We start from the raw sequence: 115,343 nt of genomic DNA, 5'->3' as shown, positions 1-115,343 counted from the left end.
TTTCGTCAGAAGTACCCGGAAGCTCAATTCAAGCTATTGCAGCAGGATCAGGAGATCTCACGTTATCCGGCTTTTGATTTGTGTATTTCTTCTACTCCGCTCAAGATTCCAGGAACAGTGTCCACACCGGTATTAACGGAAGAAATCCTGCTGGCGGTTCCTAATGAGCACAGGCTCGCAACCCGTAAAAGTGTACGTCTGAATGAACTCGCGGAAGACGGTTTTATCAGTTTGAAAATAGGCAAGCAGCTGCGCGAAACGACGGATTCTCTCTGTCACGCCGCCGGATTTGCTCCGCGTATCATTTATGAATGCGATGAGCCTTCGATGGTACGCAGTCTAGTCCGTTCGGGACTAGGGGTTTCTTTTATCCCCGCTGTAACTTGGGGGGGTTCTCAAGGATCCTCTGTTGTGCTTCTTCCTATTGAAGAACCCATAAGTACCCGCACCATTGAAATCTCATGGTATACCAACCGGTACATGACTAATGTCGCTAAAAAGTTCAAGGCCTTTGTTGAGGATTATTACAAGCAGTTAAAAGAAGACAATTTAAAAAAAGAGCCAATAAACCCTAAGGCTTAATTGACTCATTGTCAGCAACGCTAATCATTTAATCCCTTACCCTCAAGGATTTGCGGGATGAATTTTTCAATTCGGGATACGCGGGTTTTGGATTGTTTGGCTTGAGAAAAATGATAAATATATGCGTTTTGCCGTCCAGGCGTTAGGGCTTCAAAAGCAGTTTTTAAGCCAGGAAGTTCAGCGAATTTAGTCTGAAGCTCTTCAGGAATGAGGTAATCCTCTTTCTTTTTTAATTCGACTTCCAAACCCGCCTTTTCAACTTCTATGGCATTTTGAATGTAGGCTTTCAGAACAGCTTCCATTTCAACGATTTGTTGCACATTCGTAAACCGAATCTGGCGCGCTGCCTGCACATTTTCTGTTTGTTGAATTAGAATCCCATTGGGATCCTGTAACAAGGCACCTTTGTGAAAGAGAAGCGCACAATATTCTTTAAATCCATGAATTAATACTATGTTTTTATCATCAAATGTGTAACATGGATGCATCCACTTATAATCTTCGGTCAGCCCGCAATCAAGCACGATCGTTCTCAACTGCTCATATTCTTCCCGCCATTGTTTCGCTTTACTTAAAAATTTATCAACCCTAGGATTCAATACATTATTTGTCATAAAAAACACCCATCTTCATCATATTTTCAATACAATTTTACTTTTTTTATGGAATGTACAGTCGTAATCTTCTGGGAATGGGCAACCTATGTTGTCTCCCGTTCGATCAGTTGGAACGATAGGGGCTGCAGCTCCATATCCAGTCCAAGCAGGGTTGGAGCCAGCAGAAGAAAGGCGTTCTCCGCCTGTCCTGCAATCGGATTCCGAACAGTGGTAATTCCGAGTGTCTGTGACAGCTCCGAATTATCAAAACCAATGATGGCTAGATCACGGGGCACCTCCAGCTGCTGTCTACGTGCTTCGCTCAGAACGCCCACCGCCACCAAATCATTGGAGCACAGAATGGCATCCGGCTGATCGGGTTGTCCAATTAGGGTTCGCACCAATTGCTCTCCGTCACGGATTCCATAAATCGTGGAGTAATACCATTTCTCAACGATGGGAAGATTATATTTGGTCATGATTTGCTCATAAGCTAGTCGTCTACTCTGGGTATTTATGCTGCTTGGGCGGCCAAAAGCATTAGCGATACGCGTATAACCCCGCTCTATCAAATGCTCTAGAGCGAGTGCATATCCGTCATATTGGTTCATGGCAACTGACGGTATTTCAGGATGGTCCATGCGTTGCCAAGACACAATCGGGCCGTATTTGCAGTAGGAAGTTATGACATTTTTATCGTTAACAGCGGTCAGAATAAGCAGGGCGTCGACTCTTTTTTGTTTGAGATCCTCGAAGGCCTGAAGTTCCTTTTGCTTATCACCGCCGGTGGTATAAATAATCGTCTGGTATCCGTAACGGCCGGAAATTTCGACGAAGCTGTTCATGAAGCACAAAATAAGCTCGTTGAGGTCTAAGGTAATCATGCCGATTTGCTGGGTTTGGCCTTTGGATAAAGATATGGCATTCCGATTGGGAACATAGTCCGTCTCTTTCATAATGGCGAGAATTTTCTCCCTAGTTTCCTTGCTGACATGGGGAGAATCGTTCAGGACTCGGGATACCGTAGCTTTGGAAAAGCCCGACAGCTTAGCAATTTCGTCAAGTGTGGACATCGGCTTATCTCCTTTGCAAGATTAATCCTTGACATGTAACGCGTTCCAAGGTTTAGGATTCGGATTAGAGCAGTAAACCTATACTATCACAATAGCAAAGGCGGGAAGAAATATGAACTTACAATTTCCAGAAGGATTCCTATGGGGTGGGGCTGTAGCCGCTAACCAGCTTGAAGGGGCGTATCAGGATGATGGCAAAGGCTGGTCTACCCAAGATGTCATGCCGCATGGCATTAAGTCTGCGCCTACAGAAGTTCCTACCGACGATAACATGAAGTTAATTGGTATCGATTTCTATCACCGATATAAAGAAGATATTAAGCTGTTTGCGGAAATGGGCTTTAAAGTATTCCGGACGTCTATTGCCTGGTCACGGATTTTTCCGAAAGGGGACGAGCTGGAGCCGAATGAACAAGGCTTGCAGTTCTACGACGACCTGTTCGACGAGTGTCATAAATACGGCATTGAACCGCTAGTTACGATCTCCCATTATGAGACCCCGCTGCATTTGGCACGAGAGTATGATGGATGGGTTAACCGTAAGATGGTGGAATTTTACGAGCGTTATGTGAGAACGATCTTTAATCGTTACAAGAATAAGGTTAAATACTGGCTGACCTTCAACGAGATCAATTCTATCCTAGAGTTCCCATTTATGAGTGGCGGAATCAATACTCCATTGGAGAAATTGAGTAAGCAGGATCTGTATCAGGCCATTCACCATGAGTTCATTGCAAGTGCTTTGGCGGTGAAGATCGGCCATGAGATCAATCCTGATTTCAAAATAGGCTGCATGGTGCTGAGCATGCCAATTTATCCGCTCACTCCGCATCCGGACGATTTGATCAAGGCGATGCAAAGTGATCACAAAAATATGTTTTTTGCGGATGTTCATAGCAGAGGTTATTATCCAGGCTATATGAAACGGTTCTTTAAGGAAAATGGAATTCACATTCATTTCGAGCCAGGGGACGAGGAAATTCTGAAGCATACCGTGGATTTCATATCGTTCAGTTACTATATGAGCACATGTGAAACGGCTGATCCGGAGAAACAGATCAGAGGAGAAGGAAACCTGCTGGGCGGGGTACCGAATCCGTATCTGGAAGCGAGCGAATGGGGTTGGCAGATCGATCCGCAGGGCTTGCGTTATGTGATGAATATATTCTATGACCGATACCAAAAACCGCTGTTTATCGTGGAAAATGGCCTTGGCGCCGTCGATCAGCTGGTTGTAGACGGGAACGGTGAGAAGATCGTAAACGACGATTACCGGATCAATTATTTGCGAGATCATTTGGTTCAAGTAGCAGAAGCTATTGCTGATGGCGTGGAAGTTATGGGATACACAAGCTGGGGCTGCATCGACTTGGTTAGCGCAACAAGCGCCGAGCTGAAGAAACGTTATGGTTTCATTTATGTAGATCGTCATGATGATGGTTCAGGTACACTGGAGAGATACCGTAAGAAGTCCTTCCACTGGTACAAAGAAGTAATTGAATCCAACGGACAAAGCCTGTTCTAATAAAAAAAGTCCTGATAATCAAGTTATTCTTGATCTATCAGGGCCTTTTTTTGTTATCCAATATTATACAGACACTGGTTTATTGTTGACATCATTAATTGAACATGTTAATTTGTAAATATTAAATTAATCGGATATCAGGATTGCTACTGCATAGCAGGCAAAACCTAAGTTTCATTTATGATTACGGGGATAATCTCACTCGTACATAGATGTGATTTAGGTTTTTTTGTGTTCCCTGATATCCGTGATTAATTGATCTGTTACAGAGGGGTGTATAAAAATGAGTTATGAACAGCTAAGTAAAGACATTATCCAATCTGTCGGTGGGGAGAAAAATATTAACAATGTGATTCATTGTGCCACGCGACTAAGATTCACACTTAACGATGAGCAAAAAGCTGATAAAGAAAATTTGGAGAAAATGAAAGGGATTATTGGGGTCGTTAGCAAAGGGGGACAGTTTCAAGTTATAGTGGGTACCCATGTTGCTGATGTGTATAAAGAAATTGCCAAATCCATATCCCCTAACAGTGATTCTGGCGAGAACAAGGTAAAGAAACCTATAGGGACTTTGATTTTTGATGTTATTTCTAGAAGCTTTTCGCCTCTGATTGGTGCTTTAGCAGGTGCGGGTATGTTGAAAGCGCTATTAACCGTACTTGCTTCGTTACATGTTCTAAGTGCGGATAGCGAAACTTACAAAGTATTAGCCGGCGCTAGTAATGCCGTGTTTTATTTTCTACCCATTTTCTTAGGGATTACGTTATCGATTAGGCTGGGTGTGAATGCTTATGTGGGTGGTAGTATCGGTGCGGCCTTACTTGAGCCTAATATTACGGGATTAGCAAGTGTTGAATCTCCACATTTTTTAGGTATTCCTTTAGTAATTTCGGACTATTCATCAAGCGTGTTTCCGATTTTTATCGCCATCTGTATATACGCTTTATTGGATAAGCAGCTAAGAAAGTTTATACACAAGGATTTGCAGATGTTCTTAGTCCCTATGATATGTTTGATTGTGATTGTGCCGTTAACTATTTTAGCGTTCGGACCGTTTGGCGTGAATGTAGGGAATTTAATTGGAGACGCTATTTTGTTCCTCAGTACGAAAAGCGGTATTGTTACGGGAGCAATTGTGGGAATAGCTTGGACGTATTTGACTGTGCTCGGATTGCACTGGGGACTTGTGCCAATTATTCTTGAGAATATTGCTAAGGGTGGAGATCCGATATATGCAATGGCCGGCATGGCCATCTTCGCTCAGCTGGGTGTAGCGTTGGGGATCTTCCTGAAAACAAAGGACAAACAGTTGAAAACATTGGCCGGCAGTACATTTATACCAGGCGCGCTTTCCGGTGTAACAGAACCTATTATTTACGGATTGCTGACTCGTTACAAACGGACTTTCATTTATGTAACCATTGCCGGCGGAGTAGGTGGAGCACTTAGTGGTCTTTTCAAAGTGAAGATGGAAGTCTTCGCATTTGTCAGCGTATTAAGTCTTCCTGCATTCTCTCCGCTGGCCGTTCAAGCGATTATAGCAGGAGTGACCATTGTATTGGCTATGGTAATTACCATGGTATTTGGTTATGAAGATAAAAAGAAAGTGAATATTGTAGAAGAAAAAACGAATACTGAAAAAAGCGAGGTTATCCTCCCTCACGCCGTTAAAAGTTCAACCGTTGTAAGCCCTCTGGCTGGTAACGTAATCCCGTTAACCTCAGTAGATGATGCTGCCTTTGCTTCAGAAGCAATGGGCAAGGGGATTGCAATTGAACCCACAGAAGGTAAGCTTTATTCACCGGTAAGTGGAGTTGTATCCACTATTTTCAGAACAGGTCATTGTATTGCGGTAGTATCGGATGAGGGTGTTGAGGTCTTGATTCATATCGGTATAGAAACCGTGAAGCTAAAAGGTAAATACTTTGATGTGAAAGTGCAAGAAGGAGCAACAGTTAAACAGGGTGATCTATTGATTGAGTTTGATTTTGAACAAATAAAAAATGAAGGTTATCAATGCACAACGCCGATAATTATTACCAATACGGCTAATTATAGTGATGTGATTGGTACCAATAAAACAGCTATTACACCGGGTGAAGATCTGCTGACTGTTGTAGTGTGATCTATTGAAGAGTCATAAGGTATGAATGGAATCGATCTCTTAGTACTGCTACTTAGAGATCGATTTTTTATTATAGAATACTATAAAAAAGTGCTAGCTTCGTAAAAATGAAAAGGTAAGGAGCTGTAATATGCGGATCGAAAAAGTGTTAAACAACAATGTTGTTACTGTCATAGATGACCAAAATTTTGAACTAGTAGTCATGGGAAGAGGACTGGCCTTTAAGAAAAAACGTGGAGACTTTTTAGAAGAAGATAAAATTGAAAAGATATTCACTTTAAGCAATCAAAAACTTTCAGATAAGCTAAAAACGCTGCTTTCCGAGATTCCAATCGAGCACATGGAGCTCTCAGAAGAGATTATCAACTTCGCCAAACTGCAGCTCGGTAAAATGCTGGATGACAGTATTTATGTTAGTCTGACAGATCATATCAGTTTTGCGCTGGAGAGATTCTCAAAAGGGATGAAGATTAAAAACGCCATGCTTTGGGAAATCAAAAAATTCTATAAAGAAGAATATGAGGTTGGGAAAGCTGCGCTTCAAATTATACATTCCAAGCTCGGAGTCAGACTTCCCGAAGATGAGGCCGGACATATTGCGCTCCATCTGGTGAATGCAGAACTAAATGAAGAGATGCCTAACATGGTGAATATCACCAAGATCATGAACGACATCCTAAATATCGTGAAGCGCCATTTCAGGCTAGAGTACGATGAGGAGTCCCTTGCTTATTACCGTTTTATCACTCATTTGAAATTTTTTGCACAACGTCTCATCAACGGTACTCCACCTCCTGATAATGAGAATGGCCTATTTATTTTGGTAAAGCAGCAGTATAAGGAAGCTTTCGCAAGCGTTGAGAAAATTAAAATCTATATTGATAAAACATATAATCGGGAGTTAACAAATGATGAAATGCTGTATCTGACCATACACATTGAAAGAATTACAAACCAGATCATGGAGTAGGGACGGTTAAGCCTTAAATTTTAACTTTGACTTTCGGGAGAATCGCGTATAAGATTACTAATATGTTTTCTGTGATAATCATTATCAATAGATTGATAACGGTTATCATGGAATCAACTTCGAACGTTGAATCCAGGGGGATAAAGCAAATGCACAAAAGGTTAATTAGTTTATTTATGGTTGTTGCTATCATATTGGTCGTATCAGGCTGTGGTACTAACCAAAAGAATAATTCAACATCGAACGCGGGAGCAACTGACAAACCAGCTGCTGAAAACGCGGGCAGTGAATCTACAAGCGGTCCTATTGTTTTAAAGGATTCTAAAGGTGAGATTACGCTGGACAAACCTGCGCAAAGAGTTGTGGTATTGGAATGGACCTTTACGGAGGATGTTATTGCACTGGGAGTGCAGCCAGTAGGTAACGCAGATAACGAAAACTATAAGCTGTATGTGACTTCTGAAGCACCACTTGATGCAAACGTGACTGATGTTGGTTCCCGTGACGAGCCAGATCTGGAGACAATTGCTTCATTAAAGCCTGATCTGATTATTGCCAATACGGGTGGGCATGAAGGAATTTATGATCAACTTAAAAGTATCGCTCCAACATTGATTTTCGGCTTGTATCCGAATGAAGGAGAAGGAAATCAGTACACACTGATGGAAGATACTTTCAAAACAATTGCAGCGGCAGTAGGTAAAACAGCAGAAGCCGATAAGGTTCTTGCTGATTTGGATGCACATTATGCAGATGCAAAAGCAAAGCTGGCTGATGCAGGCAAAGAAGGCTTGAACTATGTACTGACACAAGCATACAGCTACCAGAATGCAGCAACGATGCGTCTTTTTACAGATAATTCACTTGCGGTACAAACTTTGGATCGGATCGGTCTGAAAAACGACTGGAAACCCGAAAATTTCGAAGTTTACGGATTCAGTACCTCTACAGTTGAGGCATTGCCTGCGGTTCAGGATACAAATCTGATCTATATCGTCCAAGAGGATGATAATATTTTCACGAAAGAACTGAAGGATAATTCCGTTTGGAATGGCCTTAACTTTGTAAAAGAGAATCGCACCTTCGGATTGAGCAGTACTACTTGGGTGTTCGGCGGTCCGATCTCCTCCAAAGTTATCGTGGATGAAGTTGTAAATACATTAACGAAATGAGTGCGGTTATGAACGAAAAGAGTAGCAAAGAAGCCTCTATCGGCATGAACTGGCGGATCATTGGAATATTTGGGGGCGGCTTTGCCGTCCTCTTCATTCTGTTCGTTTTAAGTTTGGGCTTTGGGGAAGCCAAGATTCCTGCAGCTACTGTAATAGATGGTTTGCTGAATCGCCAAGATATAATGGAACATAATCTGCTCTGGGATATCCGCATGCCACGTACAGTTATTGGTCTGCTGGCCGGGGCTGCTCTGGCTGTGGCTGGGGCATTATTGCAAACTATAACGAAGAACCCGCTTGCTTCCTCAGATACACTTGGGATTAATGCCGGGGCATACTTTATGGTCGTGCTTGGTATGGTAGCTTTTCCTGCTTTGCAGCATGAGTTTCCATTTTTGCTCGCAGTTGCAGGGGGACTGCTTGCTGCTTTAGCCGCTTATTTATTGAGTGGAGGCAAGGCGGCCACACCTGTTCGGCTGGCTTTGTCAGGTATGATCGTCTCCATGGTGCTCGGAGCGTTTACATCGGCCATACATATTTTTAAAAGAACAGAAACACAAAATCTGTTTTTATGGGGTTCAGGTTCCCTAATCCAGTTGGATTGGGACGGTGTTATATATGCCTGGCCTTTTGTCGTAGTGCTGCTATTGGCAGCGATATTTGCCGGCAGACAATTTGATGCGCTGGAGCTCGATGAGTCAACCGCTCGTTCACTTGGACAGCGAGTAGGGTTAATTCGGGCGACAGGACTTGGCCTATCGGTATTAATGGCTGCGGTGGTAGTCAGCGTGGTTGGACCGATTGGCTTCGTCGGCTTAGTGGCTCCCCATCTCGTCAGACTTAGTGGGATTCGCAAGCATCGCCTGCTCATTCCTGCAAGCGCGTTGTGGGGAGCCTTGCTCATCACGGCAGCGGATACGCTAGCGCGTGTAGTGCGAAGCAGTGTGGGTGAAATGCCTGTTGGTGCAGTTATGGCGATTATTGGAGCCCCGTGGCTCATTTGGCTGGTACTCACCAAGATGAAAAATATATCGGGCTCAGGCGCTGGCCAATCATCGATGAGTATCGGTGGGGCGGGACTGCGTCTGCGCTTTGTGCCGACGGTTATAGTTATGACCGTGCTGCTCATTGTTATTATCCTCGTAAGCTTATCGTTTGGGGGAACAAAAATACCGATCAGTGAATTGCTAAGTAGTCTGTTCCATAGGGGGGATCAATCCTATTCCGTCCTGCTGAATTTACGGCTTCCCCGTACACTCGTAGCGGCTGCAGGAGGGATCGCACTTGCAATCAGTGGTGTATTGATTCAAAGTGCTGTTCGAAATCCATTGGCAGATGCTTCTATTATTGGTGTGACCTCAGGGGCTGGCTTTGGTGCTTTGGCCGTAATGACCGTTTGGCCAGCATTGACGGTATTTGCAGTTCCGCTTGCCGCAATCGTGGGTGGGGCACTGGCTGCTGCTTTTGTCTTTTTTATGGCCTGGCGCAGGTCCTTGAATCCATCGGTTCTGATCTTGCTTGGAATCGCAGTTTCTGCTATTGCCTCTGCCGGAATCCAGGTCATGATCGTCAAAGGAAGTTTATGGAGCAGTAGCTCCTTAATTTGGTTAACGGGTTCGACTTATGGACGAAGCTGGAATCAATTTTACATCCTATTTGCATTCCTGCTTGTACTTGTTCCGATTGCATACTATTTGGGCCGAAAATGCGATTTGTTGGCATTTGGTGACGAGAGTTCAACAGGATTGGGCTTGCCGGTTCGAGGAACGCGGCTTTGGGCTATGATTATCGGCGTTTTGCTTGCCGCGGGAGCCGTTGCAAGTGTGGGAACAATTGGCTTTCTCGGACTCATGGCGCCGCATGCGGTGCGTATGATGATTGGTCATCATACGAGACGATCGATTGTTTTGTCAGGGTTACTTGGCGGCTTGATGCTCGTTATTGCCGATACGCTCGGAAGAACCATAATGGCGCCGAAAGAAATCCCTTCAGGCCTTATTATTATGCTGATTGGGGCTCCGTATTTCTTGTTTTTAATGTACCGGTCACAGGTTAGAAAAGTGTAGATTTTGTTATAAGAAAAAATCAGGGGGTGCCCCATCAGCCGTAAAATGGCTGCTGGGCACCCCCTGATTAATTAGAGCTTGCTCTATCAAGAACTCCTCAAACATCGTTTCATCTGTTTAAAATTCCCCTCCCTTACGCTACAGCTATCGGACACAGATGACCTTAAACGCAGCTTTATTTCGCATTTGAAGTGCCAACGGACCGCATAGTCGCTATTGGTATGAAAAGCACCCGATTTGCCCTTCTTCCTATGAAATAACGTCATTGGAGTCCGAAACCAAGCTCCAAAGGCTAAAAATGCGCATATAACGTCATCTGAGTCCGTAGGCCTCAGCGAATGTTGAGAATTTATTGGTGCAGGCCACCAACGCCCATAAACAAAAAGCAGCGATTCTCCCATACCGGGGAAAGCTGCTTTTTTAATTGGATATTATCGATTTGTGAACAATTATTTAACTATTATTCTTAATTTTGTATATTTCCGTTTGCTAGTTTATACTTTAATCTTATGCTGTAGAATTTTGGAAATAAGGAGTGGGATTATGTGAGGCTCTTCGACAGAAAAGGTGTACAAGACGACAGCAAAACTATTAACAACTCTGGCGAATTAAGAATCAATATTTTTTTCTTTAGCACTTTTATTATTTTTTGTGTGATTATCCTACGCCTTGCGGTCTTGCAATTTGTCGAAGGACCTACGTTATCTGAAGCTGAGGCTAATCGGGATACGAAAATAGTGGCATTATCGGCATTGAGAGGGAATATCCTCGCTGCTGATGGTGAGAAATTGGCATACTCAACGCCCGTTCAATCTTTGTACCTTACTTTGGATAAGGAATATACCGCAACAAAAACAGATAAAACTACGAAAAAAGTTACCTTAACTGCTGAGGCAAATAATAAATCAAAGGCACTCGCCAGCAAGTTAGCAGAAGCCTTCGAAACTTATGGTGATCCTAATGAGAAAAAACTAACCACAGAAGAGATCCTTGAGTCTATGGATTTATATTCAAAAAAACTCTCTGGTTATGTAGCACGAAGAATTAAATCAGGTTTAACTAAGAAAGAAATCGCTTATTTTTTAGAACACAAAAACGAATATCCAAACCTTGAAGTGATAGAGGAAAGCAGCAGGCATTATGATACCGATACGGTGGCTGTACAAGCTGTTGGTTACGTGAAATTTTTTAAATCCTCTACTAGTTTAGATCTTTATAAGGATGTACTTCAGGCGATGAAAAATAATCAGAACCCTGGACTTAACTATAAAGAGGATGAGCTAGTAGGCTTTGATGGCTTGGAGCTGCAATACCAGAAGGAGCTTCGGGGACAGAATGGTTATAAGGAAGTTTCCGTAGATCCGCAGAATATGGCGGAAAAAATTGTCAGTATTGAACCCCCGGTCAAAGGAAGCACTATCTGGACGACCCTTAATAAAAAAATCCAGCTGAAGACCGAAGAAGCCATTAAAGATCAGATTCAGTGGTTGCATTCACACACCGTTCAGGGAGAAACACATCCTGATGCTTTAACAGGTTACGCTGTAGCCATGGAAGTGGATACAGGTAATGTTATTGCTATGGCAAGTATGCCTGACTATGATACCAACAGCTGGGCTACGGGTTCGATCTCTCCAGAGGTGTATAAAAAAATTGAAAAGCATTACCAAAATGGAACGATAACTCCATACTCATCAGGAAGATCAGGGCATAATTTTGAATCCACCGTGCTGCTTGGTTCGACCATAAAACCATTGAGTGTGTTAATTGGCTTAAAAGAGGGCTTTATAAGTACTTCTTCTACTTACCAAGATAAGGGGATCACCTCATTTGGTAGGGAAGGACATGAGACTAATGTAAGGAACTCATCCAATCATGTATACGGCTCTTTGTATCCTTATACAGCCATTGAAAAATCTTCAAACGTATATATGGTTGATATGATCGGGAAAAAATTGTATGACAAATACAAGTCTAAGGGCATTGGGGTATGGGACACATATATGAAAGAATTCGGTCTAGGTGTTCCAACAGGGATAGGTTTACCAAGGGAATACTTGGGTGATTTGAATTATAAAGCTGAAGCTAAAGCGGGTTCAGTTCAGTCGGCACTTGTTTATGCTTCTTTTGGGCAGCAGGGACGTTATACCGTTCTTCAGTTGGCGCAATATGCGGCTACACTAGCCAATGAAGGGCAACGAATCAAACCACAGCTAGTAAGCAAGATCACGGACTCCAAAGGTAAGGTTATCAAAGAATTCAAACGAGAAGTGCTTGATGAAGTGACTACTTTCGATAAATCCTATTGGCGGGAGATAAAGAAAGGGATGAACAGTGACGTTAAAAGTGCCTTCGGTGATTTTCCCTATGATTTTGCACGTAAAACAGGAACTTCACAACAGACGGATAGTAAAAACATAAACCGTGATAACGGAGTGTTTATAGCTTTTGCACCACGCGAAAATCCAAAGCTTGCTGTAGCTGTAGTTATTCCTGAAGGCGGATTTGGATCTAGCAGTGCAGCACCTGTAGCGAGAAAAATTTTTGATGCTTATGATTGGGAGTACGGATTGGATGGAATTCCGAAGAAAAATGTGGATAAAAGTATCAGCGAATAACACAAAGGAGAGAGCGCACACTGCGCTTTCTTTTTCTTTTTACAGAGCGGTTTGTGGCGGATCGAAGGAACGGGTTCCAGATTAAAATATTGTAACCATAAAGCGTGAAACTTTTATCCTAGTAGGAGCGTCAAAAGGTTAGGAAAAAAATGTATTCGTCATTCCAGGAGGGTGAATCTGTGAAGAAGTTATGGATTTCTATTTTAGTGGGCTTATTAGTTTTGCCGATGATGTTTCAATCTTCAGTGAAAGCTGCTACTGCGCCCATCAGTATTTTTATTGACGGGGTTCGATTGTCCACAGATCAAGCACCGGTGATGGTAAATGGACGGACGATGGTACCCCTACGGGCAATCTTTGAAGCCTTTAATGCTACCATCAAGTGGAATCAGAAAACACAAACTGTAACTGCAACTAAAGATGATACAACGATTATGTTAAAGATTGGCTCAAAGACAGCCACGATTAACAATAAAGCTGTAACTCTAGATGTGCCGGGACAGAATTTGAAAGGAAGAACGATGGTTCCTACACGGTTTGTAAGTGAGTCATTGGGTCATGATGTGGGTTGGAATCCGAGCACCAAAGTGGTGACCATAACGACTTCCGGCGGTAAAACTGGAACTGTAAATCCGGCATCGAATGTGCAGTTAAAGGATGTAAGTGATAACGGTGACGGCCGTGATCTCCAGGTCAGCTTCACCCAATCTTCTAATGAAGCTCTTGTGGATCATTACCGGGTAATGATTGTAAAGGCTTGGAGCACTTTTAATATCTCATCTGCACAAAAGGTTACATCCGCCAATTATTCTACTGTTTTAGCTACGGGCACTAATCCTACGATTAGAATGACCGCAAATTCAAGGGATGTGGATGGTGACCTCATTAAAGGTAATCAAACCTATGTAGCTTATGTTTTCGCAGTGGGCAAAGGCAATAATATCAGCGCTCTCTCGTATAGTTCTTCGACTATATCGCTTAATACTAATACCGTAGTCGTCGCCCCAAGTAATGTACAAGTAAGTGATGTGAGCGATTATAGTGATGGCCGCGATTTAGCCGTAAGTTTTAATAAGGTATCGGATGAATCCAAGGTGAGTTCTTACCGGATATTTATAGTCAAAGCTACTAATTATTCTTCTTTTAATTTGGCGGCAGCAAATGCTGTTAGCAGTTCAAATTACACACAGGTCAACAAAACAGGTTCCAATATCACCCAGATCTTATCGTCTGGAGCGAGGGATGTAGATGGAGCCCTCATTAAGACGGGAGTTGGTTACCGTGTGTTTGTTATGGGTGTAGATAGTGGCAGTAATACAGCCAATAATTTATTGTCTGCTGCTTCATCTGCGATTACGCTGTCCTCGGTCAATGTCTCTAATTTAAGTGTAAGCGACGTTAGTGACTTTGGAGATGGCCGTGATTTAAAAGTATCCTTTAACCACGCTACAGATGAAACGTATATTAGCCAGTACCGAATTCTAGTTGTGCCTACAGCTTATTCCAACAACTTTAGTTTATCTGAGGCGAATAATGTCTCCAGCTCTTACTACACAACGGTGAGCACAACAGGATCTAGCACCAGTCAAGTGTTAGCCTCGTCAGCAAGAGACGTGCGTGGTAATTTGATTAAGAATGGAACACCTTACAGAGTGTATGTGTTAACGATTGGAAGCGGGAAGAATTTGGGCACCAACATTCTCTCAACGGAGTCAACATTAATTACGTTGGCTGTTGACTACAATGTGAGTGCTGTCTACAATTTGGATGTAAGCGACGTAAATGACTATGATGATGGCCGTGATTTAAGAGTATCCTTTGACCACGCTACGAATGAAACGTATATTAGCCAGTATCGAATCCTGGTTGTACCTACTTCCTATTACAACAGCTTCAGTTTATCTGACGCCAATAATGTGTACAGTTCCAACTACACAGCAGTGAGCACAACAGGATCCAGCACCAATCAAGTGTTAACCTCGTCATCAAGGGACGTGCGCGGTAACCTGATAAAGAGTGGAATCAATTACAGAGTATATGTATTAACCGTCGGAAGCGGGAATTACTCGGGCAGCAATGTTCTTTCTTCTGGTTCACCTTTAATTACGTTGAATGTAGATTACAAATTGGCTCCTATTTCGAGCTTGGATGTAAGGGACGTTAATGATTACGAAGACGGCCGGGATTTAAAAGTATACTTTAACCATGCCACGGATGAAACGTACATTAGCCAGTATCGAATCCTGATTGTACCTACTTCCTATTACAGCAGCTTTAGTTTAACCCAGGCAAATGCTGTTTCTAGCTCCAATTACACAGCGGTAGGCACTTCAGGAAATAACACCAGTCAAGTCTTGGATTCTTCAGCCAGAGACGTAAACGGAAATTTAATAAAGAGTGGAATCAGTTACAGAGTGTATGTGTTAACGATTGGCAGCGGCAAGTACTCAGGCACTAATGTGTTGTCCTCAGAGTCGAATGCCATAACTTTATCCACTAAGCTGCCGGTAACCTCTGTCACCAATGTAACGTACAGTGTGGATGAGGGTAAAATACTAGTAAGTTTCAACCGTTCCTCTAACGAGTCTAATATTTCGGAATATCGAATTCTGGTGGTTCCGTCTAAACAAGGTTTTGGTTCAGCGGAAGCAATTGAGGTGAAATCCTCGTATTATACGTCGATAACGCCTAACGGAACGAATCCTACAATTGTAGCCTCAAGAAGAGATGTTAATGGTGCATTAATTGTTAAGGGTGTTAAATATAAAGTATATGTTCTTGCGGTAGCCAATAATAATGGCGTGCAGAGTGGTGGTCTTTCGGATTCAACGGAAGAGATTGAAATATAAGGATAGGGAATAAAGGCATTATAATATAAGGCAAAAAAACCTTCATTGAGCACTAGGCTTGATGAAGCGTTTTTTTGCCTTGTTTTTTTGTTTTCTATTTTAATAAAAATAGGGTTGCGATTATACACATTTAAAACATTTGGTTTAACCTATTGGAAGCGCTATAATTGAAAATAATTACATGCTTAAGGAGTCTATCATGAAAAGAGGCAGGATATTCTACAAGATTTTTGTTCCTATTCTAGTGCTGGGAATTGGCCTGGTTATTAGCTTCGGTGGCTATATTTATCTGACGACGATTAATTCGGTAAATGAAAGAGTAGCGGATGATAAACAAAGTTTAATTACCCAAATTAAAAACACCCTGGAGCAGAAAATTCAGACCATCGAATACGCTTTTAATACTTACAGTACCACCAGTTCCTTCAGAGAGGTTGTGCAAAATCCTATCACGGAGCAGGATTTTGAGGAGTATCGTGAGATTAATTCCCAGCTTAACTACATTGCCAGTATGGGGATGGATTTTGTTAATTATTCTCTAATCAGTTTGGAGCAGAAATGGCAGATTACTAATGGGAAGCTTTCACATTTAACGGAAGAAGAGAGCAGGACACTTTATGAGAGCTATATCAATAACCGTAGCCGGGGTTTATTTTGGGTGAAGACGGATAAAGGCATCCGCTTTGTAAATACCCTGCCGGTATTCTCACAGACCAAACAGGCGATTGCCTTATCTGATATATCCCTTCAGACCTTGCAGAGCACCCTTCAGACCGAAGGAAACACACCGGTGTTTATTCTTAACCGGGAGGGTGAGCTTTTATATGAGTCGGAAACCGGGAAGTCCCTGCTGACTAGTAATCAGCTTAGCCATATTACTAATGTTGCCGGAGGCGGGGGGCAATTGGGGACGATTACTATGGAGCGGGCTGATCACCAATCGATAAAAGCTATTTATGCTAAATCTTCTTATAATAATTGGATTTACGTAACTCTTTTGGATAAATCTGAAATTTCAGATGCACTAAAGACAACCCGATTCGGGATAGTGATGATGGTACTGCTTATTACGTTGTTGATTGCGGTAGTCGCTTACGTTATCTCTTTGTATTTCACTAAGCCATTCCGGCAGATTCAGCGCCGATTATTGCCTGCCAATGCGGAGCTAGAGCCTAAGAATGAGGTGGACTGGATTATTAATTCGATTGATACCATCTTATCGGAGAAAGAAAGCCTAGAGGGTCTCATTGAGTCTGAAATGCCTAAGTTGGAAACTCAGTTTATTCTTAATCTGTTTCGTAGCCGGATATCCCAAGAAGAGCTGAATCAAGGTTTGCCTCGTTTCGGTTATGAGCTGTCACAGAATTCGGTGTATGCAACGCTGCTGATACAGCTGGATAACTATGGGGAACGGCAGGCTAGCGACAAGGACCTTCTGCTTGTGGCGGTCAACAAACTGGTGGAAGAGCTGATTCCGCAGGAGAAGCGAATGATTCCTATCCTATTAAATGACCGTACACAAGCGACAATCCTGATTTTTGAGGGAGCGAATGAACAGGAGAACCGGAGAATAGCACTGGACTATGCGAAGACAATTATTCGAACAGCTAGAGAGATCCTGAAACTATCCATTAGCGTTGGAATCAGCAATTTTTATGATAATTTATTGTTTAGTAGGGAAGCTTGCGAGATGAGTAAGCAGGCGCTGCATCATCGTTTAAATCTGGGCAAAGAGTCCATCATCTTCTATGAGGATATATCGAAGGTGATCTCGGGTCCAGTTCTATTGCATTATCCGTCTGAGTTTGAGTCCCAATTATTTGACGCGATTCGGATTGGAGATGAAGAACAAGTCTCTTGTTCTCTGTACCCATTACTCGGGGAAATGATGAAGCACAGTAAGAACCCTTTGAATTTCGAAGTCACATTAATACGTTTCGTCAACAATCTGATTCAGCTGGAGCAGCTGCTGGGTGTAGAGGTTCTGCTGACAGAGGACAATTCTACGTTGTATCACCGATTGTTAGACATCCGTAATCCGGAAGAGATCGAACGCATTTTGGTAAAAGAAGTTATCCATCCAATGGTGACCAGCGTTAAGGAGAAGACAGACCGTCAGTTCCGCCTCTTATCTGATAAAATTGCGGTGATTGTCCGCTCGGAATTTGATCAGGATTTAACGTTAGAATTAATCGGTGATCGCCTCCATTACAGTCCGAACTATTTAAGCAGTATTTTCAAAAAAGAGTACGGGATGACGTTTAGCGAGTATCTAATGAACTATCGCCTGGAAATGGCTAAGAAGTGGCTAGTAGAAACGGATATGACCATTAAAGAAATTGCAGAAAGGCTGCAGTACCATAATCCGCAGAACTTTATTCGATCCTTCCGTAAAAAAGAACATGTAACACCAGGTGCATACCGAACCCAGAAACAGGAGAAGTAAAGCGCTGAACACAAACAGCCAGCCCCGGGAGACCGGGCTGGCTGTTTGTGTAGCTGCAATGTTTTAGCCTTTTACAGAACCCAGCAGGGCTCCTTTGGTGAAGTGTTTTTGTACGAAAGGATAGGCGAGCAGCATTGGAACGGTTGCGACTACGATAACCGCCATTTTGATGGTTTGAGCAGGTGGGATAATATCAACAGAAGCATTATCTCCCTGCATCCCGCTGGCGACGATAACAATTTGGCGCAGCAGGACTTGAATAGGCCACTTAGTGGAGTCTGTCATATATAAAACTGCACTAATATAAGTGTTCCAGTAAGCTACCCCGTAGAACAAGGAGAGGGTCGCGATAGATGGCATCGCCAGCGGAAGCATGATTTTGAAAAATACACCAAAATCATTAGAACCGTCAATCTTCGCTGATTCCTCTAGCCCTTCCGGCAGCGCCTGGAAGAAGTTGCGCATAATGATCAGGTTAAAAGCATTGATCGCAACAGGCATAATCATGGACCAGTAGGAATCGATTAATCCGAAATATTTAACTACCAGGAAAGTAGGGATCATTCCCCCGCTGAAGAGCATGGAGAACACGATTACGAAATTGATGAAATCTCTTCCGTATAGATATTTTCTAGATAATCCATAAGCCATTAAAGAGGTAAGAACCATACTGACAACTGTACCCACTAAGGTTACACCGATGGATACGCCAAGCCCTTTAAAGATAGTAGGCGTTGACAGTATATAACGGTAAGCATCCAAAGAGAATGTCGTCGGGAACAGAATGAAGCTTTTTTCTACTACCTCTTGTGTTGAAGCAAAGGAACTGGCAAACACATTGACAAAGGGTAAAAGACAGGCTAGGGCAATGAGTGTAAGCAGTGTGGTATTTACAATAGTAAACAGCCGGCTACCCATAGTTTCTTTTTTAAAAGATGATTGCGACATGCAGATATCCTCCTTGTAATCGTTTCATTGAAACTTTAACAGGGGTCTGTTATTCCGTATATAATCATTAGCTTGGGCTTTGTTTTGGGAGGAAAAAGCGTGATAAGGGATAGATGATCTTTATGTATTGTAGTAATCACTATAAGATGCACGGGCCTGGAAAACCTTATAGCTGTAGGGTTCTTGGAGTATCAGTATCTGATGATTATATACGTAATGGACGAATGATCGTAATCTGGGAATCGTAAAGAAACGCGATCAAGGAGGCCGATCAGGTGAAAGAGGCAAACGTCACCATGCTGAACACGAAAGTTAATCCAGTAAGAAAAAAGCGAACGGGGCCTAGCTGGCTGAGTTTAAAAAGAAACAAGTTATTGTATCTAATGATTCTCCCGGGATTTTTGTATTTTGTTATTTTTAAGTACCTGCCTATGGGCGGTCTTATCATTGCATTTCAGGACTATCAGCCGTTTCTGGGTATAGCGGATAGTCCGTGGGTTGGGTTTAAGCATTTCGTCCGATTGTTTACAGAACCTACCTTCTTTATGCTATTGAGTAATACACTAATCTTGTTTGCATTAAACATTGTTATTTTCTTCCCGCTACCTATTATAGTGGCGCTAATGCTTAACGAAGTTCAGCACAAGTTATTTAAGAGCACCATTCAAACGATTATTTATATCCCCCATTTCATGTCATTGGTTATCATCGTATCCATTTCCTATGTCTTTTTGAATGTGGATGGAGGGGTGCTGAATGAGATGTTGGCGGCCTTTGGGATGCAGAAGATCAGCTTTTTGACTTCTCCCGAGTGGTTGCGTACCGTGTATATCGGACAGATCATTTGGAAAGAAATTGGTTGGTCAACCATTATTTATTTGGCAGCCATTACCGTAGTGGATACGCAGTTATATGAAGCAGCTGAGATGGATGGAGCGGCAAGATTGCGCAAAACATGGCATATCACCCTGCCGGCGATTCGTCCAATCATTATTACCTTGCTTATTCTGAAGATTGGCCACACGCTGGATTTGGGCTTTGAGCATATGTACTTGCTGATCAATTCCTTGAACCGCGAAGTTGGAGAAATTTTCGATACCTATATCTATACAGCTGGTTTAAAGAACGGACAATTGAGTTTCAGTACCACAGTAGGTCTGTTCAAGGGTGTGGTTGGCTTGATTCTCGTTATGCTGTCGAACAAGTTAGCCAAAAAAATCGGCGAAGATGGTGTTTACTAGGCTTCACAGTATGCTGAATTCTTACCTCTGCCTTAAGGGCAGAGGTGGAAGATACAACACAAATACATTAGTAAAAGGGGTAATGTTGATGAATCGCAATTACAAAAAAATTGCAGCCTTAATGTTGTGTAGCGGGTTAGTACTCACTGCATGCGGAGGAGGCAATAACGCGAAGGAGTCAAATTCTTCAAATGGGGGAACGGATTCAACGGCTAAAACAACTGCTGCACCTGCAGATGTGCTAGATGCTAAAGCAAAGATTAGCTGGCTGAACATTTTACAAACGTCTACAACACCAACGGGTCCTATTTTGGACAAAATTGAAGAATTGACGAATACAGAGATTGAATTCTCATGGATTCCGGATCCTTCCAAAGAAGAACGTATTAATACTTCATTAGCATCGAATTCCCTAGCGGACATCGTTACCCTGACTATTCTTGATAACTCTTCTGTACGTAATGCACTGAAGGCCGGTATGTTCTGGGAAGTAAGTCCTTATCTTGATGAGTTCCCGAATTTGGCTAAAATTTCACAGGATACACGTACATCGGCATCGATTGCAGGTAAGCTGTACGGGGTTCCTTTCCAGAAGTCCTTGGCTAGAAACGGTGTTATTCTCCGTAAAGATTGGCTGGATAAGCTTGGACTGCAGGTTCCAAAAACAACAGATGAGTTGATGGAAGTTGCGAAAGCGTTTACCGAAAAAGACCCTGATGGTAATGGCAAAAAGGATACCACAGGCTTCATGGACCGCAGCGATCTTGTATATGGAGCATTTAAGACATTGGGCTCATACTTTGGAACACCGAACTATTGGAGTGTAGATGATGCGGGTAAAATGACACCAGAGTTCGATACAGAGGCTTATGTCAAGACCATGGATTATATGAAGACTCTATATGATGGTGGTTATATCAATCAGGATTTCGCTGTGACGGCTAAAACAGATCAGCAGCAGAATTTTGCGCAAGGAAAGGCTGGAATTTATGTGGGTGCCTTGTTTGACAGCAAGAACCTGCTGAATCTGTCTAAAGGCATACAGGATGGTATGGATTTGGTTATGGTTAACGATATCACTTCCACTGGTAATGAAGCGGATCGCGCCATCTGGGCTGGTAATAACGGAATTGGGGGACTGCTGTCTTTCCCGAAATCCGAAGTCAAGGATGAAAATGAATTAAGACGGATCTTGAAATTTGTTAATGATCTTATGAATGAAGATGTCTATGGCTTGATGACTTATGGTATTAAGGATGTTCACTATACAATCGATGGAGAACAAGCGGTTACGATTAAGGATACAGATCTCTGGAAGCAAGAAGTTCAGCCATTTTCGGCATCTCGTCCATTAGAGAATGGATTCATTATCCATGATGCTGATCCACTCAAAGTTGAAGCTGATAAGCTGATCGTTGAGAATGCTAAATATGCTGTACTGAATCCTGCTTACTCTCTGGAATCCGAGACCTATTCTACTCAAGGATCTGAGTTACAGAAGATTATGACAGATGCCACTTATAAATATATCCTAGGCAAAATTGATTTGGACGGATTTAAAGCTGAGGTTGAAAAGTGGAAGAAATCCGGCGGCAGCAAAATCATTACTGAATATGAAGCTGCTTATAAAGCTGTAAATCCTTAAGAAGTACTACAGACTATATTCTAAGAAAATAGTAGAGGGGTCCTAAATGGGGAGGCTGCGTTTAGGACCATATCTATTCAAACAGGAGGAAAAAATGAAAGACAACAATGCACTTAGGAGTATGGGCTGGGGTGTTCGAATGGCAGATTCGATTATGGAGCGAACGCCAAGATTATATGAGGATAACGGATATCATGGAAAATGGTCTTATGATTATGGAGTCATCTTGAAGGGTTTTGAGCTGCTGTGGAGACAGACCGGGCAGGTTAAATATTATCAATTCATCAAAGATAATATGGATTATTTTATTGAGGAAGACGGCTCTGTGAAGGGATATCGCCTGAGCGAACATAATATTGATCACTTAAATAACGGAAAGATCCTATTTGTGCTCCATAAAGAAACTGGGTTAGCAAAATATAAAATGGCTGCAGATTTATTAAGAAAGCAGATAACAACGCATCCTCGAACCTCAGAAGGTGCGTTTTGGCATAAGAATGTATATCCTTATCAGATTTGGCTGGATGGCTTGTATATGGGCTCTCCTTTCTATCTGGAGTATTTACTTGAGTATGAAGGCGGCAAGGGTCTGGACGATGTGACCCGGCAATTTATTCTGTGCGAGCGTCATACCAAGGATGCTGAGACGGGTCTCCTGTTTCACGCATGGGATGAAAAGCGGGTACAGCCGTGGTGCGATCCTGAAACGGGGTTGTCTCCGAACTTTTGGGGGCGTTCGCTGGGCTGGTATGTGATGGCGCTAGTGGATGTACTCGGAATGCTCCCTAAGGAACACTCGGATTACGAGATCTTGGCACGTATTCTGACAGATACGCTGACAGCGCTTCGTCAGGTTCAGGATGCGGATGCTGGAGTCTGGTATCAGGTTGTAAACATGGGCGGCCGTGAAGGCAATTATTTGGAGGCTTCTGCCTCAAGTATGATCACCTATGCAATGGCTAAGGGCATTCGGATTGGTGTACTGGATGATAGTTGGTTCGAGACACTTGACCGTGCTTATCAAGGCCTTATTGCTGAATTTGTGCTGGAAACCAAAAATGGCTGGGTTAACCTGAATAAAAACTGCCAGGTCGCTGGACTCGGTGGTGAGGACCGGAGAGATGGTACTTACGCCTATTATATCAGTGAACCTATCGTAACCAATGATCAGAAGGGGCTTGGCGCATTCCTTCTGGCTTGCGGAGAATATGAATATTTGCAGCGTCCTGCCGCGACGAAAGGGAGCGAGTGAAGCGAATGTCTATCTACAATATAAATGATTACGGAGCACATCCTAATAGTGCAGAGCCTTCAACGGAAGCGATAGCCCGTGCCATTCATGCGGCAAGCGAGGCGGGGGGAGGAACAGTTTATGTTCCTTCCGGGCACTATCAGACAGGCGCTATCTTCATGAAAAGCAATATTGAGCTACAGCTTAGCCCTGGAGCTGAGCTTAGCTTCAGCTCTGATCCTAACGATTATCCGGTGGTGAGTTCCCGCTGGGAGGGCGTGAAACAGAACGTCCATGCTTCATGTATTTTTGGAATAAATCTAGAGAATGTATCGGTTACAGGTGCAGGCAAGCTGGATGGAAGGGGCGCACCTTGGTGGGATAAACATCGGAATTCTCCTGATTCACTGCTGTATCGCCGCCCGAAGCTTATCAGCTTCGACAACTGCCGTAGAGTCACGCTCAGAGATCTGACACTCGTGAACTCCCCAAGCTGGACTGTGAATCCTATCTGTTGCCATGATGTTACGATTGATAATCTGTCGATCTATAATCCGGCGGATTCGCCTAATACAGACGGCATTGACCCAGAGTCTTGTGTGAATGTCCGCATCAGCAACTGCAATATCGATGTGGGTGATGACTGCATCGCCATTAAAGCAGGGACGGAGGATACGAAGGAACGGGTAGCCTGTGAGAATATCACGATAACTAACTGCACGATGATTCATGGTCATGGCGGTGTGGTGCTGGGAAGCGAAATGAGCGGAGATATCCGTAATATCGTGATCAGCAATTGCGTGTTCAAGCAGACGGACCGCGGCATTCGGCTGAAGTCCAGACGCGGGCGCGGAGGTGTTGTCGAAGATATTCGTGTCAGTAATATCGTGATGGAGGACGTGATCTGTCCGTTTATTCTTAATCTTTATTATTTCTGCGGACCACGTGGTAAGGACAAATACGTATGGGATAAGAATCCTTATCCGGTGACGGAGGAGACCCCCTGCTTCCGACGGATTCATTTTGCTAATATTACTGCTCGGAATGTTCATGCGGCTGCAGGTTTTCTTTACGGCCTTGCGGAGCAATACATTTCAGAAATTACCTTTTCCGATATTGATATTTCCATGGCAGAGAATGCAATCCCTGGTCGTCCAGCCATGATGTCAGGAATCCAGGATATGAACAACCGTGGGTTTTATCTGGGCAACGTAAGAGATATCCGCTTCCGCCAAGTGACGATCGAGAATCATGAAGGACCGGCTTTTTATATTGAAAATGGAGAAACGGTAGATATCACCGGCTGCCAATCGAGAAACACCCGTAAAGTGGAAGAATTAGTGCAGCAGGTAACCGTTATCCCGTCACAGGAAGATCTAAGTGAGCAGACAGACTGATAATTGACAGGATAGACCGCAGATTTGCTTAGGGTGAAGGGTGCGGATGTATGGAAATAGGAAGGAGTATGAAGATGATTACAGATAATATTCAGACTGGAGTTATTCACAATCCCATATTAAAAGGCTTCAATCCTGACCCTTGTATTGTAAGAGCGGGGGAGATGTACTATATTGCTGTTTCTTCTTTTGAATGGCTGCCCGGTGTGAGGGTGTATCAATCAGCGGACTTAGCAGACTGGGAGCATTGCACAGATATTCTGACTCATCAGGTAGATCTGCGGGGAAATCCGAAAAATTGCAGTATCTGGGCTCCACAGCTTAGTTATTATGACGGTTTGTTTTATCTGATTTATACCGATGTTAAGAGCACCAAACGGCCTTTTAAAGACTGTCATAACTATCTGATCACTGCGGAGGGTATTGAGGGACCTTGGTCTGAACCGGTATACCTAAACAGCAGCGGGTTCGATCCATCTCTGTACCATGATGAGGATGGGCGCAAATGGCTGCTGAATGAGCTGTGGGATTACCGGATTACGGAAGGCAATAAGTCCTGCGGGATTGTAATTCAGGAGTACGATCCAGAGCAGTGCCAATTAATAGGTGAACCTGTGAAAATCTTTGATTGCACGCCGCTGAAGAAGACGGAAGCGCCGCATATTTACAAGCGGGGAGGTTATTACTACTTAATTACGGCAGAAGGCGGCACTGGATCGGGGCATGCCGTAACCGTAGCGCGCTCCAAGGCGCTGCTTGGTCCGTATGAGGTGGATCCGCTCAATCCGATGTTGACCTCACGGGATAATCCCGAGCTGCCGCTTCAATGTGCAGGCCATGGAAGTCTGGTAGAGACACCAGAAGGTGAATGGTATATGGCCCATTTGTGTACGCGACCCCTTGAAGGCGAATACGCCATACTGGGGAGAGAGACTGCCGTTCAGCAGGTGCACTGGAATGAGGAGGGCTGGTTAAGACTAACCTCAGGCGGAAATACACCACAGCTCAAGGTACCAGCACCTAAAGGAACACAGTTCCTGAACCAAGTGCGGACGCTTGAATTTGAGGATGATTTTAACGGCCCAGAATTGAAAAAGAACTGGAATACATTGCGGATTCCTATGAATGAAAGCTGGTGTTCCCTTGCTGAAAGACCGGGCTGGTTAAGAATCAGGGCCGGGGAGTCCGTGCAGAGTCTGTTTGAGCATCATATTCTGGCTATTCGCCAGACGGATATAAGCTTCCGCGCTGAAACAGCGCTTGAATATGAACCGAATACTTATCTGCAGATGGCAGGACTACTGTTATACCTGAATGAGGATAACTATCTTTATGCGTATATCAGCCATGAAGAAGGACGTGGCAAGGTGCTGCGGTTAATGCGCTGTCAGCGCGATGAATTCACTGCGGAGCCTGTAATGATTGAACTAAATGCAAGGGAGACAGTGCGGATCGCGGTTGAGGTGCAGGAAGTGACTGGGCAATTTGTTTATCTTAAGGGTGACGATACGGAGTGGAAGCCACTTGGCGATCCGCAGAATATCAGCTTTTTGTCGGGAGGCTTCACTGGGAACTTTGTTGGCATTGCGGCGCATGATATGCAGCAGTTCGGTGGCAGCAGTGCTGATTTCGCATATTTCCGTTATCAGGGCAAGGAATAATACACACGGCTTTACTAAGGAAGGGGTTGCTCTGAGGACAGGGCCCCCTTCTTATTCCAATAGATATTAGGAGGTCTTGTATGAAGAGAAAATGGTTATCCGGGGCGCTGGTTGCGAGTCTTCTTGCAACATGTATGCCATTTGGTGGTGTCGAGGCCGCTTCTTTGGAAGCGCTTCCTGCTTTTCCGGGCGCGGAAGGCGGCGGCAAATATGTAACCGGCGGAAGAGCTCAACCTGTGTATGAAGTAACGACGTTGGCTGATTATGGTATCAAGGAAACTCCGATCCCCGGCTCCTTCCGCGATGCGGTAAGCCAAAGTAATCGGACCATTGTTTTTCGAGTGGGGGGAACCATCCATCTGAAGGAATCCCTCAAGATTACCGGCTCAAATCTGACGATTGCCGGGCAAACGGCTCCAGGTGACGGAATTACAATTGCCGACTACACAACCTCTGTTGAAGCTGACAATATTATTATGCGCTATATGCGTTTCCGGTTAGGCGACCGGGTAGCTAGTGAAGATGATGCTTTTGGATCAAGGTACCATAAGGATCTCATTATCGATCATAGCTCATTCAGCTGGTCGGTGGATGAAGTGGTCAGTCTGTATGATAACGAGAATACTACTGTGCAATGGTCGATATCCGCTGAAAGTATGCTGATGACGACACACCAAAAGGGACGTCACGGCTACGGAGGAATCTGGGGTGGCAAAAATGCCAGTTTCCTTCACAATCTGATTGCTCATAGCACCAGCCGCAACCCCCGTTTGCCGACGGTGACCAAATTGGTGGACCTGACGGAAATGTCTAATAACGTTATCTATAACTGGGGATTCGCTTCTACCTATGGGGGTGGAGCGGAAGATTATCGATATAATATCACTAACAATTATTATAAAAATGGTCCAAACACCTACACCAGTGTAAAAAATCAATTGTTTGGGGAAGTATCTCCAGAAACCCGGTTGTTTATAGATGGGAACATCATGGATGGTAATCCGAAGGTTACTGAAGACAACTGGAAGGGTGTGCAAAAGTATTCGGATATCTCTAAGCTTACGGAGCCGGCAAAGATGCCTAACCCATATACGGCAGTGTCAGCGGAAGAAGCCTACGCAAATGTAATGGCGGATGCTGGTGCCACTTTGCCAAGGCGTGATGCTTACGATGCGCGGGTCATTAATGATGTGAAGAATCGCACTGGACAGCATATTAATTCACCTATTGAAATAGGCGGTTACCCAGACTATACAGAGACAGCTTCCAATGTAATCGACATGGATCATGACGGTATGGATGACAGCTGGGAGATTGCTAATGGACTAGACCCTACCGATTCTGAGGATGGTAAGAAGACGACATTATCTGCGGAGGGCTATACGAATCTAGAAGTGTATCTGAATGATCTGATTGTTTTGGGAAAAGCAGGGAATGAGCATACAGACAATCCTGTAACCGCTATCAATTATCCTGTGAATAACCAAATCATAGAGTCAGGCAACAATGTGAAGGTTACAGCCTCTGCCAGTGATAGTGATGGTATTGCTAAGGTGGAATTTATCGTTAATGGTGTGAAGCAAGCCGAAGCTACCACAGCACCTTATAGTTTCGATTGGAACAATGTGCAGGATGGTACCTATTATCTCGTTGTTCAGGCTATAGACAATAAGGGTCTCAAGACACAATCTGATAACGTGGCTATTCATGTCAACACGTCTGGATCCGTTCTTCCTTGGACTTCGGTGGATATTGGCCATCCAGGGATAGCGGGAGTGACTACGCTTCATCCGGATAGCGGGAAGATTACGCTCAAATCGGCTGGACTTATCGGAGCAACATCAGAGAGTGAAACGGCTGTTGATAACTTTCAGTTTGCTTATCAAACCCTGACAGGCAATGGTGAAATTATTGCTAGAATCGACTCCGTAACGGGAACTGACGATTATGCCAAAGCAGGTGTCATGATTCGTGATAATCTCAATGAGAACTCTAAAATGACAATGCTGGCAATCCCTTATGTCAAATATGGCAAGAAGGGAGTTATGATTACCCGCTCCACCACAGGAGCCATGGTGGTAAAAACAGAACCGGACAGCTTCATCAATACACCTTATTGGGTGAAGCTGGTTCGTCTTGGTAATGAAGTGACAGGTCTGGTATCGCCGGATAAAGTAACATGGAGCAAGGTAGGCACGGTGAAGCTTGACCTGAATGATACGGTTTATTTTGGTCTTGCAGCCGATGCCGCTAAGGTAGATAACGAGGTTAATCGTTATAATGCATCTGTCTTCAGTGAGGTGGAGCTGAAACCGCTTAGTGATCAGTTTCCTACTGCGCCCCGTGGTCTTACAGCGACAGCAGGTGAGGAAAAAGTGAAGCTGAATTGGGAGGATGTTGGTTCTGCCAAGTCGTATAGTGTTAAACGTAGTGAGGTTTCAGGCGGTCCATACAAGACGATCAATACTGAAATTAAAGATAGCCTGTATACTGATCCCGGACTCAGCTCCGGAAAAACTTATTACTACGTGGTCAGTGCTGTGAATGAGCTTGGTGAAAGCTTTGATTCCGATGAGGCCAGCGCTACGGCTGAAGGTGAAGCAGGTAATGTGTATTATGTGGATGAAGACTTTGAACAGGTTGCTGTGGGTGTGACACCAGAGTATTATGATGTGACTCCAAATCCACAGACTGAAATTCAAAAGGTTATTGTATCTCCCACACCGTCTGACAGTAAGGGGAATACGTCAGATCAAGTGTTGAATGTGTTCGATGGTGCGAACGGCAGCGTGCAGTTTATCCGCAAATTCGCGCCAATTACGGGTGCACTCGTTATTGACACTGACTTTATGTTTGCGACAGAATCGGGAACCTCGGTGTTCCTGCAGGCCCAGAGTACAGATGGAAGCAAAACGGCATTCTCCATTGAGAGCAGAAAGCCAACGCTTCCTGAAGCTACAGGTAAATATACGCTAACCATGAGTAGGGGAAGCAGTCAGTATCATCAACTGATGAACTCTTATTCCCTAAAACAATGGTATAACCTGAAGCTAAAGGTGGATGTGAACAACGATAAAGTGGTTGTATATATCGATGATCAGCCTGCGGGCTCTTTTCCGTTCACAACTACGAATTTCGCCAGCTATGGCATTGGGCGTATTTTGTCCAAGACACCGGGCGGCGGCTCAGGAAATTATTACTTAGATAATTTAAAGATCTATGTTGAGCCGATTGAAACACCGCTTGGACTGACTGGACTTCCAGGAAACCAAGCAGCCCAGCTATCCTGGCCTGCTCTTGAAGGGGCAACTTCCTACAATATTAAGAGAAGTCTTAAGAGCGGGGGGCCTTATGAGACTATTGCCAACGCTATTACAGAGACCTCATATATTGATACTGAAGTTACCAATGAAACTACCTATTATTACGTTATCTCGGCGACGGCGCCCACTGGTGAATCGGGAAATTCCAATGAAATTAGTATTACCCCATCCGCTTTGGCGGTGAAATTGCCTGCGCCAGAATCGTTCGCGGCTATAAGCCGGAATGCTCAGCTGGATCTCAGCTGGAATGCTGTGGAGAATGCAGCCAGCTACAGCATCAAGAAGTGGAATGAGACTTCAGGCAGCTATGAACTCGTGGCAAAAGAAATCGCCGGCACAACTTACCGCGTCGGAGGTCTGGCCAACGGGCAAACCTACCGTTACGTCGTATCTGCAACAAATGTGGCCGGAGAGGGAAAAGAATCAGCGCCTGTTGAAGCTACTCCGCAATCTCCATTGGGAACGCCTGTGGTTTCCATTGAAGCTGGTGACAGTGTAGTGAAACTAAGCTGGCCAGCGATTGAGGAGGCGAACCAGTATATTGTCAAACGTGCCTCATCGGCGAAAGGTCCTTATGAAGTGCTCGGGTCTGATTTATCAGACACAAGCTTTACTGATAGTGGGCTCGTAAACGGAACACCGTATTATTACAAAGTCAAAGCAATAAATGGTACCCGTAGTAGTCTAGATTCAGCTGTTGCCTCAGCGGTTCCATACCAGAATTCCGGCCAGCCGCAGGCTCCACAAGGAGTTAGTGCTGAGCCTGGCAACACTGATATCCATCTGACTTGGAATGTAGCTGATGGAGCTAGCAGCTATGAAATTCTACGCTCGGAGAGCGGTGGCAGTTATGCGGTCGTGGCCGACGGCATCGAAGCAACAGATTATACCGATAAAGGCTTGAGCAACGGGACTGCCTATCAATATGCGGTAATCGCCATCGGTGATAAGGGTGCCAGTCTTCCATCCGAGGTGGTCAAGGGAATTCCAGCTCCTGTCATTATTGTTGCTCAGAATGGGACAGGAGATTATAAAACGATTAATGACGCTATTCAAGCAGCACCTGATAATAGTGCCCTAACCACGATTATTAAAGTGAAGAACGGCACGTATAAGGAGAAGGTGCTTGTACCTTCTAGTAAGATGAATATTAGTATCATCGGTGAGAGCCGGGAAGGTACCGTACTTATTAACGGTGACTCCGCGAAAACCATTGGCTCAGATGGTAAAGAAATGGGCACCAGCGGCAGTTATACACTAAAGGCTGCTGCAACTGATTTCACACTGGAGAACATGACGGTTGAGAACAGTGCTGGGCGGGATGCCGGTCAGGCAGTCGCTTTATATGCTGAAGGAGACCGGGGAGTGTACAGAAATGTTAAGCTTCTAGGATATCAGGATACCCTGTTCGCAGATAAGGGAAGAGCTTATTTCGTCGACAGCCATATTGAAGGTACAGTGGACTTTATCTTCGGTAATTCCGCTGCTGTATTCGAGAATAATGTGATTCAAAGTGCGGGTGCTGGCTATGTTACTGCGCCTTCCACGGCAGCGGGTAAGCCTGGTTATGTGTTCATCAATAATCGACTAACTGCCAGTGAGGACGTTGCTGCTGGAACCGTTGATTTGGGCCGGCCATGGAGAGAATACGGCAGCTCTACCTTCATTAATACGGAGATGGGAGCTCATATTCGTGCTACTGGCTGGCATGAATGGTATGAAGGTCGTTCCAAAACTGCACGGTTCTCTGAGTTTTTAAGTTACGGAGAGGGTGCTAATGCAGCTTCACGTTACAGCTGGTCCAAACAATTAACAGCAGAAGAGGCGGCTGCCTATACGATTGAAGCTGTGCTTGGTGGAAGTGATGGCTGGAATCCACAGCAATCCAAGATTTTAGTGGGACAAGAGCAGATACCTGCGGTACATGTCTCTTCAATTACTTTAGCGGGTAAAGATGGAATTAGCAGCATTGAGTCGAAGGGCAGTGCCTTGCAGCTGCAAGCCTCTGTGCTTCCAGAAAATGCGACGAATCCTAAAGTTATCTGGACGGTAACTGAAGCAGATGGGGTAACCTCAACGGATAAAGCGGTTATTGATGAGAAGGGCTTGCTTACAGCTAGAAAGAACGGTAGCGTTCAAGTAACGGCGCGAGCTCTAGATGGAAGTGGAGTATCCGGAAGCCTAGAGATTAACATCAGCGGACAAGATGAGATTGCCCGTAATCTGCCCGCTGCAACGCTGAACGGACCGGTCACAGTGGTGGCAGGACAGGATTTCACTTACCGTGTAGGGCTTACAAATGTTACTACCTCCGTCTACAAGGAAGTGTATGCTGTAGACTTTACCATGGCATATGACGTATCTGGTGTGGAATTTGTATCTGCTCAGACCTTGCCAGACGGATTCAGCATCACTCATATTAATGAGGACAGTCCAGGTCTAATAACAGTTAGTGTAGCTGGAACGGAGGCAGGAAATATCCTGACCGATGATGCAGAATTCTTAGAAATGGTCTTCAAAGCGAAGAAGACAAACCGTGAAATCGCCGTGCCGCTTGGATTTATTTCCTTCCGAGGATCCAACACAGATGTTGATTTTGACATCCTGCATGAGGCACAGTCGTTTGTTCATGTCATGCCTATATCCGTCATGGAGATAAAAGTCTCCTCCAAAGATAATGTGAGCGAAATCAAGTCAGGGCAAACCCTGCAAATGGCAGCTGTAATCCTGCCGGACCATGCATCCGATCCAGCAGTGAGCTGGTCAGTGGTGAATGAGGATGGATCAGCTACTGAGCGAGCATCTATTACGGATACCGGCTTGCTCACTGCAATTGCAGCAGGCAAGGTAACCGTGAAAGCGGCAGCTAAAGATGGCTCTGGTGTTGCAGGCACGATGTCCATTGAGATTATGGCAGAATCGCAGGTTTCAGAATCGGGCGGTACTTCAACTTCAATGACAGTCAAACCAGTGAAACAACCGGAACCAACTGTGAACGCAGATGGAGTTACTCTTTCCGTGACAGCGGATGTGAATGGTAAAGCTATTGCAGAGGTATCCTCAGCGATTCTGCAACAAGCAATTGGCTCAATGCAGAATGGAGTATTGAGAATCACAGTGAAGCCAGCCTCTGCCAGCTCGGTGATTGAACTGACCTTGCCAGCTCGTGAGTTGGCTGGAGCGGGAGCAAAAGCAATTCAACTTTTAGAAATAGACATGGGATTGTCTACGTTCCGAATAAATGCTGACCTGCTTCTTGCGATGGCAGGATCTGACGCCGCAAGCGTGAAGCTTGTAGTTGGCAAAGTTGACGCGAAGACACTGTCGCTTCAGACGGATGTCGGGGATATTTATGAGTTTAAGTTCTTTGTTGATGGCAAACAGTTTGACAGCTTTGGGCGTGGACTGAAGGTTGAACGGGATTACAAACCAAAGACAACTTCAGGTGTAGAACAAATAGTAGCCTACCAAATCCGTGAAGACGGGACTGTAGAGGTGGTTAGAAATTCCCGGTTTAATCCGACAACTGGCAAGATCATCTTCAGACCAGACAATTCCGGCAGATTCGCAGTAGCATATGCGGAAAATTCCTTTAAGGATATCGCTGGACTAGGCTGGGCACAAAATAGCATTCAAGCCCTTGCCGCCAGAGACATTCTGAATGGCACCGGAGATCATAACTTCGGGCCACAGCTGAATGTAACTCGGGCACAGTTCCTAAAGATGCTGATGCTTGCATTAGAGCTAGAGGAAGGTAATGCGGCAAGTACATTTAAGGATGTTTCGCTGGATGCTTGGTACTACAGCTCCGTTGCTGCTGCTCAGCAGCTAGGAATTATTCAGGGCAGATCTGATGGAACCTTCGGTGCTAATGAAACAATTAGCCGTGAGGAAATGGCGTTGATGGCTTATCGTGCAGCACAGCTCGCTAAGCTTACGGTCGTGGAAGTGGACCAGCCAGTGAATTTCAATGATGCCGCTGATGTTTCAGCCTACGCTCGTGAGGCTGTACAATTCATGAGCGGAGCAAAGATTATTCAAGGTGTGGGCAAAGATAACTTTGCACCTAAAGCCAATACAACTCGTGCTCAGGCAGCTGTTATTGTCTATCGATTGTTCCAGCTAAATCCTTAAATTTCAAGTTGACACCCTGTGTGATTTATCATATTATGATTGGAGTTGTTATAAGTAAATAAACCAAACTCTATCCAGTGGATGGAGTGGCGGAACTTTGTCAAAGATGTATTCTTTGGTTTCAATCGCCCCTTGTCATTTCGATGACAAGGGGCTTTATTATGTTAATGAGCTTGCTCAAGAGAAAGGGAAGAGGTTTACGATGAATATGAAGTTATTCAAATATGCTTTACTAGTTTTTTTAGGCGCTTGTAGTTATGGCTCACTCTCTACGATCGTCAAGCTTGGAATGAACGATGGCTTTAGAATGAAACAATTGGTAGGATCACAATACTTTTTTGGATGGTGTATGCTGCTCTTGCTGGTCTTATTATTTTCTCGAAAGAAATTAGGGTTAAAAACAGGCGGGAAATTATTAGCCGCTGGGATCACCATCAGTTTAACTGGCATTTTTTATGGCTTCGCCGTTGAACAATTACCTGCTTCGATTGCGATTGTACTGTTATTCCAATTTACTTGGATCGGTGTAATTCTGGAGGCGGTTGTAGATCGAAAACTTCCTAGTCGGGAAAAAGTGATTTCGATGGTTATCCTTCTAATTGGTACAGTATTAGCGGGGGGCATCCTTGAGCCGAGTATAGGTGGAATTACGACCACTGGTGTGATTTTTGGCTTAATGTCAGCCGTGTCGTTTGCTTTCTATATTTTTGTGAGTGGAAGAGTAGCTACGCAGGTGCCTGCCGTTAATAAAAGCTTGTATATGACCACTAGTGCAATGGTTATTATTATGACTGTTTTTTCGCCTTCGTTTTTATATGACGGTGCGATTACCGATGGGCTTTGGAAATACGGCCTACCTCTAGGTTTGTTGGGCATCGTAATTCCAGTTCTGTTCTTTTCGATCGGGGTTCCGAAGCTGGGTTCAGGTCTAGGCGCGATTTTAGGGGCAGCGGAGTTACCGGCAGCTGTAGTAGCCTCCGTGTTAGTTCTGCAAGAAGAGGTATCATTACTTCGCTGGATCGGGATTATCGTAGTTCTGATCGGGATCGCAGCTCCACAAATCCTACCGATGGGGACAGGGAAAAAGTCATCCAAACAATCACCAAAACAATCACTCCGTAAGGTAGAACTTTAATCGGCAAACTGGCATCGATGGTATGATCTGATCCTGAGAGGATTAGATTATCTATCGGTGTTTTTTTGTGGAAAAAAAGATTGGTGTTAATTTTTCTGGTATCGATAATGGATGTCTATTATATAGTGGTTCTATTCTTAACTAAATGGAGATGACCACTTATGAACACTAAAAACTATGACTATTTTAAAACGCTGCATGATCAAAAATATTCACTGATCCTGTACAACTGCTGGGATGTAGCCTCGGCTAAAGCAATAGAGCAAGCTGGATCAAAGGCGGTAGCAACCAGCAGCTATTCCATGGCGGAAGCGTGGGGATATTCGGACGGTGAACAGCTTACATTTGAGCTTATGCTTTGGATGATTTCAAGGATTGCCGAACGGGTAACGGTTCCATTGACCGTAGACATCGAAGGTGGATATGCTATAGATGAGGATATTTTAGCGCATAACATGGAGCAGTTATTTCAATTAGATATCTGTGGTATCAATTTTGAAGATCAGATCGTAAATCATCCTAACAATGAACTATGGGAGACCAGCGAACAAAGCCGGAGGATCAAAACCATACAACAAGTAGCCTCCGAACTGCAAAAGCGGGTGTTTATTAACGCTAGAACGGATATCTTTTTCAAGGCTAAGGAACATTCGATGGATCTAGTCAATCAAGCTATAGAACGTACCTATGCTTATGCAGACGCTGGAGCGGATGGGATTTTTATACCGGGGCTCGCTGATCCAAGCTTGATTGAACAATTTGTTAAAAAATCGCCACTGCCTGTGAATATCATGGTTATGGACAGTATGCTTTCAAATCATGAATTGCAAAATATTGGCGTGAAACGGATTAGCTATGGACCGCGTAGTTTCTTTCAGGCACAACATAACCTCCAAGAAAATGCCCGGCAAATGCTTGATGCCTCAGGACTTTATTTAGAAATGAGCTAACCACACTATGATAACTAATGAGCAGGATATCGATAAATATTATAAGATGCTGGTCGAGAAAAACTCGAATTATGAGGGCGTATTTTTTGTAGGAGTGAAAACAACGGGCATCATGTGTAGGCCAACTTGTCCCGCTAAAAAGCCATTAAAAGAAAATTGTGAGTTTTTTGCTACAGCCAAGGAAGCCTTATTAGCTTCATATAGACCTTGTAAAAGGTGTCAGCCGCTATCCAATCCAACAAAAATGTCTCCTGAAGTAAAGCTGCTAGTAGAAGCTATTGAGAGCAATCCGGAACGAAAATGGACAGATAAAGATTTTGATGAGCTGTCTATTAGTGCAAACACGGCACGCCGCCAATTTAAGAAACAATTTGGAATGACCTTTATCGAATATGCACGTTCTAGACGTTTAGGACTGGCATTCAAACATATTAGGAATGGGGATTCAATCATTAACGCACAACTGGAAAGCGGGTACGATTCGAGCAATGGGTTTAGGGATGCTTTTTCACGAACGATGGGGACTGTCCCGAATCATTCCAAGCAGATTAAAGTGCTGTACTGTACTTGGATAGAAACGATATTGGGTTCTATGCTGGCCATCTCCGATGAAGAGAGTCTTTTACTGCTGGAATTTGTGGATCGCAAGGGACTTGAAAATGAAATCAAGAGATTACGCACTCGCTTAAATGCAACTATATTACCTGAAAAGGTAGCCGTCCTTCACCAAATTGAGGAGGAATTGAAGCTGTATTTCACCGGTGAACTTACGGAATTTACAACGCCGGTTCGTTATCTGGGCTCAGACTTTCAGCAAAAGGTGTGGAATGAACTCCGGAAAATACCTCTGGGACAGACAGCTTCTTATAAGGAGCTTGCAGAGAAAATCAACAATCCTTCTGCTTGCCGCGCTGTAGCAAGGGCGAATGGCACCAATCAACTTTCAATCTTGGTTCCATGTCATCGAGTGATAAATAGCAATGGTGAATTGGGGGGCTATGGAGGCGGGCTTGCCAGAAAAGAATGGTTAATCAAACATGAGTCTAACCGCTCCTTAAAGCAGAATAATTTCATTTAACTACTTCTCTCTATTACGGAGAAAGTGATGGGTCCCCTTACTTCAAGGCAGGAGATTCATCACTTTCTGTACTTAAATATTGAACTAACATGTCCACAAATCGGTTAGCAATTTGAATATCCTGAAGTTCGTTGTTGAAATCGTCTTTGGAAATCAGGCTCATTTTCTGCAATAAACCCATCATAGACGTGAAGATGAAATGAGCAGTGGATAAGGGTTCTGTATCAAATTTTAATGATCCATCTTTAACTCCGGCCTCCAGAGCATCCATTAAGAAATGTCGTTCTTTACCCCGCATCACAAAATTTCTGTAATTTTCTTTGAGTTCTTTACTGTAATCATAGGCTTCAAAATGCAAATCGAATAGAAGAATGAATTTGATGTAACCTGGGTGTTGCCGGGCATAATCAATCCAAGCATTAAGCATCGAAGCAAGCATTTGCTTACCATTCATTTCAATTGAAGAAGGTGCGCTTCTAACAAATTGCGTCATGCTCTCCAGAATTTCCATCTGGACCTCAAAAATCAGTTCGTTCATGGACTGGAAATGCTTATAAAAGGTAACCCGGCTTACACCAGCCACGTCGCAGACATCCTTAATATTAACTTTGAGAAAGCTTTGCTTCATAAAAAGATCCTTCGCCGCAGCAATCAATTCTTCCCGGTTTCTGTTTTTTAAATTCTGGTGCCAGTTCTCAGTCATGGGTTACACTCCTTTCTTGTTCTTTTTTTGGTTTTTGTAAGGTGATGAAAAAGGCAGATGCCAGGATAATTGCCCCAAAAATATAGGGGATATCCATGTGTTTGTCAAACATCAATCCCGCTAAAATGGGTCCAAGTATGTTTCCTATGCTGGTATACGTTGTATTTAATCCGGCAGCATATCCTTGCCGATCACCAGCTGAGTTGGCAATCAATGTACTTACTGTGGGTCGTAAAAAAGCATTAAAAGCAAAAAATAAACCGGATACAACTAATAAATAACCTAAATTGATCTTGAATATCATCAACAATAAGGTTATAGCGGTCATCACCAATGATATACGTATAAGCTTTATCTCGCCAAGTCTCTTAATCAGATGATCAAGCAGCCAGATCTGCACAATAATGCCTATAATAGCACCAACCGTAATAATGATTGAGATTTTCGTTGCATCAAAACCGTATTTTTGTTCCACAAAAAGGGCGTACACCGTTTCATAATTCATCAGACCAAATGTCATGATCAGAATGAGCAGAAGATAGCGGAAATAGGACGTCCGGAATGAATTTACGATTTGATTACGAATAGATTCCCGAGGGGCCCATTTGTTAACGGGTTTCCGTTTTTCCTTTGGTAGTGTCTCTGGCATATAAAAACAAAGTATCGTAGCGATAAGTCCAAGTCCACCCGCAAAAAAATAAGGCGTCCGTATGCCAAACCCAGCGATAATGCCGCCTAACCCTGGACCAAGTACCATACCCAAATTCATGGAGGCCCCCAAGTACCCCATACCTTTAGCGCGGGTTTCATGGGTGGTGATATCAGCGACGTAGGCCATATTGGAAGGAACCATGATTCCGATACCTATACCCCCAATAAATCTAGCGACATAGAGTAGGGGCAATGTCGTAGAGACAGCAAATATCAGATCTGAAAGTACGGTTAAAAACATTCCGGAAATGATCATTGATTTTCTTCCCCATTTATCCGAAAGCTGTCCCCCTATAGGTGAAAAAATAAACTGTGCTGCTCCAAAAGCTGCAATAAGATATCCGGCAGCAGCTCCTGACGCATTAAACAGCTTCAGATACTCAGGTAGAATGGGAATAACCATACCTTGCCCTAATAAAGCGATAAATAGATTCAACATCAGAATGAAAAGTGGAAATCTAGCAGACTTAGATAAGCTGCTCATATCTTAGCCCTCCCATATGGTTTACACTATGTAATTCTTTACTCGATGTAAACCATGATAATGGAATGATGGGCCCTTGTAAAGGTGTATCTGAAATATAGGATACGTCGTTTTTTGTGCGTTTTTTCAAGTAAAAAAAGTACTGTTTTAAACAAAAGAAGGAAAATTTATGAATTCACATCATTATCCAAGTATGATAGCATGATCTATATATTTTGGTGTAAAGCGCGGGCTTATCTTAATAAGATTGGAGCGAACATCATGCTTAAGGTTCTGATCGTGGACGATGAACCCTGGGTTCTTGAGGGGCTAAGGACGATGATCGACTGGGAAAAATTCGGTTATGAAGTTTGTGGTGAAGCTCAAAACGGCACGGATGCGATGAGGCTTATCCAGGAGAATAAACCGGAACTGGTTCTTACGGATATTAATATGCCTGTAATTAACGGACTTGAGCTTATTACAAAGTTGAATGAGGTCATGGAGAAACCTCCTAAATTTGTGATTCTGTCTGGATATGATGACTTCAAGTATGCACGTACGGCATTGCGCCAGCGGGTAAATGAATATTTATTAAAACCCATTGATGATGAAGAAATAGAGGCTTTATTAAGCAGGATCACTCCAATAATCCAAAATGAAATCGCTTCCAATGAGGAGTTTGATAAAAAGCAATTTTTTATCGTAAATAATATCATCAACCGCCTGATCCAAGGGGAGTATAACGAAAATTTAGAGCTTCTAACCCGAAACACCTTGAAGCTTCAAGCGGATGCAGAGTTAATGTGTATTCTTATCGAACCGGCCTCCTCTATGAATCCATTCCAACCGCAGATAAGTGATTATTTTTCCGAGGAACACTTCTGCTTCTTTCAAGACGGATCGGGAAGAGCGGGGATCATTCTTCAGTCTGCTTCTATCGGCAATGAGAGCCTGGAGACTATCGTCAACCAGATGCATTCAGATCTCACTGAACAATCACAGGAGCTGGTCTTTTTAGCACTTAGCAGCAGAATGGTCGGGGTGAGCTCGATTCGAGAGATTTATAGGCAGGCACTTGAGGTATGGAAACGAAAAACGCATCAGCAGAAAAGAGGGGTCTTTTATTATAGTGAGCTTAGGAACCTGAAAAAGGAAGAACCTCATGAGGACCATTTCAGACAGCTGCTGCATAAGGTCCAAACGAATGATACGGAACAGATCCAGCCTTGTGTAAAAGAAGCGTTCACTGCTTTCGTTGAGAATCTGTTGACCCTTGAAGTTGTAAAAGCAAAAGTGGCCCATTTAGAGCTTACGATCTGTAGAATTATAGCTCAAATGAATGGAGACCCGGATACGATTATGATTAAGCTTCAGCAAGAATACGGAAATCTAGGTGAGCTTAGTGATTATTTTATATTAAGCCGTTATGTACAAAGTCTGTGTGAACGGGCTGCCGTCTATCTGTCTGAACTAGAGCAGCAGAATGAACAAAATACGATTTACAAGGTTATTCAGTATGTGGATCGGGAATTTCGGAATAAATTAAAGCTTCAGGATTTGGCACAACAATTTCATATTAATTCTACCTATTTGGGACAACTGTTCAGAAAGCAAACGGGTCAGGGTTTTAGTGAATACCTAAATGCCAAACGGATTGAAGAGGCAAAAAGTCTGCTGAAGCGAACACAGTTAAAGATATCGGATATAGCGGTGCAGGTGGGATTCTCTAACACTGATTATTTTATAGATAAGTTTAAGCTGCTTGTAGGGGTAGTACCATCCGTGTATAAAAATGAGAATAAGAACCAACAGCTCTAGGGGAAGCAAGGTGTTTCATATGGAGAGAAAAAAATTCAGATTTAGAAAAGTAGTGAATGATATTCCCTTAAATTATAAATTTTCCCTTATTTATATCATAGGTGTTCTTCTCCCTATCATTATTATTAACCTTGTTTTTTTGGATCGGATTTCCGATCTGATCAAATCGAGAGAGCAGCAGAATCTAGAGATATCCTTAGAAAGAGCCCGAAAGGATATTCATGACTTCATTGAAGGTGGGGTAGCTGTCAGCTATACGCTTTCTGCTGATAAGAACCTGTATGAATTGCTTGAGCGGACGTATGGGAACTCTATTGAATTCTATGACACTTTTGATGAACAGCTAAGAGGCCGCATGAATAGCTATATGCCGGTGAACAATCAGATTGAACGGATTACTGTATTCACGAACAATGATTCCATTGTTTCTGGCAGCAACTATCAGGTCATCAATGAAAAGGTTATGAATAGTGAATGGTATAAGCAGTCGAAGGCTGCGAATAAACATCTGTTTCTTGCCGCTTATCATATGAGTGACATCTCTAGTGTGATTTCTACAGCGCCTTATTTGAGTGTTATTGAGCGAATGGACGCTTACAGCTCATACAATAAATTTGAAAAGCTGCTTAGAATTGACTTGGATCTCAGTAAAATATATGACGTGATTATCAGAGAAAAAGATTACTTGAGTCTTTATCTGGTTAACGAGCAGGACGAGATTATTATGTCTGCCCAAAGCGGGTATCAAAGAGGCACCACGGAACCTTATCCCGTGTTCAAGCTGCAGGATGATGAGCGCAAGGAGGATGTGCATATTGTACCCGTCGGCGGAGCTAGTTATATAAAAGGCTGGCGGATAATAGGAATTACACAAGGTGAGCGTATTGCCCAAGCGATAATGGAGATTAGGATTTATGCAGGGATTCTGGCGTCCATTGTCACGCTAATCACAACCGCTTTTTTATATGTGATGTTAAGATCCTATAATTATCGGGTGAAACGGTTATCCAGACATATGCAGAAAGTATCCAATGAGAAATTTGAGCTGATTCGGATTGATGAAGGCCAGGATGAGATCGGGGGCCTGATCCGTAATTTTAACAGGATGACCACTACCATTAATTCCTTGATCAATGATGTATATAAACTGGAGATTCAAAAAAATAATCTGGAGATGGAAAGAGTAAGGGCTGAGCTGAATTTCCTGCAAAGCCAGATGAATCCGCATTTTCTGTTTAATACGTTAAATGCCATTTTGGTAGTCTGTACTAAAAATAATTACTCAGATGTTACGGATATCATTAAGAGTTTATCGAAATTACTTAGACGGCTGCTGAGCTGGAAAGAGGATCTCGTTACCTTGGAAGAAGAAATGACTTTCATTGAGATGTATTTGAAAATTGAAAAATTCCGGTTCAGGGATAAATTCGACTATCAATTTGAGATCGATGAGCAGTCGCTTCAATATAAGATTCCCAAGCTAAGCATGCAGCCGCTCGTTGAGAATTCCTGCAAACATGGTCTACAGGCCATAGAGGGACTAGGTGTGATAAAAGTGAAGACGTTAGTGGAGGAGGGACGATTAAAAGTTACCGTCTCTGATAACGGTAAAGGGATAGAGCCAGAGAAGCTGCAAGAATTATTAGGTAATGTTCAAAATGAAGCGTCTTCGGGAACGAATATCGGAATCCGCAACGTGTACCGCCGATTAGAATTGTACTATGAAGATCAGGTCCGTTTTGATATCAGCAGCGTTCCGGATGAAGGGACCATTGTCACTTTTGACATTCCACTAAAACTCCTGGAACGGAAGAATAGCTAGAAAGTGAGGGACCCCCAATGAAATACAAAGTATTATTGATCGATGATGAGCCTAGTGCGCTTGAAGCGATGCAGCTGTGGATTGATTGGCAGGAGCTTGGCTTTGAGGTATGTGGAACCTCCAGCAATGGCAAAGAGGGGCTGGAGCTAATGAAACAGCTAGAGCCAGATCTTGTAATTACGGATGTTAATATGCCGCTAATGAATGGGCTGGAGATGGTCGCAGCTTGGCAACAAGCTGAGATTAAGGAGATCAAATTTGCCATACTAAGTGGTTATAGTGAGTTTGAATATGCCAAGACAGCTATACATTATGGAATTAATCATTATCTGATGAAGCCAGTGTTTCCGGAAGAGGCGGCAGAAGAATTGCTGGAGATATATCAGGAGCTGGAGCAGGAAGCTCAGAAGCGCAGTTTAAATCAAATAGCCTCCGCGGAGGAGGCTGTTTCTCTCCTGAAAGGAATGCTGCATGAGAAAGCTGAGCAGTTGAATCAGGAGATCCTTAACCGACTATCGGAAGGGAAAAGCCATTGGAATATTTGTTTGATACAGACAGAGCCGGTTTTGTATACGGAGATCAGAGAGCAAGCCTCAGCCCTCCTAACCGATAAAGATTCGATGTTCCTGATGGATCTGGAGAGTCATTGTTTTGGAATCGTATATGGATACAATTCATTGTCCACTGAGGGAGCTGTGATCGATCAGATTGCAACTCCTTTGCTGAATGAACACCCCAAACAAGCTTTATATATTGCAACAGGTGCTGGTGTAGGCTCCTTGCTTCAGATCGGGAACAGTTTCCGAATGGCGAAAGAAGCATTAATGTATTATTTTTATTTTTCTGAAAATGTAGAGATCCTGACTTATCAGGAGATTAAGGATAGTCCCTTTAGTTATCATTATGATCAAATTCAACTGATGGATGACTTGATAAGACCGATTAACACCCTGGACTCCGCAGGCTTTAGCCAAGCTGTGAACTCGGCAGCCCGCAGTTTCCGGGAACAGCGCATCGCTCCAGAGGTTGTGAAGAAAATTGTTATTCATATGATGTATAAGATTATTGAGTTTACCTCGGAAGCCAGTGAAGTTCATGAGTCCTCCTTATCTAATCAAATTAGAATCCCCGCGATGTTAGACTCAATGATCACCTTGACGGACTTAATGCGTAATTTGCTATTCTGCGGCGAGGCCAGTATCGATATCCTTCTTAAGGAACAAAACCTAAAATCACAGGGGATTGTTCAGGAGATTAACAATTATATTGAAGAGCATTTTCGCGAATGTCTTACTATTAAGAGACTATCAGAGGTTTTTTTCCTGCACCCGGTATATCTGGGTCAATTATTGATCAAGAAGAACGGTATTAATTTCAATGAACAGCTGCATAACCTCCGAATAAAAGAGGCAGTACATTTACTTCAACAAAATAAATTAAAAAATAGTGAAATCGCTGAAAAAGTGGGCTATGGCAATTATAGTCAGTTCCTCAAGCAATTTGAAAAAAAGCTGCATATGAGCCCTAACGAATTTAAAAACACTAATACCTAAACTTTTTGGGGGTACATCTTTAATTCTGGCGTATTTTCAGAAGATTATCACCTCTATAATTTAACTTGTAAGGGCTTACAACATTGTTACACCAACAAATATATGGAGGTGCTTTATGGGGGGCAAGTTAATATCCAAATGGAAACTTAGTCTGATTGCTGTGTTATCCCTAAGCTTTACCTTAGCAGGGTGCGGAGGAAATAACAGCAACAATACGACGGCTAAAGGGGAAGACAAACCAGCAGAAACAGCCACTTCAACTGCTGCAGGAACAGATTCTGATAAGATTGAACCTTTTGAAATTAGTATCTTTCTTGGAGAAGCAGGCCAGCAACCAACACCAGATAATAAAATTTACAAAATGATTAAAGAAAAAACAGGCGCATCCTTCAATTTCGAATTCTTAGCTGGGGATCTTAACCAGAAGCTAGGCGTAATGATTGCCGGTCAGGATTATCCGGATTTGATGACTGCCAATACTAAGCTGACAGGAGCGGAAGCTTTTATCCCGCTTGAAGATTTGATTGAACAATATGCTCCAAACTTGAAAGCGCATTACGCAGATTACTGGAACATGATGAAAGACCCGAATGATGGACATATTTATACGCTTCCGAATTATGGTGCGTATAACGGTAAAGTGAATACAACCTATTATGCAGGTCCTGCTTTCTGGATTCAGAAGGACATCCTGAAAGATGCTGGTTATCCAAAGGTGAAGACCTTGGACGAGTATTTTGACCTCATTGTGAAATATAAAGAAAAAAATCCAACTATCGATGGAACGCCAACCATCGGATTCGAAATTCTTAACAACGACTGGAGAAACTGGGGATTGTTTAACGCTCCTCAGCATCTGATCGGGCACCCGAATGATGGCGGAGTGGTTGTTAATGATAACGTTGCAGAAATCTTCGCAGATAAAGACTACGCTAAGCAATACTATCAAAAGCTTAATGAAATGAACCAATTGGGCGTTATCGACCAAGAAACATTTGTGCAAAACTACGATCAATATTTGGCAAAACTGTCCAGTGGAGCCGTTCTGGGAATGTTTGATCAGCACTGGAACTTTGGTTCAGCAGAAGATTCACTCCGGACACAAGGTAAAGATGAAAGAACTTATGTAGGACTTCCACTTGTGTTTGATACCAGCACTAAAGATTATTATCTGGATCGCCCAGCGCTGAACTTGAATAATGGCTTCGGGATCAGTATCAATGCCAAAAATCCTGAAAGAATTATTAAACTAATGGATACATTGATTCAAGAAGATTGGCAAAAAATCTTCACTTGGGGTATCGAAGGTGAAGATTATCAAGTGGAAAATGGCCGCTTTATAAGAAATGAAGAACAACGGAAGAACGCAGTTGATGCTACATGGAAGCTCAGCAACAAAGCAGATGCTTGGTATGCTACAGCTCCGAAATTGCAAGGATTCTTTGAGGATGGAAACTCAACAGATGCTGCGGCTCAACCAGAAGAATACCGGGCTGCACTCAAGCCGTATGACAAGGAAATCCTTGATGCTTATGGCTTCAACAGTTATGTGGATTTCTTCAGCGAGCCTGAGCCGAACCCAGTAGCTTATCCAGCTTGGTCCATAGATCTTGTTGAAGGCTCAGATGCCAAAATTGCCGAAACGAAGCTGAATGAATTGCGAACCAAGTACCTGCCAAAAGCAATCTTGGCCAGTCCATCAGAATTCGATAAGGTTTGGAATGACTTTGTTGGAGAAATTGGTAAAGCGAATGTCAAAGCCTATGAAGACAAAATCAATGAACAGCTTAAATGGAGATTTGATACTTGGAGTGTTAAATAGTTAGAGCTTGCTTAAAAATCAGAAAGTGGTGGCTTATTAGGCCAACCACTTTCTGAAATATATGGATGATGTGGGGAGAAAACATATATGGATGAGATATTAACGGGGAAAAAAGTTAACCGGCATCCTAAAAGAAAAAAGAAGCAACCGATTACTATGACCTTGATTAAGAATCAGAAACAGCTGATTTGGATGTCGGTTCCATTAATGCTTTATATTATACTATTTGCTTATGTTCCCATCTGGGGATGGACGATGGCTTTCCAAGATTATAAACCAGCTAGAGCATTTAGTGAACAAACATGGGTGGGTTTAAAACACTTCAAGTTTCTTTTTACGGACGATAGCTTTTTGAGAGTACTGCGCAATACGTTGGCCATGGGCCTAATTAATCTAGTTCTAGGATTTGTGACTGCGATAATACTGGCATTGCTGCTTAATGAGATCAAAAATGTATTTTGGAAAAGAACCGTTCAGACCATATCCTACTTGCCTCACTTCCTCTCTTGGATTATTGTAACAGGCATTGTAGCTACTTCTCTTTCGGTTAATGACGGGATTATCAACATCGTGCTCATGAAATTGCATCTCATTGATTCACCGATCCTTTGGTTGAGTGAAGGGAAGTATTTCTGGGGTATTGTAGGTGCTTCACACGTCTGGAAAGAAGTCGGATGGAGTACTATCATCTACTTGGCGGCTATCGCCTCTATTGATCCGGCTTTATATGAAGCTGCTGAGATTGATGGAGCGAACCGGTATAAGAAAATGCGTCATGTAACTTTGCCGGGCATGAAAGCAACCATTGTAATCCTGTTAATAATGTCCGTAGGACATGTACTGGAAGCTGGATTTGAGGTTCAGTACTTGTTAGGAAACGGGCTTGTCGTAGATTGGTCGGAAACGATTGATATATTTGTATTGAAATATGGTATAGCGCAAGGGAATTATTCCTTAGCTACCGCGGGTGGTATTTTCAAAACAGTCGTAAGTGTAACGTTGCTGCTATTAGCTAACTGGACTGCGAAGCGGCTAGGGGAAGAGAGGCTGTTATAATCATGGAAAAAACTCAATTGATTCCTCAAAAATCTCCAAAAAGTAATGCTGGAAACCGGATGAAAAATCTGAGGTTCGAACCCGTAGTGTTCAGCACCTTCAATACTATATTTATGGTTTGTCTAGTTATTGTTACCTTGTATCCATTCCTGAATACTATAGCAGTCTCCTTTAATGCGGGGAATGATACCATCCGCGGCGGCATTTATTTATGGCCTAGAGAGTGGACCATACAGAACTACAAAGCGGTTTTTGCCTCAGGTACAATTTATAATGCTTTTTGGATTTCGGTAGCACGAACAGTGATATCTACGATCCTGAATCTATTTTTAACTACGATGCTTGCGTATACATTAAGCCGGAAAGAATATGTTTTCCGCAAACATATTACCTTTATATTCGTCCTTACCATGTATTTTAGTGCGGGTCTGATTCCAAACTATTTCCTTATGAAGGATCTTCATTTGCTCAATTCGTTCTGGGTATATGTAATCCCGTCCATGGTAAGTGCATTTAATATGATCGTTATCCGTACTTATATTGGTACCTTACATGAGAGTCTTATGGAATCTGCAAGAATCGACGGTGCCGGGGAATTCAAGATCTTCATGAAAGTAGTCTTCCCTTTGTGTAAACCTGTTCTTGCTACCATCGCCCTTTTTGTTGCAGTAGGTGCGTGGAACCAATGGTTTGATGCGTTTATCTACACCTCTTCCCGCCAGAACTTGAGTACATTGCAATATGAATTAATGAAGCTGCTATCCTCTACTATGAACTCGAACAGTAACCCTAGTGTAAATAATGGGACAGGGATGACTCAGGAGTCGGTACATGCCATGGTTACACCAATCTCCATACGGGCAGCCGTTACGATCGTTGCTTCGGTTCCAATTTTGCTAGTTTATCCATTCATGCAGAAATATTTTGTGGTCGGTCTAAATGTAGGAAGCGTGAAGGAATAAGGAGCTTGCAATCACTATTAAGTAATAGGAAGGTTGTCTGTTAAATTATGACCCCATCTTCAATCACATACACGAATCCGATACTTCCAGGCTTCTATCCGGATCCAAGTATCACTCGGGCAGGGGATGACTACTATTTAGTTTGCAGCTCCTTTGAGTATTTCCCTGGCGTACCTATTTTTCATAGTCAGGATTTGATTCACTGGACACAAATAGGTCATGTGCTCAATCGTGTAAGTCAGCTGGATACTCGTAAAAGCAAGAGCTCTGGGGGGATATTTGCCCCAACGATCCGGTATCATGAAGGAACGTTTTACATGATAACGACCGAAGTACACGGGAAAGGAAATTTCTATGTTACGGCTACGGATCCTGCGGGTCCGTGGTCAGATCCGATTAGTATTCCTTATGGAGGAATTGATCCTTCCCTAATGTTTGATGAGGATGGAAAGGTATATGTAACCACCCAGCAGGGGGCAGATTATGACTCCCATGCCATCCAATATGAGATAGATATTGCTACGGGAGCAGCGTTAACAGAACCTGTTGTTATCTGGACTGGGGATGGCGGACCTTGGACGGAAGGACCCCATTTGTACAAAATAAATGGAATGTATTATATCATGACGGCTTCAGGAGGAACGGCTAAGGAACATCGGGAGATCATTGGCCGCAGCTCCTCTCCATATGGACCGTTTGAAGGATTGCCGTATCCAATATTGACGCACAGCGGTACTGACAATCCCATTCAGTATTTAGGGCATGCCGATTTGATTGAGGATCGTAACGGGGATTGGTGGGCCGTATTCCTTGGGGTAAGACTAGTAGATGCAAAATTTACTGTGCTTGGAAGAGAGACTTTCCTTGCTCCCGTAAGCTGGACTGAAGACGGATGGCCGATGATCGATAATAATGAAGACACAGTTGGACTGGAAATGAAGGTTTCACGTGTACCTGGTCAATCGCCAAAACCTAAGACTAGTGGAAGATATGATTTTGATGATCAAGTATTGCCGCTAGGATTAGCCTTTCTGCGGAATCCGGCTGAGGGAAGCTGGTCCTTAAACGAAAGACAGGGATGGTTATCTCTTCGAGGACAATCTGCAGGTCTCAGTGAAGTAGGCCAAGTGGCTTTTGTAGGCAGAAGACAGCAGCATACTTCGGCAGAATGGAGCACGCTGCTTGAAATGCCTTCATCTATTGCTGATGTGGAAGCTGGACTTTGCGCCAGATTAGATGAGAATGCTCATTATGAAATTGGACTTGTTCAAAAAAACGGGCAAACAGTGATTACAGCTCATGTGACTATGGATGGAATAACCCATACAGTGGCAGAGGTTCCAACTACTGCCGAGCGAATTTATTTGAAAGTTAAGGCTGAGCTTACCGAATACAGCTTCCTTTATTCTTTGGATGGGCAGGAGTGGAATAAGCTATCAACAGCAGCAGCGTATCCATTATCCCCTCAAGCTGTAAAAGGAAATGGATTTACGGGTGTTCTTATCGGATTATATGCAACAGGTCATGGCAAGGTGGCTGAGGTGCCTGCCTACTTCGATTGGTTCGATTATCAGTCTTGAATTATTTGAATACTGATATAAATGCGTTTGTCAGGAGGGAACTTGTTGAGACAAGCTAGTGATTACACAGAACCTGCACTAAAAACAATATTTGCTGAGGATTTCAAAATTGGCGCAGCCGTTAACCCGATGACGATACAATCACAGGAGCACTTACTCGCCTATCATTTCAATAGCATTACCGCTGAGAATGAGATGAAGTTTGAAAGTCTGCATCCGCTTGAAGACATTTATAACTTTAAACTAGCAGATCAGTTGGTTGCGTTCGCCCGAAAACATCATATGGCTATGCGTGGGCATACTTTAGTCTGGCATAACCAGACTACGGACTGGTTGTTTGAGGATAAGAAGGGCGGATGTGTAAGCAAAGAGACATTGCTTGCACGGCTCAAATCACATATTCAGACCGTGGTTGGGCGTTACAAGGAAGATATCTATTCTTGGGATGTTGTAAATGAAGTTATTGCAGATGAAGGAGAAGAACTTCTTCGCCAGTCAAAGTGGCTGGATATTGTCGGACCGGAATTTATCGGCAAAGCGTTTGAATTCGCTCATGAAGCCGATCCAAAGGCTTTGTTATTCTACAACGACTATAACGAGTCTAATCCCCTTAAGCGCGACAAAATCTATAAAATGGTGAAGTCGCTGCTGGAACAGGAAGTACCGATCCATGGCGTCGGATTGCAAGCGCACTGGAATCTATACGATCCGGACTTAGATGAAATACGTGCTGCTATTGAGAAGTATGCATCTTTAGGGCTTCAGCTCCAATTGACAGAGCTGGATGTGTCCATGTTCCGTTTCGATGACAAACGAATGGATTTAAAGGTTGCACCTGCCGAACTGCTCGAGCTGCAGGCAGAGCGGTATGAAGCGATGTTTGCTCTGTTGAAAGAATACCGCGACGTGATTAGCTCAGTCACTTTCTGGGGAGCAGCGGATGACTATACATGGCTGGACGGCTTCCCTGTTCGGGGACGGAAAAATTGGCCATTTCTATTCGATGAGCGGCATAATCCTAAGCCGGCTTATCACCAATTGCTTAACGCTGTCACCAAATCATAGAGCGGGTAACCTGCTCAAGCTTGCGAATTATGAACCCGTCCTTTTCAATCCAGGGCGGGTTATTTATACGGGAGGAATAAACATGACAAATACCGCTTATGAGGCTTGGCTCAACTATGGCCAGCTGAAATCAGGATCTCTATACAATCAATATACAAATTGGTGTGGTGAGCTGGTTGTAACGGAGGACAACGAGACGATTCAGGCGGCAGCCGCGGAATTCATACAGGGGATGGCCTCTATGCTGGGCAAAGCGCCACTGCTCACAGCGCAACCAGAAGGACCGTGTATCGTTATAGGAACCTTCCAAGGGGGGAATCCGTTAATTGGTAGAGTATTCGCAGGAGAGCGAACCGATTCACTGGGTCCTGAAGGTTTCCTTATACGTACAAACGCTACTGAGCAATGTATCGCTGTCGGTGCTTCAACGCCTGTTGGAATATTGTATGGCGTATTCCATCTGTTACGGCTGATAGGAACAGAAAGCGAGATAGACGGTCTGAATTTGTCTATGAATCCGGGGAACGGCCTGCGAATGATTAATCACTGGGATAATTTTGATGGCAGTATTGAACGTGGCTATGCTGGACGGTCCTTTTTTTACGAGTCCAATCAATTTCTTAACGATACAAAGCGGCTGCGTGATTATGCCAGATTGATGTCCTCTGTGGGGATCAACGCGATTTCGATTAACAATGTGAATGTTCATGAGCTTGAATCTCTATTTATAACGGAGCAATATTTGCCTGATATCGCGTTAATTGCAGGAATATTCCGCGTATACGGAATTAAGCTATTCCTCAGTGCTAACTTTGCCAGTCCGATACAGATCGGAGCATTGGAGACAGCTGATCCACTGGACCCAGCGGTGCGGCAATGGTGGAAAGATAAGGCTGGTGAGGTTTATCGAGTGATCCCTGATTTTGGCGGGTTTGTGGTCAAAGCAGATTCAGAAAATCGACCAGGGCCATTCACTTACGGGCGTGACCATGCCGATGGCGCTAATATGCTTGGAGAAGCACTGGAGCCGTTTGGCGGAATCGTGATTTGGCGTTGTTTCGTATATAACTGCAAGCAGGATTGGCGTGACCGTAAGACCGATCGGGCCAGAGCAGCGTATGATCATTTCAAACCATTGGATGGCCGATTTAATGATAATGTAGTGCTGCAAATCAAGAATGGACCGATGGATTTTCAAGTCAGAGAACCGGTATCTCCGCTGTTTGGCGCACTGGAACATACCAATCATCTGATGGAGTTTCAGATTGCTCAAGAATATACGGGGCAGCAGCGGCATCTCTGTTATCTTGTTCCACAGTGGAAAGAAGTCCTTGATTTCAATACTTATGCCAAAGGGCAAACTACGCTTGTGAAACATATTGTGGACGGATCGGTGTGGGGAAATAAGTATAATGGTGTGGCTGCTGTAACTAATGTTGGGGATGACATGAACTGGACGGGGCATGGGTTAGCTCAAGCTAATCTGTATGGATATGGGAGATTAATTTGGAATCCGGAGCTGACGGCAAAAGAAATAGCTGAGGAATGGATTCGCCTTACCTTTGGCACTGATGAAGGTCTAGTGGCTGCTATTCGCGGGATGTTAATGGACTCATGGAGGATTTACGAATCTTACACAGCTCCATTAGGTGTGGGCTGGATGGTTAATCCGGATCATCATTATGGGCCGAATGTGGATGGATATGAATACGCCAAGTGGGGAACGTACCATTATGCGGATCATAAGGGCATTGGTGTGGATCGTTCAGTCAAATCGGGAACGGGGTATAGCGGACAGTATATGGGTCTTAATGCATCAAATTATGAGAATCTAGCGTCTTGTCCAGAAGAGCTGCTGCTGTTCTTCCATCATGTTCCATACACGCATGTTCTGCAATCGGGGCAAACGGTTATACAACATATCTACGATACTCATTTCGAGGGGGCAGAGCAGGCTGCACAGCTTCTAGCAACATGGGAATCACTTGAAGGCAGCATGGATAGTGGATTGTATGTGCAAGTGAAGCAACGTCTTGAAGAGCAAGCAGAGCATGCGCAGGAATGGAGAGATCGGATCAATACGTATTTTTACCGCAAGAGCGGAATTGAGGATCTTAAAGGCAGAAAGATTTATTAGATTTTGAACCGAGGGATGATGATAGTGAGCCTCACGATTAGAGCGATTTTGAAAGATTTAATGGGAACTGTGGAACAGGTAGAAGGGACTGTGGATATTCTGAACCCAGGGGAACCGGAAACTGAAGTCACAGGGATTATTACGGCCTTTTCTGCCACACAAAATATTGTGGAGCAAGCAATAGCGTTAGGAGCCAATTTGCTGATCACGCATGAAGGTGTATTTTATAGCCATCATGCGGCGAACGAGTGGTTAGAAGGTGATCCGGTTTATCATGCGAAAAAAAGTCTGATCGGACATTCCCCAATAGCTATTTTTCGTTATCATGATTATTGGCATCGGCAAGAGCAAGATGGGATTATGATGGGTTTGCTGCGAGAGCTGGATTGGTCAGACTATGTGGAAGAGCAGCAAGCGGCTGCTACGATTCTCACTATTCCTGCCATGACTGTACTGGAAGCTGCTCAGTATATTAAAAGTAAGCTAGGGATCTCTTATGTACGCGCTGCTGGTGACCTGTCTCTGTCCTGCAAACGCATAGGGATATTAGTAGGTTACAGAGGGGGCGGGACGATGGCTATTCCACTTTTTAATGATCACAATCTTGATTTAATTATTGCTGGAGAAGGACCAGAGTGGGAGACTCCGGAATATGTGCGGGATGCAGGGCACCAAGGCAGATCTAAAGCGCTCATCATGTTAGGTCATGCGGAGAGTGAAGCGCCGGGGATGAAATATTTAGCTGAAATCTTAGCAGACAAATATCCCATGCTTCCTACCCGGTTCATTGCTGAACAACCCATCTATCAGATGGTTTAATCTGGGGAAATTAAGAGTACGGAATAAATAAACATATTATGGAGAAAATGAAGGGAAACAGGTCACTGAGAAAGGAGTGTTTCAATGGAAATTCCTTTGGAGGCTGATGAAGTATTAAGTCGGATCAAAAAGCTGCAAAGCGACGGAAGCTCGATCAGTAAAAAACAAGTAAAGCAAAGCGACCCAGAGCTTATGAGAAGTGCGCTGTTCTTTTTTCCAAGCTGGGAGCATGCATTGAAAAACGCCGATCTTTTGTAGCCATAGTATTGTAAAAGGAAGCTAAGTGGACAGGGGGATATCTCTGATTCTGCTTAGCTTTTTTCTTTTTTATGAAATCATTCGTGCTGTTCATGTGAAATAATATTAACAAGCTTGCCAAACGGATCGGGGACATAGAAACGACCAACACCCCAAGGTACAGAAACTGGCCCAATATTGGTATTGAAGATTGTCGTTTCTTATTAAATAGGAAAGTACTGGTGAATCACCCCCTTTTTCGCTTGCTTCAGAGCTGTTTTTCTAAAGAAAACGAGTAAACAAGAGCAAAAGAAAGAGAAAATGAAGAGTATGCTTAATATGAAATGAAAAGCATTGCTTTCAACATTATTTTGACCAGAGCCCTCCTTTACAAGAAAACCTTACAAGAGTATGATTCATCTCAGAACTGAGAATTATCTTAAATTTACAATTACATAAGCAATCCGCTTAATTTCCGTTTCTGGAAAGCGGGGGAACCAACAACTGGCAGCCGATGTGAGAGTCGGCACTGGTTATGGGGTGAATCCTGTTCCGGGTGCATAATATGCATCCCTGCAGGTAGGGCAACTCTCACTGCCCGAATCCGACAGCTAACCTCGTAAGCGTATGGAGAGAGGATGAATGGCGTGTTTAGTGATGAATAGCCACAGAGAATCCCTCTGTGGTTTTTTGCTGCGTTTTTAAGCAGATATAGTCGTAGAATTTATTATGAAAGAGGTGTTACCTTTGCCTATCGCTAAACTGAACGGAACTTCGCTCTATTATGAAATCAATGGAACTGGCACTCCGGTTGTGTTTATCCATGGACATGGATTAACACACAGTATGTTCAAACCACAGCTGGAGTATTTTTCCGATAAATATAAAGTGATTTTGTGCGATTTACGGGGGAATGGCAAGTCTGGTAAACTGCTGGAGGCCCCACATGAGATTATTGAGACGCAATGTCTGGATCTGATTATGCTGTTGAATGACCTAGGTATCCGTGAAGCAGTTTTTGTAGGAATCGCCTATGGTGGCTTAGTCGTTCAGCATATTGCCAAACAATATCCTGAGCGTGTAAAAGCCATTGTGGTTGCGGATAGCTTTTGTAGGACTCACGGATCAACAATAGTAGGGAAAATACAAACTATGGCAGCATATTGCAGTTTACTAATGTATTATCTCCCAAGCGAGCTGGTGTTGCCTTCGATTCGGATGATGTACCGAGAGCGCTGGAGTCTGGCCTACAATGAGATTAGAAGAGGGCTGCTGGACAAACGTCCCCGGGAGCTATATCGGCAAAGGCTGGCTACGAGCCATGTTGATTACACCAGATGCTTAAAGGCTTTTAAACGTCCTGCTTTATGTATTGTAGGGGACTTTAATGAATTTGGAGTGAATTGTATGAAGGAAATGGTGTCTCAGCTGCCACATGCGCAGTTGGCGATTATTCCGAACGCATTAGATCCAAGTAATCTGTGCCAACCGGAGCAATTCAATGCGATTCTTCAACGTTTCTTAGAGAAGCAGCAGGGTACTCAGCAGATTAGCTGATCTATTGGGAGACCTTCACAAGCGAAGCGTTTAAGTGAGAAAAAAGACGTCCCATAGCCAGGGAGCACGAGCTGGCTATGGGACGTCCTTTTGGGTTGAACTTTAGGGGAATTCTCCCTAAAGTGAAGGAGATTATGGCTCCTAGAACATGGATTAGGGAAAACTTCCCTAATAATAGGATGTTTTTAGCCATAAATGGGTATTTGCATGAATTTTTAGGGAGGAATTCCCTAAAAACCTCATTTTAAAGCGATTATCGATGAACATTAGGGAGGATTTCCCTAATATAATGGACATCCAATTAAAGGCTGGCTTATCCGTAGTGAAATCTACGAATGAGCCAGCCTTTGGTTATTTTACTAACCGATGGATGTTGAACATTTACAAGCATATTGTACCTAGAACGCCACTTAATGTCCCTACCCTACCACAGCACCAAATATAGCTCACCAGACGTGGGAAAGAACAATAGACTCTAAATAGTTATAGAAGGAGGCGTAGTAAGCAACGCATCTGCTACTCTTGCATTTTGTACAATGCGATCTACTCGTGTAAGATTAAGATAATTCATACTAAAGGAGCTGAGTCATGATGTCTCAAGCTGAAACTATAAAACTGACTTCATTATCTTCAAAAGGGGGCTGCGGCTGCAAAATCGGTCCCGCCGATCTCATGCAGGTTATTCGTAGTCTGCCACCAACTGTTCCTAACCCGGATCTACTTGTAGGTCTTGATACTAGTGATGATGCAGGGGTGTATCGTTTAAGTGATGAATTAGCGTTAGTGCAAACTGTTGATTTTTTCACGCCGATCGTGGATGATCCCTATTCATTTGGTCAAATTGCAGCAGCCAATGCATTAAGCGATATTTATGCGATGGGTGGAAAGCCGCTTACGGTGCTTAATATTGTGGCCTTTCCTATTTCTGTTTTAGATAAAAGCATTCTCGGTGACATTTTGCGCGGTGCAGCGGATAAAGTACAGGAAGCAGGAGCTACTCTTGTGGGCGGACATTCCATCGACGATAAAGAGCCCAAATTCGGATTGGCCGTTACGGGCCTTGTGCATCCTGACAAAGTAAGAACGAATGCGGGCGCCAAGGTGGGAGACAAGCTGATTCTAACGAAGCCTATCGGTGTGGGGATCTTAACAACTTCCATTAAAAAGGATCAGCTATCTTCTGAAGAAACCACACGCCTTACGACAGTAATGTCTACTTTGAATAAAAAAGCGGCTGAAATCATGGAGCCTTATGATGTACATGCTTGTACAGATGTTACCGGATTTGGGCTACTGGGACATGCCTCGGAAATGGCTAAAGGGAGCGGCACGGGCCTGATCATTCGTCAAGGCGATGTACCGATGCTGCCAAGAGTAAGAGAGCTTGCGGAACAGGGATTTGTTCCAGGAGGCACTAAGAATAACTTTGCCCATCTGGAAGGCAGCATTCTTTATCCGGAAGAGATGGACCAACTAAGCCGCTATATTCTATGTGACGCTGTGACTTCTGGCGGACTGCTGATCTCTGTGGCCCCTGAACAAAGCGAAGATTTGCTAAAAGAGTTAGTAGATGCAGGGGTAGAAGCGGCATTGATCGGAGAGGTAACGGAAGAGCATCCGGGTCAGATTACGGTTATAGCTGCTGTGGAATAACTGTTGTATATCAGCTTAGAGCAAATTATGAAGGTTAGCCACCAGAGGAGAGAGCATATTGTTTCAGGACATTACACTGGAAGAACTTAGAGTGTTAAAAAACAAGAAGCAGATCACCATTATTGATGTTAGATCTCCTTCTGAATATAAAGATGCAACGCTGCCGGATAGTTTGAATATTCCTTTTTTTGATGATCAGGAACGGGCTGAAGTAGGGACGTTGTATAAACAGACAAGTGTGCAGGCCGCGAAAGAACGTGGTTTGGAGATTGCTGCGGCAAAACTGCCTTCTTTTGTCAAAGAATTTGCAGCGATTCAAGGAGACAAAGCAGTATTCTGCTGGAGGGGAGGTATGCGCAGCCGTACAACTGCGACCGTACTCTCTTTAATGGATATTCATGCTTACCGGCTGATAGGCGGCTATAAGGCTTATCGTAAATGGGTGCTCGACGAATTGGAGTCCTATGAATGTAAGGCGAAGTCTTATGTGATTCACGGAAATACAGGCACAGGTAAAACCAATCTGTTACACCGTCTGAAGACACAGGGGTATCCTGTTCTGGATTTGGAAGGGATGGCAGGTCATCGCGGTTCTATTTTTGGTGAGATTGGCCTTCGTGCGAACAATCAAAAAACGTTCGATAGTCTTCTTTTAGAGGAGTTAATTAAGATCGGAGATTCTCCTTATGTACTATTTGAAGCGGAGAGCAAAAAGATTGGTAAGGTAGTAATGCCCCCATTTATGGCCGAGCAAAAAGAGAGCGGAACGCAGATCTGGATTGAGATGCCTTTGCATGCCAGAGTGGAGCAAATCCTTGAGGATTATCGGCCAGTAGAATACAAGGAGCAATGTATTTCTGCATTTCGGAGTATTAAATCCCGAATTCATATCCCTATTGCGGCAGAAATCGAGCGATGCTTGCAGGCAGATTTGTTCGGCGAAGCTGTGGCGCTGCTGCTAGAATATTACTATGATCCTAGATACGATTATACGTCCACTCAGTATGAAGGCATTGAGAGAGTTACTTTTAAAGTGAATAATCTGGATGAAGCTGAGACTGCTGTGCGTTCTTTTTTAAAACGTCAGGAAGTATAAGTTTCGCGTTATGGTTAAAGGGGGCTTTACTTAATATGATCTATTTAGATTACAACGCTACAACACCAGTAGATAAGGAAGTAGCAGAGGTTATGATCCCTTATCTTTACGGTCATTTTGGGAATCCTTCAAGCAGTCATTCTTTGGGGCGGGAAGCTAAACTCGGAATAGAGCAGGCAAGAACACAGGTGGCTGATTTCCTGAATTGTGCGCCGGGTGAGGTGCTTTTTACCAGTGGGGGTAGTGAGTCTAATAATACTGTCATTAAAGGAGTAGCCCAAACGTATCGCCATAAAGGTAATCACATTATCCTGTCTGCTATTGAGCATCCAGCGGTAATTAAACCTTGTCAGTACCTGGAGCAGATGGGATACAACCTGACTTATGTACCAGTTGACTCGTATGGATTGGTGCAGGTTGACGATGTGAAAAAGCAGCTCACGGACCAAACCATTCTGGTCTCCATCATGCACTCTAATAACGAAACGGGCACGATCCAGCCGATCAAGGAAATAGCTGAGGTCTGCCACGAACGGGGTGTTCTTATTCATACAGATGCTTCACAGTCTGCGGGAAAAGTAGACCTCGATGTAGCGGATTTAGGGGTGGATTTTCTAACGCTTGCAGGCCATAAATTATATGCGCCCAAAGGCATTGGAGCACTGTACATTCGGGACGGCATTCACATTGAGCCTTTGATACACGGTGCGGGCCATGAACAGGGGCGAAGAGCGGGGACAGAAAATACACCCTACATTATTGGCTTAGGAAAAGCCTGTGAGCTTGCTGCTGACTCTGATTCTAGAAAAAGAGTTAAGCAAGTTACGGAGTATTTCTATGGAAGACTGCAGGAGTCTTTTGGCGAAAAAATTCATTTGAATGGTCATAAACACAAGCGCTTGCCTAACACCCTTAACGTTAGTTTTCTTGGAGCAGTGGGTCATGAAATCATCGATTCCCTGGAAGCTGTGGCGGCTTCAACTGGCTCAGCGTGCCATTCCGGTGAAACGTTGATTTCGCCTGTTTTAAAGGCTATGCATGTGTCGGAGAATATTGGACGGGGAGCGGTTCGTTTTAGTGTGGGACGATATACGACTACAGCGGAAATCGATGAGGTCATCGATAAGCTGAAGGTGTATTTGTTATAAGCTGAAATCGTATTAGTTGTGAGGTTCGTTTTTGCAAACAGTGACAAAGTGTGAATCCTAGTGAACGGACTTTGACTTCCAGTGGACGGACTATGACTCTCAGTGAACGGACTATGAATCTCAGTGAACGGATTATGGCTCCCAGTGAACGGACTATGGCTCCCAGTGAACGGACTCGCTATCGGACTCAGGCGCTCTTATTTGCAATATTTTCCTATTTTTGAGTTGCTATAGGACTCCATAGGCGTTATTAGTACAAAATAGACACTACTGAGCACCATTTCTGCCCAATAGCGCCTCTCAGGTCCGATAATCTCTCTAAACAGTGATAAATTAACGAATAGCGTCATCTGAGTCCGAAAGATCAAGAGTTGAATCCGCATATTACAAAAAAAGCATCTGCCACCTCCTTCAAAAGGAATCGCAGATGCTTTTTTTAACTTTTTTTAGTGATTATACAATCGTAAAGCCAGCACTTGCATAACCAGTGACTGTATTTACAAGGGTAAGACCTGTAGCGGTGGCTGAGAATACCATAAGCAAACGTGTCTGTGGTGTTACAGTAAAATTGATACCATTCGTAATTCCGCTGACAAAAGTTCCAAGATTAATAGTACCGGTGATAGGTGGAAGTGGGACTGTTGCGCCTGGAATAGGAGTAAATGTATTATTTGGTGTGGTCGATTGGTACAACTGTGCTGTTACATTTATCGTAGTACCAAGCAGCGATAAAGCTATGGTATTACTGAAGTAAGCAGCAATGGAAGTTATTACTCCTGCTCGAGGAGTTGAGAATGCAAAGTTGATAAGCGGTCCAAGGAGAGTACCTGTCAAATCAATATTACCGCCAACAAGCGAAATGCCTGTGGCTGAACTTCCGAAGCCTACAAGACTTGTTGTTCCAACCAAACCACCCAAAACCGTGGTCATAATAATAGGTCCTCCGGATGCCAGCGGAATAATTGCACCGTTACCGGTTGCACCAGTGACTCCGGTAATGCCAGTAGCTCCAACCGCGCCGGGATCACCGGTGGCACCCGTAGCTCCGGCAACGCCGACCGCCCCCGGATCACCCGTCACGCCCGTTGCCCCCGTAGCTCCGGCAACGCCGACCGCGCCCGGGTCGCCCGTCGCGCCCGTTGTACCAGCAGGGCCCGCCAAGCCGGCAGCACCAGTCGAGCCCGTCGCTCCAGTTGCTCCTACGCCTGGACCCGCTGGTCCTTGCGCACCTGTTGGTCCTTGAATCCCTTGCACACCCTGTGGTCCTTGAGGTCCCATCGCACCACCAGCGATTAACAAGTAATCTGGTGAACTGCCAGGTATTCCAGTAGGTCCAGAAACAGTAGCAATATAGGTGCTGCCATTGAAGGTTACTACTTGACCTGCTGGATAAGTAGGACTTTGTGCAGGATTAAAGATTACAATTCCTTGCAGCCCTACCCCTTGCGGACCCTGAGGTCCTTGAAGTCCAGGCGTTCCTTGAGGGCCTTGAGGGCCTTGTGGTCCTTGCGGTCCTTGGGGGCCTGTGGAGCCACCAGCAATTAATAAATAGTCTGGTGAACTTCCAGGTGTTCCCGTTGGTCCAGCAACAATAGCAATATAGGTACTGCCATTAAAGGTTACTACTTGACCTGCTGGATAAGTAGGGCTTAGTGCAGGATTAAAAGCAACAATTCCTTGCAGCCCTGCCCCTGTGGTTCCCTTTGCGCCCGGAACCCCTTGCGCTCCTTGCGGACCCTGGGGTCCCTGTGGCCCTTGAGGTCCAGTCACACCTTTAATAGGTAATCCAATTGCTTGTGTAATAGAAGCTTGAATATGTCTGATCTGAATAATCAACTGATCTTTACAATTAGAGTCAATCTTCGTGGCGAGAATAAAAGATAATAACTCAGCTAACAACAGTTGAAGATTGGTGCCCACGCTTACGACAGAGAAGGGACTGACTTCGGTCGATACAATGGTTATCTCTACTACAGAAAGTAGCTCAGTTCTAAAAGGGCTGCATAACTTAGAGGTATGCAAGAATTCCAATAGTTCTCTTAACACTCTTTGCAGATTGGCAATATGAAGTGTTGTGGGATTCGTAAGTACGGGGGGCACCACTGCAGAGAGATCAGTGACTATTTTTAATAGTGCGTTACACTCCCTCTTTCTAATAGGACTGCTGATCCTTCCATGCTTGTTTAGGATAGCATCGCCTTTAAATGGTCTGTAATCAGGCATATTTCTATATCTCCTCCTTGAACTTCTCCTGTTCATTCCTTTAAAAAATGGGAACCTGCCCAATCAGCATATTCTGAGAAGCGGAAGTGGTTACAAAAATTGCCCTAAAAGCCGTTATTCCTGAAAGTCGTTATTAATGAAGTAATACAAAAAAGGCAGGCCACCGCTAATTACGGTAGTCTACCTTTTTAATAGATATGTTAAGTAGTCTCTCCCTTAATAAGAGTTACGTCTACAGTAGTATTATTGATTAGCTCTCCGTCAGCACTTTCGATCATTTGCAGGAGAGTATTGGTCAGCATGACCCCGATCCGATCACTAGGTTGCATAATGGTAGTCAATTTAGGACTCTGAAGCATGCGGGTAAAGCTGTGGTAATCATAACCGATGATTTTCAGTTGCTCGGGCACTCGAATGCCTTGCTGTTCAGCATAAATGTATAAAGCATAAGCCACAATATCATTACTGCAGAATACTCCATCATATTCTCGAAGTTGGGCCGGAGAGATATTTTCGGTGACAAAGGACCAAAAATAATCAAAGGTAAGCTTGTTGTGCGCGCCTTCGATAATATCGTAAGTTACACCATGTTTCATACTTGTGATGACAAAAGCATCCCGACGGCGATTCGCTAGAATATCCAGATCTAGCGGGCCGGAGATATGTAGCAGCCGTTTACAGCCCAGCTGTATCAAATGTTCGGTAGCTAGCTCACCACCGCGGTAATTATCCGATCCCACACAAGGGATATTGGAAGAAATAAAACGGTCAAAAGAGACAATAGGGAAAGGGACCTTTTTATAGCTTTCAATATTCATGGTGTGGCTGCACATGATAATGCCATCTACTTGATTCTGGCGAAGCATGCTAATATAGTTGGCTTCCTTCTCAGGATCGTCAAGAGAATTGCATATTAGCAATTTATAGTTTTTTTCATTAGCACTCATTTCAACATACTTGATGAGATCGGAAAAGAAAGGGTGGTTCGAATCTGGAACAATAATCCCAATAAAAAAGGATTGATTCTTCTGTAAGGCTCTGGCGATTTGATTAGGATGATAATCTAAGGCGTCCATCGCTTTTTCAACTTTTTTACGCGTCTCTTTGCTGATATATCCCCGGTTGTTCATTACTCTGGACACGGTAGCTACAGCAACGCCCGCCTCCTTGGCAACATCTTTAATACTTGCCATACCCTCATCCCCGTTTCATAAAATGCTCTAATCTATATTCTACAACTTTCTTGGATTGTTGACACTAATCGAGACTAACAATTGTAAAAGCATAGATAGTTTCTGATAGTTATAATAGGTATGTTATACGTTACCACAAATATTTGGATATAATATTAAACATTAATCATTATACCTATATTTCATTGATTTAATTATATGAAAACGTTTGACATATTATTTGCGCATCTATAAAATTGGTTTTGAATAAACCTTCATCTAGGGAGGAACAAGATTGTTAGGAGAACGCTTTCATAAGTTGCATTAGTTTGATGATTTCTCAGACCTTATGAGCAAGGGTGTATAAATTGAAATAGAAGGAGAACGCCAATATGCAGATTAAAAATGAAGCTATGCTTATCACTTACGCAGATAGCATGGGAAACAATTTAAAAGAACTAAACGAAGTACTGGATACACACTTGCAAGGAGTCGTGGGTGGGGTTCATTTATTGCCGTTTTACCCCTCTTCGGGCGACCGGGGATTTGCTCCGATGGATTATACCAAGGTTGATTCGGCTTTTGGCGACTGGGCGGAAATCGAAGAGATGAGCGAGAAGTTCTACATGATGTATGATTTCATGATCAATCACATTTCACAGCAGTCTCCATACTTTCAAGATTTCCTTAAGAAGAAGGATGCATCGCAATACAAGGATTTATTTATTCGTTACAAGGATTTCTGGCCTAACGGTGAACCAACTGAGGTTGATGTGGATTTAATTTATAAACGTAAACCGCGGGCGCCATACGTAGAGGTTACTTTTAAAGACGGGACGAAGGAAAAGGTTTGGTGTACGTTTGATGAGCAGCAGATCGATCTGGACGTGACTACGGAAACTACGAAGAAATTCGTAAAAGACAATCTGACCTTCCTTGCTGATAAAGGAGCATCGATTATCCGGCTGGACGCTTTTGCCTATGCCAACAAAAAGATGGGTACCAACTGCTTTTTCGTAGAACCGGATATTTGGGAAATGTTAAATTTGTCTAAAGAAGTAGTGGAGCCTTATGGCGTAACTGTTCTTCCGGAAATCCATGAGCATTACAGCATTCAATTGAAGATTGCAGACAAGGATTATTATGTCTATGATTTCGCCCTGCCAATGTTGGTATTACATGCTCTATACAGTGGAAAAGTAAATCGGCTTGCGCATTGGCTGGAAATCTGTCCGAGAAAACAATTCACTACCCTGGATACACATGACGGCATTGGCGTAGTGGATGTTAAGGATCTGATGACCGACGAAGAAGCTGAGATGACCAGAGAAAGCCTATATAGTCAAGGAGCAAATGTTAAGAAAAAATATAGCTCCGCCGCTTATAATAATCTGGATATTTATCAAATTAACTGCACTTATTATTCTGCACTTGGCAATGATGATCAGGCATATCTTTTGGCCAGAGCTATTCAGTGCTTCGCCCCTGGTATTCCACAGATTTATTATGTAGGTCTATTCGCTGGCGAGAATGATATTGAGCTGCTCGAAAGCACAAAAGAAGGACGCAATATTAACCGCCATTATTATGCTAAAGATGAAATTGCTGCTGAGGTACAACGTCCTGTTGTTCAAAAGCTGTTCGCATTGTTGAAATTCAGAAATAGCTGTCCAGCTTTTAATGGTGAGATCAAGATTGAACAAGGTAGTGAGAATGAGCTGAACATCACTTGGAAAAATGAAAACAGTGTGGCGAAGCTTGAAGCTAATCTGTTGACCAAAGAATACACCATTCTTGCAGGTGAGAATGAAGCAAATATTGCGAAGGTATTTTAATATTTCCTTTGATATCGAAAGGTGTTCCAAAGGCCAATGTAATGGCTGCTGGAGCACCTTTCTTTTTGGGGGATAGGTGATTCATGTTATGAACTGTTTTTGGTCCGTCTGAATTCTATTGGTGTAAGGCTGAAGTTGCGTTTGAACATCCGGTGGAGATAAGAACTGCTGGTGAAGCCAGTTACTTCAGCAATATCCGATACCGATAAATCACTCTCTACAAGCAGGCGGCATACTTCCTTCATCCGTACCTCCATGATGACATCCACAATAGTGGTTAGGGTCTGCTGCTTATAAAGTCTGCTGACATAGATTGGAGACATATTAAGTTCATCGGCAATTTGGTTCAGACTTAAGCAAGGGTCCATGTAAGATTGCTGAATGGTTTGGTTAATTTGCCGGATTAGATCGCTTTGCTTGGAGCTGCGCTTATCCGCTTGGAATTCCTGAATATGATCAAAAAGCTGGTAAAAAGCTGCCTCAAATTCTTCTATTGTTTCATAATGTTCAAGCGAAGGCATCACCATCATCCCTTCGGTGGGGGTAGGACTAAGCTTCTTGATGTTATCGACAATTCGTTTAATCGTTAGCGTCACCCTTGAAACAGTAAGTTCCAGCACATGATAGGGATATTGCTCCATTTCACGTACCATTTCGGAGAAGTGACTGCGGGCTTCGTCTGTTCTGCCACTTGTGAGCGCATCGACCAGCTTTTTTTCGCTGTCAGCCGGGTAGGAGTAAAGATTGTTCTGAAGCTCGCTAATGCGCTCAGCATTGATCAGGCTGCCATGACCATAAAACAGTCTATGTTTGGAAGCTTCTCTGGCCTGACTGTACAGCCGGTTTAGTACATCTGGATTATCACTGATAGGGCTGTACACTAACGACAGTCCGATTTTTAAATAATCACAACAGGCCACACGGATCTGCCGCAGCAGCACTTCAATCAGCTCGGTATCCAGATGCTCAGTGGAGGTCATGCTGCTAAGCAACATGACCACACTATCGTCATTCATATCTACAGTTTCCACCTGATAAGTCTGTCCACAGATCTCTGAGGCAATATTCATGATGGCAAACTTGTACGGAAGGAGATAAGAGCCTCGTTCCTTTCGCAGAGCTTCGTACTCATCAATGCGTAGTAATACTAGCCGGTAGCCCTCGTTTAAATTAAAAGAAATACCCAGCTGTTGAACATCATTTTGCCGGCTGTTATGAGGAGATTTAATGCCAAGCACCAGATTGCGTAATGAGTTCTGCCTGATCGTAAACATACTGTTGCGTTTATCTGCCTCAAGGGTGTTCATTCGGCTTACGATCGAATCAATCGGCAGATAAAGCCGTTTGGACAGTACCCTAGAAATAACAAGACCGAACAATAAAATAATTAAAGAAATCAGAAGCGTAGTATTGCGGATATGATTGGTCTGTTCAGTAATTACCTCATAAGGAGTAATGCGCACATATTGCCAGCCAAGCGAATCGGGCGAAGTATAGGACACCAGTGATTTATTCCCTCTAAAAGGGGCAGTAAAATAGCCGGCAGAACGTGCTTTTACTTGATGCTCCAGCCAACTGTTTTCATCCCCGGAGAGCTTCTCCAATGTCAGCTTATTCCCCGACAGAAAACGGCCTTGGTCATCCAAAATGTAGGTACTGCCACTACCGGGTGTATTGCCGTTAGCCAGTTCTTTATTGATCCAAGCCGCGGATATGTTAACAATAACCGCAGAGTTAATAGAGCGGTCCCAATTGATCGCATCATAGCAAAGGTAAGTATAGACTGAGATGGTTTTTTTCTCAGGTTCATCTATGGAATAGGTTCGCGGAATCGGCGTAAATGTTTTGTAATCCTGATAATGATTCAGCATCTGAATAATTTCAGTGTCCACCAGTTCGCGGGTGGTGAATACGCCATTCTGGCCCTGTGCTGCCGAAATATAAACCGTGTCATTATTCGGATTATATACATAGATGGATTCAATATAAGGCATGGAATTTAAGTAGTTTCCGAGATCGGACATCGCCGCGGTTACCTCATAAATAGAGGGCTTGTTGTAGAACAACAGATGAGAAATCGTGCTGGTTCGATACAGTTGAAATGAAAGCGTTTGCGCGACTTCAGCCATGTTGACCACTTTTTTGCCAGTCTGGGTCAGATCCCTTAGATCGGAGCGAAAGGTTTGCGTCTTCTCGACGCCGATATAGTACGTATAGTAAACAAAAGTAGAGATAAGAAGGGTTAACGATATGCACAGGGTTATGGTGGTGAGCAGCTTGCCATACAGTAGTCTTTTTCTCCGTAGATCATTATTCTTCATACCGTCCCCCCTGATCATCATATGACTTACTCGGACAAGACTCTGGATGAATTCATATTATGAAGTTCCTTTATTATAAGTCCCCAAGAGTGAACAGAACAGTGGAGCAACCTTAGAATCCTGCATTTTTCCAATCTGAAGGGAGTGAACAAATTAAATATTCGTGTACAAAACAGTCTTTTCTACAAGGATTATAAGGAGTTAGCGAAGCTTGAGAAGCTCAGTGGGTCTCCGAAGACTTTTACATAAACATCCTGATTGTTCAGTTCCTGTTTCGCCAGTTTGTGCAGTAAGGCTTGTAAGCTTCACTTCTGTGTTCAGAAGAATCCCCCTATAGTGGAATTATGCAGTTTCTATATTAAGGGGAGTGAGAGATCTTGAGCCAAACCTCATCCAAAGGAATTTCAAACGTCGAACTTGGCATCCAGACTGATGGTAGAGCACGCTTACGAACGACAAGAAAGAAGAAAGGATTGTTGTATGAGCTGGTGCACAATCGGGTAATGTTTCTGATGCTGCTGCCCACCTTGATCTTTTTTCTGGTGAATTCCTATTTTCCAATGGTAGGCATCTATTATGCGTTCACTCAATTCGACTTCAACAGCAGCATGTTCAACTCCAAGTTTGTGGGATTACAGAATTTCGAGTTCCTCTGGAGATCCGGTACGCTGGTGAAGCTCACGATGAACACGATAGGATACAATATTGCTTTTATTGTACTAGGGAATGTGCTGGCAATTGTCTGTGCGATCCTGCTGAGTGAGCTCAATGGAAAATGGTTTAAAAAGATTAGCCAATCGGTAATGTTTCTGCCTTACTTTGTATCCTTTGTAATTCTCAGCGTAATTGTCTACAACTTGTTTAATTATGACAGCGGTTTCTTAAATACAATGCTTACCCAATTTGGCCTTGATCCGGTCGACGTTTACAGTAAACCTTGGGCATGGATCTTTCTGATCATTATCTTTTATCTATGGAAAAATCTTGGCTACAGCATGGTGATTTATCTGGCGGCGATTACGGGGATTAGTGACGAATATTATGAAGCGGCCAAAATTGATGGCGCTAATATTTTCCAACGGATTTGGTATATAACGGTGCCGATGCTGAAATCAACCTTTGTGGTGCTGCTGCTCTTTGCGCTCGGGAGTATTATGAAGGGCCAATTCGATCTTTTCTATCAATTAATAGGCAATAACGGGCTGCTCTACAATACGACGGATATCCTTGATACCTATGTATACCGTTCGCTTAAAGTAACCTTTGATGTGGGCATGGCAACGGCTGCCGGGGTCTATCAATCCTTGTTCGGCTTCGTCCTCATTATGACGGTCAACTACATTATCCGCAAAATAAACGATGACTACGCCCTGTTCTAGGAGGATAAGAAATGAAAATTCAAAAGGATAAATATACGCGAATGCTTCATTGGATTGCCTATGTGGTCATTATTGGCTTATCGATCGCTTGCCTGCTGCCCTTTTTGCTAATTATCTCTGCGTCTTTGACCAGCAATGAGTCCATTATTCGCGATGGCTATCATCTGATTCCGGCACAGTTCTCACTGGAGGGCTACAAGACGGTATTCATCTTCCCGGATGAGGTGCTGCGGGCATATGCGGTCACAGTCAGCACAACTGCGATTGGAACGGTAATGGGACTTTTTTTCATGACTATGGCGGGTTATGTACTGGCGCGTAAAGATTTTAAATATCGAAATAGCTTTTCCTTCTATATATACTTTACGACTTTGTTTGGGGGAGGACTTGTCCCGTGGTACATCATGATTACGAAATACCTCGGTCTGCTGGATTCCTATGCGGTACTAGTGCTTCCAGGTCTGATGACGCCATTTTTGATCATTTTAATGAAAAACTTCATCAAATCAGCAGTTCCTGAGGAATTGTTCGATTCTGGCAAAATAGACGGGGCCGGTGATTTCCGGATTTACTGGCAGATTGTACTCAAGCTTTCCATGCCGGGCATCGCTACAGTCGGTTTGTTTCTGGCTTTGTATTACTGGAATGACTGGTTCACCTCTTCACTGTTCATCAATGATACGCATAAATATCAGCTGCAATTCTATCTGTACAATGTTATTAATTCAGCACAGTTTATCGCACAGATGGGGGCGGGAACCGGGGTGTCACTGGCTACGGAGGTCCCTGCTGAGTCTACCAAAATGGCGATGGCAATTGTCGTGACGGGACCTATTCTTTTTCTGTACCCGTTCGTTCAGCGTTATTTTGTCAAAGGCCTAACCATCGGCGCTGTAAAAGGTTAGAACCGCAACCTGCCCACTACCGGGTTAAGGTACAGTCGGCTAACATAGAAGCATAGTGAAAAGGGAGGATTCAGATGAATAAACAACGGGGCAAACGCATGTCTATTCTGCTTACGTCAGTACTGGGCTTGACGCTGCTGGCAGGCTGCGGGGGGAATTCTAATTCTGCAAACGGAGACAATGCGGCGGTAAAAGAGAGTAATAGCGGAGGAAACACAGCACAAAGTACGAACGCAGGGACGGAGGAGAAGACCGGACTGGACACTTCCAAAAAGGTCGAGCTGCAATTCTATATGCTAGGCGATGCGCCGAAGGACCTCTCAAGCATTGAAGCGGAAATTAACAAAATGGCCGAAGAGGATCTGAATGCAACCGTTAAATTCAACTATACAACCTGGACAGATTGGGATCAGAAATATAAGCTGCTGCTGTCGTCGGGTCAATCAATCGATCTGATCTTCACTGCGGACTGGACACAATATCAGGCTTATGCGAAAAAGGGAGCTTTTTTAGCTATAGATGATCTGCTGCCCAAAGCTGCCCCAGAGCTCCAGCAATTCGTACCACAGGAAATGTGGGATGCTGTGAAGATTGATGGCAAGATTTACACCGTTCCAGCGACTTATAAGGAGTATGTAACGAACGGCTTCGTATGGCGTGAGGATCTGCGCAAGAAATACAATCTGCCTCAGCCGACAGATCTGGCTAGCTATGAAGCATACATGGAAGGAATCAAGAAAAATGAACCGCAGATGTCACCTGCTTCTTTTAACAGTGATGTAAGAGGTAACATTCATGATGTATATTCAACACTTACCGCACAGGTCGGCAGTCCGCTGCCTTATGGTATTGGTATTAAGTACGATGATCCTTCAAAAGCTTATCTGTATTGGGGCTCGGAGGAACATAAAGAAGAGCTGCTGACGATGAGACGCTGGCAGGAAAACGGATTGATTTCCAAAAACGTCCTGAACTTGAAGGATACCATCCAGGCTCCGATTATCGCGGGCAAGGCAGCAAGCATCTTTGGAGATAATCCGACTCGCTTCAACGATACGTTGATGAAGGTGAAAGCAGCACATCCGGATTGGGATCTAGGTTACTATCCTTATGGCAATACCATTGGTTATGCAACACCAGTTCATCCTATTCATAATGGTTTCGCCATTCCGAAGAGCAGCAAGAACCCTGAACGTGCACTGGCCTTCTATGAAAAAATGGTCATGGATAAACGTTATAATCAGCTGACACAATACGGTGTGGAAGGAAAGAACTATAAAATTGATGCGAACGGCTACTATGAACTTATTGGAGATGCTTCAACGAACGGTTTTACACGCGAGGGAATGAATGGCTGGGCCTGGCGGAATCCGGAGTTCATGCTATTTGATAAATCCTATGATGGCGTGAAGGAAATTTTCGCTGAGCTCGACAAAATTCAGAAGCCGGATATTTTCACAGGTTTTGCTGAGGATTATACCTCCTATCAGGCGGAAAAAGCAGCACTAGAGCAGGTGGAAAAGCAATACCTGTATCCATTGCAAGCTGGATTAGTAGAGGATGTTGATGCGGGTTTAGCCACCTTTATGGAAAAGGCTAAGCAAGCCGGCCTTGAAAAAATTCAGACCGAATATATCAAGCAATGGGATGCTTATGTGCAGGAGAAGGGTTTGAAATAATAAAAGTAGCAAGGGATGTTCCTTAAGCCTAATGGCAGGGAGCATCCCTTTTTTTGTGTTCTTTAACGTACTCAGATTTACGAGAAACGTTGACGGAATTCCCGTGGAGTGGTTCCTTCTATTCGAATAAAGCTGGAGCTGAAGTAAGGGGCCTGATTGAAGCCGACTTCCTCGGCTATACGGGCAATCGTGTAGCTAGTCTGCATCAGCAAAAGTTTACTTTGCTGAATCCGATAATGCAGCAGATATTCCATCGGCGCACAGCCGTATTCCTTCTTCATGCAACGAGCGATATATACAGGGTGAAAGCTTAGACTTTCCCCGAGCTGCTGCGCAGTGATATGCTCACGAAAATGGCTGCGTAAATAGGAGGCCGCTTGCTCTGCACATATTTTGGAGGGCGAGGGGCGCTCATGGCTGAGGGAGGCGGATAACTGCTGAATAACCTCCTGAAACAACAGCTGCTGCTGAAATGGAGTATCGCTTAAATGGGAATTAGGCACAAGCTGATTCAGCTGCGAGAGCAGTTCTTCCATCTTGGACGGCTGTAGCAGAGTTGTATATTGAGGCAAGCGTAAGCTAAACGGCCGGATATCAAATTCGTCAGATTGTAGGGAGTTCTCTATTTTGACGTTATCTTTCTCAAGCGCAGCAGCCGTATCCTCGGTCATATTCCAGTCGCCCACCGTTTGAAAATGCAGCCAATAATAAGAGGTGGATTCCTTGCAGCTATCCGTACTGAAATGATGGCTGTCTGGACGAAGCAAGAGCGCCTGACCCGCTTTTACTTGAAAAGGGAGACCGCCTTCACTCATATATAAACAGCCTTGTTTAACTACAAGCATATCGAACACCCGGGTATTATGGCGGCTCATATGATAATGGCCGGGGGAGAAAGTATGGAATCCGCTCACAATGTAGTACAGCAACGGAGGAACGGTGAAGTTCAAGATGTTCATGTCAGAAGCTCCTTTTAGTGAGGTTGGAATAATGTAATAATTGGTTTGAAATCTGTACCATCATCCAAAGTATATCATCTATAATTTAGTCTGACCTAATGAATAAAGATGTTATTTTTTAGGCTAAGTCTATAGGTATGGTTTACGAGGAGGGTTTGTATAGTGAAAAAAGAAAGACAGGGTTTTGGACTCTGGGTATTGGCTTGGCCTATATTTATAGAGGTATTTCTACAGACTCTGCTGGGTACGGTAGATACATTAATGGTCAGCCGTATCTCTGATGATGCAGTCGCCGTAGTCGGCATTTCCAATCAATTGTTCGGTGCATTGACCACACTTTTTACAACATTTGCGGGTGGAGCGGGGATTCTGATCGCACAGAGAATGGGCTCCAAACGTTTTGGTGAAGCGCGCACGATTGCTATTATGGGGGTAACGGTTAGCCTCGTGTTGGGGATTGTCGTGAGTATTGTATTGTTTTTCTATGCGGGCCCTATTGGTGGGGTTCTAAATATAGCACCTGAGCTATTGTCACTTTCCAATGTCTATATCTCCTACGTCGGCGGTGGACTTTTTATGGTCGGAATGATTGCTTCCCTCGGTACCGCTATCCGGAACACAGGGAATACCAAAGGGCCGATGTACACAGGGATTATAATCAATGTCATCCATATAATTCTGAACTATATTTTTATATTTGGTGTATTCGGTCTGCCACAGCTAGGCCTTGCGGGCATCGCGATCTCCAGTATTGTCAGTAGACTGGTCGGAGTGATTATTCTCTATTCCTTATTCCGGCGTTCTTTCGAAATCAAGGTTAGACTTAGAGATTTCCGTATATTCAATGGGAAGCTGTTCAAGCAAATTCTGAAGATTGCCTGGCCGCTGGGGATCAATTCTTCCTGTTGGGTATTCTCCCAGCTTATTGTGTATTCCTTTCTGGCTGCACTTGGAGCCGAAGCGTTAGCAGCACGCACGTATCTTAACACCTTGGAGTCCTTTTGCTTCACGCTTGGTTATGCTTTTGCGCTGGCGGGGCAGATACAGATTGCTCATTTATTCGGAGCAGGCAAACTGAAAGAAGCTTATCGCAGTGCGTATCGTACACTCTTTATTGGTTTGAGCATTGTGTCAGCTAACATGTTGTTATTATTCTTGTTCGGAAAACAGCTGCTCGGTTATTTCACATCTGATCCGAAAATTATTGCGATCGGGGTTTCTTTGTTAGCTCTAAATCTATTGCTTCAGCCCTCCAAAATGCTGAATATGGCCCTCGGCAACGCGCTGAATGCCATCGGGGATACGCGTTATACGATGTATACTTCCATCGTGTCTATGTCCCTCATTGGCGTGGGCTGCTCCTATTGGTTAGGAATCAGCGTCGGCTGGGGACTCATAGGTATCTATTGTTGTATGATAGCCGACGAATTGGTGAGAGGTTTGCTTGTTTTGGCGCGCTGGAGGGGGCGAAAGGTTCTCCGCCAAGCGGACACCGGCTTGAGTGAAGAGAATGCTTCACTACATGGAGCGGGAAAAAGAAGCGCCTCGTTAACCACATAAGCGGGACTCTATAAGCCCAGCTTGATGGGCAATGGAGTGGTTTTAGAGTAGGACGTTGTTTGTGGAGTAGTGTTTTTGTTTCGGCAGTAGGGTGGTAGTAGTGCTGCAGTAGTGCTGCAGTAGTGCGACAGTAGTGCGACAGTAGTGTGATAGTAGGGAGGCTGTGGGAGGGCGGTAGTGGGGTGGTTGCGGGAGGGATGACGTTGTGCTTTCGGACTCAGATGCCGCTATTTGCTAATTTAGAGCCTTTTCCGGTTAGTTTCGGACTGGAGGGGCGCTATTCCTCGTGAAATGGCTCATGTAGGGGTAATTTTGCGGCAATAGTGACACTGGAGTCCGAAAGCGACTTTGAAAGCCCAAGTAACACCGTGCACCCAAGCGACAACGAGCACTTCAAGTAACATAGAGCAACTCTGTGGCTTGAAAATTGATTAGTTTAGGGGCAGTAGGGCGTTGTGCTTTCGGACTCAGATGCCGCTATTTGCTAATTTAGAGCCTTTTACGGATAGTTTCGGACTGGAGAGGCGCTATTCCTCGTAAAATGGCTCCTAATGGGGTCGTTTTGCACCAATAGTGACTCTGGAGTCCGATAGCCCATGAAAAGAGGCGTTTGTGCGGAAATAACGGCTCTGAGGTCCGAAAACAACTTTGAAAGTCCAAGTAACACCGTGCACCCAAGTGACAACGATCACTCTAAGTAACATTGAGCATCCTGAGTAACGTCGATCACTTCAAGTAACATTAAGCATCCCGAGTAACGTCGTGCACCCAAGCGACAACGAGCACTCCAAGTAACATCAAATTTGCTGATGCTTTTTTGAAAGAGGTTACCTCATGAGTAATTACTTCTGTGAGGGCCTCTTTTTTATGCGCGTATAAAGTTTAAGTTTGACGGTCCTCAAATTTGATTATTCATTCATATAGAGTTTGATTCTATGATATAAATGAGGTAGCCTTTATAGAATGGGTAGCCGTTATATAAATACATGTTAGTGAAGGGTTTGAGGGAAATGTTGTTGTCAAAATGGAGAGGGTTTTCGTTACTAGGGCTGCTCTTAATGCTTGTACTATTATCAGGCTGTTCTAAAGGAACAGCGCATGTCACAGTGAATAAGAATGGAAGCGTAGATTTTGCAGTGAATATGAAAGTGAATTCGCGGGCAGAAGCGTTGATTAGCGGAAAAATGGAAGATGCTCTGGTAAACAAACTTAAAGATCAGGGGATTGAGCTAGAGAAAAGCCAAGATGGAAAATCTACAGTCTATGAATTCATGAAATCTTATGCCTCTTTTGAGGAAATGAAAGCACTCTCTGGTGACTTGGATATTGTGGACCTGAAATTAGATACCAAAGATTATTGGTTTTATACCAAATATGATGTTGAGGCGAAGCCCAAATTAAATAGTTACATAGACACCATAATGGATAATATGGGATCGCTCAGCTTATCGAAGCCGATTATTCGGGCGTTTTTACAAAACATGGCTTTCGACTTTAAATTAACGTTACCTGTGGATTTATATGGAGACAATAATGCAAATGTGGAGGACGGCAGAACCCTTACTTGGAATGTTACACTAGCGGATACAGAGCCAATTCAAATGCAGGTTTATGTGCCTAATGTATGGAATATCGTGATTGTGCTTATCATTTTAGTGGTGGTTATTGTAACTGCGATTATATTGTTCGTCAGAAAAAGAAAGCAGCGTAATAGAAAACGTTTCTAAGTGGGTTCGTAAGGTTTAGGAAGTGCCGGGAAGCTAAGATGCTTTACCGGCCTTCTTTACTTTTTAGCAGGCACAGAGTTATAATTAGTACCAAGTACTAATATCAGATACTAAATGAAGAGGTGATTGGAATGACAGGTGCAAAAATTACCGCTATCGGAACCTATGTCCCAGCCAAAAGACTGACTAATGCCGATCTGGAGCAGATCGTAGATACAAATAATGAATGGATTGTACAACGGACCGGAATCCGTGAGCGCCGAATTAGTAGGCAGGATGAGTATACAAGTGATTTATGTGCAGCAGCTGTGCAGGATCTTATGACTCGTTATGGAAAAAGCGTTCAGGATGTCGATATGGTCCTGGTAGCTACGAGCACACCTGACTTTTCCTTTCCCTCAGTAGCTTCTTTGATTCAAAATCGTTTTAACATTCCACAGACTGCGGGTGCTATGGATTTGAGCGCAGCATGCGCGGGTTTTGTCTATGCACTGCATACTGCTCACAGTTATGTGGCTTCAGGAATGCATCGTAAGGTACTGGTTATTGGTGCGGATACGATCTCCAAGATTACGGATTATACTGACCGCAGTACATGTATTCTTTTTGGGGACGGAGCGGGAGCTGTACTTGTGGAAAGTGATGAGCAGTCGACGGGATTTTTGGGCTTCCAGCTGGCAAGTGATGGCGGTGGGGCACATCATGTGTACCGTACGGGGCTTGCCCATACTGTAAACAATATTGAGCTGGTAGATACACAAATGCTGGTACAGAACGGACGTGAAGTGTTTCGCTGGGCGGTCAGAACGGTTCCTTTAGGTGTGCAACAGCTGCTTGAAAAAGCGGAGGTAACTCTGGAGGAAGTAGACTGGTTTATTCCACACAGCGCTAATATGCGCATGATTGAGCCAATTTGTGAGCGATTAAATTATCCGCTGGAGCAGGTGCTGCACAGTCTTGTGAATTTCGGCAATACTTCTGCTGCCACGATTCCTTTAGCACTCGATTTGGGCATCCGCGAGGGTAAAGTACAAAATGGACAAAAGATCCTGATGTATGGTTTTGGTGCCGGATTGACCCAGGCGGGGCAATTGATTGAGTTGAATTTGGATCATCAGGTAGGGATACCTACTCCATATTAAGAGGTGGAATTTGGTGAGTTGATGTCCAATGAATGTTTATAACGAAACGTTTCGGTTAATCAAAAAAAGACAACGCCGTTTGCGGAAACCCGCTTACCTTGGCTGTTGTCTTTTTTTTTTGATTACTGAGTATTTAATTGACTGCCACAGGATTCACGTACAATAAGCACAGGCTCCACTACAAACGATCCACCGCCAGACTGATTGTTAATCAAGTCATAGAGCATATGAGCAGCGAGGATGCCAAGCCGTTCTTTGTTCTGGCGGATGGTCGACAGTTTTGGACTGGTATATTTACAGGCTTCAATGTCGTCACAACCGATAATTGCAATATCTTCAGGAACGCTGAGGCCGTGTTCTTTCAAAGCCCGGATGGCTCCCAGAGCCAGCAAGTCAGAAGCCGCAAAAATGGCTTTTGGTAAATTTCCGGCTTGAATTAATTGCTGCATAGCCGTATAACCGCTGGGCTCAAAGAAATCGTCGCCATGAACAAACCACTGACGGTTCAAAGTGAGGCCGAAGCTTTCAATAGCTTTGACATATCCAGATTCCCGCAAGTTAGAAATATCTGAATCCGCTGCACTTCCGATAAATCCAAGCTCTCTATAGCCAAGTAGATAAAAATGCTCCACGACCTTGGAAGAAACCTGAAAGTTATCTGACATCACAAAGCCAGATTTTTTGCCCTTTAGCTCAAGGTCGACCCCGATACAAGGAATACTGCTCATATCCAGATCGCGGATGGTAGGCTCCATCTTTTGCCCGGAAATAATGACACATCCATCCACATTAAAATGAACAGATCGAGCGAAATAATCGCCGCTGCTGATGAATTTCTCGTTGGAAAAGAAAATGAGATCGTAGCCCAGAACGCCCATCTGCTTTTTAAAGGAATTTAGCACTTCTACGAAAAAGGGATGGGTAAATTCGACATTAAGCTCGCCAGCAAAAATAACCCCGATCAGATTCGACTTCTTAGTTGCGAGTGTCTTGGCGGAGTTGGAAGGTGAATATCCGGTTTGTTCGATGATCTCCAAAACTCTTTGCTTGGTTTTTTCGGAAACATCGCTGTAATTGTTCATAATTTTCGAAACAGTCGAGACAGAAACGCCGGCCATTTCGGCAATCATTTTGATATTCATAGTTAATAAAGCCACCCTCCGCTAAATAGTTGAAATTTGAGAAAAAGACTGTTCTAGAGCGGTTATTTGCGAGTTATTATGAATAGGGTGAATGAAAATTCAATTATTTTCAGTCTATTATTATTGCCGAAACAAGTCAAATATATATTTCACTATGCAGATTTATTCCAAAATAATCTATGTAAAAAAATTCAAAATTACATCTTTACAAAAATAGAAAACTAAGCAACAATAGCATTGTCGAAACCGATTTCGATTTTTCGCTTGAATTACGAATATTACGAAATTCGAGGAGTGATGTTTAGGATGAAAAGGAATTTCACAGCAGCGCTTGCTGCTATGCTCCTTGTCACCGGGCTGCTATCACCGGTTGGGAGCATGAATGCTTCAGCGGCAACGAAAGTGGAAAATGAACCAATCAATGGATTGAAAGCGTTTACCGATGTATCTCCAAGTCATTGGGCCGCAGGCCCATTACAGCGTTGGAGCGCAAATGGGATCATAAGCGGATATGACGACGGGTCGTTTCGTCCGGGTAAGGAAGTCACGAAGGCAGAATTCGCAGCTATTATGAATCGTATATTTAATTATCAGGAGCAATCGGATAAGGTTCCCGCTGATGTCCAGGCTACAGACTGGTATAAAAATGATATAGCCAAAGGGATTGCAGCTGGATATTTAAGCAGTGATCAGAAGAACAATATTTATCCTTCAAAAGCACTTTCGCGCGCGGAGGCGGCGTTAGCATTGGAGAAAGTGTTTCGTTTCAATGCAGACAAAAGCAGTACAGCAGCATTCACCGATCTGAACGGAGTCAGCGATGAAACCGCAAAAGCAATAGCTGTTCTATCGAGTGCAGGTTTTGTAAAAGGATATCCTGGAGGTTTGTTTAAGCCAGATGGTGGGATCACCCGTGCAGAGTTAGCTCAGTTGGCTGATCGAATGGTTTCGGGACTCCTCCTGAAATCAGGAGAGACTTCACTAGGAACAGTTAAGGGCAATGTAGTCATTAATCGGGCTGATGTGATTCTTAAAGACACGGTCATCCAAGGTAATCTTTATCTAACCGAGGGGATAGCTGACGGGAATGCAAAGCTTGAAGGTGTAAAGGTAACAGGGACTACTTTTGTACGGGGAGGCGGCGAGCAAAGTATCGGCTTATACCATACTTCTCTTGGACTGCTTCAAGTAGCCAAGCCTAATGGTAAGGTTCGGATTTATGCCAGCGGGTCGACAGCTGTGGGTACAGTGCAGCTGCTATCTGGGGCAATCTTAGAAGAAAGCAGCGATCTTACCGGGGCAGGGTTTGGGGATGTTGAGATGGATGTCGTTCCTCACAATATTTCGCTTCGCGGAACATTTGCAGCGGTTCGTTCGGCAGACTCAGCAGTCAGCGGTTCTTTGTTAAGAATCCTTGGAACTGTCGGCAGCCTTATTCTGGGAAATCCGGCCCAATTAACATTGGAGAACAATTCACAAGTGGCGGCACTAATCCTATCTGCGAGCGCTGGAGGTACAACAATTCAAGGCAGCGGAAGCGTAACCACAATAGATAACAAAGCCGATGGAGTAACGATTGGCGGTGTAGCATTAAAAAAAGGAAACACTGGCAAAACAACATTGCCAATAGCAAGCTCAGCGCCAAGCAGTTCGGGGAATGTAGGTCCAATATCGACACCAAACTCCACACCTGAAGCAACGGCGACACCTACGGCAACTGCTACGCCAATCGAAACACCAACACCAACACCAACACCAACACCAACACCAACACCAACACCAACACCAACACCAACACCAACACCAACACCAACACCAACACCAACACCAACACCAACACCAACACCAACACCAACACCAACACCAACACCAACAGCCACACCAACCACTGATCCGTGGACACTGGTGTGGGGGGATGAGTTTGATGATGGAGAGATTGATGCCACAAAGTGGACCTATGACCTTGGAGATGGATCGCAATACAACAATCCAGGTTGGGGAAACAATGAGAAGCAGTGGTATACCAACGATGAGAAGAATGTAAAGGAACAGGACGGTAACCTGATTATTACGGCCCACAAAGAAGAAAAAGCTGGCAAACAATATACTTCTACACGGATTAAGACTAAAGGGTTGTTTAGTAAAAAATATGGCAAATTTGAAATTCGGGCCAAAGCACCTACTGGAAAAGGGTACTGGCCGGCGATCTGGATGCTGCCGGAGAACGATGTGTACGGGACTTGGGCTGCTTCCGGTGAGCTTGATATTATGGAAGGCTGGGGCAGTCGTCCAAACACGGTAGCGGGGACGATTCATTACGGCGGTATGGCGCCGAACAATGTATACTCCGGCAAAGAGTATGTATTTCCGGATAACGCTACGATTGAGCAGTTCCATACGTACTCTATTGAGTGGGAGCCGGGTGAAATTCGCTGGTATGTGGATGGTGAATTATATTCGACCAAAAATGACTGGTACAGCATCAGCAATGGGCAGCCTGCCAATAATGTGTATCCAGCGCCGTTTAATCAGAAGTTCCATTTGCTGATGAATCTGGCCGTAGGCGGTAACTTTGATGGTGATCCGACTAGCGAAACCGTATTTCCAAAATCGATGGAGATTGATTACGTTAGAGTCTACGAGCTGACAGGTCGTGAGTACCGCGAGCCTATTCCAGTTACACTGGAGAAGGAAGCCTATCCGGAAGGCTCCAAGCTTGCACTGGCAGACGGCAACATGGTCTATAACAACAATTATTCGGAGCAGGTGCCGGGGGATGACGGTATGGGAATCCCAAATACCGCACATTGGGCACTTTATAAAGAAGCAGGGGCTGAAGCTACGGTTTCTACTGTTCCTATTGGGGAGCGCAATTATGTGAAGGTAGATATCAGCAGTGGCGGCGGGAATTTTTATTCGATTCAACCCCAAGCTATCGTATCTATAGCTAAAGGCAGGTTCTATAAACTCAGCTTCGATGCCAAAACCGATATGTCCCGCAGTATGAGCGTTCGGTTAACAGGTGGAGAATCTCGTGGATTTGCAGCGTATTCTCCATCGTTTAAGGTAGATCTAACTTCAGCGATGACGCATTACGAAACGATGTTTCAAATGAAGGAGAACTCAGATATTGCTGCACGCGTCGAGTTCAACGTGGGTACCAATACTTCACCGGTATGGTTTGGTAATGTCAGATTAGAAGAGATTGAGAATATTCAATTCCCGCATGATAGTGTGAAGGAACCGCTGGCCAACGGTAATCATCTGTACAATGGTACTTTCGATATTGGCGAACCCAATCGGATGAGTTATTGGCATACGGAAGCAGCTGGTGGTGTCACGGTAGAATCAAGCGTTAATGACAATGGTCAGTTAAAGCTGCAGATTGGCGGCAGTGAAAATGGTGAGGTTCGGTTACTTCAGAAGGGAATTCAGCTCATTCAAGGGCAGGACTACAAGGTTACCTTCAATGCTTCAGTCTCCTCTGCACGCACAGGAACGGTCCAACTACTAGGAAAAGACGGCAGTGTACAGGCAGAACAACCGGTTAGCTTAAGCGAAGGTGAGCAAAAAATTAAAGCCACCTTTATCAATCTTGCAGGTGCAACCGATCATGAAGGACAATTCGTATTTTTATTAAACGGGGCAGCGGATACAGTCGTTCTGGATAACTTCCAGATGATACGTACTAGCTTCTATTTTGATCCATCGCTAATATATTACCCGCTCCTGAATGGTGAATTTAACTTTGGGTTTAGCGCCTGGGACCGCCTGTTGACAGAGCAGGGTGGTCAGAGCAGCGCTACGGTTGCAGATGGAGCAGCGAAATTTAGCATTACGAATACTGGCAGTCAGGCTTATTCTGTAATGTTGTTTCAGAACAACTTGAAAGCTGCTGCTGGAATGGATTATGTGGTTGAATTTGATGCCAGTTCAACCGTAATCCGCAAAATCGGGGTGAACGTAGAAAATGGTACGTATCAGGCCTCGTTCAGCAATATTCTGGAGGTAACGCCGGAGACGAATCATTACAGATTCGAATTCCGGCAAGGCAGCAAGGATACATTGTCTCTTAAATTCCTGCTTGGGAAGGTTGAGGGGATTAGTATTCCTCAAAACCATGATATTATCATTGACAATGTGAAATTTGAGATCAAAAATGCACCGGCCAAACCGCAGGAGCTGCTGAGCGACAGCAGTAATAACAGAGTTTCGCAGCCGATTGAGCTTACTTTTATCGACAATGCAAATTGGCGGAATCAAATCATGGCGGTAAAGGTTAACGGTACAACACTTAATGCAGAGCAGTACACTATTGAACCGGGAAAAATCACAATTGAAGCAGCAGTATTTCCGGCAGAAGGAAGTTATACCATTACTGTTGAGGCTGAACATTATGTTACTGCAACTGTCGCGCAGACTATTCTAGCTAATGATAACAATCTAGTCATCAATGGTTCGTTTGGCAGCGATAAGACGGGCTGGACTACATGGTCCGGAGAAGGTGGCGTCTCCGCGTTTAATGTGAAGGATGGCGTAGCTGAAATCCTGATTACGTCGGCCGGATGGGAAGCGTGGCATACACAATTTTTCCAAGAGGGTATTCCACTGGAGGGCGGAAAAACATATGAGGTGAGCTTCAAAGCAAAATCAACGGTTCCCCGCCAAATTGTGTTAGAATACTCCAATACTTCAGCTGCTTCCGCGCAAGCTAAGTTTGATATTCATGCGGATTGGGCTACTTATACAGCACAATTTACGGTGTCGAACAGCAACCCGCTGAAGCTTAATTATCTGATCGGCAAAACGCTGGGCGCTGATCCTGCGGCTAACAGTACACCGCATACGATTTCTTTTGACGATATTGTGGTCAGGGAGGTACAAGGGGGTCCACCAGTAACACCGCCAAGCGGTACCCTGGATAATGGAACCTTCGATGTAGATGCAACGGGCTGGAGCCAGTATTTTGACGGAATCGGAACTGCTTCTGTTCAAGAGGGGGAATTTGCTATCAACTTAACAGGTACCGGGCAAGCCCCTTATAGCGCACAGGTGGATTACGAAAATCTCAAGCTCGTTCAGGGAAAGACGTACACCTTGAAGTTTAAAGCTCGTTCTACAGTAAACCGCAATATTCAGGTAGCTGTGGAGCATAAGGGCGGGGACTACACCAAATGTATGGAAGCTGAGCTTGTAGCCTTGACCCAGAATATGGACGAATACAGCTACACTTTTACCATGAATGGGGCAACAGACGCTGGTGTTCATCTGGTGTTTTTGCTAGGGCTTATAGATGGGAATAGTACGGAGACGAATAGTGAAATTAGCGCGGGCAGTACAATTTATTTAGATGATGTAAGCTTGATCGAAGGGTAAACGAGAAAAAACGGCAGTGTTTTCCTTTTTACAGGAGCACTGTCGTTTTTTTGTGTGTTTTTTGTGGGTTTGACTTAAGTTTCTTTAGGGATAAATTCAAAAATTTTGCCACTCTCAAAAGATTCTATTAGTTTCAGCAACCAGCGGTAGTAGTTAATGGATTCAGTTATTTTTTCTTCATCTGTATTTAAGAGCTGCATAAGTTTACTATCGTCACTATACTCTTTTTTCATATCGTTAATTTCTGCAAGTGATTTCGCTAGTGAGATCATATTACCTTCGACGGCTTTTCTCCATTTAATAGAGAAGTAATCACTGAAGTTCTGATGCCAGTCAGGCACAGTGGTGAACAAGTCTTTGCGCGTCCCTCTCCCCCATACTTTGTCGATCATTTTCAGATCTAGAAGGGTACGGACTCCCGTACTCATGGACGTTTTACTCATTCCCATTGTTTTACTGAGTTCATCCAGTGTCACTGGACCTTGATTGAAGTACATATAACCGTATAAATGTCCAATAGACAAGGTAATGCCATACAGATCCATGTTTTTGCCGATAGAATCGATCACACGTTCACGGGCTTTACTAATCTTCTCTATTTGTTCGGGCGTAAGCCCTTCTAAATCGTTCATGATGTCCCTCCTGAGGAATAGGTCGATAGACTGCAACCTTATACAATGTATTGTAATCAAATCCCCCTCCATAAGTAAAGAATTCATGAAGAAAGGAATTTGGCGTAAAACAGAGTATTCCATACATAAAGTTCATAAAGTTAAAACTGTACACTAAATTTTATCCGTATATGGTGTTTGCATGAATTTTCAATAGTCCGGTAAACTACTATAAGTGAACTAAACCCGGATAACATTTCGGGAGAAGGAGGACGGCATGGCTATTATAGAGGTGAAACAACTAACCAAAGTATTCGGTCATGATGCGGGACGCGCGATTCCTTTATTAGAGCAAGGGATGTCGAAGGAAAAAATTGCTCAGGAATTGAAGTTGACAGTCGGAGTCAACAAAGCCGAATTCAGCATTGAAGAAGGAGAAATATTCGTCATTATGGGTTTGTCCGGCAGCGGTAAGTCGACGCTGGTTCGTTTGTTGAACCGCTTGATTGAGCCTACAGGGGGGCAAGTTCTTTTTAAAGGGAAAGATGTTGTGAAAATGAATCCGGAGCAGCTGCGCCAATTCAGACGGAAGAACATCGGCATGGTGTTTCAGAAGTTCGCATTATTTCCACATCGAAGCGTACTGGAGAATGCAGCATACGGGCTTGAAGTTCAGGGCGTAGATAAAAAGAAAAGAACTGAACTGGCAACAGAAGCCTTGCATCTGGTAGGTCTGAAAGGTTGGGAGAATCATCGTCCTGATCAACTCAGTGGAGGGATGCAGCAGCGTGTTGGACTGGCACGGGGCCTTGCTAACGACCCGGATATCCTGCTTATGGATGAGGCATTTAGTGCACTGGATCCGCTTATTCGTAAAGACATGCAGCAAGAGCTGCTGGAATTACAGGCCAGAGTGAAGAAGACCATCGTGTTTATCACTCATGATCTAGACGAAGCTTTGCGGATTGGAGATCGGATCGCACTGATGAAGGACGGAGTCATTGTGCAAATTGGTACACCGGAAGAAATCCTCATCCAACCTGCCAATAAATATGTAGAGCGATTCGTGGAGGATGTGGACTTGTCCAAGGTGTTGACTGCAGCTCATGTAATGCGTCAGCCGGAAACAGTCAGACCTGAACGCGGGCCTCGGGTAGCGCTTCAATTAATGCGTGACAGTGGTATATTCAGTCTGTATGTAGTGGACAAGGAAAATAAGCTTCTGGGTGTTATTACAGCTGAGGATGCCCTTAAGGCACTGAATGATAATAAATCTATTCTGGAAGTAACGCGGAGAGAAATCCCACGTGTTCAACCGGAAACGCTACTCAATGATTTCTTTGAATTAATATCTGAGACACATTTGCCTGTAGCCGTCGTAGATGAAGCGGATAAATTGAAGGGTATTGTGATTAAAGGAGCCGTTCTTTCCGCACTCGCCGGCAACGCGGTACCGGAAGGAGGATTATAATGGACATTCCTAAACTGCCTTTGGGAAAGGCACTCGAGTGGTTGGAAAATTGGCTGACGACTTATTGTGGGCCCCTGTTTGACTTCATCCATTCGATTATCGGTGGTATGGTGGCTGGCATTGAAAATGCACTTACCTTCCTGCCAGCATTAGTACTTATCGTGCTTATTGCAGCATTGTCTTATTGGATCGGTAAATGGCGCATGGCACTATTTGCGGTCATTGGGCTGCTTCTGATTGATAATCTTGGATTATGGGGACCTTCTATGCAGTCCTTGGCCCTTGTTCTAACCGCCTCGATATTGGCTGTAGTAATTGGTGTGCCGATTGGTATTTTATGTGCGCAGAGAAATACCGTTAGAAATATAGTTACGCCTATTTTGGACTTTATGCAGACGATGCCGGCTTTTGTATATTTATTGCCAGCGGTATCCTTTTTCTCATTGGGCGTAGTTCCAGGGGTTATTGCTTCGATTATTTTTGCAATTCCGCCAACGATTCGCTTGACCAATCTCGGAATTCGTCAGGTTTCGGAGGAACTGGTGGAGGCAGCAGATGCTTTCGGATCGACACCTACTCAGAAATTAGTTAAATTGCAGCTTCCAATCGCTTTACCAACAATTATGGCAGGTGTGAACCAGACCATTATGTTGTCACTGTCAATGGTTGTTATCTCATCGATGATTGGTGCACAGGGCGTGGGTGCCTATGTATACCGTGCGGTATCACAGGCTAAGACAGGAGACGGATTCGAAGCAGGGATTGCGATCGTTATTATCGCCATTCTGCTGGACCGTCTGACACAGAACGCACTAAAACCAAAACAAAGATAGGAGTTTTAAATAAATGAAGAAGAAAAATATAGGGGTATTCCTGTTAGTTATTATGATGATTGCTGTTATTGCTGGATGTTCTTCATCAAGTAAAGAGAAGGTAAAATTAGCATATGTAGCATGGGATTCGGAAATTGCGAGTACTTATGTAGTAAAGGAAGTACTTGAAACTAAGCTTGGAGCTACCGTTGAAATGCTGCAGGTAGATGCTGGTCCAATGTGGGCTGGGGTTGCAGACGGTAGTGCGGATGGAATGGTTGCAGCTTGGCTGCCAAGCACCCATGCGGCTTATTTAGAGAAGTACGGTGCAAAAATTGAAGATTTGGGTGCAAATCTAAACGGGACTAAGGTTGGCTTGGCTGTTCCGGCCTATATGGATATTAACTCTATTGAAGACTTGAAGAACAGTGATATGGCAGCAAAGCTGAACAATCGCATTATCGGCATTGAGCCAGGTGCCGGCATTATGACAACCACAGAAAAAGCTATCGCTGAATATGATCTTAGCGATTACACACTTCTTGAAAGCTCATCCGCAGCGATGGCTCAGGAACTGCAAAAGGCTTATGACAACAACGAGCCAATCGTTGTTACAGGCTGGACACCGCACTGGATGTTCGCCAATATGGATCTGAAATATCTGGAAGATCCAAAAGGGGTTTACGGTGCGGATGAACAGATCCACACGATGGTTCGCCAAGGTCTGAAAGATGACATGCCGAATGTCTACAAATTCCTGGATCAATTCGAATGGACAGCAGAAGATATGGCCAAAGTAATGATTGAGGTTCAGGGTGGCAAGTCACCAGAAGAAGCCGCTAAAACTTGGGTGGAGAGCAATCCGGATAAAGTGAATGCTTGGGTTGCAGGTATAGAATTGTAAGTAGATTAAAAACTGTGTTATGATGTGAAGAATAAATGGAAACAAAAATGTAACTTGTACGCTAACTACTGTTCTTTACACATTACACTTCATAAGCAAGCTCATTCAATAAAACACCCCGTAAGGGGTGTTTTTCTTGGGAATATAAGCAAAGTATTACAAGCTCTTAGTGTACCCTGCTTATATTTCAATAAGAATGGATACCTAGTTTACACACTTAGACTTATGCTTTGTCAAAGTAAATCAGGAGGCAGCTGCTGCAAGGAGTCAAGAGAGGAGACTGCTTCATGACAGAGACCATAAATACCTGGATTGATTGGCTGCTGCAAACGCTGGGCCTTAGCGGGCCATCTATTTTATTCGTGACCATCCCGCTCGCACTTTTGCAGAGTATATTAGGATTTTTTCCATTCGTAATTTTGATCGTGCTGCATGTCTCTGTTTTTAACGTAATTGGAGGTATGCTGATCAGTTGGCTGGCCTGCAATCTGGGCGGAATACTGATGTATTTTCTCATTCGGCGATATCTGTATAACTGGTTTGACCGAAAATGGAGAAGCAAACTGAAGCGCTATGATAAATGGCAACGTTACTTGGATCGATATGGGATTTGGACACTGGTGCTTTTGCGTACAATCCCGATTATTCCGAATAATGTAATCAATTTCATGTCTGCTGTTTCACCGATTAAAGCCTCATCTTTTATATGGGGAACCGTACTTGGTAATTTGTCTTATATATGGTTATTCGGTACGATCGGATCCACCTTAATTGTTCCGCGTGAAGAATGGAATGGTTATCTTACTTGGTATGCGGTGTTTATAGCTATTCTCATTGGCATCTTTATTCGGCGTCATTGGGACCATTTGCAGGAGGATAAGCGGAGCAGAATGCACTAATATCATCTTCCCAGTTCATGATCTAAAGGATGAAGAACGTTACTTCAGGCGCAGTTTGCCGGAGGGAACGTTCTTCTTTTTTGTCCTCTTAGCGAATACCTTAAATTAAGTGGAGGTGGCTTGACCTCTGCGTAAGGCGGGAGGGACTATTGCAATGGGCAGATTGAAAAAATGGGGGAACCGAAGGCTGAGAATACCTGATCTAGGCCATTTTCGGCTGCCAAAAATAAATGGGGACACGAATCGGAGATTCTCAGCGAGAAGCTCCGCATTCAAGTCAAAACCCAGCCGGGCAGCGGTTAGGCCGCAGCGTACGCGCTTTGAAGCCAAACGTAGCAAAGGCCGCTTTAGGTTATCCAGCCGGCCAGAGAGTAAGGTAACGGTTGCAGGCGGAAGAACACATAAGCCAAGAAGCCGACGCAAATTTTGGCTGATAGCCTCCTTAGTAATACTTGTGCTGGTGCTGCAATCCTTGCGCTATGTGGAGCTGCATATGAAGCCGCCCATCCTGCATTTAGCACAAATACGTGTGAAGCAAATCGCTACGGAATCGATTAATAAGGCGATTACCTCTCAGGTTGCGAATGGAGGGAATGCGGAAGAGCTAATTGATTGGAAGACGGATAAGAACGGGAAAATATCAGGGTTCATGCTCAACTACGCGGAGCATATGCGTATTACTTCGCAAGCGGCACAGGTCATTCAGTCTACGCTGCAGGAATTGCATAATCGAACAGAATATATTCCGCTGGGGCAAGCGCTGGGCAGTCCCCTTATTGCTTCTTATGGACCCGATATTCCGATCAAGATTGAACCACAAGGTGCGGTTAAGGTTGAACTCAGCACCCGCCAGCAAAACGCTGGGATCAATATGATTCTGGTCGAGGTATACATTCATATTGTGACAGAGGTTGCAGTCGTCATTCCTTTTGATATGGAGCCGCAGGTAGTGGATACAGAAATTCCTGTGTCTTATCTGATGGTTGTTGGAGATGTACCTATGTATTATTACGATAATCAAGGTCAACCTGTGGGGGCTAACGGCAGCAGTGCTCCGGGAATTGCCATTCCTGCTCCAGCTGTAGGCGGGGATAAGAGTGGAGTAGTGGATCAGGGCAAGGATACCTCCAGTAACAGTCAGAAAGATAACAGCTCGTCTCCAGCGGCAACCGATCCCGCGAGTACGGGTGCAGATCATACGGAAGAAGACAAAGGCGTGGGCGGAGGAAATTAAGGGGATATCATGCTTCAGCGCTCATAGACTATAGGTAGAACAGCTTTAATAAATGGAGCGTGAATCCTAATGTCGCAAGAATCTCTGTATGTGGAACGCTTGGCGGGTAGGTATGGGTTCTTGGAGCGCACGGGACTACTTCCACTGCCGAGTAAAGATGGACTTACCCTTGTAGTTGAGCTAAGCCGCCTGGAATGTGCCGCAGCTTGCTTACCCTTGCTGCTGCTCCATTCTGGAGAGTCTGTGCGCATTATTGCTGTGGCGATGACTCCTGATTTTCCTATGGAAACTTTAGCGGAACAGTTCTCACCGGAGCAGTCGATTCTCTTTCTTCCTTATGAAAAGGAGGAGTACATGCCTAACCAGGCTTTGGCACAGATCGAAACCAGTTTCGCGGTTTTGCTTGAAGATTCGATCATGGTATCACCTGGCTGGCTAAGTGAGCTATTGTGGGTTCCTTTTGATGACGCTTCAGTTAAGGTGGTGGCCCCTCGCTCTTCAACCGAAAGAGGGGAAGGGAAGAAACGTCTTCACTTCGGCACCTATGATGAGTTTGCTGCGCATGTAAGCTACAGTCTTGGCCGGCATCAAGGAGAATGGCGAGAGATGCATGTACTAACGGGTTCTTGCCTCCTGTTCTCTAAAGAGCTGCTTCAGCGTATTGGAGGGTTGGACATCTCGCTTCAAGCGCGGCCTCTTATGATTGCCGATTGGTGTCTTCGAGCCCGGCAGTCTGGAGCCAAGCTGGCGCTAAGTGATGCTGTGTATGTTCATGCTATACATTCACTTGATAGGGGCCAGAGAAGGCTGAACGGACCAACACTTGCGGATGGCTGGCAGGCGTACAGTACAAAATGGGCGCTGGAGGATGTCTTAGAAGTCGAAGAACATCTTGTACCGCAGAATGGATTCTTACAATCAACACAACCTGTTATTCCACTCGGTAAGGCAACCTTGGCAACCCCATTAGTGACGGCGATTGTTTATTGTGAAGAGGATGGGAATGGGGACCATCTTCCGCAGGAATGGGCAGCTACACAGGAGCAGCAGAGCTACAAGAATATTCGCTGGATCTGGATCAAGGACAGCTGGATGAACACAGCTCCCGGCTTGCCAGTAAATGAACAGGATGTAGTGATTACAGTTCGTGGTCAAGAGGCTTGGCTGCGGGCTTTGAAGAATGCATCTGCATTATTTGAGTGTGAGATAACTGTGTATTTATCAGACTCTATCAGATATGAGAAATATTACGTTGAACGGGTAGTGAAGGCGATCACCCAAGGTTCCGCAGATCTGATCGTTAGTTTATCTACGGATATGGACGAAGAGGTGGGGCGGTTGCTTAGGGGGGACCCTTCGGGAATTGTTTTTCCATTAGAGCGAGTTGCTCATAAAGGCGGGAATGTGCCTGGAGTGATTACTTGTAAGGCGTCTACTTCGCACCAATTGCAGCTTCACCCTGAAGCTTCACTAACTATAGGTTATGTGGGGGATTTGTCCGAACCGCAGGGGAAGAAGGCAGATAGCAGCAAGGGCAAGGAGGCGCAGTCATGAAATATTTAATTCTGAGCAAAGGCTCCTGGGAGGAATACGAATATAAAAGACTGTTGGATCTTCTGCCCGAGCGGGAAGAGGTCTGTTTTGCCGGAAGAATGACTCTTGAGCAGCAGACTAACAGCCAGATCAAGCCGGTAATGATCGCGGATATTCATACTCTCAAGGCGAGGGAGTACACACTTCTGGTCTCTTCTCCCTATTGGCTACCAGAGGTTCTTTCTTTGCAAGCGGGATATATAGTGGCTTTGTTAGAGCGCTGTCCGGAAGAAGAAAATAAGGTCTTATGGGATAAATACAGCGGCTTGCTTGGAGCAAAGGCCGATCTAGTAGGAACCCGATCAGAACGGATCTATCTGGAGCAGAGCTTGTGCAGGGAGAATGTTATTTATCTCGACGGGGATCAGCAGGAATCGTATGGAGTTGTATGTCAGCGCGAGCGGATTTATTTTCTGACAGATTATGAAGTGTTATGGAGTAAGGCGATTGGGAGCTTATGGCAGGAGGATCCCCTCCTTGCTAAGGACTGGTTTAGGATTCAACTCCAGCTTAGGGCGGATTATTATACTTCGATGTGCGCCAAGCTGCCCAGCCAGCCTGTTGTACATTATTTGGCAGCATCTTATTTGTATTTGCTTGGGGACTCCACAGCGAATCGATATCTGGCGCAATCCTTTGAGTTAATGGTGCTGTATGAATATTTGGATTGCCTTATTTCACACTTCCGGTTTTTTTCTGCAATAGAAGCCAAGACAGGGAATCTGGAAACGGCGGTCCGCCAATTTGCGATTACAGCATTTACCGCAGAGGAGAAGCGAGCAGTAGAAAGGATGGAGGGCTGGCTCCATTCCGGGCAGGATGAACTGGTTCGTGCGGAGTTGTTCCACCTGAATGAGGATGAGGCAGCGGCGGTAAGAATTTTAAGTCCGCTAACTTCTTCCGAGGCAAAAGCGTTGCTGGTGCAAAATTATGTGCGGACTTTTCAATGGGAAAAGGCAATAGTGCTGCAACATGAGCAGGAAGAAAATGTGGATGAAGCCATGGAAGGCACCATACACTTGCTGTATGGCAGGCGGCACGAGGCCATTCGCAGCTTTTTAAATGCAGGAGGGCAAGACAATCAGGCATGGCCACTTTTGTCAGAGATGGCAGATCTCGAAGAGGCTGTAAGACGATTGAGAAGGAGAGTGGAGGATGAGTAGTCATAGAGGGCCACTCCGCAAAACATCAGGCAACCGTCTGACCGCTATTATGCAGGTTAGGAACGAAGCCGGAAGGTATTTAGAGCAGGTGCTGGAGGAATTAAGTGAGTTCGTGGATGATATTGTGATCGTGGATGATGGAAGTACAGATCATACGGCTCAGTTATGTCTCTCTTTTGCCAAAGTTAAGAAGCTCGTAACCCTGCAAAGCTCTTTGTTTAACCGTGAATGGGAGCTGCGGCAAACATTGTGGGAGCTGGCGGTATCTACGAATCCGGATTGGCTGCTGTCTGTGGATGCCGATGAATTCTATGAAGAGTCTGCTAAACGGGAGATGAGGCGACTCATCGATCAGGATGTGTATGACTGGGTATCCTTCCGATTATTTGATTTTTGGGGTGGCACCACACATTACCGTGAAGATGAGCATTGGAATATCCACACGAAGCATACCCGTACACTAGTCCGGTATTTGCCGAACTTTCATTATTTTTTTCCGAAAATGGATCATCATGTGCCAAGACTTCCGCTCTCTTATTCGGTATTGCCGGGGTTTCTTACCGAGCTGCGTGTGAAACATTATGGTTGGGCGATATCCCCTGAGGAGCTTCGGCGAAAATACTCGCGTTACCTGGAGCTTGATCCAGAGGGGCGCTGGGGTAGTCTGGAGCAGTACGAATCTATCCTTGATGAGCAGCCCCATCTGGTGGAATGGCAAGAGGAGCTTTGAAATCCGCATCTGATCTGCCAACTGGCTAAGTCCGGCTGGCAGATCTCAGAAGCAGCGCAGAAGGGATATGAGCTGATGGTATCCCTTGCGGATATACTTCTGCTGCGAGCTGCAGCTTGTAATAAGCGAGGCTCACGGCTGCGGTAGCCCCCCCGACTCTACGCAAAGCGGCTTCATCCTCTACATGAAGGATGGGCATCTCTCCACAGGAGTAGGCTATCGCAGCGTATAATTGCCACTCGGTACAGTCTGCAGGTGTATGATATTGAGGGTGCTTGCTGACATAAATAGAGCACCATTGTTTTTTTATGGAGGTGGGGGCTTCAAGTAAACCGTAAAGTAAGGGCTGCGGCAGACTGGACCATTGTAAGGAAGAACCTTGCGAATGGCGATAAAGTGCTAATAAACTATTCCAAGCACCAGTCTGAAGCAGCAATTGTGCTGCATAGTTGAGATCCGAAAGATCAGCTTTAAGGCTATAATTCCCCGCTAAAATATGATGGATCGATAAAATCCCCGGTCTGTAAGGCAATAGACAGACAAGCCAGCGCATGGCAGACTCAGTATCTCCAATACGGCAAGAGAAAGCCCACAGGTAGCCAAGTACAAAGGATCGGTTGGAAAGATGGGAAGGATCATGAAGTAGCTGTTCAAGCGGTGCGAGTGTCTGAAAATGTTCCGGTTGATTGTTTATCTCCAGAATCGCCTGCAATGCAGCCTGAACAGATGAGGGTAACTGGCTGGCTGTAGAAAGCTCAGCTTGCCATTCCGGATCGCGGGCATTGAGCGCTGCGGACAGAAGATAACTCAAAGTATCAGGAGATAAAGAGTGCAGATAGTAGTGGGTCAATGCTCGTAGTTGTGCCTTCTCTCCAGATAGAAGGCTTAGTGGGACGAGTTCTTTCCACGCTTCGCTATAATCAGGCTTATGTTGTATAGCAGCCTCGTAATGTCTCCACGCATCCGGATATTGGTATAACTTCTCACAGACTCTTCCGGCTAGTAGTTCTGTCCGATACGTTCCACTGCCTGAGGAAGAAGGGTATTTATGTGCTGTATTCCCGCTCTGAAGTGCGTTCTCCAAGAAGTGCTTGGCTGAGCTGAGCTTCCCTTGTTCCAGTAATAGGAGGGCATAGCTTTCTAATAAATCCGTGAAATCAGGAAAAAGACCGCTCCCCGTACGAAAAACTTCCTCGGCTTCCTGCTTTCGGCCACATAGTTGTAAGGCGTACGCCGTCTTAAGGTAAATATCTGAGACATAACCGGAAGGGGCTGGAGCATCGGTGAGCAGCGGAAGGAGGATCTCTGCCGCTTCTTTATATTGACCCTGCTGATAATACTCTGCCCCTAACGCGTAACGAAGAAAAAGATGGTTCGGTTGAAGCCGCAGACCCCTGTTGATGAGTGCTAAATTGCGGTTATATTTATTTTTACGCATCAGTTCATCTTCTAAATATCCGTAGTGGAAAATACGCAAATCTGCATAAGTGATCTCCCCAGCTGGAAGCTCCCAAATGCTGCTGGCAATCTCCTCATGAATACTTCCACGAAAAATAATTCTTTTATCATTTTTGAATAATCGACAGACATGATCTGTAACAAAATCCGCTTCAGGTATTTCACCGACATAGTGGATAATGGGCAGCCAATACCCATGAATATACTCGGCACCAAGCAAGGGCTGGAGCAGCTCCTCACTCCAATGATCCACAGCCTCATCAGCATCCAGTACCAGAACCCAAGCGGAAGTTGCATACTCTAGGCTTATATTCCGCGCTTTGGAAAAATCATTTTCCCAAGGAATGTCGATAATCTTTGCACCGAACCTCTGAGCGATTTCTTTACTGTTATCCTCTGAGCCTGTATCCGCAATGATAATCTCAGACACTAGCCCGCGCACAGAGGATAAGCATTTCTCCAGATGGTTTGCCTCGTTCTTAATAATCATGCAAAGTGTGATATCCGGTGTGGTCATAGGAATACGTCCTTCCTAATCTGAAACTCTGGGCAGTGGAAGTGCGAGTCGCACTCTTTTAGCCGCTGGAGAATAGGGGGTTGAAGAAGTGAGGGAGGCAAGCAGACGATCCGCCAACAAAAGCTCCGAACGCCCTGGGTGATAGGCTGGGTTGAATAACGAGTCATTAGATGAGGACTGCCCTGTGGTCTTCATCAGCTGTTTTGCTGCCTCTTCACATCCCTCAATCCGCAATAAATCTAAGAGAAGTCCGCTTTTAGCGGCTGTGTATTCGGGTAGATGAGCGTGAAGCCAGCCCAAAATTTCATTTTCGCGCTCAGCACATTTTAAGGCTCGGATCAGTCGGGTTATAATGGGCGTTGGCTCGGGATGAAGCTGAGCAGCTTTGGTATAACAGACACAGGCCTCGGTCTCATCGCCTATTTCTTCGCATAACTGTCCCAGCAAATAAAATGTCAAATAAGATCCGAATCCGGACTCGGTATGGTAACCGGAAGGAGCTTCTCCAATGACTAAGGCTTGCAGCAATGCTGTTTTGGCCTCAACTAGGGCCCCCATTTGAAACAGCAGCACACCTTTGATATGAGCCAAGTCAGGATAATCCGGATGTAAGGTTATCCCTGAGTCGCAAGCTTCCAGCGCCGCGTTGAAATCTTTTAATTCTGCCAGGCAGCGGATTTGATATTTGTGCAGCAGATGAACATAACTTGTGTCGGGTGGAGCTTCGTTAAGTGATCTTTTGATATGCTCTAGAGCCGGTTGATATTCACCAAGCCGCATATATTCAACAGCCATATTGAAATGGTGGAAGGGGTCATTGGGATTTAACTTTAGCTGTTCCTTGAGCAGCTCAACATTTCGTTTGATCTTATCTTTTTTTGCTACTACGCCGTCTGCATAACCGTAATGATGGATGACTACGTTGCTTAAATGCATTGCTGCTTTGGGTGTAGCTTTTACGATCGTTTCTGCAATCTGTTCGTGGATGATGCCGCTGAAACGGTACTGCGGGCGGTTACGGAATAGCCGGATAATCGGATTAACAGTAATGGTCTGTGAAGCTGCGGTTAAACCTTTATGATTATGAATGCGCAGAAAAAAAGCTTCATACTCCAAATGCTCCGCACACAGCAACAGCTCCCCCTTACTTTTCGCATCCAGTTCCTCGTCTCCATCCAGAATGAGAATCCATTGTCCGTGGGCTTGCTGAAGACCCGCGTTGCGGGCAGCGGCAAAATCGCCATTCCAAGGATGGTGAACAACTTTAGCTCCAAAGCTTAGAGCAATTTGTAGCGTGGAGTCAGTAGAGCCAGTATCGACTACAATAATCTCATCGGCGATACCACGTACACTTTTTAAACATTGGTTTAGGTTATCTGCTTCGTTCTTAACGATCATGCATAGAGAAATCAGAGGTTTTTGGCTGGGCATGCTCATTTGGCTGTCCTCCCCTCACTCTGGCGGAAGCTCCACTGTGTATGCCACGGTGTACGATTTAGTAAAAAGATGGATTTATGGATGGCACCAATATCCGTTTGCAGTGGACCATGAACGTTAGCTGCATCCAAGCTGTTTAGTGCCTCCTCCATGCTATGCTTCGCTTGCTGAAGGTAACAGAGTGCTAAACCCACTCGGGCAGCCTCATGCTCAGGCATCTGCTCCAGCGCTTGTTGAAACCATTCACTGGCTTCCGTGTAATGCCCTTTGTCAAAGACCATCTCACCTATATAAAAAAGAACCTTCGCATCAGCGGCTTGATCGCTAACTAACCTGATAAAATGCTCACCTGCCGCATTCCTATTGCCTTCTTTATATAATGCTGCGGCTAATTCAGACCGAAAGGTAGGGAACAGCTTTACCAAAGCGTCGCTTAACTCGGGCTGGTGTAGTTTTACTGATTGTTCGATCAAATCTGAAATGAATGAGGAATGTAATGGTAATGAATCTACCTCTGCTTCAGCGGGATCTACCTTTTGTTGCTGGTGGCACTTCTGAATGTATTGCAGTCCGAAACGAAGTTCGTCTGGTACATAGGTTAGCAGGTCATTGTGGAATTCTCCAAAAAGCGCCCAAGAGCAAATAGCCCAGAGGGTAGGCCACTTTTTCAGATATTCTAAATCATGGTTATCTTGCGTAGCTAAGGAGGTCATTTGTCTTATGGTTGTATAGGCGTCCTCTAGCTTGCCGGTGATCAGGAGTGAAGAGATCATCCAATTTGCCGTCTCTAATTCCAAGGGAAAAGTGTCTCGGGATAAGTTAGTGATGGTCTCATTAGCATTTATCGCAAATAAGCTGTCAATGATCGCAGCTCGTTGGGCAGCATTAGTTGGGGGGACGATTTGTATCAGCAAGCCGACAATCTCCTCATCGGGTACAGCTAAGCGTTGAAAAGCAAAAGCTATTCCCTGCAAGGCAGGCCTATATAAAGAGTGGTGTTGAAGCGCACGGTGGTAGAATCTCGCAGCGTCCTCCTGAAGCTCAAGCCGCTCTGAGATTAAGCCTAGTCGATAAAGTGGGCGGAAGGTGTTCATCCCTTGCTCAGATACATATTTTTGACTAACCTGATCTCCAGAAATGGATGCTGCACGCTGATAAGCTTGAAAAGCACGTTCTAACAAGCCTTGACTCTCCAAAGATTGGCCTAATAAAAAATGCAGGTCAGGGTAATCCTCATAACGCTCCAATTCAGGCAACAGCAAGGTATCTATGATATTCGTTTTTCCTTGAGTCAGATAAATTTTACAGAGATCTCTAATCATCGTAGGACGGTAGGAAGCTTCAAGTGGCACATGGTGAAGGGTCTGGCGAAGTAATGTCTCTGCTTCCAGAAGACGACCGTCCTGACAGCAGGTGACTGCTAAATTATACGAGTGAAAAGGATCTTCCGGTTGTTCGGCTAAAGCGAGTCGCAGCAGCTGCTCATTGCGTTTGATTTTATTTTTTCGTGCCATGATTTCCGGCAAATATCCGAAGTGTTCAATCTCAATATCACTATGCTCAATCGCCGAGATGTTATGTGATTTAAGGATTGCAGCGTCAATTCCTTCATGAATTCTTCCGCTATATCGATAACCCTGTCCATTTCGGAATAAACGAACCGCACTGTGCTTTACCTTATCTTCAGGCCGAACGCCAAGCCAATTATCAATTTGTACTGTAAAAGCCTGAGCTTGCGTGTTTTGCAGGAGGCTGCGAAGTTCCGGAAGTGGAGTTTGCAGGCGTTCATCGGCATCAAGGACTAGAATCCAATCGGTATCCGCCTGATCGAGACCTTCGTTACGTGCTGCAGCAAAGTTTTCTGTCCATTCCCGTTGGAATACTCTAGCCCCGTGCGCTTGGGAAATAGCTATGGATTCGTCAGTAGAGCCTGTATCTATGACTACAATCTCGTCAACACCTGCTACGCTTGTGAGACAGTGGGGCAGAAGATCAGCTTCATTGTTAACGATGAGGTGGACGCCAAGCGTAATATTGTTCACGTTGTTTCCTCCTTGTTACATATGTAGAAGTAGAAATCAGCTTTTGCTATCAAAAGAAAAAGCACATGGATATCCATGCACTCTTTCGTTACAACATATGATGGGCATCTGCATTACGTTCCCTGTGCGTTGAAACTTACATTGATTGTTGAGGCGGCTCCTGCATTCGTTGATTGATAGGATAAGCGTGTATATTTCAAGAATCTGGCCGGAACTATGACATCTATAGAACCTGCTGCTAAAGGATTATCTCCTGTGGTATCGACGAAATAGTTCGTTCCGTCAGCACTGATTTCTACTCGTGTGTTGACCGGGTTAGCTCCAGTGTTATTGATGAAAAAGGAATAGGTACCCAATACGCTTGTAGTCACTGCTGGCAGTGGAGTATAGGCATTAGCAGTTGCAATACCCGTCGTCGTCTGTTCGATAAAGCTGCGTTGTGAAATAGAGGTCACACTGCTGAGCGTACCAGCGGTAATGGTGGCTCCAAGCACACTGGTAATGGTCCCGTTTAAGAGGTTGGTGACCGTACCTGCTGAGGACAGAGTACCCGCAGTGATCGTGGCTCCGAGCACGCTGGTAATGGTCCCGTTTAAGAGATTGGTTACTGTACCAGCCGAAGACAGAGTACCCGCAGTGATCGTGGCTCCGAGCACGCTGGTAATGGTCCCGTTTAAGAGATTGGTTACTGTACCTGCTGAGGACAAAGTACCAGCGGTGATTGTGGCTCCAAGCACGCTGGTAATGGTCCCGTTTAAGAGATTGGTTACTGTACCTGCGGAGGACAGAGTACCGGCTGTGATTGTGGCTCCAAGCACGCTGGTAATGGTCCCGTTTAAGAGATTGGTGACCGTACCTGCTGAGGATAGGGTACCAGCTGTGATCGTAGCCCCTAGCACACTAGTAATGGTCCCGTTAAGGATATTGGTGACCGTTCCTGCTGAGGACAAAGTACCCGCGGTAATAGTTGCGCCTAGTACACTAGTAATGGTACCAGCCGTAATCGTAGCTCCGAGCACGCTAGTAATCGTGCCTTCGAGAATGTTAGAAATGGTACCTGCGGAAGACAAAGTACCAGCTGTGATGGTAGCTCCAAGTACGCTAGTAATAGTCCCGTTAAGAATGTTGGTAACCGTACCTGCGGAGGACAAAGTACCCGCAGTGATGGTAGCCCCGAGTACGTTAGTAATGGTACCTGCGAGAATGTTAGTAATGGTACCTGCGGAAGACAAGGTACCAGCTGTGATGGTAGCTCCAAGTACGCTAGTAATGGTCCCGTTAAGAATGTTGGTAACCGTACCTGCGGAGGACAAAGTACCCGCAGTGATGGTAGCTCCGAGTACGCTGGTGATCGTCCCGTTAAGAATGTTAGTAACTGTTCCTGCTGATGACAAAGTACCCGCAGTGATGGTAGCTCCGAGTATATTGGAAATCGTACCATCTAGGATAATTGTCGTTAGATTTCCGCCTGGATCTGTAGTGAGCGGATGATCAATCAGCGAGGCATCCCGGCCAAAAATAAGCGTTCGTAGATTATCGGGATTAGCTTGAAAAGAGCTGTAGTTAGGCAAAGTTCCTCGTCCCTCTCTTATAAAATTGTTAACTCATACCTATAGACTGGGCTTGGACGTATACATCAATTTTGCCTAAACCCGTTGACTGCTGCGTGGAGGCGGATATCCGAGTCCACTTTAAAAATCTGCTTGGCACTAGCACCTTCATTTCTTTTGCAGCCACGATCTCTTCTGAATCTATAAAAGAATCAAAACTGTTCGGACTAATCTCCAAGCGGACGCTAACAGGGTGGTCTCCTTGGTTCATAACTGCGTAAGAGATCATCGTTTTAGTTCCGCTTTTTTGCCAAGACAGAGGTGAAATGGAGCTGAACACGGGGAATCCGATAAATTGATGCTCGGAAAATAAAGGACTGATCGTCACCTTACGGCGGTTTCTTCGACCCTTTGGAGGTGGAAATGATTGCGGATTTCTAGAACAATTCCCCTGTTTTTTTGAGTGTTTTATTTTGCTGCGCTTTTTTAGTTCCAGACCGTTATGGATTTCATTCACCTCCTACGGGTTTTCTGGAACCCTGTCCATAAAAGGACCCTAACCGTCGTTTGAGCCCTGAGCATCAATAAACCGCAGTTCAATAAGCCGCGAACCGTTAGGGACAATCCTTAGCCATTCGAATGGTGATAATAATATATGGTGAAAAATAAGAGGTGATTGGGCTGTGAAAGCAAAAATACGCACATTCCCAAACAACCTGTTACTTAGAGTGGCATAAAATAAGATAAGCTCAAGTACGGGGAGGATAGCGCATGCCAAACGATTCAGTCTTTAATCAGAGTAGCCAGCCACTCTTTACAGAACAAGTCAACACGTATGTTGCACCTGGTATAGATTCAGCTCCGGAGGGAGGAGCGGCTAAGGCGGGGCTATTGTTTGGAATCCCTTTTACTTCTACGGTAACGACTGCTGCACCGTTAGTTGTTCAGATTAGTAATCCGGCAGGCAGCGGACGTACATTGTATGTATCCCGTGTTGCAGCTAGCTCGGCAACAGCTGCTGTTACTTTATCTCTGCTTCGGAACGCTACGGTCACCGGGACTACCGTTACACCGATAAATTTTAATTTTGGAAGTGCGTTAACCAGTGTGATGACGGCCAGAACCTCGACTGCTGCCCCTACGGGAGGTCCGGCCACTCTAGTATCTTTATTACTGGCAGCGGGGCCCGTCATTGTTGATTTTACTGGACAAATCGTTGTTCCTCCCGGAAATTCCATAACCACGTCCATCACGATTGCATCGGGAACTTCAGCAGCGACAACATCTATTAGTTGGTGGGAATATTAGAAATGGGAGGGGATAATCATGCCTAATCAATATGTGTTTAACGACAATGATCAACCTCTTTTTGTGGATATGGTCAATACCTTCCAATCTCCGGATATCAGCGCGCCACCTGAAATAAGTGCTTCGAAGGCTGCGGTCTTGTATTCTACCAACACATCCGCGTCTAGTTTGGTCGTACTTAGTCTTATTTCTGCAATTACTTCTATTCGGATTAGTAATGCTGCTGGTAGCGGGAAAACCGTATATATCTCTCGTATTAGCGGCAGTATCGGCGGATCTTCTCTGCTATCGGCTATGTCTGGAAGCTTTACAATTGTAAAAGGAGGGACGTTAACCTCTCCTGCAACCTTGACACCAACCAATAATAATCTCGGAAGCGCGGCTACAAGTGCGATGACCGTTCAATCTTCAACAGCGGCAATTAGCGGGGGGACGACGCTTTACAATTATCAATTAGCTCCAGGCGCTTTCTCACAGAACTTTACGGGCAGCATCATCGTTCCGCCGGGGACTGCTATTTGTGCTAACGTAACTTCATCTAGCTCGGCTGTAGGCTTAACGATTACTTCTGCACTTGGTCTTCTTTGGTGGGAGCAATAGAGTTTATATTTTTTTTGAACCTATAACGGTGGTAAACCTTGACATCATTTGGTTAAGGTTTTACATAGAAGGTTGGAATGAATAGAAAATAAAGGGGATTGGCATTATACAATAAAGTTGGAATTCAGTATGGAATGTGAAAAGAGGGACAATTATGGAAAGTTGTTTATTTATTCATGGCTTTACCGGAGGTGAGCATGAAATCTCTCCCTTGTCCCAGTTTATGGAGCAGCATAATTATCGTTCCAGAACATTTACCCTGAAGGGGCACGGGGGCAGCAGGAATGATCTACTGCATTCGGATCGACATGATTGGCAGCAAAGTGCTGAGGATGAATTAACAGAGCTGTTAAAGACAAATGACGGCGTTCATCTGATCGGTTTTTCAACCGGTGCTCTTATTGCTTCACATCTTTCCGTGCGCTATAAACCTTGGATTAAATCTCTCACTTTGTTGTCTACCCCTGTGTTTCCGCTGAATCCTGTAGAAATTATTAAGACCCTTGGGAGCTTTTCCATGCTAAAAACTTATATTAGTAAATTCAGTTCAACGCCTCCAAAAGCAACTCGAGAGTTCCAGCGATTGGTTCGTGAGAGCTTTTCTGTCTATCCGCATATTGAGACTCCAACCCTGATCGTGCAAGGAAAAAGAGATCATCTAGTGAAGACTAGAAGCGCCGATTACCTACGACATCATATGATCAAGGCGACCCAAAAACAGGTGCTGATGGTCGACAACAGTGGTCATATGGTGTGCCATTGTGAAGAGAAGGACCGAATTATGAATGAGGTCTTGCAGTTTATTCAGACGGCGGGACGCTGAACTCAAACAGTAAATATTCAACTCCAAGAGCTTCCTAAATAGGAGCTCTTTTTTTGTTGTGCATTTCAATTTTAAGGCTTGACAACGCGTCTGGTGTCATGGTAATTTTTAGTAGGGAAACCGGTTTCCCTAAAATTCGTTTGTTTCTATGCCAAAAACATCGCTGGAAAGGTCGGTTTTAATCCAAGAAGTAGGTTTTAGTGTGTTATGAATACGCTTTAATAAGAGAGGGAGATGCGCGCGATGAAACGTAAGTTATGGTACGTGCCCGTTCTGATTACATCTATTCTTCTTTCTACTGTGATTAATTTATTCGTCTTAGCGCCACAACAGGCAGATGCAGCCAGCATCGGTACGATTAACGAGAATGATACCATTTATCAGATTATGGTTGACCGGTTTAATGACGGGGACTCTTCCAACAATGCTACGGGAGCGGCAATTCGCTATGGCGAGAACTCTGAAGAAGATTTCCGTTATATGAAAGGCGGAGATTGGCAAGGAGTGATCGACAAGCTGTCTTATATTAAAAATATGGGCTACACCGCGATCTGGATTTCCCCAGTGGCGGAGCCGCAAATGACGAATCGGGAGAACAACGGCAGTGGTAAAAACACGGCGTATCACGGGTACAACGTTAAGGACCCTAACGCAGCCAATCCCTACTTCGGTACAAAGGAGAAGCTGAAGGAGTTAGTGGATTCCGCACATGCGGTTGGCATCAAGGTGGTTATAGACGTTGTGCCAAACCATATCGGGGATTATATGCTGGGTACCCAAGCCTACTATGATATCCCTAGTCTGCAGCCAGCAGCTCCTTTCAATAACCCGGCTTGGTATCACCATAACGGAGATATCAACTGGTCTTTGGCAGACGGAAGATACGATCAATGGGCACAGGATTACTTAGAAAATCATGATCTAGGCGGACTGGATGACATTGACTTCGATGTCCCTGCTGCTAAAAAGGCCATATTTGATTCGATTAAAGGCTGGTTTGACTATACAGGGGCAGATGGTGCGCGTGTAGACGCAGCCAAGCTGATGAAGCCGACTGATATTGGTGAATTGCAAAATTATCTGGGGGTTAATACCTTTGGCGAGAATTTTGACGGCAATGCTGAATTTGTCTCGCGCTGGGTCGGCAACAACAAGGAGTGGGGCATGCTTGATTTCCCAATGTTCTTCTCCGTTCTAAATAGCTTCGCATATGGGCAGTCTTTTGACTCCAATATTAAAAGCACCTTGGCACAGGATTCCTACTATAACGGAAATGCCAATCACATGGTTACCTTTATCGACAATCATGACCGCAATCGTTTTCTCACAGAAGCTGGAGGAAGCGTAGATAAGCTGCAGAACGCTTTGAGTTTTATTTTTACAGTGCGTGGAACACCCGTTGTCTTCCAAGGTACGGAACAGAACAAAGGCAATGGTAATGGGCAGATTATGACGGGAGGCATCGCCGATACCTGGAACCGCTGGTCAATGGTGAAACGGGATGCAAACGGCAATGTAATAGAGAATTATTTTAATGAGAATGCCAGCACCTACAAGCACGTAGCCAAACTTAATGAGATTCGGAAAAATAATCCGGCACTCCGTACAGGCACTCAACGTGAAATGTGGTCTGCACAGAACTTATATGCTTTTTCACGTCGTATTGACACTGGAACTAATCTGGGGCAGGAAGTTATCTCCGTATTCAGTAATAAATCCAGCGGCTCGCAGACCGTTACCATTCCACTGCGTGCAGAGAGCAGCTTGGCAGTCGGGACGGTTCTTTATAACCAGTTGAACACTTCGGATACGGTAACCGTACAATCGGGTGGAGCAACTGGCAAGCAGATCACTGTAACCGTGGGTGCAAATGCAGCCAAAATCTATGCCAAACAACAGCTTCCTACAGATACAGTTGCTCCAACTGTACCCACTAACGTGACCGCAACCGTTCAAAATGCATCCAGTGCTTTAGTAAGCTGGACCGCTTCCACCGACAATGTAGGTGTGACCGGATATGAAATTTATCGCAACGGCGTAAAAGTGGGTACATCCGCAACTACTTCATATACGGATAACGGATTATCTGCCAGTACTACGTATGACTATACGGTAAAAGCAATGGATGCAGCAGGCAATCTATCCCTCCTTAGCGCGATTGCTTCAGTGACAACACCAGCGGGGAACAGTGTCACTATTTACTATAAGCAGGGCTATACCTCGCCTTATATTCATTATCGTCCTGCAGGAGGAACTTGGACGACATCACCGGGTGTGGCGATACCTGTCTCTGATGTAGCAGGCTACAACAAAATAACGATTAATATTGGCTCAGCCAGCCAGCTTGAAGCTTGCTTTAACAATGGCAGCGGCACTTGGGACAGTAACGGGGGCAGCAACTATTTATTTAGTGCCGGCACCTGGACCTATACACCAACTGGCAATATTCAATCGGGTGGACCCGTGACGCCGACACCAACGGTAACGCCGACACCAACACCAACCGTAACGCCGACACCGACACCGACGGTAACACCAACGCCAACTCCGACGGTAACGCCAACTCCGACGGTAACGCCGACACCGACACCAACCGTAACGCCAACACCGACGCCAACGGTAACGCCGACACCCACCGTAACGCCAACACCAACGGCAACACCTGTCGGCAGTACGGCAACGATCTATTATAAGAATGCGGCTTATAGCAGCTCTTATATCCATTATAAGCTCGATGGTTCAACGGTCTGGACGACGTCTCCAGGCGAGCAGCTTCAAGCTTCTGCTTTTACAGGATATAAGGCGGTTACGATTCAGTTGGACACGGCAGCTGGGCTGACCGCAGCCTTTAATAATGGCAGTGGCACATGGGATAACAATGGAGGCAATAACTATCATTTTGCTGCGGGCACCTGGAGTATGGTGAATGGTAACATCACCGCAGGAGAGCCACAAGCGGATAGTGTTACATTCCGAGCAACTGTTCCTGCGTCTACTCCTGTGAGTGGTCCCGTTTATCTCTCCGGTTCCTTCAATAGCTGGAATGCGGCAGATCCGAACTACCAACTGACGAAGGGTAGTGATGGTATTTACTCCATCACACTAAGTCTACCGGCGGGAACAGCAATTCAATACAAAGTTACACGAGGTGCTTGGACTAATGTGGAGGTGAATTCGAATGGATCGGATCTTTCCAATCGAACCCTTACGCCATCAGGCGGTGCACAAACCGTAAATCTGACGGTTCAGCGCTGGAAGGATCTATAAGCTTCATAATATCTACAGCTTAAACACACCAAGGAGCGGCTCCCGTATGGGGCCGCTCCTTGGTAAGCAGTATGAAGCTTTTTAATTGCAGAAAGTACAATTAAACTTTCTGTTTGAAGCTGGTAGAAAGATTTAACTGTATTTTGTGCAGTAGAATTCAGGAAAAAGGCTGTTTTTTGCCGATTTCACGAGTTTTGACTGCACAAAGTGCAATTAAATCGAATGTTACCCATCCTATAAGGATTTCTATTGCACAAAATGCAATTAAATCCGATGTAGCCATGTTAGCTACTCAAATTCGATCAAGCTAAAGCAGTTACTCCAGACAATCAAGCCGAAACAGCATGCAGCGCAATAAAGTTCAGTCAGCTATACAAGCGCAACCAAGCTTCCTGCCTCTTCACTAAGTTCCCGCCGGGAACTGCGATCTCATAGTTGACTCACGAGGAATGAGTTCTGGCTCGAGAAGCAAATGCCTAGAGGGTATGTTGTTATTACGAATGCGTTGCATCAGCAGCTCGCCTGAAGATACCCCCAGCTGGAAGGTGTCGATATTTAGCGAGGTTAGAGGAGGCGTAGTGTAACGGGACAGAGGATATTCATCAAATGCGGCAATGCCGAGCTGTGAGGGAACATGAATATCCAGTGATTTTGCAGCTTGAAGCACCCCGAAGGCAACATAGCTGTTCATGCATACTACGGAGTCTGGTCGATCTTCGCTCTGTAGAAGCTCAAGTGCAGCAAGATAGCTCTCATGTTCATCAGCCTTACAATTGATAATCCATTGCTGCTGATCGGCAAGATCTGCTTGCTGCAATGCTTGCAAATATCCACTCAGACGATGAGTATAAATCTTTTCCTGCTGCTGCCCGCCTATGAAGGCTATTTTGGAGTACCCCTGCTTTATTAAATGTGAGGTCAGCATGCTGCCGCCTGCTTCATTATCGAAATCAACCCAGCTTCCGGGAGTCATAATTTCGCCGATGGAGATGTAGGGAAACTCCAAGCGGTTCAGTTCTTCGCAAAGCTCTTCCGTTAGTACGGAGTTATTCGCTATGATTCCGTCGACACGTTTGCTGAATACAAGTCTATTTAGAAAATGTCCTTCCGGACTACTATGCTGCACATTGGAAATAGTCAGCTCGTATTTTAAAGGTGCAATTACACTTTCTATTCCACCGATGATGTTGTAGAAAAACTGGTTTAGAAATTCACTTTCCTTGGACATATCGACCAGAAGACCAATATTACAGCTGCTTTGTCTGGCTAATCCGGTAGCGATACTACTTGGTGTATAGTTCATTTGCTTCATAATTTCGCGAACTTTGTGTTTCGTTTCCTGTGATATTTTTGGGGAATCGTTTAATACTTTGGATACGGTAGATTTAGCCACATTGGCTGCTTTGGCAATATCAGAAATGGTTACTTTCATTGTCTTCCCCTCATAATCCGGAACGGTATTTGTAACCATAATAACACAAATTTAGCAGTCTCTCTAATCACAATAAGTCTCATAGATTTAACGATAAAAGTATAAAAAGGAGTTTAGAAGTTATGCCTCATACATGGTTTTTATATCATACAAGTGAAGATCCGTTTGCCTATCCTATGGGTACGGGCATCTTGAAGCTCAGACTGTTCACGCAAGCTGGACAACAATTATCCTGTACCGTCATCTACTCAGACCGTTATGATTCTCCGGGGCATGAAGTTCCTTTGCAGATGGAGCGGATTGGGTCGGCAGGTGTTTATGAGATACATGAAGCGGTCATTGAGACCCCTAATAAAAAATGCAGATATCTATTCCATGTAACTAATCCTGCTGGTGAATATGTCTGGTATGGAGAGAGAGGGGCGTCGGAGAACCGGGAACGCGCGGGTTCTTTTCAATATGCATATCTCCATCATTCTGAGGCGTTGAAGTTACCTTCATGGAGCATGGATGCAGTAACCTATCAAATCTATCCCAGCAGTTATAACGAAGGGACCTTACAAGGCATCTCTGACAAAATGCCCTACCTGCAACAGTTAGGAGTAAACGTTGTTTATATGACGCCTGTATTTGAGTCTCCTTCAGAACATAAATATAATACCTCCGATTACTATAAGGTTGATCCAGTATTTGGGGATACGGAAGGATTGAAGGCACTGGTCAGCCAGGCGCACAGGCATGGAATCAAAGTGATTTTAGATGCTGTGTTTAATCATTCGGGAGATCGCTTTTTCGCGTTTAAGGATGTGTTGGCAAAAGGAGAGCAATCTCCGTATAAAGATTGGTTCTTCATTCATTCCTTTCCGGTTACGCAGACCCCTGTACCCAATTATGAAACGTTTGCCAAAGCTGAAGCGCATATGCCAAAGCTGAACATGGACAATCCGGATACGGCGAATTACATGATTGAGGTTGCGAAGTATTGGGTGCGCGAGACAGGGATTGACGGCTGGCGTCTGGATGTGGCCAATGAAGTTAATCCGCGTTTTTGGTCCCGGTTTCGGCAAGAACTCAAATCTGAATATCCTGAAATCCTGCTGATCGGTGAGATTATGCATGCTTCTGGGCCATGGCTTAGAGGGGATCAGTTCGATGGAGGAATGAATTATGTGCTTCGTGATGCAGTGTTAGAATTTTTTGCGGAACAATCGACGGGGCCAGTTCGCTTTATGGAGCAATTGCTCCATCAGGAGGCGTTGTATAATGACCAGGCGAATTCGGCTATGTTTCAGTTGCTTGGCAGCCATGATACCCTGCGGTTTCTTACAGCGTGTAAAGAAGGTGGGCGTGGTTGGGACCGCTTGGGTACCGCTGTTGAACGTATGATGCTGGCTGTTTTTTTCCAGATGACCTATATCGGCATTCCAATGATCTATTACGGGGATGAGGTTGGGATGGAAGGGGCGACGGACCCCCACTGTAGAAAAGCTATGATATGGCAAGAACAAGCTCAGAATGCAGTGCTGCATAAGTGGTATCAACAGTTGATTTCTCTGAGAAAAAGTCATGAGGTTCTGCGCAAAGGCTCCTTCCGTCCTTGGTTTACTGATGAAGTTCGTAATGTGCTTGGTTACATACGAGGTGTGGAGCACGAAAAGATAGGGCTGATTATCAATAATTCTCCAAACCCTTACCAACTAGAGCTTAGCCCATATCGAGCTGATAAGAACGAATTAACTGATTTATTGTCTGGAGTAATTTTTAAAAATAATAATAAGCTTATGGTCAGCATTGAACCATTCGGCTGTTTGATGTTGTATTAAAAAAGAAAAGGCCCCTCTCTAAGGAAAGGGACCTTATTCTAATTTACGGCACTTTTTTTGCTTCTTTTGTTCTTTAAGTCTCTATATTCCTGATTCTCCCATTGTTTCAGCAACGGAAACGGATCAAAAGCCCATTCGGTAATTCCGCGATCGCGGTAAATTCCAAAATGTAGATGCGGAGGAAATTTCCCTTGTGTTCCGGGATTGCCGTAACCCGAGCTGCCTACCCAGCCAATAATTTCACCGGGGGTGACTATATCTCCGCGAGAAATGGTTTTGTTATATCCAGATAGATGAGCGTAATAATGGTAACGGTTCTCAATATCGCGAATCCCGATTCTCCAGCCGCCGTACCGGTTCCAGCCTTTTGTCTCCACTAAGCCAAAGCAGGTGCTTCGGACTGGCACTCCTTGAGGTGCAAATAAATCTGTTCCTTCATGGATACGTGCTCCACCCCAGCTTCTTCCAGTGCCCCAAGTGCTACGATAAGAATAAAGGTTACTTAAGGGAAGCGGGAAGGCATTGCCGGATAGGTCCAGCCGTCCAAAATGTTCATATAACTTCGCGAACTGGGTAATGCGCTGCGAGGCGCGGCCATTGTGATAATACTCCCAGACCCCGATACTGAAATCACTAGCGGATTGTCCATACTTCAATAAGTGTCTAGCCATGCTATAGAGAACGTCCGCATCATTCTCTGGATCAGCAATGCCGTCTCCTGAGCCATCACTGCCAAAACCATCAAAGAAGCTAATGGAGTTCGGGGAAGTATCCCCCTGATCCGGATTGAGTGGACCTGCCCATACCGGTGCCGGGATCTTTATGGCTGTAAGGCGCGTGGAGACAGGCTGCCCTGAGGCTCCCTTTTTGGCGAGCGTGCGTTCATATTGATCAATGGCTGCAAACCTAAACCACGGGATACCAGTAGCTGCGCTCATTTGCTCATAAAGCTGTCTACGGCCAGACCATTGCGCTTCTTTGCTAGCACTAGCGGGATCCCCGCTGCTCATCACCGGTTGGATTGTAGGCCGCGCTACAGCTGCTGAAACGGGAAGGTTTAAACCACCCCAGAGGATAGCGGCCGCGGACAGGCATAACAGGGTTCTCCGGTTTTTAATATTCTTAAATAGGGCCAGCAAGATAACAGCCTCCTTTTGTCCGGGCATTAAATTGAATGTAGTTACTTCGGATGAAGCTTTTTTATAGATTGGTGCAAAATGCTACTTTTTATCCGTTCTTGTCTAAAGGTACCAGAAAAATCTCGCTGGAAACTCCAGATGATACACCCTGCATATTTCACAAAAACAGGCAATTGTAAATCGCACATGTTATAATATGAGGCAGCAACTTTCATCTGCAGCATCACATTCAGGAGGAAGCGGGGTTTATCATTTTGTCTAATAAAACAGCAAAGCAACCTAAACCGGATTGGATTAAGATTAAGCTAACTACCGGTGACAACTATCAGGAAATCAAAAGCATGATGCGTTCCAAAACTTTACATACCGTATGTGAAGAAGCTAGGTGTCCGAATATTTATGAATGCTGGGCAAACCGTACGGCTACCTTCATGATTTTAGGTGATATTTGTACACGCGCATGCCGTTTTTGTGCAGTGAATACAGGGATGCCTACAGAACTGGACCTGCAGGAGCCTGAACGTGTAGCTGAAGCTGCAGAGAAAATGAATCTTCGTCACTGTGTGGTGACTAGTGTGGCCCGCGATGATCTTGCGGATGGTGGCGCTCAGATTTTTGCTGAGACGGTAGCGGCGATTCGTAAACGCCTTCCGTTATGTAGTGTTGAAGTGCTTATTCCAGACTTTTTAGGAGACCGGAATAGTCTTGAGATTGTCATGAACAGTAATCCAGACATTCTTAATCATAATATTGAGACCGTGGAACGGATGTCAGATCGTGTACGGGCTAAAGCGAAGTACCCTCGTTCCTTGGAATTGCTGCGCAGAGCCAAGGAAATGAAACCCAATATTCCAACCAAATCGAGCATCATGCTTGGTGTCGGTGAAGAGTGGAATGAGATTTTACAAGCAATGGATGATTTGCGAGCCGTAAATTGTGATATATTGACTTTAGGACAATATTTGCAACCCACTCCAAAACACTTAAATGTGGAGAAATATTATCCACCGGAGGAATTTGCATTGTTGAAGGAAGAGGGAATGAAGCGTGGCTTCAGCCACGTGGAATCAGGCCCGCTAGTTCGCAGCTCTTATCATGCGCATGAGCAGGTGAAGTCTGCAGCTCAAGCTCGCGAGGAGCGTGCGGTTTCTTCTAGCTAATTATTGCTTTTCTGTGGTTTAATTCACGGAGAATGTTAGTAAGAGGAGGAAGAAGCGACAGCGTTCTGATATCTCTGCTCTTAGGTTACCCATAAAAATCGTTGATTTGCGTCATCGGAGGGGAATATTGGTGCTGTAGGAGCGGTTCTAGAACAGCGACCGAAAGCCCAATATTCCACATAGATGGCGGCATAATCAACGCCACGATACCCAAAGAAAGGCAGGCGACAAAAGGTTTGATCGTAATAGGCGGAAAAGGCTATGAACTTATGTTGGATCATAAGGATGGTTGGAATCCGGAGGCGTTTCGCGGGAGATATAGCGAGGTGCTGGAAAGATACGACTATATTATCGGTGACTGGGGTTACAGTCAGTTGCGTTTGAAAGGTTTTTACCGGGACAACCATCCTAAGGTGAATCGGGATACAGCGATTTCGGGTATGGTTGATTATATTAATGAATACTGCAATTTTGGCTGCGCTTATTTTGTGCTGCATAAATTGAAAGAGGTACCACAGGAAGGCATGTTTAAGGATATTTTAATCAAAGAAATACCAGAGCCGAGTGATGAAGAGGCCTTGGAGCAAGAAGGGGAAGCTAGTGATGAAGCGGCTGCAGATAAAGAGTTCTCTGTTAAAGAAACATCCTCTAAGCAAGGCTCGAATCACTCATTGGCATTTAAAGAGATGACTTCTTCTAAGGACAATATGGCGAAGGATAGACCTGTGAGAGAACATCAGAGCCGAAATCACCGGGGCAAGGATTCACAGGGCAAGAAATCCAAAAAGGATTTCCAAGGCAGACCGCCACAAGGTCAGTCTCAGAAGCCCCAAAACACACCAAAACCTCAAAGCGCTCAAAACAACCAAAACAACCAAAACATAGAAAATTCACAACCTTAATGATGAAAGCTGAACCATAAGTAGAGTCCTTCTACGAATGAGCCAGCTTTTTTTCTTATAAAAAATAGCAGAGCAGCGTTTCTCCCGGTACTTGGAGATCGCTGCTCTGCTGTTGCTGTGCCGCTCGGTGTTGCTGTGCCGCTCGGTGTTGCTGTGCCGCTCGGTGTTGCTGTGCCGCTCGGTGTTGCTGTGCTGCTGTGTGTTGCTCTGCTGCTCTTTGCTGTTAGTCGTTGGCTGCTTGACCCAGCAGTTTCATCATCCCCTAAGGCTTAAGGACCCAGATGCCGTTATTTGCGAATTTTCAGCCTTTTGAGCGGGGTTTCGGACTCCAATGATGCTATTCGTTAGAAAGAGGCGTAATTATGGTGTTTTTCATACCAATAGCGACTATGGGGTCCGATAGCATAACAAATATGGATTAATATTGCGTTTAGGGTCATCCATGTCCGATAGGTGCTACAGATGTTTCGTAGGTGCAAATATTATCAAACTAAACAAAGAACAGAAGTTGTCTCAACGGCCATTTCATGGCCTATGTGACAACTCCTGTTTTTACTCATTGGTGCTTGATTCAGCAGCTTAATGATTAGTGAGATTAAGGATCTATTTTACAGATAATTTCAATTGTTTCTGTGTTGCATTGTAACTCCATACAAGCGCAGGGAACTTCTTCTTAAAGGCATTTAATTCAATGAAGGTCTCGCCGTTCTGAGAAAGCGCCTCTTTGGAGGACAATGTAAAGCCGGTCGCTTTACCTGCCCCGTTCGTTACGATGACTTTTTTGTTCTTGGCATCCCATGTGATGTCGCCTTCGATCAGTGCACCTAATACGAGCGAAGAAGCATAAGTCTTATCTCCTTGCTTTATTAGACCCACATTACCAGCAAAGGCAACCCCGTTGACGTTCAAGATATGATGATCACCGGAAACCTCCATACTTTTCATTCCTGCAATCTGAAGAGCGGTAATCAGCTGTGCAGTTTTGCCTTTAACCTCAATATCCGGTGCAAGGCCGATGTGATTAAAGTCTTCTTTATTTGGAGTTAGGTATTTCTGCGTAGTCAGCTTCAGCATGTCTCCATTAGACATTGGAAGCAGGCTCTGAATACGTGCTTTGCCGAAAGAACGAGTGCCTACGACGGTAGCGAGCTTATTGTCACGTAATGCGCCAGTAAGCGCCTCAGAAGCGCTGGCAGTGTACTCATTCGTTAGAATAACGACGGGTACGCCTATTTTGCTGCCGCTGGTAATCGTTACTGGAGTAAGTGCTCCGGTTTGATCAGAGGTATACATCATAATGCCTTTATCCATAAAATTGGAGGTAATGTTGTATGCCGAATCCATATAGCCGCCTAAGTTGTCACGCAAATCAAGCACCATCGATTTCATACCTGCTGCGCGCATCTTTTTCAGCATGGCGGCGAATTCTTCATCGGAATTCTGTGTGAAACCGCTCAGTGTGATGTAGGCTATCTTCTGTCCAACAATGGTTCCGGTAACGGAAGTTGAGCTGATTTCATTCCGGGTTACACGAAATGATTTAGACACTCCATTCCGGAGCACCTGCAGAGTGACCTTGGTGCCTGCGGCTCCGCTTAACTCGTCACCTTCAGTCTCTTCAACGGGGATTCCGTTAATTTTGACTATCGTATCGCCGCGTTTCAGACCTGCTTGTTCTGCAGGCGAACCGGGTGTTATGTCTTCGATGTAGAGCTCTGTTGCGGTATATTGCAATCTAACACCAATACCAACGTATTCCAGATCAACATCATGTTCAAATTGTGCCGCTTCCTCGGTATTGAAGTATTGGCTATAGGGATCATCCAGGGTGTTCACCATGCCATCAATGGCTCCACGAATCAAGGTATCCTTATCTACACCGGAGAGGTTATAGTTCTCCAGAATATTCATGACTTCATTGATAAGATCACGGTTATCTGTAGATGCCTGAGCGGCATCGGCAGCAGACACCACTGGAGCAAAAGTTAGGGATAGAGCCAGACAGCTGCCTAGAAGTGCACTTATTACTTTATTGGATTTCATGGAATCATACGCCCTTTTTATATAATTTATAAGATAAGAAAGTATACACTGCACGAATTAACTTTCTGTGACGTATGGTTGTTAGGATTTCACAAGTTTATAGTAAACGCTGTAGGTGTTATCAGTAGTCCATACCCCGTTATCCGACTTGGATAAAATGAAGATCGTGCCTTGCTCAAAAGTTTCCTCTTCACTGGCATCCTTCTCTTTGCTTTCTACATAAATAGCTGCTTCTTTGGCGCTAAAATAGTAGATACTCGAAACGCTTGGAGTATAAATGACGTCGTATGAAGTAAAGAAATCTTCCAGATCTTCCTTAAGGGAAGTATCATATTCTTCTCCGTATGAAGTCATGGTGGAAAGAACAGCGGCCGAATTTTGTTCATTCATAGCTTGATAATATTTGGTGATATTACCTTTGATGGCATCCGCATCATTTTGAGGAATGTTAGCTGCTGTTTTTAGAGCTTGTTCACGAGTCAGCAGTATCACGGAGCTTTGGGATTCCACAGATGATATTTTCCAGCTTCCATTCTTGCGGATAAGTGTATACATGTATTCGTCCTCTGTATCTGGCGTATAGGCCCCACCTGTCCGGCGAGAGCTTTCCAGTGTATAGACAGTAGCGTCATTACCTGAAATATCAATGATTTCCAAACTCTCAATAGTATTTTTTATGTCAAAAATCTCAAAGGATGCATTAAGATCCGCCACCGAGTCCGCATTAGAGGATTCTGAATCCATAAGGGAATAGAAGCTAATTGCTTTTTCTTCATTGAAATATTTATTAGACAAACGGATTAATGCTGTAATCGCTGCTTCGTCCTTATCTTTGGATACTGGGGTGGTAATTTGCACGCTTCTGCTGGTTGAATTCCAGACGGCTGTGCCTCCGGTTGCCTCTGCGATAAAACGTAAAGGAATGTATGTAGTGCCAGCTGAGGAGACTGGTGCGGTGGTCAGTTTTTTCACGGTTCCGTTAACGGTTGCGCGGTTGCTGCCAATTTTCAGGCTGATCGCCAGATTTGAACTTTTACCTGTTACTGTTCCAGTCTTGGCATCCCAAAGCACCTGCAGTCCAAGCTTTTCGAAGATGACCCGGAAAGGGACAAGTACAGAATTGTTCGCTAAGTATGGGGTTCCTGCGGTAAAGGAAACCTTACTGCCGTTGATATAAACATCAATCGGTTTTGAAGCAGCAAAAGCCGGGACCGCCAGTATCAGGGCCAGAAGACTTATGCTCAAGAGGGATAATAATTTTTTCAACAGTACTCTCTCCTTTTATGTAACTCTTTGTAAAATAGCCTCATTATACCATTTGATTTCTCTCTATGTCTATCAATTGGTGTTAGTTTTGTCACACCAAAAATAGCCGGAGATATTGAAATCTCCAGCTTTTTGATCCCCTGATCTCAGACTAAGAAAGCTTCACGGACACGGTTCCAGAACGGAAACGGACGATACCTTGCAAAGCTGACTTTTTTGTCTGAAACTTGACAGCGTACTGAAATCAGGTCATCAACAGGAATGTTGTTATGATCTACGGTGAGCAGCAAACGCTGGTCTTTACATGAAAAAATGTCACAATGATGATGCTTCGGCAGTAGTAGCGGAGAGCCCATTGTCCGGAATACACGGTTGTTAATAGACGCGATTTCGGCAATCTGCAGCGCTTCTATTGAAGGGTGAACCATAGCGCCCCCAAGGCTTTTGTTATAAGCGGTGCTGCCAGAGGGAGTTGAAATACAAAGTCCATCGCCCCGGAACATTTCGAAGGTGACATCATTGATGTCGATTTGGATCATTATAGTTCCATCCACCCCTTTAAGGGTAAATTCGTTGAGGGCAATGTGAGACGAAGATCCCGATTTTTTGTGAATCTCCAGCTCTATTAATGGATATTTCACAATGCGCGGTTTCTGCGGCTCAGTATCACCGGTTCCGCACATATAATCGATTAAGGTGGGCAGCTCTTCTGCTTGCCAGTCCGCATAGAAGCCGAGGTGTCCTGTGTGCACACCTACAAAGGCTA

General features: G+C 44.4%; 79 protein-coding genes and 1 riboswitch (2 of these 80 cut by a window edge). Of the genes, 58 read left to right on the top strand and 21 right to left on the bottom strand.

Annotated features, from left to right (window positions below):
- A protein-coding gene (locus tag NST94_RS25395) for a LysR family transcriptional regulator (protein WP_076184813.1) crosses the window boundary here: on the top strand, positions 1-582 show its 3' portion. The gene continues 330 nt to the left of window position 1, outside the view; only the last 582 of its 912 coding nucleotides appear in the window; the start codon falls outside the window, past its left edge; the stop codon is at positions 580-582.
- Between the two features lie 20 nt (positions 583-602).
- On the opposite strand, the gene NST94_RS25390 is transcribed toward NST94_RS25395, so the two are convergent.
- Together NST94_RS25390 and NST94_RS25385 are read right to left on the bottom strand one after the other, a co-directional pair.
- The gene (locus NST94_RS25390) at positions 603-1,196 is read right to left on the bottom strand and encodes a YdeI family protein (protein WP_076098816.1); all 594 of its coding nucleotides are present in this window, start codon (positions 1,194-1,196) and stop codon (positions 603-605) included.
- An 86-nt stretch (positions 1,197-1,282) separates the two neighbouring features.
- On the bottom strand, positions 1,283-2,251 hold the full coding sequence (locus NST94_RS25385) for a LacI family DNA-binding transcriptional regulator (RefSeq protein ID WP_076130318.1): 969 nt from the start codon (positions 2,249-2,251) through the stop codon (positions 1,283-1,285).
- Positions 2,252-2,363: 112 nt separating this feature from the next.
- Between NST94_RS25385 and ascB the strand changes: the two genes are divergently transcribed.
- The 8 genes from ascB to NST94_RS25345 all read left to right on the top strand — a co-directional run bounded on the left by ascB (position 2,364) and on the right by NST94_RS25345 (position 18,025).
- Positions 2,364-3,776 (top strand): 6-phospho-beta-glucosidase, encoded by a 1,413-nt coding sequence (ascB, locus tag NST94_RS25380; RefSeq protein ID WP_248549714.1) that lies wholly within the window; start codon positions 2,364-2,366, stop codon positions 3,774-3,776.
- Positions 3,777-4,059: 283 nt separating this feature from the next.
- Positions 4,060-5,904, top strand: a complete 1,845-nt coding sequence (locus tag NST94_RS25375; protein WP_339169753.1) for a beta-glucoside-specific PTS transporter subunit IIABC — start codon at positions 4,060-4,062, stop codon at positions 5,902-5,904.
- 130 nt (positions 5,905-6,034) lie between these two features.
- Entirely contained in the window at positions 6,035-6,874 is an 840-nt protein-coding gene (locus NST94_RS25370) for a PRD domain-containing protein (protein WP_076144575.1), read from the top strand.
- 149 nt (positions 6,875-7,023) lie between these two features.
- Positions 7,024-8,046 (top strand): iron-siderophore ABC transporter substrate-binding protein, encoded by a 1,023-nt coding sequence (locus tag NST94_RS25365; protein ID WP_076184809.1) that lies wholly within the window; start codon positions 7,024-7,026, stop codon positions 8,044-8,046.
- An 8-nt stretch (positions 8,047-8,054) separates the two neighbouring features.
- Positions 8,055-10,112: an iron ABC transporter permease gene (locus tag NST94_RS25360; RefSeq protein WP_076130323.1), complete on the top strand. Its 2,058-nt coding sequence runs from the start codon at positions 8,055-8,057 to the stop codon at positions 10,110-10,112.
- Between the two features lie 545 nt (positions 10,113-10,657).
- A complete protein-coding gene (locus NST94_RS25355; RefSeq protein ID WP_248549563.1) occupies positions 10,658-12,730 on the top strand; it encodes a penicillin-binding transpeptidase domain-containing protein in 2,073 nt (690 codons plus the stop codon).
- Between the two features lie 179 nt (positions 12,731-12,909).
- Positions 12,910-15,579: a copper amine oxidase N-terminal domain-containing protein gene (locus tag NST94_RS25350; RefSeq protein WP_248549564.1), complete on the top strand. Its 2,670-nt coding sequence runs from the start codon at positions 12,910-12,912 to the stop codon at positions 15,577-15,579.
- A 199-nt stretch (positions 15,580-15,778) separates the two neighbouring features.
- On the top strand, positions 15,779-18,025 hold the full coding sequence (locus tag NST94_RS25345) for an AraC family transcriptional regulator (protein WP_076302387.1): 2,247 nt from the start codon (positions 15,779-15,781) through the stop codon (positions 18,023-18,025).
- A 63-nt stretch (positions 18,026-18,088) separates the two neighbouring features.
- On the opposite strand, the gene NST94_RS25340 is transcribed toward NST94_RS25345, so the two are convergent.
- Positions 18,089-18,973, bottom strand: a complete 885-nt coding sequence (locus NST94_RS25340) for a carbohydrate ABC transporter permease (protein ID WP_076302388.1) — start codon at positions 18,971-18,973, stop codon at positions 18,089-18,091.
- Positions 18,974-19,248: 275 nt separating this feature from the next.
- Here NST94_RS25340 and NST94_RS25335 point away from each other — a divergent pair, with 275 nt between their 5' ends.
- The 9 genes from NST94_RS25335 (at position 19,249) to NST94_RS25295 (ending at position 36,768) form a co-directional block, all read left to right on the top strand.
- Positions 19,249-20,214, top strand: a complete 966-nt coding sequence (locus NST94_RS25335) for an ABC transporter permease subunit (protein ID WP_280753751.1) — start codon at positions 19,249-19,251, stop codon at positions 20,212-20,214.
- 88 nt (positions 20,215-20,302) lie between these two features.
- Positions 20,303-21,859 carry an extracellular solute-binding protein gene (locus NST94_RS25330; RefSeq protein ID WP_339281415.1) on the top strand — a complete coding sequence of 519 codons (1,557 nt, stop codon included), beginning with the start codon at positions 20,303-20,305 and terminating at the stop codon, positions 21,857-21,859.
- A gap of 94 nt (positions 21,860-21,953) precedes the next feature.
- Positions 21,954-23,111, top strand: coding sequence for a glycoside hydrolase family 88 protein (locus NST94_RS25325; RefSeq protein WP_076302389.1), 1,158 nt, complete (start codon positions 21,954-21,956; stop codon positions 23,109-23,111).
- A gap of 5 nt (positions 23,112-23,116) precedes the next feature.
- On the top strand, positions 23,117-24,487 hold the full coding sequence (locus tag NST94_RS25320; RefSeq protein WP_076302390.1) for a glycoside hydrolase family 28 protein: 1,371 nt from the start codon (positions 23,117-23,119) through the stop codon (positions 24,485-24,487).
- A 74-nt stretch (positions 24,488-24,561) separates the two neighbouring features.
- Positions 24,562-26,148, top strand: coding sequence for a glycoside hydrolase family 43 protein (locus NST94_RS25315; protein WP_339244935.1), 1,587 nt, complete (start codon positions 24,562-24,564; stop codon positions 26,146-26,148).
- 80 nt (positions 26,149-26,228) lie between these two features.
- Entirely contained in the window at positions 26,229-33,605 is a 7,377-nt protein-coding gene (locus NST94_RS25310) for a pectinesterase family protein (RefSeq protein ID WP_339281414.1), read from the top strand.
- 208 nt (positions 33,606-33,813) lie between these two features.
- Positions 33,814-34,740 (top strand): DMT family transporter, encoded by a 927-nt coding sequence (locus NST94_RS25305; protein WP_248549600.1) that lies wholly within the window; start codon positions 33,814-33,816, stop codon positions 34,738-34,740.
- Positions 34,741-34,901: 161 nt separating this feature from the next.
- Positions 34,902-35,690 carry an isocitrate lyase/phosphoenolpyruvate mutase family protein gene (locus NST94_RS25300; protein WP_248549567.1) on the top strand — a complete coding sequence of 263 codons (789 nt, stop codon included), beginning with the start codon at positions 34,902-34,904 and terminating at the stop codon, positions 35,688-35,690.
- A gap of 7 nt (positions 35,691-35,697) precedes the next feature.
- Complete coding sequence (locus NST94_RS25295) at positions 35,698-36,768, top strand: trifunctional transcriptional activator/DNA repair protein Ada/methylated-DNA--[protein]-cysteine S-methyltransferase (RefSeq protein ID WP_248549568.1); 1,071 nt, start codon at positions 35,698-35,700, stop codon at positions 36,766-36,768.
- 37 nt (positions 36,769-36,805) lie between these two features.
- On the opposite strand, the gene NST94_RS25290 is transcribed toward NST94_RS25295, so the two are convergent.
- Together NST94_RS25290 and NST94_RS25285 are read right to left on the bottom strand one after the other, a co-directional pair.
- Positions 36,806-37,471 (bottom strand): TetR/AcrR family transcriptional regulator, encoded by a 666-nt coding sequence (locus tag NST94_RS25290; protein WP_076194117.1) that lies wholly within the window; start codon positions 37,469-37,471, stop codon positions 36,806-36,808.
- Positions 37,464-38,666 carry an MFS transporter gene (locus tag NST94_RS25285; RefSeq protein ID WP_076130464.1) on the bottom strand — a complete coding sequence of 401 codons (1,203 nt, stop codon included), beginning with the start codon at positions 38,664-38,666 and terminating at the stop codon, positions 37,464-37,466. The genes NST94_RS25290 and NST94_RS25285 overlap by 8 nt, the downstream gene beginning before the upstream one ends.
- Positions 38,667-38,927: 261 nt before the next feature.
- Here NST94_RS25285 and NST94_RS25280 point away from each other — a divergent pair, with 261 nt between their 5' ends.
- The 16 genes from NST94_RS25280 (at position 38,928) to NST94_RS25205 (ending at position 58,973) form a co-directional block, all read left to right on the top strand.
- A complete protein-coding gene (locus NST94_RS25280) occupies positions 38,928-40,466 on the top strand; it encodes a response regulator (protein WP_076194119.1) in 1,539 nt (512 codons plus the stop codon).
- Between the two features lie 19 nt (positions 40,467-40,485).
- Positions 40,486-42,288: a sensor histidine kinase gene (locus NST94_RS25275; protein WP_076184836.1), complete on the top strand. Its 1,803-nt coding sequence runs from the start codon at positions 40,486-40,488 to the stop codon at positions 42,286-42,288.
- 17 nt (positions 42,289-42,305) lie between these two features.
- On the top strand, positions 42,306-43,841 hold the full coding sequence (locus NST94_RS25270; protein WP_339281413.1) for a response regulator: 1,536 nt from the start codon (positions 42,306-42,308) through the stop codon (positions 43,839-43,841).
- 115 nt (positions 43,842-43,956) lie between these two features.
- On the top strand, positions 43,957-45,663 hold the full coding sequence (locus tag NST94_RS25265) for a sugar ABC transporter substrate-binding protein (RefSeq protein WP_339281412.1): 1,707 nt from the start codon (positions 43,957-43,959) through the stop codon (positions 45,661-45,663).
- A gap of 87 nt (positions 45,664-45,750) precedes the next feature.
- Positions 45,751-46,719: an ABC transporter permease subunit gene (locus tag NST94_RS25260; protein ID WP_076130468.1), complete on the top strand. Its 969-nt coding sequence runs from the start codon at positions 45,751-45,753 to the stop codon at positions 46,717-46,719.
- Positions 46,720-46,778: 59 nt separating this feature from the next.
- Positions 46,779-47,681 carry a carbohydrate ABC transporter permease gene (locus tag NST94_RS25255; protein ID WP_139329891.1) on the top strand — a complete coding sequence of 301 codons (903 nt, stop codon included), beginning with the start codon at positions 46,779-46,781 and terminating at the stop codon, positions 47,679-47,681.
- 47 nt (positions 47,682-47,728) lie between these two features.
- Positions 47,729-49,261 carry a glycoside hydrolase family 43 protein gene (locus NST94_RS25250; RefSeq protein WP_339281411.1) on the top strand — a complete coding sequence of 511 codons (1,533 nt, stop codon included), beginning with the start codon at positions 47,729-47,731 and terminating at the stop codon, positions 49,259-49,261.
- A 45-nt stretch (positions 49,262-49,306) separates the two neighbouring features.
- Entirely contained in the window at positions 49,307-50,326 is a 1,020-nt protein-coding gene (locus NST94_RS25245) for an endo-1,4-beta-xylanase (RefSeq protein ID WP_339281410.1), read from the top strand.
- An 82-nt stretch (positions 50,327-50,408) separates the two neighbouring features.
- Entirely contained in the window at positions 50,409-52,463 is a 2,055-nt protein-coding gene (locus NST94_RS25240) for an alpha-glucuronidase family glycosyl hydrolase (RefSeq protein WP_339281409.1), read from the top strand.
- A gap of 60 nt (positions 52,464-52,523) precedes the next feature.
- Positions 52,524-53,282 carry a Nif3-like dinuclear metal center hexameric protein gene (locus tag NST94_RS25235; RefSeq protein ID WP_339281408.1) on the top strand — a complete coding sequence of 253 codons (759 nt, stop codon included), beginning with the start codon at positions 52,524-52,526 and terminating at the stop codon, positions 53,280-53,282.
- 84 nt (positions 53,283-53,366) lie between these two features.
- Positions 53,367-53,540, top strand: coding sequence for a hypothetical protein (locus tag NST94_RS25230; RefSeq protein ID WP_169744809.1), 174 nt, complete (start codon positions 53,367-53,369; stop codon positions 53,538-53,540).
- Positions 53,541-53,974: 434 nt separating this feature from the next.
- Positions 53,975-54,161: riboswitch (cyclic di-AMP (ydaO/yuaA leader) on the top strand.
- Between the two features lie 87 nt (positions 54,162-54,248).
- Entirely contained in the window at positions 54,249-55,076 is an 828-nt protein-coding gene (locus NST94_RS25225) for an alpha/beta hydrolase (protein ID WP_339188472.1), read from the top strand.
- A gap of 259 nt (positions 55,077-55,335) precedes the next feature.
- Positions 55,336-55,521: a hypothetical protein gene (locus NST94_RS25220; protein ID WP_339281407.1), complete on the top strand. Its 186-nt coding sequence runs from the start codon at positions 55,336-55,338 to the stop codon at positions 55,519-55,521.
- Between the two features lie 146 nt (positions 55,522-55,667).
- Positions 55,668-56,729 (top strand): selenide, water dikinase SelD, encoded by a 1,062-nt coding sequence (gene selD / locus NST94_RS25215; RefSeq protein WP_248549572.1) that lies wholly within the window; start codon positions 55,668-55,670, stop codon positions 56,727-56,729.
- A gap of 58 nt (positions 56,730-56,787) precedes the next feature.
- Positions 56,788-57,825 (top strand): tRNA 2-selenouridine(34) synthase MnmH, encoded by a 1,038-nt coding sequence (gene mnmH / locus NST94_RS25210; protein ID WP_076130476.1) that lies wholly within the window; start codon positions 56,788-56,790, stop codon positions 57,823-57,825.
- A 35-nt stretch (positions 57,826-57,860) separates the two neighbouring features.
- Positions 57,861-58,973, top strand: a complete 1,113-nt coding sequence (locus tag NST94_RS25205) for a cysteine desulfurase family protein (RefSeq protein WP_076130477.1) — start codon at positions 57,861-57,863, stop codon at positions 58,971-58,973.
- A gap of 453 nt (positions 58,974-59,426) precedes the next feature.
- On the opposite strand, the gene NST94_RS25200 is transcribed toward NST94_RS25205, so the two are convergent.
- Positions 59,427-61,196 carry an exosporium glycoprotein BclB-related protein gene (locus NST94_RS25200; protein ID WP_280753843.1) on the bottom strand — a complete coding sequence of 590 codons (1,770 nt, stop codon included), beginning with the start codon at positions 61,194-61,196 and terminating at the stop codon, positions 59,427-59,429.
- A 200-nt stretch (positions 61,197-61,396) separates the two neighbouring features.
- Positions 61,397-62,389, bottom strand: coding sequence for a LacI family DNA-binding transcriptional regulator (locus NST94_RS25195; protein WP_076128039.1), 993 nt, complete (start codon positions 62,387-62,389; stop codon positions 61,397-61,399).
- Positions 62,390-62,760: 371 nt separating this feature from the next.
- On the opposite strand from NST94_RS25195, the gene gtfA reads away from it, so the two are divergent.
- The gene (gtfA, locus tag NST94_RS25190; protein WP_280753844.1) at positions 62,761-64,203 is read left to right on the top strand and encodes a sucrose phosphorylase; all 1,443 of its coding nucleotides are present in this window, start codon (positions 62,761-62,763) and stop codon (positions 64,201-64,203) included.
- 86 nt (positions 64,204-64,289) lie between these two features.
- Here gtfA and NST94_RS25185 read toward each other — a convergent pair whose 3' ends face one another.
- Entirely contained in the window at positions 64,290-66,524 is a 2,235-nt protein-coding gene (locus NST94_RS25185; protein WP_076128035.1) for an AraC family transcriptional regulator, read from the bottom strand.
- Between the two features lie 503 nt (positions 66,525-67,027).
- Between NST94_RS25185 and NST94_RS25180 the strand changes: the two genes are divergently transcribed.
- From NST94_RS25180 to NST94_RS25170, 3 genes are all read left to right on the top strand, one after another.
- Positions 67,028-67,903, top strand: a complete 876-nt coding sequence (locus NST94_RS25180; protein WP_094903677.1) for an ABC transporter permease subunit — start codon at positions 67,028-67,030, stop codon at positions 67,901-67,903.
- 11 nt (positions 67,904-67,914) lie between these two features.
- Entirely contained in the window at positions 67,915-68,808 is an 894-nt protein-coding gene (locus NST94_RS25175) for a carbohydrate ABC transporter permease (protein ID WP_036685379.1), read from the top strand.
- A gap of 68 nt (positions 68,809-68,876) precedes the next feature.
- The gene (locus NST94_RS25170) at positions 68,877-70,487 is read left to right on the top strand and encodes an extracellular solute-binding protein (protein ID WP_139329889.1); all 1,611 of its coding nucleotides are present in this window, start codon (positions 68,877-68,879) and stop codon (positions 70,485-70,487) included.
- A 77-nt stretch (positions 70,488-70,564) separates the two neighbouring features.
- On the opposite strand, the gene NST94_RS25165 is transcribed toward NST94_RS25170, so the two are convergent.
- A complete protein-coding gene (locus tag NST94_RS25165) occupies positions 70,565-71,446 on the bottom strand; it encodes an AraC family transcriptional regulator (protein ID WP_076302405.1) in 882 nt (293 codons plus the stop codon).
- Between the two features lie 162 nt (positions 71,447-71,608).
- On the opposite strand from NST94_RS25165, the gene NST94_RS25160 reads away from it, so the two are divergent.
- From NST94_RS25160 to NST94_RS25150, 3 genes are all read left to right on the top strand, one after another.
- A complete protein-coding gene (locus NST94_RS25160; RefSeq protein ID WP_256716121.1) occupies positions 71,609-73,006 on the top strand; it encodes an MATE family efflux transporter in 1,398 nt (465 codons plus the stop codon).
- Positions 73,007-74,022: 1,016 nt separating this feature from the next.
- Complete coding sequence (locus NST94_RS25155; protein ID WP_175619000.1) at positions 74,023-74,733, top strand: hypothetical protein; 711 nt, start codon at positions 74,023-74,025, stop codon at positions 74,731-74,733.
- A gap of 131 nt (positions 74,734-74,864) precedes the next feature.
- Positions 74,865-75,875 (top strand): ketoacyl-ACP synthase III, encoded by a 1,011-nt coding sequence (locus NST94_RS25150; RefSeq protein ID WP_076128027.1) that lies wholly within the window; start codon positions 74,865-74,867, stop codon positions 75,873-75,875.
- A gap of 122 nt (positions 75,876-75,997) precedes the next feature.
- On the opposite strand, the gene NST94_RS25145 is transcribed toward NST94_RS25150, so the two are convergent.
- Positions 75,998-77,017 carry a LacI family DNA-binding transcriptional regulator gene (locus NST94_RS25145; RefSeq protein WP_076128026.1) on the bottom strand — a complete coding sequence of 340 codons (1,020 nt, stop codon included), beginning with the start codon at positions 77,015-77,017 and terminating at the stop codon, positions 75,998-76,000.
- Positions 77,018-77,323: 306 nt separating this feature from the next.
- On the opposite strand from NST94_RS25145, the gene NST94_RS25140 reads away from it, so the two are divergent.
- A complete protein-coding gene (locus NST94_RS25140; RefSeq protein ID WP_339281406.1) occupies positions 77,324-82,393 on the top strand; it encodes a carbohydrate binding domain-containing protein in 5,070 nt (1,689 codons plus the stop codon).
- 74 nt (positions 82,394-82,467) lie between these two features.
- On the opposite strand, the gene NST94_RS25135 is transcribed toward NST94_RS25140, so the two are convergent.
- Entirely contained in the window at positions 82,468-83,025 is a 558-nt protein-coding gene (locus NST94_RS25135) for a transcriptional regulator (protein ID WP_036685364.1), read from the bottom strand.
- A 256-nt stretch (positions 83,026-83,281) separates the two neighbouring features.
- On the opposite strand from NST94_RS25135, the gene NST94_RS25130 reads away from it, so the two are divergent.
- From NST94_RS25130 to NST94_RS25095, 8 genes are all read left to right on the top strand, one after another.
- Positions 83,282-84,475: a glycine betaine/L-proline ABC transporter ATP-binding protein gene (locus NST94_RS25130; RefSeq protein WP_036685362.1), complete on the top strand. Its 1,194-nt coding sequence runs from the start codon at positions 83,282-83,284 to the stop codon at positions 84,473-84,475.
- Positions 84,475-85,308, top strand: coding sequence for a proline/glycine betaine ABC transporter permease (locus NST94_RS25125; protein WP_076099393.1), 834 nt, complete (start codon positions 84,475-84,477; stop codon positions 85,306-85,308). Before NST94_RS25130 ends, NST94_RS25125 begins: the two co-directional genes overlap by 1 nt.
- 13 nt (positions 85,309-85,321) lie before the next feature.
- Positions 85,322-86,191 carry a glycine betaine ABC transporter substrate-binding protein gene (locus tag NST94_RS25120; RefSeq protein WP_038573223.1) on the top strand — a complete coding sequence of 290 codons (870 nt, stop codon included), beginning with the start codon at positions 85,322-85,324 and terminating at the stop codon, positions 86,189-86,191.
- A gap of 287 nt (positions 86,192-86,478) precedes the next feature.
- Complete coding sequence (locus NST94_RS25115) at positions 86,479-87,090, top strand: VTT domain-containing protein (RefSeq protein WP_076099392.1); 612 nt, start codon at positions 86,479-86,481, stop codon at positions 87,088-87,090.
- 154 nt (positions 87,091-87,244) lie between these two features.
- A complete protein-coding gene (gene yunB, locus NST94_RS25110; RefSeq protein WP_339281405.1) occupies positions 87,245-88,324 on the top strand; it encodes a sporulation protein YunB in 1,080 nt (359 codons plus the stop codon).
- 69 nt (positions 88,325-88,393) lie between these two features.
- A complete protein-coding gene (locus NST94_RS25105; RefSeq protein WP_280753711.1) occupies positions 88,394-89,878 on the top strand; it encodes a hypothetical protein in 1,485 nt (494 codons plus the stop codon).
- A complete protein-coding gene (locus NST94_RS25100; protein WP_248549581.1) occupies positions 89,875-91,080 on the top strand; it encodes a hypothetical protein in 1,206 nt (401 codons plus the stop codon). The genes NST94_RS25105 and NST94_RS25100 overlap by 4 nt, the downstream gene beginning before the upstream one ends.
- Positions 91,073-91,810, top strand: coding sequence for a glycosyltransferase (locus NST94_RS25095; protein ID WP_076193397.1), 738 nt, complete (start codon positions 91,073-91,075; stop codon positions 91,808-91,810). The genes NST94_RS25100 and NST94_RS25095 overlap by 8 nt, the downstream gene beginning before the upstream one ends.
- 25 nt (positions 91,811-91,835) lie before the next feature.
- Here NST94_RS25095 and NST94_RS25090 read toward each other — a convergent pair whose 3' ends face one another.
- The 5 genes from NST94_RS25090 to NST94_RS25070 form a co-directional block, all read right to left on the bottom strand.
- Positions 91,836-93,785, bottom strand: coding sequence for a glycosyltransferase (locus NST94_RS25090; RefSeq protein ID WP_280753712.1), 1,950 nt, complete (start codon positions 93,783-93,785; stop codon positions 91,836-91,838).
- A gap of 15 nt (positions 93,786-93,800) precedes the next feature.
- Entirely contained in the window at positions 93,801-95,222 is a 1,422-nt protein-coding gene (locus NST94_RS25085) for a glycosyltransferase (RefSeq protein ID WP_280753713.1), read from the bottom strand.
- Positions 95,219-97,264, bottom strand: a complete 2,046-nt coding sequence (locus tag NST94_RS25080; RefSeq protein ID WP_280753714.1) for a TPR domain-containing glycosyltransferase — start codon at positions 97,262-97,264, stop codon at positions 95,219-95,221. The genes NST94_RS25085 and NST94_RS25080 overlap by 4 nt, the downstream gene beginning before the upstream one ends.
- A 113-nt stretch (positions 97,265-97,377) precedes the next feature.
- The gene (locus NST94_RS25075) at positions 97,378-98,835 is read right to left on the bottom strand and encodes a DUF6385 domain-containing protein (RefSeq protein WP_280753715.1); all 1,458 of its coding nucleotides are present in this window, start codon (positions 98,833-98,835) and stop codon (positions 97,378-97,380) included.
- Between the two features lie 28 nt (positions 98,836-98,863).
- The gene (locus tag NST94_RS25070) at positions 98,864-99,103 is read right to left on the bottom strand and encodes a DUF6385 domain-containing protein (RefSeq protein WP_282580012.1); all 240 of its coding nucleotides are present in this window, start codon (positions 99,101-99,103) and stop codon (positions 98,864-98,866) included.
- Positions 99,104-99,585: 482 nt separating this feature from the next.
- On the opposite strand from NST94_RS25070, the gene NST94_RS25065 reads away from it, so the two are divergent.
- The 4 genes from NST94_RS25065 (at position 99,586) to NST94_RS25050 (ending at position 104,812) form a co-directional block, all read left to right on the top strand.
- Positions 99,586-100,122 (top strand): hypothetical protein, encoded by a 537-nt coding sequence (locus NST94_RS25065; RefSeq protein ID WP_076128012.1) that lies wholly within the window; start codon positions 99,586-99,588, stop codon positions 100,120-100,122.
- Between the two features lie 18 nt (positions 100,123-100,140).
- Positions 100,141-100,722 (top strand): hypothetical protein, encoded by a 582-nt coding sequence (locus NST94_RS25060; RefSeq protein WP_036685335.1) that lies wholly within the window; start codon positions 100,141-100,143, stop codon positions 100,720-100,722.
- 154 nt (positions 100,723-100,876) lie between these two features.
- On the top strand, positions 100,877-101,545 hold the full coding sequence (locus tag NST94_RS25055) for an alpha/beta fold hydrolase (RefSeq protein WP_036685332.1): 669 nt from the start codon (positions 100,877-100,879) through the stop codon (positions 101,543-101,545).
- A 243-nt stretch (positions 101,546-101,788) separates the two neighbouring features.
- Complete coding sequence (locus tag NST94_RS25050; protein ID WP_076128011.1) at positions 101,789-104,812, top strand: carbohydrate binding domain-containing protein; 3,024 nt, start codon at positions 101,789-101,791, stop codon at positions 104,810-104,812.
- Positions 104,813-105,215: 403 nt separating this feature from the next.
- Here NST94_RS25050 and NST94_RS25045 read toward each other — a convergent pair whose 3' ends face one another.
- Positions 105,216-106,244 carry a LacI family DNA-binding transcriptional regulator gene (locus tag NST94_RS25045; protein WP_076099381.1) on the bottom strand — a complete coding sequence of 343 codons (1,029 nt, stop codon included), beginning with the start codon at positions 106,242-106,244 and terminating at the stop codon, positions 105,216-105,218.
- 122 nt (positions 106,245-106,366) lie between these two features.
- Between NST94_RS25045 and NST94_RS25040 the strand changes: the two genes are divergently transcribed.
- Complete coding sequence (locus NST94_RS25040; protein ID WP_339281404.1) at positions 106,367-108,067, top strand: alpha amylase N-terminal ig-like domain-containing protein; 1,701 nt, start codon at positions 106,367-106,369, stop codon at positions 108,065-108,067.
- Positions 108,068-108,105: 38 nt separating this feature from the next.
- On the opposite strand, the gene NST94_RS25035 is transcribed toward NST94_RS25040, so the two are convergent.
- Positions 108,106-109,206 (bottom strand): M23 family metallopeptidase, encoded by a 1,101-nt coding sequence (locus NST94_RS25035; protein WP_076128006.1) that lies wholly within the window; start codon positions 109,204-109,206, stop codon positions 108,106-108,108.
- A gap of 254 nt (positions 109,207-109,460) precedes the next feature.
- Between NST94_RS25035 and lipA the strand changes: the two genes are divergently transcribed.
- From lipA to NST94_RS25020, 3 genes are all read left to right on the top strand, one after another.
- A complete protein-coding gene (lipA, locus tag NST94_RS25030) occupies positions 109,461-110,366 on the top strand; it encodes a lipoyl synthase (RefSeq protein WP_036685320.1) in 906 nt (301 codons plus the stop codon).
- Positions 110,367-110,602: 236 nt separating this feature from the next.
- Positions 110,603-111,268 carry a YutD family protein gene (locus NST94_RS25025; RefSeq protein ID WP_081387240.1) on the top strand — a complete coding sequence of 222 codons (666 nt, stop codon included), beginning with the start codon at positions 110,603-110,605 and terminating at the stop codon, positions 111,266-111,268.
- Positions 111,269-111,385: 117 nt separating this feature from the next.
- The gene (locus tag NST94_RS25020; protein ID WP_339281403.1) at positions 111,386-111,541 is read left to right on the top strand and encodes a hypothetical protein; all 156 of its coding nucleotides are present in this window, start codon (positions 111,386-111,388) and stop codon (positions 111,539-111,541) included.
- Between the two features lie 330 nt (positions 111,542-111,871).
- Here the strand turns inward: NST94_RS25020 and NST94_RS25015 are convergent, their stop codons facing one another.
- From NST94_RS25015 to NST94_RS25005, 3 genes are all read right to left on the bottom strand, one after another.
- A complete protein-coding gene (locus NST94_RS25015) occupies positions 111,872-113,311 on the bottom strand; it encodes a S41 family peptidase (RefSeq protein WP_339281402.1) in 1,440 nt (479 codons plus the stop codon).
- A gap of 81 nt (positions 113,312-113,392) precedes the next feature.
- A complete protein-coding gene (locus NST94_RS25010) occupies positions 113,393-114,577 on the bottom strand; it encodes a copper amine oxidase N-terminal domain-containing protein (protein WP_076193388.1) in 1,185 nt (394 codons plus the stop codon).
- Positions 114,578-114,723: 146 nt separating this feature from the next.
- Positions 114,724-115,343 carry the 3' portion of an NAD kinase gene (locus tag NST94_RS25005; protein ID WP_076184770.1) on the bottom strand. It continues 184 nt past the right edge of the window, so only the last 620 of its 804 coding nucleotides appear in the window; the start codon falls outside the window, past its right edge — the gene reads right to left on this strand; the stop codon is at positions 114,724-114,726.

Source organism: Paenibacillus sp. FSL H8-0282, assembly GCF_037963825.1.
Taxonomy (GTDB): domain Bacteria; phylum Bacillota; class Bacilli; order Paenibacillales; family Paenibacillaceae; genus Paenibacillus_AQ; species Paenibacillus_AQ odorifer.
The sequence above is the reverse complement of the archived record's forward strand: the minus strand, read 5'-3'. Positions and strand labels throughout refer to the sequence as shown.

What these genes read in the sequence shown, in the direction of transcription:
- NST94_RS25275 (WP_076184836.1), top strand. Translation starts at nt 40,486, where the DNA reads ATGGAGAGAAAAAAATTCAGATTTAGAAAAGTAGTGAATGATATTCCC.
- NST94_RS25390 (WP_076098816.1), bottom strand. Translation starts at nt 1,196, where the DNA reads ATGACAAATAATGTATTGAATCCTAGGGTTGATAAATTTTTAAGTAAA.
- NST94_RS25290 (WP_076194117.1), bottom strand. Translation starts at nt 37,471, where the DNA reads ATGACTGAGAACTGGCACCAGAATTTAAAAAACAGAAACCGGGAAGAA.
- NST94_RS25365 (WP_076184809.1), top strand. Translation starts at nt 7,024, where the DNA reads ATGCACAAAAGGTTAATTAGTTTATTTATGGTTGTTGCTATCATATTG.
- NST94_RS25140 (WP_339281406.1), top strand. Translation starts at nt 77,324, where the DNA reads ATGAAAAGGAATTTCACAGCAGCGCTTGCTGCTATGCTCCTTGTCACC.
- ascB (WP_248549714.1), top strand. Translation starts at nt 2,364, where the DNA reads ATGAACTTACAATTTCCAGAAGGATTCCTATGGGGTGGGGCTGTAGCC.
- NST94_RS25235 (WP_339281408.1), top strand. Translation starts at nt 52,524, where the DNA reads ATGGGAACTGTGGAACAGGTAGAAGGGACTGTGGATATTCTGAACCCA.
- NST94_RS25220 (WP_339281407.1), top strand. Translation starts at nt 55,336, where the DNA reads ATGAACATTAGGGAGGATTTCCCTAATATAATGGACATCCAATTAAAG.
- NST94_RS25295 (WP_248549568.1), top strand. Translation starts at nt 35,698, where the DNA reads ATGATAACTAATGAGCAGGATATCGATAAATATTATAAGATGCTGGTC.
- NST94_RS25120 (WP_038573223.1), top strand. Translation starts at nt 85,322, where the DNA reads ATGAAGAAGAAAAATATAGGGGTATTCCTGTTAGTTATTATGATGATT.
- NST94_RS25250 (WP_339281411.1), top strand. Translation starts at nt 47,729, where the DNA reads ATGACCCCATCTTCAATCACATACACGAATCCGATACTTCCAGGCTTC.
- NST94_RS25325 (WP_076302389.1), top strand. Translation starts at nt 21,954, where the DNA reads ATGAAAGACAACAATGCACTTAGGAGTATGGGCTGGGGTGTTCGAATG.
- NST94_RS25285 (WP_076130464.1), bottom strand. Translation starts at nt 38,666, where the DNA reads ATGAGCAGCTTATCTAAGTCTGCTAGATTTCCACTTTTCATTCTGATG.
- NST94_RS25300 (WP_248549567.1), top strand. Translation starts at nt 34,902, where the DNA reads ATGAACACTAAAAACTATGACTATTTTAAAACGCTGCATGATCAAAAA.
- NST94_RS25310 (WP_339281414.1), top strand. Translation starts at nt 26,229, where the DNA reads ATGAAGAGAAAATGGTTATCCGGGGCGCTGGTTGCGAGTCTTCTTGCA.
- NST94_RS25175 (WP_036685379.1), top strand. Translation starts at nt 67,915, where the DNA reads ATGAAAATTCAAAAGGATAAATATACGCGAATGCTTCATTGGATTGCC.
- NST94_RS25015 (WP_339281402.1), bottom strand. Translation starts at nt 113,311, where the DNA reads ATGAAATCCAATAAAGTAATAAGTGCACTTCTAGGCAGCTGTCTGGCT.
- NST94_RS25320 (WP_076302390.1), top strand. Translation starts at nt 23,117, where the DNA reads ATGTCTATCTACAATATAAATGATTACGGAGCACATCCTAATAGTGCA.
- NST94_RS25340 (WP_076302388.1), bottom strand. Translation starts at nt 18,973, where the DNA reads ATGTCGCAATCATCTTTTAAAAAAGAAACTATGGGTAGCCGGCTGTTT.
- NST94_RS25255 (WP_139329891.1), top strand. Translation starts at nt 46,779, where the DNA reads ATGAAAAATCTGAGGTTCGAACCCGTAGTGTTCAGCACCTTCAATACT.
- NST94_RS25070 (WP_282580012.1), bottom strand. Translation starts at nt 99,103, where the DNA reads ATGATCTCTTACGCAGTTATGAACCAAGGAGACCACCCTGTTAGCGTC.
- gtfA (WP_280753844.1), top strand. Translation starts at nt 62,761, where the DNA reads ATGCAGATTAAAAATGAAGCTATGCTTATCACTTACGCAGATAGCATG.
- NST94_RS25130 (WP_036685362.1), top strand. Translation starts at nt 83,282, where the DNA reads ATGGCTATTATAGAGGTGAAACAACTAACCAAAGTATTCGGTCATGAT.
- NST94_RS25385 (WP_076130318.1), bottom strand. Translation starts at nt 2,251, where the DNA reads ATGTCCACACTTGACGAAATTGCTAAGCTGTCGGGCTTTTCCAAAGCT.
- NST94_RS25225 (WP_339188472.1), top strand. Translation starts at nt 54,249, where the DNA reads ATGAAAGAGGTGTTACCTTTGCCTATCGCTAAACTGAACGGAACTTCG.
- NST94_RS25360 (WP_076130323.1), top strand. Translation starts at nt 8,055, where the DNA reads ATGAACGAAAAGAGTAGCAAAGAAGCCTCTATCGGCATGAACTGGCGG.
- NST94_RS25115 (WP_076099392.1), top strand. Translation starts at nt 86,479, where the DNA reads ATGACAGAGACCATAAATACCTGGATTGATTGGCTGCTGCAAACGCTG.
- NST94_RS25370 (WP_076144575.1), top strand. Translation starts at nt 6,035, where the DNA reads ATGCGGATCGAAAAAGTGTTAAACAACAATGTTGTTACTGTCATAGAT.
- NST94_RS25200 (WP_280753843.1), bottom strand. Translation starts at nt 61,196, where the DNA reads ATGCCTGATTACAGACCATTTAAAGGCGATGCTATCCTAAACAAGCAT.
- NST94_RS25305 (WP_248549600.1), top strand. Translation starts at nt 33,814, where the DNA reads ATGAAGTTATTCAAATATGCTTTACTAGTTTTTTTAGGCGCTTGTAGT.
- NST94_RS25260 (WP_076130468.1), top strand. Translation starts at nt 45,751, where the DNA reads ATGGATGAGATATTAACGGGGAAAAAAGTTAACCGGCATCCTAAAAGA.
- NST94_RS25185 (WP_076128035.1), bottom strand. Translation starts at nt 66,524, where the DNA reads ATGAAGAATAATGATCTACGGAGAAAAAGACTACTGTATGGCAAGCTG.
- NST94_RS25150 (WP_076128027.1), top strand. Translation starts at nt 74,865, where the DNA reads ATGACAGGTGCAAAAATTACCGCTATCGGAACCTATGTCCCAGCCAAA.
- NST94_RS25375 (WP_339169753.1), top strand. Translation starts at nt 4,060, where the DNA reads ATGAGTTATGAACAGCTAAGTAAAGACATTATCCAATCTGTCGGTGGG.
- NST94_RS25085 (WP_280753713.1), bottom strand. Translation starts at nt 95,222, where the DNA reads ATGAGCATGCCCAGCCAAAAACCTCTGATTTCTCTATGCATGATCGTT.
- NST94_RS25165 (WP_076302405.1), bottom strand. Translation starts at nt 71,446, where the DNA reads ATGAACATCTTGAACTTCACCGTTCCTCCGTTGCTGTACTACATTGTG.
- NST94_RS25065 (WP_076128012.1), top strand. Translation starts at nt 99,586, where the DNA reads ATGCCAAACGATTCAGTCTTTAATCAGAGTAGCCAGCCACTCTTTACA.
- NST94_RS25135 (WP_036685364.1), bottom strand. Translation starts at nt 83,025, where the DNA reads ATGAACGATTTAGAAGGGCTTACGCCCGAACAAATAGAGAAGATTAGT.
- NST94_RS25040 (WP_339281404.1), top strand. Translation starts at nt 106,367, where the DNA reads ATGCCTCATACATGGTTTTTATATCATACAAGTGAAGATCCGTTTGCC.
- NST94_RS25060 (WP_036685335.1), top strand. Translation starts at nt 100,141, where the DNA reads ATGCCTAATCAATATGTGTTTAACGACAATGATCAACCTCTTTTTGTG.
- NST94_RS25050 (WP_076128011.1), top strand. Translation starts at nt 101,789, where the DNA reads ATGAAACGTAAGTTATGGTACGTGCCCGTTCTGATTACATCTATTCTT.
- NST94_RS25205 (WP_076130477.1), top strand. Translation starts at nt 57,861, where the DNA reads ATGATCTATTTAGATTACAACGCTACAACACCAGTAGATAAGGAAGTA.
- NST94_RS25145 (WP_076128026.1), bottom strand. Translation starts at nt 77,017, where the DNA reads ATGAATATCAAAATGATTGCCGAAATGGCCGGCGTTTCTGTCTCGACT.
- NST94_RS25100 (WP_248549581.1), top strand. Translation starts at nt 89,875, where the DNA reads ATGAAATATTTAATTCTGAGCAAAGGCTCCTGGGAGGAATACGAATAT.
- NST94_RS25090 (WP_280753712.1), bottom strand. Translation starts at nt 93,785, where the DNA reads ATGACCACACCGGATATCACACTTTGCATGATTATTAAGAACGAGGCA.
- NST94_RS25270 (WP_339281413.1), top strand. Translation starts at nt 42,306, where the DNA reads ATGAAATACAAAGTATTATTGATCGATGATGAGCCTAGTGCGCTTGAA.
- NST94_RS25345 (WP_076302387.1), top strand. Translation starts at nt 15,779, where the DNA reads ATGAAAAGAGGCAGGATATTCTACAAGATTTTTGTTCCTATTCTAGTG.
- NST94_RS25265 (WP_339281412.1), top strand. Translation starts at nt 43,957, where the DNA reads ATGGGGGGCAAGTTAATATCCAAATGGAAACTTAGTCTGATTGCTGTG.
- NST94_RS25330 (WP_339281415.1), top strand. Translation starts at nt 20,303, where the DNA reads ATGAATCGCAATTACAAAAAAATTGCAGCCTTAATGTTGTGTAGCGGG.
- NST94_RS25280 (WP_076194119.1), top strand. Translation starts at nt 38,928, where the DNA reads ATGCTTAAGGTTCTGATCGTGGACGATGAACCCTGGGTTCTTGAGGGG.
- NST94_RS25055 (WP_036685332.1), top strand. Translation starts at nt 100,877, where the DNA reads ATGGAAAGTTGTTTATTTATTCATGGCTTTACCGGAGGTGAGCATGAA.
- NST94_RS25045 (WP_076099381.1), bottom strand. Translation starts at nt 106,244, where the DNA reads ATGAAAGTAACCATTTCTGATATTGCCAAAGCAGCCAATGTGGCTAAA.
- NST94_RS25230 (WP_169744809.1), top strand. Translation starts at nt 53,367, where the DNA reads ATGGAAATTCCTTTGGAGGCTGATGAAGTATTAAGTCGGATCAAAAAG.
- NST94_RS25195 (WP_076128039.1), bottom strand. Translation starts at nt 62,389, where the DNA reads ATGGCAAGTATTAAAGATGTTGCCAAGGAGGCGGGCGTTGCTGTAGCT.
- NST94_RS25315 (WP_339244935.1), top strand. Translation starts at nt 24,562, where the DNA reads ATGATTACAGATAATATTCAGACTGGAGTTATTCACAATCCCATATTA.
- NST94_RS25240 (WP_339281409.1), top strand. Translation starts at nt 50,409, where the DNA reads ATGACAAATACCGCTTATGAGGCTTGGCTCAACTATGGCCAGCTGAAA.
- NST94_RS25105 (WP_280753711.1), top strand. Translation starts at nt 88,394, where the DNA reads ATGTCGCAAGAATCTCTGTATGTGGAACGCTTGGCGGGTAGGTATGGG.
- NST94_RS25095 (WP_076193397.1), top strand. Translation starts at nt 91,073, where the DNA reads ATGAGTAGTCATAGAGGGCCACTCCGCAAAACATCAGGCAACCGTCTG.
- NST94_RS25125 (WP_076099393.1), top strand. Translation starts at nt 84,475, where the DNA reads ATGGACATTCCTAAACTGCCTTTGGGAAAGGCACTCGAGTGGTTGGAA.
- yunB (WP_339281405.1), top strand. Translation starts at nt 87,245, where the DNA reads ATGGGCAGATTGAAAAAATGGGGGAACCGAAGGCTGAGAATACCTGAT.
- selD (WP_248549572.1), top strand. Translation starts at nt 55,668, where the DNA reads ATGTCTCAAGCTGAAACTATAAAACTGACTTCATTATCTTCAAAAGGG.
- NST94_RS25180 (WP_094903677.1), top strand. Translation starts at nt 67,028, where the DNA reads ATGTTTCTGATGCTGCTGCCCACCTTGATCTTTTTTCTGGTGAATTCC.